The 114,102-nt window shown below is 62.8% G+C and carries 101 protein-coding genes, 3 rRNA genes and 3 pseudogenes (2 of these 107 cut by a window edge); 47 read left to right on the top strand and 60 right to left on the bottom strand.

The genetic code is table 11. The features are described from left to right. From C2H86_RS02890 to gloB, 3 genes are all read right to left on the bottom strand, one after another. On the bottom strand, positions 1–454 hold the 5' end (the start) of the coding sequence (locus C2H86_RS02890; RefSeq protein ID WP_159413051.1) for an extracellular solute-binding protein. Its footprint begins 1,319 nt before the window's first position; the window shows 454 of its 1,773 coding nt (coding positions 1–454); it begins with the start codon at positions 452–454; the stop codon falls past the left edge of the window. A 178-nt stretch (positions 455–632) separates the two neighbouring features. Continuing rightward, positions 633–2,057 (bottom strand): lytic transglycosylase domain-containing protein, encoded by a 1,425-nt coding sequence (locus C2H86_RS02885; protein WP_159411362.1) that lies wholly within the window; start codon positions 2,055–2,057, stop codon positions 633–635. Between the two features lie 100 nt (positions 2,058–2,157). Continuing rightward, entirely contained in the window at positions 2,158–2,937 is a 780-nt protein-coding gene (gene gloB, locus C2H86_RS02880; protein WP_159411361.1) for a hydroxyacylglutathione hydrolase, read from the bottom strand. An 85-nt stretch (positions 2,938–3,022) separates the two neighbouring features. On the opposite strand from gloB, the gene C2H86_RS02875 reads away from it, so the two are divergent. The 4 genes from C2H86_RS02875 to C2H86_RS02860 all read left to right on the top strand — a co-directional run bounded on the left by C2H86_RS02875 (position 3,023) and on the right by C2H86_RS02860 (position 7,408). Then, complete coding sequence (locus tag C2H86_RS02875; RefSeq protein ID WP_110639054.1) at positions 3,023–3,796, top strand: class I SAM-dependent methyltransferase; 774 nt, start codon at positions 3,023–3,025, stop codon at positions 3,794–3,796. A gap of 13 nt (positions 3,797–3,809) precedes the next feature. Next, positions 3,810–4,256: a ribonuclease HI gene (gene rnhA, locus C2H86_RS02870; RefSeq protein ID WP_159411360.1), complete on the top strand. Its 447-nt coding sequence runs from the start codon at positions 3,810–3,812 to the stop codon at positions 4,254–4,256. A gap of 51 nt (positions 4,257–4,307) precedes the next feature. Next, positions 4,308–5,066, top strand: a complete 759-nt coding sequence (gene dnaQ / locus C2H86_RS02865) for a DNA polymerase III subunit epsilon (RefSeq protein ID WP_159411359.1) — start codon at positions 4,308–4,310, stop codon at positions 5,064–5,066. A gap of 92 nt (positions 5,067–5,158) precedes the next feature. Next, entirely contained in the window at positions 5,159–7,408 is a 2,250-nt protein-coding gene (locus C2H86_RS02860; RefSeq protein WP_159411358.1) for an Orn/Lys/Arg decarboxylase N-terminal domain-containing protein, read from the top strand. Here C2H86_RS02860 and C2H86_RS02855 read toward each other — a convergent pair. Continuing rightward, positions 7,392–7,610, bottom strand: coding sequence for a hypothetical protein (locus tag C2H86_RS02855; RefSeq protein WP_027919089.1), 219 nt, complete (start codon positions 7,608–7,610; stop codon positions 7,392–7,394). The two genes, C2H86_RS02860 and C2H86_RS02855, sit on opposite strands and share 17 nt — an antisense overlap. A 158-nt stretch (positions 7,611–7,768) precedes the next feature. On the opposite strand from C2H86_RS02855, the gene C2H86_RS02850 reads away from it, so the two are divergent. Beyond that, positions 7,769–8,329, top strand: a complete 561-nt coding sequence (locus C2H86_RS02850; protein ID WP_159411357.1) for an NADPH-dependent FMN reductase — start codon at positions 7,769–7,771, stop codon at positions 8,327–8,329. A 64-nt stretch (positions 8,330–8,393) separates the two neighbouring features. On the opposite strand, the gene phnX is transcribed toward C2H86_RS02850, so the two are convergent. After that, positions 8,394–9,221, bottom strand: a complete 828-nt coding sequence (gene phnX / locus C2H86_RS02845) for a phosphonoacetaldehyde hydrolase (RefSeq protein ID WP_159411356.1) — start codon at positions 9,219–9,221, stop codon at positions 8,394–8,396. 35 nt (positions 9,222–9,256) lie between these two features. Next, the gene (locus C2H86_RS02840) at positions 9,257–10,363 is read right to left on the bottom strand and encodes a 2-aminoethylphosphonate--pyruvate transaminase (RefSeq protein WP_159411355.1); all 1,107 of its coding nucleotides are present in this window, start codon (positions 10,361–10,363) and stop codon (positions 9,257–9,259) included. Between the two features lie 112 nt (positions 10,364–10,475). Here C2H86_RS02840 and C2H86_RS02835 point away from each other — a divergent pair, with 112 nt between their 5' ends. From C2H86_RS02835 to C2H86_RS02785, 11 genes are all read left to right on the top strand, one after another. Then, positions 10,476–11,339 carry a LysR substrate-binding domain-containing protein gene (locus C2H86_RS02835; RefSeq protein ID WP_159411354.1) on the top strand — a complete coding sequence of 288 codons (864 nt, stop codon included), beginning with the start codon at positions 10,476–10,478 and terminating at the stop codon, positions 11,337–11,339. Positions 11,340–11,377: 38 nt separating this feature from the next. After that, the gene (locus tag C2H86_RS02830; RefSeq protein ID WP_159411353.1) at positions 11,378–12,400 is read left to right on the top strand and encodes an AraC family transcriptional regulator; all 1,023 of its coding nucleotides are present in this window, start codon (positions 11,378–11,380) and stop codon (positions 12,398–12,400) included. Between the two features lie 78 nt (positions 12,401–12,478). Beyond that, complete coding sequence (locus tag C2H86_RS02825; RefSeq protein WP_159411352.1) at positions 12,479–17,035, top strand: NEL-type E3 ubiquitin ligase domain-containing protein; 4,557 nt, start codon at positions 12,479–12,481, stop codon at positions 17,033–17,035. A 51-nt stretch (positions 17,036–17,086) separates the two neighbouring features. Then, on the top strand, positions 17,087–21,517 hold the full coding sequence (locus tag C2H86_RS02820; RefSeq protein WP_159411351.1) for an NEL-type E3 ubiquitin ligase domain-containing protein: 4,431 nt from the start codon (positions 17,087–17,089) through the stop codon (positions 21,515–21,517). A gap of 122 nt (positions 21,518–21,639) precedes the next feature. After that, positions 21,640–23,286 (top strand): acyl-CoA synthetase, encoded by a 1,647-nt coding sequence (locus tag C2H86_RS02815; RefSeq protein WP_159411350.1) that lies wholly within the window; start codon positions 21,640–21,642, stop codon positions 23,284–23,286. Between the two features lie 13 nt (positions 23,287–23,299). Continuing rightward, entirely contained in the window at positions 23,300–24,067 is a 768-nt protein-coding gene (locus tag C2H86_RS02810) for an SDR family NAD(P)-dependent oxidoreductase (protein ID WP_159411349.1), read from the top strand. 11 nt (positions 24,068–24,078) lie between these two features. After that, positions 24,079–25,272 (top strand): acetyl-CoA C-acyltransferase, encoded by a 1,194-nt coding sequence (locus C2H86_RS02805; protein ID WP_159411348.1) that lies wholly within the window; start codon positions 24,079–24,081, stop codon positions 25,270–25,272. Between the two features lie 8 nt (positions 25,273–25,280). After that, complete coding sequence (locus C2H86_RS02800; RefSeq protein ID WP_159411347.1) at positions 25,281–26,408, top strand: acyl-CoA dehydrogenase; 1,128 nt, start codon at positions 25,281–25,283, stop codon at positions 26,406–26,408. 13 nt (positions 26,409–26,421) lie between these two features. Continuing rightward, positions 26,422–27,195, top strand: coding sequence for an enoyl-CoA hydratase (locus C2H86_RS02795; RefSeq protein ID WP_103446659.1), 774 nt, complete (start codon positions 26,422–26,424; stop codon positions 27,193–27,195). Between the two features lie 317 nt (positions 27,196–27,512). Continuing rightward, positions 27,513–27,917 (top strand): TraR/DksA family transcriptional regulator, encoded by a 405-nt coding sequence (locus tag C2H86_RS02790; protein ID WP_027919101.1) that lies wholly within the window; start codon positions 27,513–27,515, stop codon positions 27,915–27,917. Positions 27,918–28,103: 186 nt separating this feature from the next. Continuing rightward, positions 28,104–28,298: a hypothetical protein gene (locus C2H86_RS02785; RefSeq protein WP_159411346.1), complete on the top strand. Its 195-nt coding sequence runs from the start codon at positions 28,104–28,106 to the stop codon at positions 28,296–28,298. 6 nt (positions 28,299–28,304) lie between these two features. Here the strand turns inward: C2H86_RS02785 and C2H86_RS02780 are convergent, their stop codons facing one another. After that, the gene (locus C2H86_RS02780; RefSeq protein ID WP_159411345.1) at positions 28,305–28,502 is read right to left on the bottom strand and encodes a hypothetical protein; all 198 of its coding nucleotides are present in this window, start codon (positions 28,500–28,502) and stop codon (positions 28,305–28,307) included. A 307-nt stretch (positions 28,503–28,809) separates the two neighbouring features. Between C2H86_RS02780 and C2H86_RS02775 the strand changes: the two genes are divergently transcribed. After that, positions 28,810–29,280 carry a hypothetical protein gene (locus tag C2H86_RS02775; protein WP_159411344.1) on the top strand — a complete coding sequence of 157 codons (471 nt, stop codon included), beginning with the start codon at positions 28,810–28,812 and terminating at the stop codon, positions 29,278–29,280. Continuing rightward, positions 29,277–29,489: a hypothetical protein gene (locus C2H86_RS02770; RefSeq protein ID WP_159411343.1), complete on the top strand. Its 213-nt coding sequence runs from the start codon at positions 29,277–29,279 to the stop codon at positions 29,487–29,489. The genes C2H86_RS02775 and C2H86_RS02770 overlap by 4 nt, the downstream gene beginning before the upstream one ends. Positions 29,490–29,500: 11 nt before the next feature. Here C2H86_RS02770 and C2H86_RS02765 read toward each other — a convergent pair whose 3' ends face one another. From C2H86_RS02765 to C2H86_RS02735, 7 genes are all read right to left on the bottom strand, one after another. Next, a complete protein-coding gene (locus C2H86_RS02765; RefSeq protein ID WP_159411342.1) occupies positions 29,501–29,866 on the bottom strand; it encodes a Na+/H+ antiporter subunit G in 366 nt (121 codons plus the stop codon). After that, positions 29,863–30,141 (bottom strand): K+/H+ antiporter subunit F, encoded by a 279-nt coding sequence (locus tag C2H86_RS02760; protein WP_103446664.1) that lies wholly within the window; start codon positions 30,139–30,141, stop codon positions 29,863–29,865. The genes C2H86_RS02765 and C2H86_RS02760 overlap by 4 nt, the downstream gene beginning before the upstream one ends. Then, positions 30,138–30,626 (bottom strand): Na+/H+ antiporter subunit E, encoded by a 489-nt coding sequence (locus tag C2H86_RS02755; protein ID WP_159411341.1) that lies wholly within the window; start codon positions 30,624–30,626, stop codon positions 30,138–30,140. The genes C2H86_RS02760 and C2H86_RS02755 overlap by 4 nt, the downstream gene beginning before the upstream one ends. Then, a complete protein-coding gene (locus C2H86_RS02750) occupies positions 30,623–32,302 on the bottom strand; it encodes a monovalent cation/H+ antiporter subunit D (RefSeq protein WP_159411340.1) in 1,680 nt (559 codons plus the stop codon). Before C2H86_RS02750 ends, C2H86_RS02755 begins: the two co-directional genes overlap by 4 nt. Beyond that, positions 32,299–32,643, bottom strand: a complete 345-nt coding sequence (locus tag C2H86_RS02745; protein ID WP_003250128.1) for a Na+/H+ antiporter subunit C — start codon at positions 32,641–32,643, stop codon at positions 32,299–32,301. Before C2H86_RS02745 ends, C2H86_RS02750 begins: the two co-directional genes overlap by 4 nt. Next, positions 32,643–35,558: a monovalent cation/H+ antiporter subunit A gene (locus C2H86_RS02740; RefSeq protein WP_159411339.1), complete on the bottom strand. Its 2,916-nt coding sequence runs from the start codon at positions 35,556–35,558 to the stop codon at positions 32,643–32,645. Before C2H86_RS02740 ends, C2H86_RS02745 begins: the two co-directional genes overlap by 1 nt. Before the next feature lie 149 nt (positions 35,559–35,707). Beyond that, positions 35,708–36,658: a DMT family transporter gene (locus C2H86_RS02735; RefSeq protein WP_159411338.1), complete on the bottom strand. Its 951-nt coding sequence runs from the start codon at positions 36,656–36,658 to the stop codon at positions 35,708–35,710. 83 nt (positions 36,659–36,741) lie between these two features. Here C2H86_RS02735 and C2H86_RS02730 point away from each other — a divergent pair, with 83 nt between their 5' ends. After that, positions 36,742–37,305 carry a helix-turn-helix domain-containing protein gene (locus C2H86_RS02730; RefSeq protein WP_159411337.1) on the top strand — a complete coding sequence of 188 codons (564 nt, stop codon included), beginning with the start codon at positions 36,742–36,744 and terminating at the stop codon, positions 37,303–37,305. Between the two features lie 12 nt (positions 37,306–37,317). Here the strand turns inward: C2H86_RS02730 and C2H86_RS02725 are convergent, their stop codons facing one another. Continuing rightward, positions 37,318–37,866, bottom strand: coding sequence for a cysteine hydrolase family protein (locus tag C2H86_RS02725; protein WP_159411336.1), 549 nt, complete (start codon positions 37,864–37,866; stop codon positions 37,318–37,320). An 82-nt stretch (positions 37,867–37,948) separates the two neighbouring features. On the opposite strand from C2H86_RS02725, the gene C2H86_RS02720 reads away from it, so the two are divergent. Further along, positions 37,949–38,938: a GlxA family transcriptional regulator gene (locus tag C2H86_RS02720; protein ID WP_159411335.1), complete on the top strand. Its 990-nt coding sequence runs from the start codon at positions 37,949–37,951 to the stop codon at positions 38,936–38,938. On the opposite strand, the gene soxR is transcribed toward C2H86_RS02720, so the two are convergent. After that, the gene (gene soxR, locus C2H86_RS02715; protein ID WP_159411334.1) at positions 38,930–39,382 is read right to left on the bottom strand and encodes a redox-sensitive transcriptional activator SoxR; all 453 of its coding nucleotides are present in this window, start codon (positions 39,380–39,382) and stop codon (positions 38,930–38,932) included. The genes C2H86_RS02720 and soxR overlap by 9 nt on opposite strands. 86 nt (positions 39,383–39,468) lie before the next feature. On the opposite strand from soxR, the gene C2H86_RS02710 reads away from it, so the two are divergent. Continuing rightward, positions 39,469–39,849: an antibiotic biosynthesis monooxygenase gene (locus tag C2H86_RS02710; RefSeq protein ID WP_159411333.1), complete on the top strand. Its 381-nt coding sequence runs from the start codon at positions 39,469–39,471 to the stop codon at positions 39,847–39,849. Here C2H86_RS02710 and C2H86_RS02705 read toward each other — a convergent pair. Then, on the bottom strand, positions 39,828–40,598 hold the full coding sequence (locus tag C2H86_RS02705; RefSeq protein ID WP_159411332.1) for an alpha/beta hydrolase family protein: 771 nt from the start codon (positions 40,596–40,598) through the stop codon (positions 39,828–39,830). The genes C2H86_RS02710 and C2H86_RS02705 overlap by 22 nt on opposite strands. Further along, positions 40,582–41,700: a DUF3182 family protein gene (locus tag C2H86_RS02700; RefSeq protein ID WP_159411331.1), complete on the bottom strand. Its 1,119-nt coding sequence runs from the start codon at positions 41,698–41,700 to the stop codon at positions 40,582–40,584. Before C2H86_RS02700 ends, C2H86_RS02705 begins: the two co-directional genes overlap by 17 nt. Before the next feature lie 220 nt (positions 41,701–41,920). Here C2H86_RS02700 and C2H86_RS02695 point away from each other — a divergent pair, with 220 nt between their 5' ends. Further along, positions 41,921–43,729, top strand: coding sequence for an aminopeptidase P family protein (locus tag C2H86_RS02695; protein ID WP_159411330.1), 1,809 nt, complete (start codon positions 41,921–41,923; stop codon positions 43,727–43,729). A 56-nt stretch (positions 43,730–43,785) separates the two neighbouring features. Here the strand turns inward: C2H86_RS02695 and C2H86_RS02690 are convergent, their stop codons facing one another. Both C2H86_RS02690 and rhtA read right to left on the bottom strand, forming a co-directional pair. Beyond that, the gene (locus C2H86_RS02690) at positions 43,786–44,067 is read right to left on the bottom strand and encodes a hypothetical protein (RefSeq protein ID WP_103446677.1); all 282 of its coding nucleotides are present in this window, start codon (positions 44,065–44,067) and stop codon (positions 43,786–43,788) included. Between the two features lie 190 nt (positions 44,068–44,257). Next, a complete protein-coding gene (gene rhtA, locus C2H86_RS02685; RefSeq protein WP_159411329.1) occupies positions 44,258–45,145 on the bottom strand; it encodes a threonine/homoserine exporter RhtA in 888 nt (295 codons plus the stop codon). A gap of 605 nt (positions 45,146–45,750) precedes the next feature. On the opposite strand from rhtA, the gene C2H86_RS02680 reads away from it, so the two are divergent. The 3 genes from C2H86_RS02680 to rrf all read left to right on the top strand — a co-directional run bounded on the left by C2H86_RS02680 (position 45,751) and on the right by rrf (position 50,715). Next, positions 45,751–47,287: ribosomal RNA gene (locus C2H86_RS02680) — 16S ribosomal RNA — on the top strand. Positions 47,288–47,567: 280 nt separating this feature from the next. Next, positions 47,568–50,459: ribosomal RNA gene (locus C2H86_RS02675) — 23S ribosomal RNA — on the top strand. A 140-nt stretch (positions 50,460–50,599) separates the two neighbouring features. Then, positions 50,600–50,715, top strand: a 5S ribosomal RNA gene (rrf, locus tag C2H86_RS02670). Together the 16S, 23S and 5S rRNA genes form the textbook arrangement of a ribosomal RNA operon. A gap of 66 nt (positions 50,716–50,781) precedes the next feature. Here rrf and C2H86_RS02665 read toward each other — a convergent pair. Continuing rightward, complete coding sequence (locus tag C2H86_RS02665) at positions 50,782–51,645, bottom strand: universal stress protein (protein WP_159411328.1); 864 nt, start codon at positions 51,643–51,645, stop codon at positions 50,782–50,784. Between the two features lie 154 nt (positions 51,646–51,799). Between C2H86_RS02665 and C2H86_RS02660 the strand changes: the two genes are divergently transcribed. Continuing rightward, a complete protein-coding gene (locus C2H86_RS02660; RefSeq protein WP_159411327.1) occupies positions 51,800–52,417 on the top strand; it encodes a tRNA-(ms[2]io[6]A)-hydroxylase in 618 nt (205 codons plus the stop codon). Positions 52,418–52,425: 8 nt separating this feature from the next. Here C2H86_RS02660 and C2H86_RS02655 read toward each other — a convergent pair whose 3' ends face one another. Then, positions 52,426–52,746, bottom strand: coding sequence for a DUF883 family protein (locus tag C2H86_RS02655; RefSeq protein ID WP_103446682.1), 321 nt, complete (start codon positions 52,744–52,746; stop codon positions 52,426–52,428). Positions 52,747–52,875: 129 nt separating this feature from the next. On the opposite strand from C2H86_RS02655, the gene C2H86_RS02650 reads away from it, so the two are divergent. Then, positions 52,876–53,139 (top strand): hypothetical protein, encoded by a 264-nt coding sequence (locus C2H86_RS02650; protein WP_159411326.1) that lies wholly within the window; start codon positions 52,876–52,878, stop codon positions 53,137–53,139. 9 nt (positions 53,140–53,148) lie between these two features. On the opposite strand, the gene C2H86_RS02645 is transcribed toward C2H86_RS02650, so the two are convergent. After that, the gene (locus tag C2H86_RS02645) at positions 53,149–53,637 is read right to left on the bottom strand and encodes an LEA type 2 family protein (protein WP_159411325.1); all 489 of its coding nucleotides are present in this window, start codon (positions 53,635–53,637) and stop codon (positions 53,149–53,151) included. A 136-nt stretch (positions 53,638–53,773) separates the two neighbouring features. Between C2H86_RS02645 and C2H86_RS02640 the strand changes: the two are divergent. From C2H86_RS02640 to C2H86_RS02630, 3 genes and pseudogenes are all read left to right on the top strand, one after another. Further along, positions 53,774–54,280: pseudogene (locus C2H86_RS02640) on the top strand (RNA polymerase sigma factor); the annotation flags it as partial. 4 nt (positions 54,281–54,284) lie between these two features. Continuing rightward, positions 54,285–55,160, top strand: a complete 876-nt coding sequence (locus C2H86_RS02635) for a FecR family protein (RefSeq protein ID WP_240349679.1) — start codon at positions 54,285–54,287, stop codon at positions 55,158–55,160. Positions 55,161–55,289: 129 nt separating this feature from the next. Then, positions 55,290–57,712, top strand: a pseudogene (locus C2H86_RS02630) (TonB-dependent siderophore receptor). A 102-nt stretch (positions 57,713–57,814) separates the two neighbouring features. On the opposite strand, the gene C2H86_RS02625 reads toward C2H86_RS02630, so the two are convergent. After that, positions 57,815–58,705, bottom strand: a complete 891-nt coding sequence (locus tag C2H86_RS02625; protein ID WP_159411323.1) for a LysR family transcriptional regulator — start codon at positions 58,703–58,705, stop codon at positions 57,815–57,817. Positions 58,706–58,807: 102 nt separating this feature from the next. On the opposite strand from C2H86_RS02625, the gene C2H86_RS02620 reads away from it, so the two are divergent. The 6 genes from C2H86_RS02620 (at position 58,808) to C2H86_RS02595 (ending at position 64,301) form a co-directional block, all read left to right on the top strand. After that, positions 58,808–59,887, top strand: a complete 1,080-nt coding sequence (locus C2H86_RS02620) for an extracellular solute-binding protein (protein ID WP_159411322.1) — start codon at positions 58,808–58,810, stop codon at positions 59,885–59,887. A gap of 25 nt (positions 59,888–59,912) precedes the next feature. Further along, positions 59,913–60,875 carry an agmatinase gene (gene speB / locus C2H86_RS02615; protein ID WP_159411321.1) on the top strand — a complete coding sequence of 321 codons (963 nt, stop codon included), beginning with the start codon at positions 59,913–59,915 and terminating at the stop codon, positions 60,873–60,875. A 136-nt stretch (positions 60,876–61,011) separates the two neighbouring features. Further along, entirely contained in the window at positions 61,012–61,341 is a 330-nt protein-coding gene (locus C2H86_RS02610; protein WP_159411320.1) for a hypothetical protein, read from the top strand. A 41-nt stretch (positions 61,342–61,382) separates the two neighbouring features. Further along, complete coding sequence (locus C2H86_RS02605; protein ID WP_159411319.1) at positions 61,383–62,531, top strand: PQQ-dependent sugar dehydrogenase; 1,149 nt, start codon at positions 61,383–61,385, stop codon at positions 62,529–62,531. A gap of 66 nt (positions 62,532–62,597) precedes the next feature. Then, complete coding sequence (gene zapE, locus C2H86_RS02600; protein WP_159411318.1) at positions 62,598–63,707, top strand: cell division protein ZapE; 1,110 nt, start codon at positions 62,598–62,600, stop codon at positions 63,705–63,707. A gap of 12 nt (positions 63,708–63,719) precedes the next feature. After that, positions 63,720–64,301: a DinB family protein gene (locus C2H86_RS02595; protein WP_159411317.1), complete on the top strand. Its 582-nt coding sequence runs from the start codon at positions 63,720–63,722 to the stop codon at positions 64,299–64,301. Here C2H86_RS02595 and C2H86_RS02590 read toward each other — a convergent pair. From C2H86_RS02590 to yegQ, 6 genes and pseudogenes are all read right to left on the bottom strand, one after another. Then, entirely contained in the window at positions 64,298–65,296 is a 999-nt protein-coding gene (locus tag C2H86_RS02590) for an alpha/beta fold hydrolase (protein ID WP_159411316.1), read from the bottom strand. The genes C2H86_RS02595 and C2H86_RS02590 overlap by 4 nt on opposite strands. A gap of 75 nt (positions 65,297–65,371) precedes the next feature. Beyond that, complete coding sequence (locus C2H86_RS02585) at positions 65,372–65,809, bottom strand: YqaA family protein (protein ID WP_159411315.1); 438 nt, start codon at positions 65,807–65,809, stop codon at positions 65,372–65,374. Continuing rightward, complete coding sequence (locus C2H86_RS02580) at positions 65,809–66,237, bottom strand: DUF411 domain-containing protein (protein WP_159411314.1); 429 nt, start codon at positions 66,235–66,237, stop codon at positions 65,809–65,811. Before C2H86_RS02580 ends, C2H86_RS02585 begins: the two co-directional genes overlap by 1 nt. Positions 66,238–66,251: 14 nt before the next feature. Further along, positions 66,252–66,995, bottom strand: a complete 744-nt coding sequence (locus C2H86_RS02575; protein WP_159411313.1) for a copper resistance protein B — start codon at positions 66,993–66,995, stop codon at positions 66,252–66,254. Then, positions 66,988–68,679 (bottom strand): copper resistance system multicopper oxidase, encoded by a 1,692-nt coding sequence (locus C2H86_RS02570; RefSeq protein ID WP_159411312.1) that lies wholly within the window; start codon positions 68,677–68,679, stop codon positions 66,988–66,990. The genes C2H86_RS02575 and C2H86_RS02570 overlap by 8 nt, the downstream gene beginning before the upstream one ends. Before the next feature lie 78 nt (positions 68,680–68,757). Next, positions 68,758–70,092, bottom strand: a pseudogene (gene yegQ, locus C2H86_RS02565) (tRNA 5-hydroxyuridine modification protein YegQ). A 129-nt stretch (positions 70,093–70,221) separates the two neighbouring features. On the opposite strand from yegQ, the gene C2H86_RS02560 reads away from it, so the two are divergent. After that, positions 70,222–71,286: an AI-2E family transporter gene (locus tag C2H86_RS02560; protein ID WP_159411311.1), complete on the top strand. Its 1,065-nt coding sequence runs from the start codon at positions 70,222–70,224 to the stop codon at positions 71,284–71,286. Positions 71,287–71,295: 9 nt separating this feature from the next. Here C2H86_RS02560 and C2H86_RS02555 read toward each other — a convergent pair whose 3' ends face one another. Then, positions 71,296–73,359: a TonB-dependent receptor family protein gene (locus tag C2H86_RS02555; protein ID WP_159411310.1), complete on the bottom strand. Its 2,064-nt coding sequence runs from the start codon at positions 73,357–73,359 to the stop codon at positions 71,296–71,298. 230 nt (positions 73,360–73,589) lie between these two features. Between C2H86_RS02555 and C2H86_RS02550 the strand changes: the two genes are divergently transcribed. The 3 genes from C2H86_RS02550 to C2H86_RS02540 are packed head-to-tail and all read left to right on the top strand — an operon-like array spanning position 73,590 to position 74,576. Further along, on the top strand, positions 73,590–73,835 hold the full coding sequence (locus C2H86_RS02550) for a response regulator transcription factor (protein ID WP_159411309.1): 246 nt from the start codon (positions 73,590–73,592) through the stop codon (positions 73,833–73,835). Positions 73,836–73,846: 11 nt separating this feature from the next. Then, positions 73,847–74,218: a head completion/stabilization protein gene (locus C2H86_RS02545; RefSeq protein ID WP_159411308.1), complete on the top strand. Its 372-nt coding sequence runs from the start codon at positions 73,847–73,849 to the stop codon at positions 74,216–74,218. After that, on the top strand, positions 74,211–74,576 hold the full coding sequence (locus C2H86_RS02540) for a hypothetical protein (RefSeq protein WP_159411307.1): 366 nt from the start codon (positions 74,211–74,213) through the stop codon (positions 74,574–74,576). The genes C2H86_RS02545 and C2H86_RS02540 overlap by 8 nt, the downstream gene beginning before the upstream one ends. Before the next feature lie 2 nt (positions 74,577–74,578). Here C2H86_RS02540 and C2H86_RS02535 read toward each other — a convergent pair whose 3' ends face one another. Continuing rightward, positions 74,579–74,965: a helix-turn-helix domain-containing protein gene (locus C2H86_RS02535; RefSeq protein WP_159411306.1), complete on the bottom strand. Its 387-nt coding sequence runs from the start codon at positions 74,963–74,965 to the stop codon at positions 74,579–74,581. A gap of 201 nt (positions 74,966–75,166) precedes the next feature. On the opposite strand from C2H86_RS02535, the gene C2H86_RS02530 reads away from it, so the two are divergent. Then, on the top strand, positions 75,167–75,472 hold the full coding sequence (locus C2H86_RS02530; RefSeq protein ID WP_159411305.1) for an ogr/Delta-like zinc finger family protein: 306 nt from the start codon (positions 75,167–75,169) through the stop codon (positions 75,470–75,472). Between the two features lie 43 nt (positions 75,473–75,515). Here the strand turns inward: C2H86_RS02530 and nuoN are convergent, their stop codons facing one another. From nuoN to C2H86_RS02450, 16 genes are all read right to left on the bottom strand, one after another. Further along, the gene (gene nuoN / locus C2H86_RS02525; RefSeq protein ID WP_159411304.1) at positions 75,516–76,985 is read right to left on the bottom strand and encodes an NADH-quinone oxidoreductase subunit NuoN; all 1,470 of its coding nucleotides are present in this window, start codon (positions 76,983–76,985) and stop codon (positions 75,516–75,518) included. Positions 76,986–76,992: 7 nt separating this feature from the next. Continuing rightward, complete coding sequence (gene nuoM / locus C2H86_RS02520) at positions 76,993–78,525, bottom strand: NADH-quinone oxidoreductase subunit M (protein ID WP_159411303.1); 1,533 nt, start codon at positions 78,523–78,525, stop codon at positions 76,993–76,995. 49 nt (positions 78,526–78,574) lie between these two features. Then, the gene (gene nuoL, locus C2H86_RS02515) at positions 78,575–80,428 is read right to left on the bottom strand and encodes an NADH-quinone oxidoreductase subunit L (RefSeq protein WP_159411302.1); all 1,854 of its coding nucleotides are present in this window, start codon (positions 80,426–80,428) and stop codon (positions 78,575–78,577) included. Further along, positions 80,425–80,733, bottom strand: a complete 309-nt coding sequence (gene nuoK, locus C2H86_RS02510) for an NADH-quinone oxidoreductase subunit NuoK (RefSeq protein ID WP_008096201.1) — start codon at positions 80,731–80,733, stop codon at positions 80,425–80,427. The genes nuoL and nuoK overlap by 4 nt, the downstream gene beginning before the upstream one ends. Before the next feature lie 3 nt (positions 80,734–80,736). After that, positions 80,737–81,237 carry an NADH-quinone oxidoreductase subunit J gene (nuoJ, locus tag C2H86_RS02505; RefSeq protein ID WP_027920603.1) on the bottom strand — a complete coding sequence of 167 codons (501 nt, stop codon included), beginning with the start codon at positions 81,235–81,237 and terminating at the stop codon, positions 80,737–80,739. 10 nt (positions 81,238–81,247) lie between these two features. Continuing rightward, positions 81,248–81,796, bottom strand: coding sequence for an NADH-quinone oxidoreductase subunit NuoI (nuoI, locus tag C2H86_RS02500; protein ID WP_003251442.1), 549 nt, complete (start codon positions 81,794–81,796; stop codon positions 81,248–81,250). A gap of 11 nt (positions 81,797–81,807) precedes the next feature. Then, positions 81,808–82,815 carry an NADH-quinone oxidoreductase subunit NuoH gene (nuoH, locus tag C2H86_RS02495; protein ID WP_027920602.1) on the bottom strand — a complete coding sequence of 336 codons (1,008 nt, stop codon included), beginning with the start codon at positions 82,813–82,815 and terminating at the stop codon, positions 81,808–81,810. Beyond that, complete coding sequence (gene nuoG, locus C2H86_RS02490; protein ID WP_159411301.1) at positions 82,812–85,526, bottom strand: NADH-quinone oxidoreductase subunit NuoG; 2,715 nt, start codon at positions 85,524–85,526, stop codon at positions 82,812–82,814. The genes nuoH and nuoG overlap by 4 nt, the downstream gene beginning before the upstream one ends. A 133-nt stretch (positions 85,527–85,659) precedes the next feature. Beyond that, on the bottom strand, positions 85,660–87,024 hold the full coding sequence (nuoF, locus tag C2H86_RS02485) for an NADH-quinone oxidoreductase subunit NuoF (RefSeq protein ID WP_159411300.1): 1,365 nt from the start codon (positions 87,022–87,024) through the stop codon (positions 85,660–85,662). After that, positions 87,021–87,518, bottom strand: coding sequence for an NADH-quinone oxidoreductase subunit NuoE (gene nuoE, locus C2H86_RS02480; RefSeq protein WP_159411299.1), 498 nt, complete (start codon positions 87,516–87,518; stop codon positions 87,021–87,023). The genes nuoF and nuoE overlap by 4 nt, the downstream gene beginning before the upstream one ends. Before the next feature lie 2 nt (positions 87,519–87,520). Continuing rightward, a complete protein-coding gene (gene nuoC / locus C2H86_RS02475) occupies positions 87,521–89,302 on the bottom strand; it encodes an NADH-quinone oxidoreductase subunit C/D (protein ID WP_159411298.1) in 1,782 nt (593 codons plus the stop codon). A gap of 79 nt (positions 89,303–89,381) precedes the next feature. Further along, on the bottom strand, positions 89,382–90,059 hold the full coding sequence (locus tag C2H86_RS02470; RefSeq protein WP_027920598.1) for a NuoB/complex I 20 kDa subunit family protein: 678 nt from the start codon (positions 90,057–90,059) through the stop codon (positions 89,382–89,384). A 10-nt stretch (positions 90,060–90,069) separates the two neighbouring features. After that, on the bottom strand, positions 90,070–90,483 hold the full coding sequence (locus C2H86_RS02465; protein ID WP_011534614.1) for an NADH-quinone oxidoreductase subunit A: 414 nt from the start codon (positions 90,481–90,483) through the stop codon (positions 90,070–90,072). 381 nt (positions 90,484–90,864) lie between these two features. Continuing rightward, positions 90,865–91,527, bottom strand: coding sequence for a lysoplasmalogenase (locus tag C2H86_RS02460; RefSeq protein WP_159411297.1), 663 nt, complete (start codon positions 91,525–91,527; stop codon positions 90,865–90,867). Between the two features lie 161 nt (positions 91,528–91,688). Further along, positions 91,689–93,014 carry an isocitrate lyase gene (gene aceA / locus C2H86_RS02455; RefSeq protein ID WP_054913919.1) on the bottom strand — a complete coding sequence of 442 codons (1,326 nt, stop codon included), beginning with the start codon at positions 93,012–93,014 and terminating at the stop codon, positions 91,689–91,691. 490 nt (positions 93,015–93,504) lie between these two features. Further along, entirely contained in the window at positions 93,505–94,269 is a 765-nt protein-coding gene (locus C2H86_RS02450) for a secretin N-terminal domain-containing protein (RefSeq protein WP_205524593.1), read from the bottom strand. 146 nt (positions 94,270–94,415) lie between these two features. Between C2H86_RS02450 and C2H86_RS02445 the strand changes: the two genes are divergently transcribed. Next, the gene (locus tag C2H86_RS02445; protein WP_159411295.1) at positions 94,416–95,858 is read left to right on the top strand and encodes a SulP family inorganic anion transporter; all 1,443 of its coding nucleotides are present in this window, start codon (positions 94,416–94,418) and stop codon (positions 95,856–95,858) included. Between the two features lie 113 nt (positions 95,859–95,971). Here C2H86_RS02445 and fusA read toward each other — a convergent pair whose 3' ends face one another. Together fusA and C2H86_RS02435 are read right to left on the bottom strand one after the other, a co-directional pair. Beyond that, positions 95,972–98,083 (bottom strand): elongation factor G, encoded by a 2,112-nt coding sequence (gene fusA, locus C2H86_RS02440; protein WP_159411294.1) that lies wholly within the window; start codon positions 98,081–98,083, stop codon positions 95,972–95,974. 73 nt (positions 98,084–98,156) lie between these two features. Continuing rightward, positions 98,157–98,582, bottom strand: coding sequence for a hypothetical protein (locus tag C2H86_RS02435; protein ID WP_159411293.1), 426 nt, complete (start codon positions 98,580–98,582; stop codon positions 98,157–98,159). A gap of 131 nt (positions 98,583–98,713) precedes the next feature. Between C2H86_RS02435 and C2H86_RS02430 the strand changes: the two genes are divergently transcribed. Further along, positions 98,714–99,016, top strand: coding sequence for a hypothetical protein (locus C2H86_RS02430; protein ID WP_054884890.1), 303 nt, complete (start codon positions 98,714–98,716; stop codon positions 99,014–99,016). A gap of 13 nt (positions 99,017–99,029) precedes the next feature. Here C2H86_RS02430 and C2H86_RS02425 read toward each other — a convergent pair whose 3' ends face one another. Together C2H86_RS02425 and gcvA are read right to left on the bottom strand one after the other, a co-directional pair. Continuing rightward, complete coding sequence (locus C2H86_RS02425; protein ID WP_159411292.1) at positions 99,030–100,283, bottom strand: 2-aminoadipate transaminase; 1,254 nt, start codon at positions 100,281–100,283, stop codon at positions 99,030–99,032. Positions 100,284–100,385: 102 nt separating this feature from the next. Continuing rightward, the gene (gene gcvA / locus C2H86_RS02420; protein ID WP_159411291.1) at positions 100,386–101,285 is read right to left on the bottom strand and encodes a transcriptional regulator GcvA; all 900 of its coding nucleotides are present in this window, start codon (positions 101,283–101,285) and stop codon (positions 100,386–100,388) included. Between the two features lie 267 nt (positions 101,286–101,552). Here gcvA and C2H86_RS02415 point away from each other — a divergent pair, with 267 nt between their 5' ends. Together C2H86_RS02415 and C2H86_RS02410 are read left to right on the top strand one after the other, a co-directional pair. Next, positions 101,553–102,935, top strand: a complete 1,383-nt coding sequence (locus tag C2H86_RS02415; protein WP_159411290.1) for an amino acid permease — start codon at positions 101,553–101,555, stop codon at positions 102,933–102,935. Between the two features lie 435 nt (positions 102,936–103,370). Continuing rightward, a complete protein-coding gene (locus tag C2H86_RS02410) occupies positions 103,371–104,066 on the top strand; it encodes a glutathione S-transferase N-terminal domain-containing protein (RefSeq protein ID WP_159411289.1) in 696 nt (231 codons plus the stop codon). 57 nt (positions 104,067–104,123) lie between these two features. Here C2H86_RS02410 and C2H86_RS02405 read toward each other — a convergent pair whose 3' ends face one another. Continuing rightward, complete coding sequence (locus C2H86_RS02405) at positions 104,124–105,740, bottom strand: inorganic phosphate transporter (protein WP_159411288.1); 1,617 nt, start codon at positions 105,738–105,740, stop codon at positions 104,124–104,126. A gap of 121 nt (positions 105,741–105,861) precedes the next feature. Here C2H86_RS02405 and C2H86_RS02400 point away from each other — a divergent pair, with 121 nt between their 5' ends. Continuing rightward, complete coding sequence (locus tag C2H86_RS02400; RefSeq protein ID WP_159411287.1) at positions 105,862–106,248, top strand: DUF488 domain-containing protein; 387 nt, start codon at positions 105,862–105,864, stop codon at positions 106,246–106,248. After that, entirely contained in the window at positions 106,238–106,669 is a 432-nt protein-coding gene (locus tag C2H86_RS02395) for a GNAT family N-acetyltransferase (RefSeq protein WP_159411286.1), read from the top strand. Before C2H86_RS02400 ends, C2H86_RS02395 begins: the two co-directional genes overlap by 11 nt. A 109-nt stretch (positions 106,670–106,778) precedes the next feature. On the opposite strand, the gene C2H86_RS02390 is transcribed toward C2H86_RS02395, so the two are convergent. The 7 genes in view from C2H86_RS02390 to C2H86_RS02360 are tightly spaced (at most 50 nt apart) and all read right to left on the bottom strand, a layout consistent with a single transcriptional unit that may run on beyond the window. Next, positions 106,779–108,233 (bottom strand): right-handed parallel beta-helix repeat-containing protein, encoded by a 1,455-nt coding sequence (locus C2H86_RS02390; RefSeq protein ID WP_159411285.1) that lies wholly within the window; start codon positions 108,231–108,233, stop codon positions 106,779–106,781. Positions 108,234–108,236: 3 nt separating this feature from the next. Next, a complete protein-coding gene (locus C2H86_RS02385; protein WP_159413048.1) occupies positions 108,237–109,355 on the bottom strand; it encodes a polysaccharide lyase in 1,119 nt (372 codons plus the stop codon). A 50-nt stretch (positions 109,356–109,405) separates the two neighbouring features. Then, entirely contained in the window at positions 109,406–110,818 is a 1,413-nt protein-coding gene (locus tag C2H86_RS02380; protein WP_159411284.1) for an alginate O-acetyltransferase AlgX-related protein, read from the bottom strand. Positions 110,819–110,845: 27 nt separating this feature from the next. Then, complete coding sequence (locus C2H86_RS02375) at positions 110,846–111,475, bottom strand: alginate O-acetyltransferase AlgF (RefSeq protein ID WP_159411283.1); 630 nt, start codon at positions 111,473–111,475, stop codon at positions 110,846–110,848. Positions 111,476–111,493: 18 nt separating this feature from the next. Continuing rightward, positions 111,494–112,588: an alginate O-acetyltransferase gene (locus tag C2H86_RS02370; RefSeq protein ID WP_159411282.1), complete on the bottom strand. Its 1,095-nt coding sequence runs from the start codon at positions 112,586–112,588 to the stop codon at positions 111,494–111,496. A 9-nt stretch (positions 112,589–112,597) separates the two neighbouring features. Continuing rightward, on the bottom strand, positions 112,598–114,025 hold the full coding sequence (locus C2H86_RS02365; protein WP_159411281.1) for an MBOAT family O-acyltransferase: 1,428 nt from the start codon (positions 114,023–114,025) through the stop codon (positions 112,598–112,600). A 14-nt stretch (positions 114,026–114,039) separates the two neighbouring features. Continuing rightward, positions 114,040–114,102: the 3' portion of an ion channel protein AlgE gene (locus C2H86_RS02360; RefSeq protein WP_159411280.1), read on the bottom strand. It continues 1,392 nt past the right edge of the window; 63 of the gene's 1,455 nt are visible here — the last part of the coding sequence; its start codon lies off the right edge, out of view; it ends in the stop codon at positions 114,040–114,042.

The raw sequence follows: 114,102 nt of genomic DNA, 5'->3' as shown, positions 1-114,102 counted from the left end.
CTTCCTGCAGGTTGGTGCGATAGATCGGGTGCCCTTGCTTGAGCAGGGTACGGTACGAGAACGCTACATCGGCGGCGGTGATCGGCGCGCCGTCGTGCCAGCGTGCTTCCGGGCGCAGGTTGAACACCACCCAGCTGCGGTCTTCGCTGTACTCCACCGAGCGGGCGATCAGGCCATAGCTGGAGGTGGGCTCGTCACCGGACGGGTCGTACTGGCCGGTGCCGACCATCAGCGTTTCGTTCAGCTCGCTGACGCCGTATTGCAGGAAGTTCGGCGTGGTGACCGGGCTGGTGCCCTTGAAGGTGTAGGGGTTGAGCGTGTCGAAGGTGCCGAATGCCATGGCCCGCAAGGTACCGCCCTTGGGCGCTTGCGGGTTGACCCAGTCGAAGTGGGTGAATGTGGCTGGGTACTTGAGCGTGCCGAACTGCGCGTATCCGTGGCTTTCGCTCACCATCGCGACGGCGGGGAAGCTCAAGGCCAGGCTGAATGACAGCAGGAGGGGACGTATCAAGTCGGCATCCGATCCAGAGGCGTTGGGCTTTGGTCGGGGTACAGTAACAGCTTGCCGGGTATGGAAAAAGAGTGGGGTCCAGAGGATTGCAAAGGGCCGCATAGCGGCCCTTGGTGGTTTATCAGTGCGACAGGTAGACGGTCAGGGTCTGGCCTGGCTTGAGCGCATGCCCGCTGCGCGGATTCCAGCGCTTGAGGTGCTGCATCTCGACGTTGAAACGTTTGGCTACAAGATACAGCGAATCACCCTTGCGCACCTTGTACTGGGTGGAGCGTTGCCCGGAGGCGGCCACCCGGTTGCCTGCGGCGCTCGGCGCGCTGCCGCCGCGCAGGGCCAGGACCTGGCCAGCCTTGACGCGGTTGCCCGGCAGTTTGTTCCAGCGCTGGATGTCCTTGACCGCAACCCGGTTGGCCTTGGCGATGCTGCTCAGGCTGTCGCCGCGCTTGACCCGGTAGCTGCGCGCGGCAGGCGCCTTGGCTTCGGCCACGGCGGCAGCGAACACGGCCTTGTTCGGCTGCAGGCTGACCAGCTGCTCGGGCTTGAGGTTGGACAGGCTGTCACTGAGCAGTTGCGCCTTGGCGGTCGGCACCAGCAGCTGCTTGGGCCCATCCACGGTCATGCGTTTCTTGAAGGCCGGGTTGAGCTGGATCAGTTCGTCTTCGTCGATGTTGGCGAAGGCGGCGACCCGCGACAGGTCGAGGCGGTCGTTGATGGCCACCGCTTCGAAGTAGGGCTCGTTGGCGATCGGCGTAAGGTTCACGCCATAGGCTTCAGGCGTGGAGACCACCTGCGACAGTGCCAGTAGCTTGGGCACGTAGTCACGGGTTTCCTGTGGCAGTGGCAGGTTCCAGTAATCGGTGGGCAGGCCGAGCTTCTCGTTGCGCTCGATGGCACGGCTGACGGTGCCTTCGCCCGCATTGTAGGCCGCCAGGGCCAGCAGCCAGTCGCCGTTGAACATGTCGTGCAGGCGGGTCAGGTAGTCCAGCGCGGCGTTGGTCGACGCGGTGATGTCGCGACGGCCATCGTAGAAGTTGGTCTGGCGCAGGTTGAAGTGGCGACCGGTGGCCGGCATGAACTGCCACATGCCCGCCGCGCTGGCGCGCGAGTAGGCCATTGGGTTGTAGGCGCTCTCGATTGCCGGCAGCAGTGCGAGCTCCAGCGGCATGTCGCGTTCTTCGAGGCGCTCGACAATGTAGTGCAGGTAAAGGCTGCCGCGCTCGCCGGCGCTCTCGAGGAACGTCGGGTTGCTGGCGAACCACAGGCGCTGCTGCTCGATGCGCGGATTGACGTCGATGTTGTCCTGCAGGGCGAAGCCCTGGCGCATGCGCTCCCACACATCCTGCGGCGGTTCGGCCGGTTTGACCGCCAGCGGCGCAGGTTTGTGCTTGATCCGGGCCTGGTAGCTATGCGCGCGAACGCTGTCGGCTTCGTCGAGTTGACGGGTGCTCTGGCAGCCCACCAGGGTGGCGGCCAGCGCCAGCGCACTGATTTGGGCCAGGCGCGTCAGGGCGACTGAATGAGCGGTTCTGCGGCTACGGGAAGACATCGGCTGACACAGGTTTCCGGGCGAAAAATTTCGGCGATTCTAGAAACCGCACCCTCCTGGGTCAACCGTTGTGAACCCTCTGCGATATATCTTGAGGTTATCAGAAGGTGTCCTTCCAAGACCTCAAAGCAGCAAAAACAGTGACCTGCGAGTCGTTTGAATGTCCCTTCCATTCGTCTGCTTTTTGTTTAACTAATGTTTCAGCGGTACGCAGGAAGGGGTTGGTCAGGCGCTCGAGACCGATGGTTGATGGCAAGGTGATGCGATTTTCGGCGCGCAGCCGGGTAACGTCTTCGAACCGCTGCAGAACGTGCGGATTGCTGGGCTCCACGGCCTTGGCGAAGCGCAGGTTGCTCAAGGTGTATTCGTGGGTGCAATACACTTGAGTCTGCTCCGGCAGCGCTGCCAGGCGGGCGAGGGCAGGCTGCATCTGCTCTGGCGTGCCTTCGAACATGCGCCCGCAGCCGGCAGCGAACAAAGTGTCGCCGCAGAACAGCAGCGGAGTTGCCGGCTGGTCGCTGAAGTAGGCGATGTGCCCCAGGGTGTGGCCCGGCACGGCCAGTACCTGGAAGGGCACGCCCAGCACGTTGACCTGGTCACCCTCGTCCAGCGCCAGGTCGCGGCCCGGGATCTGCTCGCGGGCCGGGCCGCAGACGCGGGCACCGGTCTGTTGCTTGAGGCGTTCGACACCGCCGACATGGTCATCGTGGTGGTGGGTGACCATGATGGTGTCCAGCGCCCAGCCGGGGTGGGCGGCCAGCCAGGCCTCCACTGGGCCGGCATCGCCGGGGTCGACCACCGCGCAACGGCGTTTGGCAGTATCCTGTAACAACCAGATGTAGTTGTCGGAGAAAGCGGGGAGAGCGTCGATCTGTATCATGGTGCGGATCCGTATCGCCAGGCGTGGCACATGAGGGCATCTTAGCCGCGATGGCGCGGTGCGAGAACCTTCGAGGGAGAGCGCAATGACCGACCAAGCCTTTGCTCAGGCCGACCCGGAATGGGTCGAACTGATCAGCCTGGCCCGTGAGTGGTTCAACGGCCCACTCGGCCAGCTGATGCTGAAGGAAGAGGAAAAACTGCTGGAAGAGGAGCTCGGGCGCTTCTTCGGTGGCTACCTCGTGCACTATGGCCCCTGTGCCGAGGCGCCGCCCAGCGCACCACAGGTGCAGCGCAACGTGCGCCTTGGCGCACCGCTGCCGGGGGTGGAGATCGTCTGCGAGGAACAGGCCTGGCCCTTGAGCGAGCACGCCGCCGACGTGGTGGTGCTGCAGCATGGCCTGGACTTCAGCCTGTCGCCCCATGGCCTGCTGCGCGAGGCAGCCAGCGCGGTGCGCCCGGGCGGGCACCTGCTGATCGTTGGCATCAACCCCTGGAGTGGCTGGGGCATGCGCCATTTCTTCAGCCATGGCGCCCTGCGCAAGGCGCGCTGCATCTCGCCGTCACGGGTGGGCGACTGGCTCAACCTGCTGGGCTTCGCGCTGGAGAAACGCCGCTTCGGGTGCTATCGTCCGCCGCTCACTTCGCCGGCCTGGCAGCAACGCCTGGCAGGCTGGGAACGGATGGCGGGCGGCTGGCAGAGTGCCGGCGGTGGGGTCTACCTGCTGGTGGCGCGCAAGATGGTGGTTGGCCTGCGACCGTTGCGCCAGGTGCGCCGCGAGCCGATGGGCAAGCTGCTGCCGCTGCCGCTGGCCAAGGTCAACCGCAGCGCCGCCAACCCGGATACCGAAAAGCACTGAACATGAGTGGTACATGAGCGATAGCGTCGAGATGTATACCGATGGCGCCTGCAAGGGCAACCCTGGCCCAGGCGGCTGGGGCGTCCTGCTGGTCTTCAAGGGCGTCGAGAAGGAACTGTGGGGTGGCGAGCGCGAAACCACCAACAACCGCATGGAACTGATGGCGGCGATCCAGGGGCTGATGGCGCTCAAGCGTGAGTGCGAAGTGGTGCTGACCACCGACTCGCAGTACGTGATGAAGGGCATCAACGAGTGGATGACCAACTGGAAGAAGCGCGGCTGGAAGACCGCGGCCAAGGAACCGGTGAAGAACGCCGACCTGTGGCAACTGCTCGACGAGCAGGTCAATCGCCACAAGGTCACCTGGAAGTGGGTGCGCGGGCACATCGGCCACCCCGGCAACGAACGCGCCGACCAGTTGGCCAACCGTGGCGTTGAGGAAGTGCGCGCCAAGCGTTGAGCTGCGGTACAATCGCCGCCTTTGTAACTGATGCAAGTTGGAGCGCCCCGCGTGGAGCAGCAGCAAGATAAACGCCTGGTCATTCTCGATACCGAAACCACGGGTATGCCGGTCAGCGAAGGCCACCGGATCATCGAGATCGGCTGTGTCGAGGTCATGGGCCGGCGCCTGACCGGGCGGCACTTCCACGTCTACCTGCAGCCTGACCGCGAAAGTGACGAGGGTGCGATCAACGTTCACGGCATTACTGACGCGTTCCTGGTCGGCAAGCCGCGTTTCGCCGATGTCGCCGAAGAGTTCTTCGAATTCATCCAGGGCGCCACCCTGGTCATCCACAACGCGGCGTTCGACGTCGGCTTCATCAACAACGAATTCGCTTTGCTGGGGCAGAGCGACCGCGCCGACATCGCCAACCACTGCACCATCCTCGATACCCTGCTGCTGGCCCGTGCCCGCCACCCAGGGCAGCGCAACAGCCTCGACGCGCTGTGCAAACGCTACGACATCGACAACTCTGGCCGTGAGCTGCACGGCGCGTTGCTCGACTCCGAGTTGCTGGCGGACGTCTACCTGGCGATGACCGGTGGCCAGACCAGCCTGTCGCTGGCCGGGCACGGGGCCGACGGTGACGGTGACGGGCAGGGCGCTGGTGGTAGCGAGATCCGCCGCATCGTCGGGCGTGCGCCTGGACGGGTGATCATGGCGTCTGCCGAAGAGCTGGAGGCGCATGCCGAGCGGCTGGCAGCGGTGGCCAAGTCGGCGGGTGGGCCTTCGATGTGGCAAGCCCTGACCGAGACACCAGCCGGCTGATCCGTAAGCCTGCCCCGCGAAGAGGCCGGTACAGGCAGCACAAGGCCAACTACCCTTAACAGGACAACAAGTCCTGCGAGGGTAGCAGCCGGATGTACAAGGACCTCAAGTTCCCCATCCTCATCGTCCACCGTGCGATCAAGGCCGACAGTGTTGCCGGCGAGCGCATCCGCGGCATCGCCGAGGAGCTGAGCCAGGACGGCTTCGCCATCATCAAGGCTGCCGACCACAGCGAGGCGCGCCTGGTCGCTACCACCCACCACGGCCTAGCCTGCATGCTGATCGCCGCCGAAGGCGTCGGTGACAACACCCACTTGCTGCAGAACATGGCCGAGCTGATTCGCCTGGCCCGCCTGCGTGCACCGGACCTGCCGATCTTCGCCCTGGGCGAACAGGTCACCCTGGAAAACGCCCCCGCCGAGGCCATGAGCGAGCTGAACCAGCTGCGTGGCATCCTCTACCTGTTTGAAGACACCGTGCCATTCCTCGCCCGTCAGGTGGCGCGCGCCGCGCACAACTACCTCGACGGGCTGCTGCCACCGTTTTTCAAGGCCCTGGTACAGCACACCGCCCAGTCCAACTACTCATGGCACACTCCCGGGCACGGCGGCGGCGTGGCCTACCGCAAGAGCCCGGTGGGCCAGGCATTCCACCAGTTCTTCGGCGAAAACACCCTGCGTTCGGACTTGTCGGTCTCGGTGCCGGAGCTGGGCTCGCTGCTCGATCACACCGGCCCCCTGGCCCAGGCCGAGGCCCGTGCAGCGCGCAACTTCGGCGCTGATCACACCTTTTTCGTCATCAATGGCACCTCAACCGCCAACAAGATCGTCTGGCATGCCATGGTGGGGCGTGATGACCTGGTGCTGGTCGACCGCAACTGTCACAAGTCGGTGGTCCACGCCATCATCATGACCGGCGCGATCCCCATCTACCTGTGCCCGGAACGCAACGAGCTCGGCATCATCGGGCCGATTCCACTCAGCGAGTTCAGCCCCGAGTCGATCCAGGCCAAGGTCCAGGCCAACCCGCTGGCCGCAGGGCGTGAGCCGCGGATCAAGCTGGCGGTGGTGACCAATTCCACCTACGACGGGCTGTGTTACAACGCCGGGCTGATCAAGCAGGCCCTGGGCGCCAGCGTCGAGGTGTTGCACTTCGACGAGGCCTGGTTCGCCTACGCGGCGTTCCATGAGTTTTTCGAGGGCCGCTATGCCATGGGCACCGCGTGCAGCGAGAACAGCCCGCTGGTATTCAGCACCCATTCCACCCACAAGCTGCTGGCCGCCTTCAGCCAGGCTTCGATGATCCACGTGCAGGACGGCGCCCAGCGCCAGCTGGACCGCGACCGCTTCAACGAAGCGTTCATGATGCATATTTCCACCTCGCCGCAATACAGCATCCTCGCGTCGCTGGACGTGGCCTCGGCCATGATGGAAGGCCCGGCCGGGCGCTCGCTGCTGCAGGAGATGTTCGACGAAGCCCTGAGTTTCCGCCGCGCCCTGGCCAACCTGCGCGAGCACATCGCTGCCGAGGACTGGTGGTTCAGCATCTGGCAGCCGCCAGCGGCGGAGGGCATCCAGCGCCTGGCGGCGCAGGACTGGTTGCTGCAGCCGGGGGCCGAGTGGCATGGCTTTGGCGAAGTGGCGGACGACTACGTCCTGCTCGACCCGCTGAAGGTGACCTTGGTCATGCCAGGGCTCAGTGCTGGTGGCGTACTGGGTGAGCACGGCATACCGGCGGCGGTGGTCAGCAAGTTTCTCTGGGAGCGAGGGCTGGTGGTGGAGAAGACCGGGCTGTACAGCTTCCTGGTGCTGTTCTCGATGGGCATCACCAAGGGCAAGTGGAGCACGCTGCTCACCGAACTGCTGGAGTTCAAGCGCCATTACGACGGTAACACGGCGCTCAGTGCCTGCCTGCCGAGCGTCGTCGCGGTCGATGCCGCGCGTTACCAGGGCCTGGGCCTGCGCGACCTGTGCGATCAGTTGCATGACTGCTACCGTGCCAATGCCACGGCCAAGCAACTCAAGCGCTTGTTCACGCGACTACCGGAAGTGGCTGTGAGCCCAGCGCGGGCCTATGACCAGATGGTCCGCGGGGAAGTGGAAGCGGTGCCGATCGAAGCATTGCTGGGGAGGATTGCTGCGGTGATGCTGGTGCCGTACCCGCCGGGGATCCCATTGATCATGCCGGGCGAGCGGTTCACCGAAGCGACCCGCTCTATCCTCGATTACCTGGCGTTCGCGCGGGCCTTCAACCGTGGCTTCCCAGGCTTTGTCGCCGATGTGCATGGCCTGCAGAATGAAAGCGGCCAATACACCGTCGACTGCATCAAGGAATGCGAATGATCTCGACGCCGGTCTGCGCCAGTTCGAAGCGGTTTTCGCCCAAGTGGTTGACGCGGTCACCGATGGCCAGGCGGTAGGTGGTGATCGGGGCGCCCAGTGCGCTGCCGTCCGCCTGCAGGGTGGACTCCTGGAATTCGTGGACGGGGTAGATACGGCCTTCGGCGTCACGGGCGTGGAATTGGCCGACCATTACTGCTGCCATTTGGGGGGAAACCTCTGAATTGCGTGGGAAATGTCTGCAGACGTAGACCGTAAAAGATACCTGGAAGTTTTCGCGCGTTGGAAAAAAATCCAGGCCGCCGAGGAACGGTCATCTATAACTACTGACGTCCCTTTTCCCAGCAAAGGATGGATCACGCCATGAGCCAGGTGTATTCGGTAGCGGTTGTCGTCGGCAGCTTGCGCAAGGACTCCTACAACCGCAAGGTGGCCCGCGCACTTTCGGAGCTGGCGCCGTCCAGCCTTGCCCTGAAGGTCGTCGAGATCGGCGACCTGCCGCTGTACAACGAGGATGTCGAGGCCGAGGGCGTGCCTGAGGCGTGGAAGCGCTTTCGCGATGAGATTCGCCGCAGCGACGCGGTGCTGTTCGTCACCCCGGAGTACAACCGTTCGGTCCCGGGCGGCCTGAAGAACGCCATCGACGTGGGTTCGCGGCCATACGGTCAGAGCGCCTGGAGTGGCAAGCCGGCGGCGGTGGCGAGCGTGTCGCCGGGCGCCATTGGCGGCTTTGGTGCCAATCATGCGTTGCGCCAGTCGCTGGTGTTCCTCGACATGCCGTGCATGCAGATGCCCGAAGCGTATATCGGTGGGGCGGCCAGCCTGTTCGATGAAGGTGGCAAGCTCAGTGACAAGACCCGGCCGTTCCTGCAGGGCTTTATCGACAAGTTTGCTTCCTGGGTGAAGTTGAACAGGGCGTTCTGATCCATCGTTGTTGCCTGACCGATGCATTCGCGGGCAAGCCCGCGAATGATCCATCACCGGTTTGTCAGTAGGACTGCGGCATCTCGCCCTTGGCCAGGCGGCGGTTGATGTCGGCAATCACCTCTGGCAAGTCGTTGATGGTGTCGATCAGGTAGTGCGGTCGCGACCCGGCAAACAGTTCGTGAATGCGCTTGCGCTCGCTCTCCAGTTTCTCCGCGCTCAGCGCCTGGTAACCCTCCCAAGTCAGCCCCAGGGCATTGCCCGAGCACACCAGGGCCACGGTCCACATCCCGGCGCGGCGGCCCTCGAGGATGCCCGGCGTGGTGTCGTCGACCTTCACGCACGCCGCCACATCATCGATCCCCAGGGCAATCACGTTGGCCAAGGCCTGGGCCGGCCATGGGCGGCCATTCGGGGTTTCGTCGGTGGCCACCACGTGGTCGGCGACGTAGCCGTTCTGGGCTGCCAGTTCCACCACCTTGTCCATCACCACCTTCGGGTAGCCCGAGCACGAGCCGATCTTCAGGCCGTCCTGACGCAGGCTGGTGAGGGTGTCCAGGGCGCCGGGGATCAGCGCCGAGTGCACGGCGATCTTCTCGATCTGCAGTGGCATGAAGCGGTTGTAGATGGCGGTGACGTCATCGTCGCTCGGGGTGCGGCCGAACACCTTGCGGTAGCGCTCGGCGATCTCCGGCACGTCGCACAGGGTGCGGATGTGGTCCCACTTGCCCATGCCCATCGGGCCGCGGGCTTCTTCGATGGACACCTGCACGTCGAACTCGGCGAAGGCTTCGACGAAGATCTGGGTCGGGGCGAAGGAGCCGAAGTCGACCACGGTGCCAGCCCAGTCGAGGATGGCGGCTTGCAGCTGGGTAGGATTGCTGTAGTTCATGTGCGCTAATTCCTGAAATCGAGTGGGCAAAGGGGTTAGATGTCCAGCACTTCCATTTCCCGCAGCACGTCGGCCACGGCATTGACGGCGGCCTGCATGCCATCGGCCCCGACCACGCCGATGCAGCCGACGCGGAAGGTCTCGACCTGGGTCAGCTTGCCCGGGTAGAGGATGAAGCCCTTGGCCTTGACCCGCTCGTAGAAGTCCTTGAACTGGTAACGGGCATCGTTCGGCGCGTGGAAGGTGACGATGATCGGCGCCTGGATCTCGGCCGGCAGGAAGCTGCGCAGGCCGATGGCGGCCATGCCATCGAGCAGGGTCTTGCAGTTGTCGGCGTAACGCTGGTGGCGCGCTGGCAGGCCGCCTTCCTCGTTGTACTGTTGCAGGGCTTCGTGCAGGGCCGCGACCACGTGGGTCGGCGGGGTGAAGCGCCACTGCCCGGTGTTGGCCATGTAGGTGTGCTGGTCGTGCAGGTCCATGGCCAGCGAGTGAGCATTGCCTTCAGCAGCGGCCAGGGCGGTTTTCTCGGCGAAGACGAAGCCCATGCCTGGTACGCCTTCCAGGCACTTGCCGGAAGCGGCGATCAGCGCCTCGAAGGGAATTTCGCGGGCATCGATCGGCAGCGCGCCGAACGAGCTCATGGCGTCGATGATCAGGCGCTTGCCGTGGCGTTTGATTACCTGGGCGATCTCTGGCAGCGGGTTGAGGATGCCGGTGCTGGTTTCGCAGTGGATCAGCGCCACGTGGGTGATGGCCGGGTCGGCGGCGAGCAGGCGGTCGACGTCGCTGGCGGTGGTCGGCTGGTCTTCGGCGGTTTCAAAGGTGCTGTAGGTGCGGCCCAGCACTTTGCAGATCTTCGCCAGGCGCTGGCCGTATGCACCGTTGATCAGGACCAGGACCTTGCCGTCACGCGGCACCAGGGTGCCGATAGCCGCTTCCACGGCGAAGGTGCCGCTGCCTTGCAGGGGCACGCAGTGGTAGCTGGCGCTGCCGTCGATGATCGCCAGCAGTTGTTCGCAGACACTGGCGGTCAGTTGGTTGAAGTCGCGGTCCCAGGAGCCCCAGTCCACGAGCATGGCTTGGCGGGTGCGGATTGATGTGGTCAGTGGACCGGGGGTCAGCAGGATCGGGGCGTTGCTCATTCCGTTATTCCTCACAAGCGGTGGGCTGAAACTACGGGGCTTAGGTTGCAATTCCCGCTCTCATCAATCAAATTGTTTGTCGTTATCCAAGCTATAAGTCAGGCCGATACATATGAACCTGTTCCAGCTGCGCGCCTTCGATGCCGTCGCCCGTGAAGGCAGCTTCACTCGCGCCGCTGCGCGCCTGTTCATCAGCCAGCCGGCGGTGACCGGGCACGTCAAGGCACTCGAGGAGCACTATCAGATCACCCTGCTGCGGCGTACTGCACGGCGGGTCGAGCTGACCGAAGAGGGCACCCGCCTGGCAGCCATTACCCGGGCCATGTTCGGTTTGGCCGAAGAGGCCCAGGCCATGCTCGAAGCCAACCGGCAGCTGCTGACGGGGCGCTTGGAGGTGGCGGCCGACGGCCCGCATCGGGTCATGCCGATGCTGGCGCTGCTGCGTGAGCGCTACCCGGGCATTACCGTCAACCTGCGCCTGGGCAATGCCCAGGAGACCTTGGCGGCATTGCTCAGCGAGCATGCCGACGTCGCGGTGCTGACCGAGATCGAGCCACGCAAGGGCTTATACCTGCAGAATCTCTGCGAATCGCGCCTGTGCGCCTTGCTGCCGGCCGGCCACGCCTGGGCACAGGTGGAAAACGACCTGCCATTGTCAGAGCTGCACCAGCAGATCATGGTGCTGCGTGAGCCCAGCTCGACAACGCGTCGCACGTTCGACAAGGCGTGCAGCGCTGCCGGCGTGCAGCCCCGGGTGCAGCTGGAGCTGGATAGCCGCGAGGCGGTCACCGAGGCGGTGGCGTCGGAGTTGGGCATCGGTGTGGTGTCATCGACCGAGGTGGCCAACGATCCGCGGGTGGTGGCGCGGCCTCTGAGCGGCCAGGGCCTGCTCAACCAGCACATGGTCGGCTGCCTGGATCGGCGCCGCGAACTGCGCCTGATCCAGGCGTTTCTGGGCCTGGCGGCAAGCCTCTGAGCCCGCCTAAGATGCCCGCGTCAGCGAATGGAATGCCTATGAGCGAAAAAGACACCATCTCCATGCAGCTGGTGCGTGAGGCGCTGCTGCAGACCTGCCCCGCCGGCGAGCCAGATACCGGCTTGCTGGCACGGGCAGGCATCGCTGTCGAACATCTGCATCTGCCCGAGGCGCGGGTCAGTGCCGATGCCTATGCCCGGCTCTGGCGCTTGCTTGCACGGCGCTGCAACGATGAGTTCTTCGCCATGGACCCGCGCGGTCTGCGCAGCGGCAGCCTGGCGTTCATGTGCCGTGCTGGCATGGGGCAGCCGACCTTGGGTGCCGGCCTGGAGACCGTACTGGCGTTTCTCTCGCTGATGCTCGAAGACTTGCAGCCAAGCCTGGTGCGCCAGGCGAGCCTGGCCGAAATCGTTATCAACGAGCCGCGCGACCGGCCGCGTCGCGCATTTACCTATTTCACTTTCTGGATGATCGTGCACGGTGTGGCCTGCTGGCTTGCCGGGCGGCGCATTCCGATTCTGGCCATTGATCTGCGCTGTGGCGAGCCACCGTTCTGCGATGACTACCGGGTGATGTTTTCGGAAAACCTGCAATTCGAGCGCCCGCGAACGCGCATGATCATCGCCGCCGAGTGCCTCGAGCTGCCGCTGCGCCGCAGTGAGGAGGAACTGCAGCGCTTTCTGGCCGAGGCGCCGGGCAACATCCTGGTCAAGTATCGAGACTCGGCAAGCCTTGGGCGGCGTATTCGCACCGATCTGCTACGCCAGGACCCCGGCCACTGGCCTGATGGCGACAGCCTGGCGCGGCAGCTGTGCTTGTCGCCGTCCACCCTGCGTCGGCGCCTGGCTGAAGAGGGGCAGAATTACCAAGGGTTGAAGGACAGTGTGCGGCGTGAGCTGGCAATCGCATGGCTGAGCCAGCAAGACGCGGCGCTGGGCGATATCGCAGCGCGCCTGGGCTTTGCCGACAGTAGCTCGTTCTACAAGGCGTTTCGCAAATGGTTCGGCTGCAATCCAGGGCACTATCGCGCGCTGATCCAGGCGCGTGGTCCGGGAAGATGATGGGCCAATGGTTCCGTATGCCTGGCGCCAGGCTATGGACGCAGGCTGGCAGGTCGAACAACCTTGAGGTAATCGACTATGCCCAAAACGAAGGTGCACCCTAAACTGCAACGCCCGGCAGTGGATTTCATCGCTGAGCAGTTGCCGGGTTGGCTGAAAAAGGCCACTCAAGTACAGCTCGGATCATTGCGCGCATGCATGAGTGCGCATCTGCAAAGCCAGAAGCGCATGGCTGTGACCTTGCAGCAACTGATCCCGCTCGACCGGTTTGCCGCGCAAAAGCTTGAATCGGCGATGCAAGAACAGCTGGCGCTGGATGTCGATCTGTTCAAGGTTCACTGGCATGAACAGCGTCGCCGTTTCTCGGTGCCCTCAGGGCACCTGCCTGTAGACGACGATTACTTTGTGACGGTGCCTGCCTTGCAAAAGCTCATGCAGAACTTCCATGAGGGCGAAACGTTCTACGATCAGACGGCGTTGACCGTTGCAGCGACTACGCCTGGTGCGCCGGACCGTGTGGTATCACGGCGTATCGACGATGTCGTCGGGCTTTGTCGAAACGTTGATGTCGGCAAGTCCTATCAGGAGCATCTGAATGAGATCTTCACGAAGGCTTTTCAACATCAGCTGGCCATAGACAAGCGCCAGGAACTGGCCGTGGCAATCGAAATCGCGGCAATCAAGGGGCAACTGGCGTACAGCGACCTGCAGATGCTGCGTCGGGTCTGTCAAGGCAAGCCTGCAGAGTTGCCGTTGGACTTCGAACTGGCCTTGGGTGCCCTGCAATTGCTTGGGCAGCGAGTGGATGGGGCGATCGTGTTCGAACTGTCTGGAACACCATTCGGGCTGCCAGGTCTGGTCTTCAATCCGAAGCAGGTAGTGGGCGTGCTGTTGTATCTGCCGGACGACTCACAGCAACCATTGCGCCGTTTCGATGACTGGTCCTCGGCAAACCTGGCCTTGGTTTCGGCAATGCGCGATGCCCCGTTTCGTCAGGCGATTGCCCGTCGCATCGCATTGCCTGGACAGGCTGATTATCTGATCACCCTGGGCAAGCGCCTGCAAGACCCCAAGCCGGATCTGGAACCCAGGCGGTTTGCCAAGAGCGGTGAGGGATTTGCCAGCTTGGCGGCGGGGCATGTGATGCGGATCAAGGCCGACGCTGCGTTCCTGGCCGTGCCGACGGCACAGGCGGACGCCACGGCTGCAGCCGAGCGGCTGCGCAAGCTGCAGACCGCCGGACTGGTGTTGTTGAACCTGGCGGGGTTGTTCGTGCCGGTTGTCGGTGCATTGATGTTGGCTGATCTGGCCAGGCAGATGTTGGGCCACGTGTACGAGGGCGTCAGCGACTGGGCCCAGGATCACCAGCATGAAGCATTGGAGCACCTGCTTCAGGTGGCCTTGACAGTGGCCACAGGGGCAGCCATCGCGGGTGGCGGGCAGGTGTTGCGCAGTGCCTTCGTCGAACGACTGGAGCCCATAGTGACCGAGGCGGGCGAGCAACGCCTGTGGCAGCACGATCTGCAGCCATACGAGGAGCGAGCGCCTTTGCCCCCGCTGTTGGAGCTGGACAATGGGCTACACAGTGATGGCCAGGCCCATTGGTGGCGGCGCAACGGCGTACTTTACCGGGTGAGGCGCAATGTGGCAGGTATCTGGCGATTGTTGCACCGCGAAGGAGCTGGGGTGTTCGGCCCTGTCCTGGAAAGCAATGGCGAGCGTGCCTGGCGGCTTGCCTACGAACGGCCGCTGGAGTGGCAAGGTACGGACCTGCTGCTCAAACGCCTGTGGCCTGAAGCAAGCGAGCTGAGCCCCGAACGGATCAGCCAGATCTTGACCGTTGCGGATGTCGATGAGCCCCACCTGCGTGGCCTGCTGGTGGAGGGGCGGCCTGTGCCGGCCAGGCTGCGCGATACCCTGGAGCGCTTTGCCGTCGATGCAAGAATCCATGTTTTCTTCGCTCAACTCGGGGCGGGAAGCAACGATGCCGAGGTCTTGCAATGGTGTATCGAAAGGCTGGGTCTGCAAGGAGAGAACGAGGCAAGACAAATCGAGAGGATCCAGGCGTCAACAGAAGCGTTGCGCGGTCCGATGCTGGAGCACTTCGCCAATGTATACCTGACCGATGACCCTCTGCTGGCCACTTTGAAGGGCAGCTTCCCGGGGCTTGCGGATGCCTATGCCTTGGATTTGCTCAAGAACGCCAGTAGCGATGTACGGCAACGATTGGCCAGCGAATCTCGTGTGCCGCTGGCGCTGGCGGAACAGGCGCGCGCGATGTTGCAGGAGGCCCGTTTGACCCGGGCGCGCGAAGCACTTTACCTGCGCAGCAGTTACCATGCCGATGCGGTGACCTTGGTGTTCTCATTGCTGCGACGTCGGGGCTTGGTGCCTGGTGAGGTTAACCTGGTATTACGAGACCGCTCCAGCACGGGGCCGGTGCTGGAGCGGTTGTTCCCCGGACGAAGCGGTGTGCAGCGGGTTACCGTGATGGTCAGGGCTAACGGCGGGTTCGCACTCTTCGACGAGGCGGGGCGCACCCGTGAAATTGAAGTCGCGCAGCCCGAAGGGTTGTTCGAGGTGCTGGCTGCCTGCCTGCCATCTGCCTTCTTGCAGCGGCGCGGGTGGGACGGCGAGGGCACAGCAGAGCGCATCCGTTCGTCCATGCAGGCTTGGTTGCCACGGGATCGCCAGGCGTTGATCAGCCTGCTTGGCTGGCGGGAGGTCAGGCCCGTTGCATCGCCCTTGCACCAATTGCGCGATGGCCGGATAGGCTATCTGCTCAGCGGCCGGGGCGCCTCGACGGAAGCGCAAGAGCAGATTTTCCGGCAACGGATTCGCGGCTTGTATCCATCGTTCGATGAGGCGGCAGTCGATCGTTTTCTGGAACTGCTGCTCAATCAGGCAGACTCAGCCTATGTCATCCTGCTGCGCCAGGAACAAGAATACCGTGCGCTTGACGAGAGCCTTGAGCAATGGAGAAACGCGGTCAGCGGCCCTGATCGCGGACACAGAGGGGCCGTCGCAGATGTATTTCGGCGCGCCTGGCGGCTGGAGGGCGAGGAGGTTATCTACAGCAACGGCGTCCCTGCTGGATTGCGGCTCAGCGTGCTGGGCATACCTGCGGGGAGCCTGCCGCCCATTCCTGTCGGTACGGATTTTGGCCATATCACCGACATGGCCCTGGTAGGGATGCGGCTGGAGGCTTTGCCTGCCGGGTTCCTGAGAAACTTCCGGGAACTGCGCCGACTTGATATGAGCAACAATGCGTTGACTTCTATCCCGGATGAGATTCAACGGTTGAACTCGCTGCGCCATCTGCGCCTGGCTCGCAACCAGATTCGGATGACTGCGGAGCAGGTAAGCGTGTTGTCCAGTCTGGGCCGCCTTCGCACGCTGAACCTCAATGAGAACAGGTTGGGCTCGATCAACCTGCGTTTCCGTCGGTTGTCTCGCTTGCGGGAACTGCACATGCATCGAGCGGGATTGCTGGCAGTGCCGAGCGGCCTGGAGTGGTGTGGTCTGCTTGAATATGCTGACTTGCGCCACAACCAAATCTCCAGTTTGCCCCAGGCATTACTCGACGCCCCGTCGTCCTTGCGGCAAGTGGTGCAGGTGGATGGCAACCCACTGTCGGTAGCCGACCGTGAGCAATTGTATGCTTATGCCCCGGTACCTGTTGAGGAGCCAGGTGCCGAGGACAACTTGCAGGTGCAAGAGGCCAGAATCCTGAGCGCCAGGGCATCATGGCTCGAAACACTGGCCGAAGCTGACCAGGCGTCCAGAGCTGAACAATGGGATGCCCTGCGGGGTGAAACAGGCAGCATGCCATTCTTCTCGTTGTTGGCAGGCTTGACCGGCGGCGCCGATTTTCGCCTAGTACGTGGCGACCTTTCGAGAAGGGTCTGGACTTTGATCCAGGTCGCACATGACGATTCGCGCATGCGCGAGGAACTGTTCGGACTGGCGGCTGGCCCTCGCACGTGCGTCGATAGCGTGGCGCATTGCCTCAGCCAGCTGGAAGTGCGCATGCGGGTGCTACAGGCGACATTCGGGGGGGATCCGCTGACAACGAGGGATGCCCGTTTACTGTTGGCTCAACGGCTGTTCCGTCTTGATCAGGTGGAGCAGTTCGCTCGTACCGATTTCCAGGGCCGGATTGCCGAGGGAAGGGGTGTCGATGAGATCGAAGTCAGCCTGGCCTATAGGACGGGCCTGGCGGAGCGTCTTGATCTTGTGGGGCAGCCGCGGACCATGGAGTATCCTCAGGTCGCCGAGGTTACGCAGGACCACCTTGAGCAGGCATACCGCGCAGTTCTGGCTGCTGAAGCGGGCAGTGAGCGGGCCAGCTTCATCAGCCAGTGCGACTACTGGGTGGCGTATCTCAACGCCAGGTATCCCGAAGCCTTTGCGCAGATCACCGAAAGTTTCAGCAGCAAGATGGATGCGCTGGACGAAGACAAGGAGGCACTCGGCAGTGGCGCATATGCTGAGCGCTGCCGAGAGCTCACCAATGATAGAAAGCAAGCCTTCGATGCACTTGCCTTACGGCTCACCCAGGATGAACTGAGCATCACCTTGCCAGGCAGTTCCCGGGCTTCAGGCGCCAGTGAACCACTTCCTTCTGTGCCCTGATCCAACCGTTGAACAACATGATTGGCTTTATTGGAATCCAAGGAGCCAATCATGTCCGACCCTGCAACCGGGACCGACCGATTCATTGCGAGCAAACTACCTGACTGGCTCAAGCGAGCGTCCAGAGGCCAGCTCAATGCCCTGCGAGCCAGCCTTGATGCGCATCACGCCAGCCAGGCGCGGTTGCGTGGCCTCACGCTCGAGCTACTGCCGATTCCTCAGTTCGCCGAGCAGCACCTGGCGGCGCTGCTCGATAAGCCTTTGCCTGACGGCCAATCTTTCGCCCAGCTTGAATGGCTTCTGGTGGCGCCACGCTTCGGCAAGTTGCCAGGCTCCTTGCAGCAGACCTACGAATACAGCCAGAGACGTGAGAATGGGTTGTTGCGGCTCATGCGCAACTTCGCCGCAGGTACCACCTACTACGACGGTACCGGGCTGGTGTTGCCGGGGCGCGATCAACCCTTGAATGGGCCGCTCGATGCATTTATCACGAAATGCCGCGAGCTGGATATCGGCACGCGTTATCAGGAGAAACTGGAACAGATCTTTAATCCCGCAACGCAGGCAGTACTGGTCGAGGATAAACGTTCAGGGCTCAAGCTTGCGATTGAGTTGGCCGCGTTGAAGGGGCAGATCGGTGCCGATGTGCAAATTGCCTTGCGTGAGATCGCAGACGATGGACAGGCGCATCGGCAGGAGGGACTGACGGGCGATCCCTGTCTCCTGGCTGCACTGGGGCGGCCGGTGGCCGATGGCTTGTTGATTCCATTGCGCAACAGCGCGGGTGCTGACAGTGGCATCGTGCTCTACCTGCCCAGTGACCCACAGCAGGCGCTGCGACATTTCGCCAATCGGGTGTCCCTTGACAGTGCCTTGGCGAACCTGCTGCAAAAGGCCGATTACCGTCAGTACTTCACGCAATTGATCAGCCTCGAGCACCGTGCAGATTTTGTCACACTGCTGGACACACGCCTCAAGGACGCTCAGCCTGACTTGGAACTTGAAGGTCGCAAACAGCCCGATAACATCTTCTCGCAACTGGCCGCCCTGCAAATTCAGCGGGTCAAGGATGACGCGCGGGTGTTGCTGGTTACCAGCGCCGATGCCGATAGCGTGGCAGTGCGAACCAGGCACGCCAAGTGGGCAACGGCAGGCTGGGACCTGGTGAACTTGGCAGGGTTCTTCATTCCGGTGGTGGGGGGGCTGTTGCTGGGCCAGTTGGTCGCTCAGATGTGCTCGGAAGTATTCGAGGGGGTAAGAGATTGGTCGAGGGGCCGTCAGCACGAAGCGCTGGGGCATCTGCTCGGGGTTGCCGAAACCTTGGCAGCCACTGCGGCCACTGCGGCGGGTGTGAGTTACCTGCGTAGCGCCTTTGTCGCTGGTCTGGAACCGGTAAGCCTGGGGAAGGGGGGCGGTCGGCTGTGGTGCTTTGACGCTGAGAATTATCGGTCAGCTCCAGGCGATATCGATTTGCTCGAAGACGGGCGCTATGGCACTGGTGAGCGTCGTTGGATCCGTGTCGACGGACGTTATCAGGAAGTGCATCAGCCAGTCCCCGACGGCCCTTATCGGTTACGGCATGTTGCAGGTGATAGCAGTTATGGACCGGTAGTGCTGTACAACGGCGAGCGCGGATGGCGTCTGGTACGCGAGCAACCGTTGGCATGGGAGGAGCCTGTGCGCATGCTCGATGCGCTTTGGCCCCAGCATTCGCCAATCGACCGGTTACAGGCGGGGCACATCCTGCAGGTGGCAGGGGTCGAGGAGGACGAATTACGCGGCGTTCTGGTGGAGAACCGGCCAGCCCCGGTTAACCTCAGGTACGCCCTGCGTGCTTTCCACGCACATGCGCGCATTGAAACGTTCTTCAAGCGAATTCGCCTGAGGACGTTGATGCCAACCGACAGCGAACTGCTGGTCTGGAGTGAGGGCCGTGCGGGGGTCGGTACCGGGTTGGAGCGGGTATTGGCGCATGAGGTTGAATTGCGCCCGCAGTTGTTCGCTCGCTTGACACAACAACCGTTTGCGCAAGACCCGCTCAGCGTGTTGGTCGCACGGGACTTTCCGGGCCTGCCTTCGTCGTACGTAAGCGAAGTGCTACGCCAGGCTACTGACCTTGAGCGCGACATGGCAAAGGTCGAGGGCCGCTTGCCAATTTCGTGTGCTGACAATGCGCATTCGCTGTTGCGCCTGGCACGGCTGAACCGGGCGCTGGCAGGCCTCTACCTGAGTACTGGCTACTGCGATGATACGGGGGAGCTGGTGCTTGCCTTGCTGGATGGCCTTGAGCTTGAAGGCGTCAGCATCGACTTGCGCGAAGGTACGGTGGACGGGCGCTCGATCAAGCGTGTAGGCAATGGCGGGCAAGGTGAGGAGGACAGGGTGCTGGTGCGCAGTAACGGCCGCTTTCAAATTTACAACGGGCTGGGCGAGCAGCAAGTGTTCAAGCCAGCTGACCCTGGCTGCATCTTCGAGGCAATCTATGCAGCGCTTTCAACCGAGCAGCAGGCCGCCAACGTCTCAACTGGCCAGTTGCGCGAGCAACTGCTGGCACTTTTACCCGCTTCGCACTGGGGCATCAATCGCATGCTGCGCAGGCCGGAGCAACGTCTCTGGTTCAACCCGGGGCGTCGCCTGGATGATGGACGCGTAGGCTACCCGCTCAGTGGCCATCCTTCCGTTGGCCCCAGGGATGAGCAGGCGATCATTCGCGATCAACTGCGCGCCCTTTACCCCGGCCTGAATGGGCAAGCGCTCGAGGATGAACTGGTACGCCTGCAGCAAGGCGAGCGCCCGGTACTTGAGCGCCTGGTGGAGTTGCAGAACGATCATGATCAGCTCGTGCAACACCTGAACCGTTGGGTCGGCGCCGAGTTGCAGGAAGGTCGCCAGAGCGCGCGCCGGTTGACGGCAGATAGCATCCTGCGGGCATGGCGGCTGCAGGGTGAAATCGTTCCGGCAAGTGCAGGGCAAGCGCAGGGGCAACGCTTGTCGCTCAGGGGTAGTCATCTGCGCACGCTACCGCAGCTACCGCCGCAGATCGACTTTCATCGCATCACCATGCTGAGCGTGAGCGATTCGCAGGTCAGCGATGTGCCGGTTGACTTCCTGCGTCCGTTTACCGCCGTGACGGACTTGAACCTCAGCAGCAACCATTTGCTGCGCATGCCAACGGGCATCGCTCATCTCCCGCAAGTCCAGCTGCTGCGCCTGGCACACAATCAGATCCGGCTCGACGCACAGGCAGTCGAGATACTCCACGGCCTGCCCAACCTGGTCCATCTTGACCTGAGTTTCAACCGGCTGGAAGGATTGGACCTGCGATTCCACCACCTTTCCCAGCTGACTACGCTCAACCTGCGCCATTGTCGGCTGGGGGTGTGGCCTGAGCGCCTGGAGCTTTGCGGTCTTCTTGAGCGTGCCGATCTGCGTGACAACAATATCCGCACTGTGCCGCACGAGATCCAGCAAATGCCCTACGCATTCCGGCGCGCAATACTGGTGCAACGCAATCCGCTGTCGGCCATGCAGCTGCAGCACTTGTATGCGCTTGATGTGATTGAAGAGCATGGGCACCTGCCTGAGGCTTCCGGGCCGGTAGATTTGGCCCGGGCCCGCACGCTTTGGGTGGCGCATGCGGATGCAGCAGTTCAGGCCGGGCGCGAGGCATTGTGGCAGCGTCTGCTGGATCAAGCCGGGAGTACGGGACTGTTCAGGCTTCTGGGCCGCCTGGAGTTCACTGCGGACTATGAGCAAGCGGGGGAAGGGCGAGCTGTGCTGGCCGAAGGCGTGTGGACGCTGCTGGAGGCGCTCGATGCAGATCCGGTGCTCTGCGGGCGCGTCCTGGTGCGAGCCAGCCTGCCGCTGTCTTGCCTGGATGCCGTGGCCAGCCGCTTAAGCGCACTTCAGGTTCTGGTAAGGCAGGCCTGGGCCGAAACCGAAGCCCTCAACCCTGAAAACAGGAGCGTGCTGCTGGAACTCGGCCGCCAGCTTTTCCGCCTGGAGCAGCTCGAAGGGATTGCCTATCGGGATTGTCGGCAGCGCCAGGTCGCCGGTGAGCATTTCGATCAATTGGCACTTGGATTGGCCTACAGGGTGCAGCTTCGTAGTCGCTTGAATTTGCCCTTCCAGCCTCATGCCATGCGCTATCCCGAGGCCGCCGAGCTGACAGAGGCGCAGGCCGCGGAGGCTTTGCGGCGGGTCGAGCAAGCGCAAACGCTGGAAGCACTCACCGATAGCCTGAGCCAGCGAGAATTCTGGCGCCGCTACTTGCGTCAGCAACACGTTCTGATGTTCGAAGTGATCAACTCGGACTACAACCAGCGCTCGATCCAGTTGCAGGCCGAGCGGCCCGGCTTGTCTCCAGAACAGTACGATGAGCGGCTCAGCCACCTGCAACAGCAGGAGGTCCACGATGTCGAGCGCCTGGTCAGCGGCCTCACCCAGTCTTACTTGCGCGCTGGCGAACGCAGTGAAGGTTGAGTAACGGCGGCCAAACCGGTCATCCAGATTGACAGCTTTGGCCATTGCCGCGTCTGGCAAGCGGCGCGAACATCATCGGACCGATGGTTCAACTCCAAAAACAAGAAACCAGGAGTCCGACGATGCGCGATTACGCCGAGGCAACTCGTGCGTTCGACCATGCCCAAGCCGCTGCAGCGGCGTTGCATGGCGACCTCACTGCCCTCAATGCCTGTGTCGAATGCTGTGACCGCCATGCCGGTGCTGACAAGCTGGCGCTGGTCTGTGAAGACCGTGATGGCAACGCTGCCCGTTACAGCTTCGATCAGCTCAAGATCCAGGCTTCCCGCTTCGCCAATGTGCTCAAGGCGCAGGGAGTGGGCCCTGGCGATCGGGTCGCCGGCCTGATGCCGCGCACCGCCGAGTTGCTGGTGACGATTCTCGCCACCTGGCGCCTGGGGGCGGTGTACCAGCCATTATTCACGGCCTTTGGCCCCAAAGCCATCGAGCACCGCCTGGAGCAGTCCCACGCCCGCGTGGTGGTCACCGATGCCCATAACCGTGCCAAGCTCGACGAGGTGCAGGGTTGCCCGACGATCATCACGGTCAAGGCCCGTAGTGGTGAACTGGATTTTCGTCATTGCCTGGAGGCTGCGGCCGATGAGTGTGAACCGGTGATGCGCTCGGGGGACGACGCGTTCCTGCTGATGTTCACCTCTGGCACGACCGGCCCGGCCAAACCGCTGGAGGTCCCGCTACGCGCCATTGTCGCTTTTCAGGGCTACATGCGTGACGCCATCGACCTGCGCCCCGACGATCACTTCTGGAACCTGGCCGACCCGGGCTGGGCCTACGGCCTCTACTACGCGGTCACCGGGCCGTTGGCGCTGGGCCATGCCACCACCTTCTACGACGGCCCGTTCAGCGTCGACAGTTGCGCACGGGTGATCGACAAACTGGGCATCACCAACCTGGCGGGCTCACCCACGGCGTACCGCTTGCTCATCGCTGCTGGCGATTGCTTTTCGGCACCGATCCAGGGCCGCTTGCGGGTCGTCAGCAGCGCCGGCGAACCGCTCAACCCCGAAGTGATTCGCTGGTTCGCCGACGAACTGGGGGTGACCATCCACGACCATTACGGCCAGACCGAGCTAGGCATGGTGCTGTGCAATCACCATGGCCTGCAGCACCCCGTGCACCTGGGCTCGGCCGGCTTCGCCATCCCTGGCCACCGCATCGTGGTGCTGGACGAGCAGTGTAACGAACTGGCGGCCGGCCAGCCGGGCATCCTCGCGGTGGATCGTGAGCAGTCGCCGCTGTGCTGGTTCGGCGGCTACCACGGCCTGCCGACCAAGGCCTTTGTCGGCAAGTACTACCTCAGTGGCGACACAGTCGAGCTCAACCCGGACGGCAGCATCAGTTTTGTCGGCCGCAGCGACGATGTGATCACCACCTCCGGTTACCGCGTTGGTCCTTTCGATGTGGAAAGCGCGCTGATCGAGCACCCGGCGGTGATCGAAGCGGCGGTGATCGGCAAGCCGGACCCCGAGCGCACCGAGCTGATCAAGGCCTTCGTCGTCTTGGCCAGCGATTACCAGGGCAGCGCCGAGCTGGAAGAAACCCTGCGTCAGCATGTGCGCCAGCGCCTCTACGCGCATGCCTACCCCCGCGAAATCGACTTCGTCAGCGAGCTGCCCAAGACCCCGAGCGGCAAGCTGCAACGCTTCATCCTGCGCAATCAGGAAGTCGCCAAACAACACGCGCAACAGGCCACCCCTGCCAGCGCCTGAAAGGAACCCGATCATGCAGATAGCCAACAAACACTTCATCGTCAGCGGCGCCGCCTCCGGGTTGGGCGCTGCCACCGCGCAGATGCTGGTCGAGGCCGGCGCCAAGGTCATGCTGGTCGACCTCAACGCCCAGGCGGTCGAGGCCAAGGCCCGTGAGCTGGGTGACAACGCCCGCTTCGCGGTGGCTGACATCAGCGACGAACAGGCCGCCCAGGTGGCGGTCGATTCGGCCGTCAGCGCCTTTGGCAGCCTGCACGGGCTGGTCAACTGCGCAGGTATCGTCGGTGCCGAAAAAGTGCTGGGCAAACAGGGCCCGCATGGCCTGGCCAGCTTCGCCAAGGTCATCAACGTCAATCTGGTCGGCAGCTTCAACCTGCTGCGCCTGGCCGCCGCGGCCATGGCTGAAGGTGCTGCCGATGACGGTGGCGAGCGCGGGGTGATCATCAACACCGCCTCCATCGCCGCCTACGACGGCCAGATCGGCCAGGCCGCCTATGCGGCCTCCAAGGGCGCGATCGCCAGCCTGACCCTCCCGGCGGCCCGTGAACTGGCGCGCTTCGGCATCCGCGTGATGACCATCGCCCCGGGCATCTTCGAAACCCCGATGATGGCCGGCATGAGCGATGAGGTACGTGCCTCGCTGGCGGCTGGCGTGCCGTTCCCGGCGCGCCTGGGCCGCCCTCAGGAATACGCCGCGCTGGCCCGCCACATCATCGAGAACAGCATGCTCAACGGCGAGGTGATCCGCCTCGACGGCGCACTGCGCATGGCTGCCAAGTAAGGAGAACGCACATGACCCTCGCCAGTGACCCGATCGTTATCGTCAGCGCCGTGCGCACGCCCATGGGCGGGCTGCAGGGCGACCTCAAGAGCCTGACCGCGCCGCAGCTGGGCAGCGCAGCCATCCGCGGTGCGGTGGAGCGCGCCGGCATCGACGCCGCCAGTGTCGAGCAGGTGCTGTTCGGCTGCGTGCTGCCCGCCGGCCAGGGCCAGGCCCCCGCGCGTCAGGCTGCGCTCGGTGCCGGGCTGGACAAGCACACCACCTGCACCACCCTGAACAAGATGTGCGGCTCGGGCATGCAGGCGGCAATCATGGCCCATGACCTGCTGTTGGCCGGCAGCGCCGACGTGGTGGTGGCCGGGGGCATGGAAAGCATGACCAACGCACCCTACCTGCTGGACAAGGCCCGTGGCGGCTATCGCATGGGCCACGGCAAGATCATCGACCACATGTTCATGGACGGCCTGGAAGATGCCTACGACAAGGGTCGCCTGATGGGAACCTTTGCAGAAGACTGCGCCCAGGCCAATGCCTTCAGCCGCGAAGCCCAGGACCAGTTCGCCATCACCTCGCTGACCCGCGCCCAGGACGCTATCAAAAGCGGCCGCTTTGCTGCCGAGATCGTGCCGGTAGAGGTCACCGAGGGCAAGGACAAGCGCGTCGTCAAGGACGACGAGCAACCGCCCAAGGCGCGCCTGGACAAGATCCCTCAGCTCAAGCCGGCCTTCCGCGAAGGGGGGACGGTGACCGCCGCCAACTCCAGCTCGATCTCCGACGGTGCTGCAGCGCTGGTGCTGATGCGTCGCTCCGAAGCTGACAAGCGTGGCCTCAAGCCGTTGGCGGTGATCCACGGCCACGCCGCGTTCGCCGATACCCCGGCACTGTTCCCGACCGCGCCGATCGGTGCCATCGACAAACTGATGAAGCGAACCGGCTGGAACCTGGGCGACGTCGACCTGTTCGAGATCAACGAAGCGTTTGCCGTGGTCACCCTGGCGGCCATGAAGCACCTCGACTTGCCGCACGACAAGGTCAATATCCACGGTGGCGCCTGCGCCCTGGGCCACCCGATCGGCGCTTCGGGCGCACGTATCCTGGTGACCCTGCTGTCGGCCCTGCGCCAGAACAACCTGCGTCGCGGCGTGGCCGCCATCTGCATCGGCGGTGGCGAGGCCACGGCCATGGCAGTCGAATGCCTGTATTGAGGTGAACCATGTTGGTAACTGACGAGCAACAACAGATCGCCGATGCGGTACGCGACTTTGCCCAGGAGCGTCTCAAACCCTTCGCTGAGCAGTGGGACAAGACGCACCGGTTCCCCAAGGAGGCCATCGAGGAAATGGCCGAGCTTGGCTTGTTCGGCATGCTGGTGCCGGAGCAGTGGGGTGGCAGTGACACCGGGTACGTGGCCTACGCCATGGCGCTGGAAGAGATCGCTGCCGGTGACGGTGCCTGTTCGACCATCATGAGCGTGCACAACTCGGTGGGTTGCGTACCGATCCTTCGGTTCGGCAACGAGCAGCAGAAAGCGCAGTTCCTGACCCCGTTGGCCATGGGCTCGATGCTGGGTGCCTTCGCCCTGACCGAGCCGCAGGCCGGTTCCGACGCCAGCAGCCTGAAGGCCCGTGCACGGCTGGAGGGTGACCACTATGTGCTCAACGGCAGCAAGCAGTTCATCACGTCCGGGCAGAATGCCGGGGTGGTGATCGTCTTTGCCGTGACCGATCCGGATGCCGGCAAGCGTGGCATCAGCGCCTTCATCGTGCCCACCGACTCCCCGGGCTACCAGGTGGCAAGGGTCGAGGACAAACTGGGCCAGCATGCCTCGGACACCTGCCAGATTGTCTTCGACAATGTGCGTGTGCCGGTGGCCAACCGCCTGGGCGCGGAAGGCGAGGGCTACAAGATCGCCCTGGCCAACCTCGAAGGCGGCCGCATCGGTATTGCCTCGCAGGCGGTGGGCATGGCCCGCGCGGCCTTCGAAGTGGCACGCGACTATGCCAAGGAGCGGCAGAGCTTCGGCAAAGCGCTGATCGAACACCAGGCCGTGGCCTTCCGCCTGGCCGACATGGCCACGAAGATTGCCGTGGCCAGGCAGATGGTGCTGCACGCGGCCGCGCTGCGTGACGCCGGGCGCCCGGCGCTGGTGGAAGCGTCGATGGCCAAGCTGTTTGCCTCGGAAATGGCCGAAAAGGTCTGTTCGGATGCCTTGCAGACCTTGGGCGGATATGGCTATCTGAGCGACTTCCCGCTGGAGCGGATCTACCGTGACGTTCGGGTCTGCCAGATCTACGAAGGCACCAGCGACATTCAGCGCATGGTCATTGCGCGCAATCTTTGAAGGAGCAGACTGCATGGCATTCGAAACCATCCTGTTGGACATCCACGGCAAGGTCGGCCTGATCACCCTCAATCGCCCCCAGGCGCTGAACGCGCTGAATGCGCAGATTGTCGGCGAGATCAACCAGGCCCTCGACCAGCTCGAGCGTGACCCGAACATCGGCTGCGTGGTGCTCACCGGCTCTGCCAAGGCGTTTGCCGCCGGCGCCGACATCAAGGAGATGGCCGAGCTGCAATATCCGCAGATCTACGTGGAAGACTTGTTCAGCGATTCCGACCGCATCGCCAACCGACGCAAACCGATCATCGCCGCAGTCTCCGGGTTCGCCCTGGGCGGTGGTTGCGAACTGGCGATGATGTGCGACTTCATCCTCGCTGCCGACAATGCCAAGTTCGGCCAGCCGGAAATCAACCTCGGCGTGCTGCCGGGCATGGGCGGCACCCAACGCCTGACCCGTGCGGTGGGCAAGGCCAAGGCCATGGAACTGTGCCTGACCGGTCGCCTGATGGGTGCCGAGGAAGCCGAACGTGCCGGCCTGGTGGCGCGTATCGTGCCGCAGGCAGAGCTGCTGGAAGAGGCGCTGAAGGTCGCCACCACCATTGCCAGCAAGTCGATCCCGGTCAGCATGATGGTCAAGGAAAGCGTCAACCGCGCGTTCGAGGTGACCCTCAGCGAAGGTGTGCGCTTCGAGCGCCGAGTGTTCCATGCCGCGTTCGCCACCGAAGATCAGAAAGAAGGCATGGCGGCTTTCATTGCCAAGCGCGAAGCACAATTCAAGGATCGTTGAAGCGAGCGAGGCACTGTTGCGGCAGTCCCGTGCACAGTGTTTTGCCCGGGTGCGTGAAGCGGGCAGGTCGGCGCCACGGTATACATTGGTATACCGTGGCGCTTTCTTTGCGGGGCCGGCAAGGGTGCCAGCGGGCGGATTCCAGCCCCTTTCGGGCAATTTCTCCCATGATTGCTGTTGCTCAAGGCGACGTGGCGCCTTAGACTGCCGCCCCCTGTAAAAGAGTGCCGGTTGGCGCTTGAAGAATTCCGCTGCCGATGCCAAGGCGTCGGCGGCACCTGAATCGCCCAAATGCACATTTTTTCATAGAGAAATCGATGACCAAGGAACAGTTGCTGGCCATGTCGGCCGATGACTACATGAACGCTGACCAGCTGGCTTTCTTTGCTGGCCTGCTGCAGGCGATGAAAGTCGAAACCCATGAACGCATCGAGCTGAGCCGCGCCACCATCGAAGGCCTGGACACCCCGTCGGATCCTGCCGACGTGGCGTCGGTCGAGGAAGAGCGCAGCTGGCTGGTGAATGCCATCGACCGCGACCAGCGCTTGCTGCCGCAGCTGGAAATGGCCCTGGACCGTATCTCCGACGAGAGCTTCGGCTGGTGCGACGACAGTGGTGAGCCAATCGGCCTGAAGCGTCTGCTGATCAGCCCGACCACCAAGTACTGCATCGAAGCCCAGGAGCGCCACGAGCAGCTCGACCGCCACCAGCGTCAGGTCTGACCGGACGCAGTGCGCCAAGCCCCATGGAGCGATCCCTGGGGCTTTTTGCGTTTCTTGCGGGAAAGGCCTCCTGCTATTTGTTGCTCAAGGCGTAACACTGCTGTACCAGGATGCGCTGTTACACGGCCGTCGCTGGGCGTATCATGACCTTATCGTTAGGGTGCTATCTAAGTGCCGGAGGGAATGATGAACAGCCGGGTCGATGTAGCGGTGATGATCGGTTCAGGTGTGCCAGCGAGCTTGCAGGCATTGGGCAAGCGGGTCTGTTGGGTGGTCTTGGTCAATGGCGAGCGCCGTGGTACCGCGTTCGCCACCCGTGGCGAGGCCAAGGAATGTCAGGCGGCCTGGTTGCAGCTTATGCAAGATGGCCACGCCGCCTGAACGGTTTCAGGCTTCCAGGCTGCGGGCCAATGCGCAGGCGTCGCGGTGCAAACGGCGGAAGCCCTTGACTCTGCCAGTCGCGCTTTCGGTAACGTGAAAGAACTCGATACCTGCAGGTATCACGACATAGCGTGGCTTTTTGCTGCCACCTGCGAGGTAAGAAATGTTCTTTACCTCTCGACGGATTTCAGTGTTTTCGTGCATATTCATTCCCCGGTAATGCGCTGATGGATGCCTGAGCCCGTTCTGCCGAGGGGCCTGCAGTTATCTATCGCATCTTTTCTGGCGGGTTTGTTGTCAGACATTACGCTTCCCTGACAGGGAATATGCCGAAAGCCTGTGTTGAAGCAATATCTGGCAAGCCAGAGTAAAGTTTCCTGCGTGCTGTATCGCCAGCGGGCACAGACGTTTCGTGTATCACTTTATTATTCTTTTCGCCTATCGAATTGAAATGGCCGTACCTCACCGACTCCGAGTGAGGGCGGATGTCACCGGTTTGAGGATTACTTCATTGGCAGTCAGTACACTGGATACCCACGCCTTGTTTGCCTTGGGCGATTTGCGCGGCAAGTTGGCCAAGCTGTTTCAGGGTCGTTTCATTTATGTCACCGAGCAGAGCCCCGAAGGCCTGTACATGGCCGAGATCGACACCGAGAGCGCCTTGGTGGTCGATGACAAGCAGCGCCTGGAACTGAAGGTCGGCGATCATTTCCGCGCCGCCGTCTTGCCCAGCCGCGAAGGCGGCAAGCTGGAAATGCGCTTTCGCGAGATCAAGCTGAACGTCTATGGTGTGGGCGACTACGCATTTGTATCGGTGCCGGAAGGCGAGGGCATCGTGTTCCGCGAAGGGCAGGGCGTGATGCTGGTGTTCGCTGCGCAGCAGCAGGTTCAGGAAGGCCTGGGCAAGTTGCTCAAGGCGGTGACCGGCAAGGTCGCCAAGTGGCGCAAGGGCGAGCTGACCACCTTCAAGGCCAGTGAATGAGTGAAAGTGACGAAGTGCCTGGGACGCGTGCCGAGTTTCATCGGCAGCACCAGGCGCAAGCCATGGCCGAGGCCCAGCGCCTGCTGGCGCAACGTGAGGCAATGGGCTCGAGCTGGTTGAGCTGGGTGGCCGCCCAGCTCTATCAGCTGAGCCCGCCTCCCTATGCCGCCATGGTGCGGCGTGAGCTGCAGCGCCTTGCCCAAGGCTGAGCCCAGCCGTTTCAATTGCCGCGATCGCGGCCGCTGCTCACTTCTTCAGGTACGTCTTCTTTCGCCATGCGCTTGCGGAACAGCGCGGCCCTGGCCAGCAGCAGGGTGGTGACCGGCACCGTGATCGACAGCAGGATCGGAATCAGCCAGGCGTGCAGCACCGGGCCATCCTTGAGCCAGGAGAAGTAGATGATCGATGCCAGCGCCACGCACCAGGCGCCGATGGTCGATGCCAGTGCTGGCGGGTGCATGCGCTGGAAGTAGTCTTTGAGCCGCAGCAGGCCAATGGCGCCGATCAGCGCGAAGAGGCTGCCGATCAGCAGCAGGGCGGCAGTGACCAGCTCCAGCCAGAACGGCAGTTCAAGGGTTTCGGTCATTCGATCACCTCACCACGCAACAGGAACTTGGCCAGGGCGAACGAGCCGACAAAGCCGAACAGGGCGATCAGCAGTGCGCCCTCGAAGTAGGTGTCACTGGCATAGCGGATCCCCAGTACCAGCATCGTCAGCATGCCCAGGATGTACAGGTAGTCCAGTGCCAGTACCCGGTCCTGGGCGGAGGGGCCGCGAAACAGCCGGATCAACGCCAGGCCCATGGCCAGGGCGAAGATGAACAGGCTGGCGAGAACTGCATTGGCGAGCAGGCCTGTCATTCGAAGATCTCCATCAAGGGGCGTTCGTAGGTGAGCTTGAAGTGCTCGATGAAGGCCGCTTCGTCATCCAGTTCGAACACATGCAGTAGCAGTACGCTGCGGTCCAGGGCCAGCTCCGACCACACGGTGCCGGGCACCACCGTGGTGATCATCGACAGGGCCGCAAGGCCGTGGGCGTCGCGAAGGTCCAGCGGGATGTGCACGAAGGCCGAATGTGGCGGACGTTGCCCGGCGCGCAGCACGCCAATGGCTACCGACAGATTGGAACGGATGACATCGATGCCGACCCGGCCAATCAGCCTTGCTACCACCCAGGGTTTGCGCACATGCGCGTATTGTGGGCGCAACGGTGCCATCAGCAGCGGGGCCAGTACGCCAAGTGCTGCGCCCAGCAACAGGTTGCCGGGGCTGACCGACAGGTTCAACAGCAGCCAGAGCACGAAAAGTGCCGCGGACAGCAGCGGCGCGGGGAACAGTCGGCTCATGGCTGCACCTGTACGTCGAGTGTGGTCGGGCCTGGGACAGGGCGGGCAGCCATCACGGCTTCGATGTAGGCGTTCGGTGCCTGCAGGCTGGCGGCGGTGTCCTGGGTGTAGCGCAGCAGCGGTTCAGCCCTGAAGCTGAGGATGATGCACAGGCCGAGCAGGATCACGATCGGCAGGCACTCGTAGCGGCGCAGCACGGGTGAGGGACGTTCCTCGGGCTTCCAGAAGCGCTGGATGCCGACCCGGCCGAAAGCAATCAGCGAAGCCATGCCCGACAGGATGAGCAGGGCCACCAGCACCCAGCCCGCTGCCGAAAGGGGTTGTTCGGCTGGCATGCCCAGACCCTGCGGATTGAACAGCGCGCTGATCAGGTTGAGCTTGCTGACGAAACCGGATAGCGGTGGCATGCCGATGATCAGCAGCGCGCAGGCAATGAAGCTCAGGCCGAGGAACGCCATGGTCCAGGGAATGATCTGACCGATGACCACCTTCTGCTCGTCGTCGAGGTTGATGCCCTTGGGTGGGTGCAGCGACTCGAGCGGTGAAGGCATAGCGTCTTCTTCTTCGTCCAGCGGCGCTTCGTTGGCAGAGCGCGAGCGCTCGACCAGTTCTGCGAGCAGGAACAGCGCGCACAGCGCCAGGGTCGAGTTGACCAGGTAGAACAGCGCTGCGCCAGTGAGCGCCGATTGGGCGAAACCGACCGCGCCAAGCAGGGTGCCGGCAGAAACCAGAATGCTCAGGGCGGCCATCCGCTCCAGGCGCTGCGCGGCCAGTATCGACACTGCCGCCACGGCCAGGGTGACCAGGCCGCCGTAGACCAGCCATTGGCCGCCGAAATGCGCCGAAGCACCGGCCTGCCCGGAGAACAGCAAGGTCCACAGGCGCAGTACGGCATACAGGCCGACCTTGGTCATGATGGCGAACAGCGCGGCGACGGGCGCACTGGCGGACGCGTACGCGGGCACCAGCCAGAAATTCAGCGGCCAGATGCCGGCCTTGGCCAGGAATGCGATGGCCAGGATCGCCGCGCCCGCGTGCAGCAGGCCGCGATCGGCTTCTGGTACCAGCGGGACCTTCAGGGCCAGGTCGGCCATGTTGAGGGTGCCGGTCACGCCATACAGCATCGCCGCGCCAACGAGGAACAGCGATGAGGCAAACAGGTTGATGGCGATGTAATGCAGCCCGGCACGCACCCGTGCACGGCCCGAGCCATGCAGCAGCAAGCCGTAGGAGGCGGCCAGCAATACCTCGAAGAACACGAACAGGTTGAACAGGTCAGCGGTGAGGAAGGCGCCATACAGGCCCATCAGCTGGATCTGGAACAACGCATGGAAGCTGGCGCCGGCACCATCCCAGCGGGCGCGGGCAAACAGCAGGGCGCTGATGCCGATCACGCCGGTCAGGGTCAGCAGCAGGGCTGAAAGGTGATCGACCACCAGCACGATGCCAAAGGGCGCGGGCCAGTTGCCGGGCAGGTAGACGCCGATCGATTCCGCCTGCCCCTGGGTGCGCACCCACAGCAACAGGCAGACCGCGATGGCCAGCCCGGTGACGGTGGACAGCAGGTTCAGGCGTGCTTTGATCTGGCGATGCTTCTCGCCCAGCAACAGCATCACGGCCGCCGTCAGCAGCGGCAGCAGGATGGGGGCGACGATCAGTTGACTCATGCCACTCATTCGTCACGCTCCCGGCCGTCCACATGGTCGGTGCCGGTCAGGCCGCGCGATGCCAGCAGTACCACCAGGAATAGCGCGGTCATGGCAAAGCTGATGACAATGGCGGTGAGCACCAGCGCCTGCGGCAGCGGGTCGGTGTAGTGCAGCAGGTCCTGGGTCACGCCGTCCTTGATGATCGGCTCCTTGCCGATGAACAGGCTGCCCATGCTGAAGATGAACAGGTTGACCCCATACGACAGCAGGCACAGGCCCATGATCACCTGATAGGTGCGCGGGCGCAGGATCAACCACACCCCCGAGGCGGCCAGTACACCGATGGCGACTGCAATGACTTCTTCCATCAGGCGGCTCCTGCTTGGCTGGACTTCGACGGATTGCCCGGGCGGTAGGCGCGCACCGACTGGTGCGCCAGGGCGGTGAGGATCAGCAGGGTCGAGCCGACCACCACGGTGTACACGCCGATGTCGAAGAACAGCGCGCTGGCCACATGCACGTCACCGAGCAGCGGCAGGTGCAAGTGGGCGGTATGGGTGGTGAGGAACGGGTAGCCGAGCAGCATGGCACCGACCCCGGTCAAGGTCGCGCAGAGCAGCCCGGTGCCCATCCAGCGCAGTGGCCGCAGGCTCATCTGTGCTTCGACCCACTGGGTGCCAGCCACCATGTACTGGAGGATGAACGCCACCGACATCACCAGGCCGGCAACGAAACCGCCACCCGGCTGGTTATGGCCGCGCATGAACAGGTACATCGACACCAGCAGGGCGATCGGCAGCAGTAGGCGCACCAGTACTGCCGGCACCATCATGAAGCCAAGTGCGGTGTCGGTGGCATGCCGCGGGTTGATCAGGTCGGTGACCACATCGGGGGCCAGCTGGCGCTGCTGGGCCGGCAACTGCATGCTCTCCTTCGGCGGGCGGAAGCGCCGCAGCAGGGCGAACACGGTGAGTGCCACGGCCACCAGCACGGTGATCTCGCCGAGGGTATCGAAACCGCGGAAGTCCACCAGCATCACGTTGACCACATTGGTGCCGCCGCCTTGCGGCAGGGCGCGGCTGAGGTAGAACGACGAGATGTCGTTGGGCGTTGGCCGGGTCAGCATGGCGTACGACAGCGTCGCCATGCCGCCGCCGACCAGCACCGCCAGCAGCAGGTCGCGCAGGCGTCGGGCGCGGGCGCGGTCGAGGCTGCCAGGCAGCGGCGAGACGCCTTCGATACGTCGTGGCAACCAGCGCAGGCCGAGCAGGATCAGTACCGTGGTGACCACCTCTACCACCAGCTGGGTAAGGGCCAGGTCCGGTGCAGAGAACCAGACGAAGGTAATGCAGGTCATCAGGCCGCAGACGCCGACCATGATCAACGCCGCCAGGCGGTGGTACTTGGCCTGGTAGGCGGCGCCGATGGCGCAGGCAATGGCGATCAGCCACAGCGCGACGAACACGCCGGAGCCCGGGATCTTCGGCCGGTCGCCCCAGCTCAGGCCGCTGTACAGCATCGGCGTGAGGCCGGCGAGGAAGGCTGCCAGCACCAGCATGAACAATTGCGACTGCAGGCGGCGGCTGGTCATCAACCGCTCCATGCGCCGCGCCAGCAGCATCAGCCGGACCTGACCGTGTTCGAACAGACGCTTGCCATTGAAACGCTCGATCAGCGGCGGATACGGGAAGCGCCCAAGGCGCAGCTGGTTGCGCAGCAGCAGGTAGAGGACGATACCGCCGCTCATGGCTACCAGGCTCATGATCAGCGGGGCGTTCCAGCCGTGCCAGATGGCCAGGCTGTACTCCGGCAGCGTGCCACCCACCACCGGCAATGCGGCGGCGGCCAGCAGCGGGCCGACCGACTGGGCGGGGAAGATACCCACCACGAGGCAAGTGAGCACCAGCAGTTCGACCGGTGCACGCATCCACCGCGGTGGCTCGTGCGGCGTGTGCGGCAGGCCCTTTGCAGTAGGCCCGAAGAAGACGTCGACGGTGAAGCGCAGGGCATAGGCGACGCTGAAGGTTCCGGCAAGGGTGGCGATCACCGGCAGGGTCGCTTCGACCCAGGCAGTGGAGTTGATGAACACGGTTTCGGCAAAGAACATTTCCTTGGAGAGGAAGCCGTTCATCAACGGCACGCCGGCCATCGAGGCGCTGGCCACCATGGCCAGGGTCGCGGTGTAGGGCACCATGCGGATCAGGCCGCTCAGGCGGCGGATGTCACGGGTGCCGCTTTCATGGTCGATGATGCCGGCGGCCATGAACAGCGAGGCCTTGAAAGTGGCGTGGTTGAGAATGTGGAACACCGCGGCGACTGCGGCCAGCGGGCTGTTGAGGCCCAGCAGCAGGGTGATCAGGCCCAGGTGGCTGATGGTCGAATAGGCCAGCAGACCCTTGAGGTCGTTCTGGAACATCGCGGCAAAGGCGCCCAGCAACAGGGTGATGGCACCCGCGCCGCCAACGATCCAGAACCATTCTTCACTGCCCGACAGCACGGGCCAGAGACGCGCCAGCAGGAACACGCCGGCCTTGACCATGGTCGCCGAGTGCAGATAAGCGGAAACCGGAGTGGGTGCTGCCATGGCATGGGGCAGCCAGAACTGGAAGGGGAATTGCGCACTCTTGCTCAGTGCGCCGATCAGGATAAGCGGCAGCAGCACCGGGTACAGTGCGTGCTGGCGGATGGTTTCGCCGGCAGCCAGGACCTTGTCCAGGTCGTAGCTTCCGACCACATGGCCGAGCAGCAGGGCCCCTACCAGCAGGCATAGACCACCGGCCCCGGTGACCATCAAGGCCATGTAGGCGCCGCGGCGGGCGTCGGCGCGGTGATGCCAGTAACCGATCAGCAGGAACGAGAACAGGCTGGTCAGTTCCCAGAAAAACACCAGCTGGATCAGGTTGCCGGAGATCACCAGGCCGAGCATGGCGCCCATGAATGCCAGGAAGAAGGCAAAGAAGCGCGGCACCGGGTCTTGCGGCGACATGTAATAGCGTGCATACAGCGACACCAGGGTGCCGATACCCAGTACCAGCAATGAGAACAGCCAGGCGAACCCGTCCATGCGCAGGACCAGGTTCAGGCCCAGGCTGGGCAACCACAGCAGTTCTTCGCGGATCACGCCGCCATCGGCAACCTGAGGGTACAGCAGTGCTACCTGGACGGTGCCGACCAGGGCCACGAGCCCGGCAAGGATGGACTCGGCGTTACGTGCGTTGTGTGGCAGCACAGCTGCCAGGCAACTGCCCACGAACGGCAGAAGCAGTAGCACTATCAATGACATAGCGTTCTATTCTGGAAAGGTTTGCAAGGATCATACGTGCCGGGCCGTTGATCACCAACACGCAAGCTGTCGCAGAATCCTACAAAAGCGCTGTGACAAGCTGTTTTTTTATAACAGTTTTTTACAGAGCATAGACGCTGCCGGGCGCTTTACAGCCCGGCTTCGGTTTCGCGGGGGGCTGGCGCTTCGAGGGTGTCGCTGGTTTCACGATTGCGGCGGATCTTCAGCTCGCTGACCACCACGGCGATGACGATCAGCAACCCGCCGATCAGTGCGATGCCTGGCAGGCGCTCGCCGGCAATGCGCCCGACAATGCCGGCCCATACCGGCTCGCCCGCGTAGATCAGCGTGGCACGGGTGGGCGAAACCGACTTCTGTGCCCAGTTCATCGCCACCTGGATCACCGCGCTCATGGCGCCCAGCCCCAGCGCGCTGAGCAACAGCAACCAGGAAAAGTCGGGGAGACGCTCCTGGGTCGGCACGATCATCAGGAACGCCAGCAGCGAAGCGGTCGCCAACTGCACCACGGTGACCCGGCGCACATCGACCTGGCCGGCGAAGCGGCTGATCAGGATGATCTCGGCGGCGATGGCCACCGCGCTCACCAAGGTCACCACTTCACCCTCGCTGAAATGCAGCGCGCCGCCTTCGGGGCCGGCCAGCAGCATCAGGCCGACGAACGCCAGGCAGATGCCGATGCTCGGCATCAGCCCTGGGCGGCGGCCCAGCACCAGCCATTGCAGCAGTGGCACGAACGGGACATAGAGCGCGGTGATGAATGCCGACTGGCTGCTGCTGATGGTTTGCAGGCCCATGGTCTGCAGGCCGTAGCCCAGCATGATGGACACGCCGATCAGCACGCCGGCCTTCAGTTCGGTGAAGGTCAGCCCGGACAACGCACGCGCCGAGGCCAGGCCGACGAACAGCGCCGCTGCGGCGAAGCGCAGGCCGACGAAGAACATCGGGCCGCTCACGGTCATGACGTTGTGCACCAGCAGGAAGGTACCGCCCCACAGCATGGTGATGAACACCAGCACCATTTCTGCCTTGCTCAGGCGAAAAGATACCGTGGTGTGTGGGCTGCTGGTCGGTTGGCTCATGGTCTTGCGCACTCGGAGGGGGCGGCGCACAATCGCCGCAAAGTGGGCAGTATACTGCGCAACCCGTACAAGTGAGCAATATAGTGCACAAAGATTCCGCGCACCGTGCATCGGTGCTGCAGCATGTCAGCCTTAATGTCCGCAGCCTGCGCAACGCGGTCGGGATGAGCCAGAGCGCTTTGGCCGAGCGCTCCGGGGTCAGCCGGCGAATGCTGGTGGCGATCGAGGCGGGCGAGAAGAATGTCAGCCTGACCACCCTCGACCTGATTGCCGAAGCCCTCGGGGTGGCGTTCAGTACCCTTATCCAGGCCCCGGATCAGCGCGACCCCAGCCGTATCGACGAGCTTGCCTGGACCGGCGAGCACCCGCAAAGCAAGGCCGTGCTGTTGGCCAGCAGCACGGCCCGGCGCGAAGTGGAAATCTGGGAGTGGACCCTCGCGCCTGGCGAGTGCTACACCAGCGAAGCCGATGCCGAGGGCTGGAGTGAGCAGATCTACGTGGCCGAAGGCCAATTGACGCTGATCATCGAAGGCGCCGAGCACTGCCTGCAGGTCGGGCAGTTCCATGTGTTCCCCAGCAACTGCCGCTATGCCTACCGCAATGATGGAGCAGTGCCCGTGCGCTTCGTGCGTAATGTGGTGATCTGACCGGTTTGAAGGTCAGCCCTTGAGCAGCTCGTCGGTCTTCACCACCTTGGCATAGGCAAACGCCAGCGCGGCCATGGCCGAGTCGTGCACATGGGCGGCCGGTACCTGCTTGCCATCGAATTCCAGCGGCAAGGTGGCGCAGGCATCGTGTGCCACGGTGACGTCGAAGCCGAAGTCGGCGGCCGCGCGGGAGGCGGCGTCGATGCACATGTGGCTCATGCTGCCGACGATGGTCACGGCCTTGACCTGATGCTGATCCAGCGTCTGCTTCAGATCGGTGCCGAGAAACGCGTTGACCTTGTGTTTGAGTACCACGGGTTCGCCCGCCGTTGGCGCAACCTTTGAATGAATGGCCGAGCCTTGGGTGCCCGGGGCGAAGAATGGCGCATCGGCGCTGTCGAACTCATGCCGCACGTGAACCACGAGGTCGCCTTTCTTACGGGCTGCGGCGAGCAGGCGTGCGGCGTTGTCAGCCGCCTTGTCGGCACCGTCGAGGGTCCATTTGCCGCCGGGGAAGTAATCGTTCTGGATGTCGATGATGATCAGGGCCTGCTTGCTCATGCTGCCTCCTGTGGCAGTAGTCGTTGGATGACGATAGTTATAGGCTGTGGGCATCGACTTGAGGATTGGCGCGATCGACACAATGACGGCAAAAACTGACAGCCCCGGCATTCTGGAAATCGGCCTGCTGCATTACCCGGGCGCGCAACGCGCGGCGCTGCATGGTCTGAGCGACCTGTTCAGCGTGGCCAATCGCGTGGCCGCCGAATTGGGCGCTGCCGGGCTGTTGCAGATCAGGGTCAGCCACTGGCAGGTCGATGAGGCGGGTGAGTTGCAGTTCATTGAAGATAGCCCAGGCCCGCCGAGCCAGCCGCTGCGTGTGTTGATCATTCCACCGAGCCTGGAGTCGACCCCGCCGCCAGACTTGCTAGAGCGGCATAAGCAGCCCTTGTGCCAGCGGCATGGCCAGGGCACGGTGCTGGCATCGGTGTGCATCGGCGTGTTCTTCATCGCCGCCAGTGGCCTGCTCGATGGCCGGGCAGCCAGTACTCATTGGAATTACGCGCAGAGCCTCGCCGAGCGTTACCCCAAGGTCCATGTGGAGGCCAACCAGCCACTGCTGGATGACGGCGACATCATGACATCTGCCGGGTTGATGGCCTGGACTGAACTGGGGCTACGCCTGCTGGAGCGCTATCTCGGTGCCTCGGTGGCCTGGGAGACGGCGCGCTACATGTCCGTCGAGCCAGTTGCCAGGCCTTTGCCGGGAGCATTGTTCAGTCCGCGCCTGGATCACGGTGACGAGGCGGTGCTGAAGGTTCAGCACTGGTTGCAGGCAGCCGGTGCGCAAGATGCCGACCTCGCCGGCATGGCAGCCTGCGCCGGGCTGGAGGCGCGCACATTCCTCAGGCGCTTCCGTGCGGCCACCGGCCTTAAGCCCACCGAGTACTGCCAGCAGGTAAGGGTGGGGCGTGCCTGCCGGATGCTGGAGTTCACCCGACGCACGGTCGAGCAGATTGCCTGGGGAGTCGGGTATCAGGACCCGGGGGCCTTTCGCAAGGTGTTTCAACGCATCACCGGCCTGACACCTAGCGAGTATCGGCAGCGCCTCGCCTTGCCCTGTTCAGGGTAGGTGCGGCCCCGGCCCCTCATCAGCCAAATGATCCTGGCGGTTACGCAGCGGGCATTCCTTCAGCGACATGCAACCGCAGCCAATGCAGCCATCGAGCTGGTCGCGCAGCCTGACCATTTCGTCGATTCTGTGGTTCAGGTCCTCGCGCCAGCGTGCAGAGAGACGCTGCCAGTCTTCGGCCGTCGGGGTGTGGTCGTTGGGCAGGGCGGCCAGGGCAGAGGCAATCTCGGCCAGCGGAATGCCCAGGCGCTGGGCCATCTTGATTACCGCGACCCGACGCAGCATTGCCCTCGGATAGCGCCTCTGGTTCCCGGCATTGCGGGTGCTCTGGATCAGGCCCTTGGTTTCATAGAAATGCAGCGCGGTCACGGCCACGCCGCTGCGAGCAGCAAGCTGGCCGACACTGAGCAGCTTTTCCGTCGCGGCAGGTGCTGTGTTGGGCATGGGAAAAAACGCTTGACCTTGAGTTAACTGGAGGTTTTACCCTGCAGTCCATTCCGAAGCAAGCGTTCGCAGCAAGGAGACTCGCCATGACGGCCAGCCCGCATTCCCTGTGGTTTACCCAGATGATCGAATATGAAGTACCCGCTTCGCGCCAGGCGGCGCTGGCAGAGGCCTTGGTCACGCGCAGTGAAGAGTTGGCTGTGCGTTGCCAAGGGTTGCAGAGTGTCAGCATTCAGGCCAGCGACGATGGCAGCCGGGTCTTGCAGTATCTGCAATGGCAGTCACGCCTGGCCTGGGTGGAGGCTGCGGACTGTTTTGCCGAAGAGCCATTCTTCGACCTGCTCAGCCGCCATCAGGCGCGTGGTGTCAACTTTGCTGCGTACCAGACATTGCGCAGCCTGGTGCGCGGGGCTGATGGCGGATTGCACTGCCAGGTCGGTGATGCTCAGGCATACCAGGGGGCGTAGTGCGGGTAGCGGTCCAGGCGTGCGCCGACCACCATCTCGCTGATCCAGGCAGCCAGGATCGAACTGTAGGCCTTCTGGCTTTCCTCGCTGGATAGCGCGTGATCGGCACCATCGACGATGCGATGGGTCAGCGAATGAGCGCTGACGAATGCCGAGCGGTAACTCATCAGCGTGGCGTGCGGCACATAGTCATCCTGCTCCGATTCGACCAGCAACACATCGCCGGTAAACTCGGCACAGGCGGCCAGAGCACGGTTGTCGGAAGGGCCGAGCAGGCGCAGCCGGTAATCGTTCAGGCGCTGGCGATCAAGGGCTTGCTTGGGCATGTTCCACTCGTCGTCCCAATACATCGCGGGCACGCGCAAGGCCAGCCATTTTACCGGCCGCTGCAAGGTCAGCAGGGTAGCCAGGTATCCCCCGTAACTGCTGCCGATGATGGCGATGGCGCTGCTGTCCACCGCCGGGTGGCTGACCAGCCGGTCGTAGGCGGCCAGCAGGTCCTTGAGGTTCTGTTCGCGGGTGACGGTCAGGCGCTGGCTTTCGGTCTTCTCGTGGCCGCGCAGGTCGAAGGTCATGCACACGCAGCCGAGCCCGGTGATGTGCCGGGCGCGCGCCAGGTCGCGCTGCTGGCTGCCGCCCCAGCCGTGAACGAAGAGAATGCCGGGCATCTTGCTGCCGGGGCTGACCAGGGTGCCGACGATGCTGTCATCTTCGACCTGCAGCTCCACGGTTTCACTTTGAATGCTCATGCTGGCGAATCCGCGCGTATTTGCTGAGTTGTCCGAGTTCACTGTCGTTTCCTTGATAGAAGAGGGTGGCGTCAGCGGGCAGGTCGGGGGTGCCGAATACTTCATGGGTGGAGGCGCATACCTGCTGCAGTGCCGGGTCGTCGGCGAATGCCTGCAGTGCCAGGAGCTCTGCGCTGCTGGCGCCCCCCAGGCGCCAGGATTGTTCGAGCACGCCGCTGCGCAGACGGCCTTGGGCCGTGGTGCCGCGGGCGATGTCGTAGTTGCGCCGCGATGCGATGAAGCCCGGGAAGTGCTGCTCGGCGGCTTGTTCGTAGGCCATGGCCTGGTTGATAGCAAGGCGCAGGTGATCTTCCAGGGGCAGCTGCAGCAGGGCCTGATAGTCGCCACGGACCACGACGAGCTCGGAGCCGCCGTAGACTTCGCAGCCCTGGTGGTCTCGCGTCAGCTGCTGGGTGCCGTGATAACTGCAGGTCAAGCCGGCGACGCGGATCTGGCCGACGCTGAAGGTCTCTACATTGCTCAGGTCTTCTTCCAGTACCAGCCCCCACAGGGCCAGGTCCCGCTCATCGATGTTGGCCAGCAGCGGTTCCAGTTGGTCCGCATGGGTAATGACGTGCTGGCCGCGGCCGGCGCAGGCCAGCACTGGCTTGACTCGGAGCGGGCCATCAAGCAGCAGCAATTGGGTGGCGCGCCGGGCATCGGCCTTGCTAAACACGGTGTAGCCGCAGAGCAGTGCATCACTCGCCTGGCGGGCGAAGGCATCAGTCCAGCCCGGTGGGAATTCGGCATCTGCCGGCAGCGGGTGGGAAATGGCCTTGGTGGCCATGTAAGGGTGGCTGACCAGTCCACCGAACAGGTCCTGCTCGCAATAAATGCCCATGGCGGCATAACGCTCAGGGCCGACCAGGGTTTCGGTAGGCAAGTAATAGAAGTGAGTGTCTTCCTTGGCTGGCACATCGGCCATTACGGCATGGCAGCCGAGCAACCGGGCCAGTCGCTCAGCCAGTTTCAAGTGCACGGCATGTTCATGTTCCGGGGTGTGCTCGCGGGTGTCGAGCAATACCACAGCGGTCTTCCGGTCGTTGGCACTGGGCATGGGCATCTGCCTGTGTGCAATGAATGTACAGGTTGTGAAGCCCGTGTCAGCGGTAAGTTCAGCTGGAAGTGACTGGTGGTCCCGGCACAGATGTAGGAAGCGTCTTGATTGCAGGTGACGTCATGGGCATAGCATGCCGTGAGTCGGTCGCCATGATTGCGGCACCGTGGCAGCTGTTCCATTATCCTCATCCTGGAACAACCACGATGTGTCCGCAGGAGTGCGCATGAACGTTCAGACCACGATTCAGCAAAGTGTGCCGGAGCGCCTGGCGCGCGTGCGCGCAGTCATGGCCCGGGAAGAGGTCGATGCCCTGCTGGTGCCGTCGGCCGACCCGCATCTTTCCGAGTATCTGCCGGGTTATTGGCAGGGGCGTCGCTGGCTGTCAGGCTTTGATGGTTCGGTAGGCACGCTGGTGGTTACCGCAGACTTTGCCGGTGTGTGGGTCGACAGCCGTTACTGGGAGCAAGCCGAGAAAGAGCTGGCCGGTAGTGGCATCGACTTGATGAAACTGTTGCCAGGCAAGCCGGGAGCGCTGGAGTGGCTGGGTGACAATGTTCGGCTGGAGGGCGCCGTGGCCGTGGATGGCGCGGTCATGGCACTGGCTTCGGCGCGCCAGCTCGAAGAGCGGCTCAAGGCCCGCGAGGCGCGTCTGGTAACCGATCGGGACGTGCTCGCCGAGGTATGGGAGGGCCGCCCGGCGCTGCCAGGCAACCCGATCTATCAGCACCTGCCGCCCCACGCCACGGTCAGCCGGGCCGAGAAGCTTGGCCAGCTGCGGGCCACGCTGCAGGACAAGGGGGCCGATTGGCACTTCATCGCGACCCTGGACGACATCGCCTGGCTGTTCAACCTGCGCGGCAGTGATGTGTCCTACAACCCGGTTTTTGTTGCCTTTGCTCTGATCGGCAAGGAGCAGGCGATCCTGTTCGTCGGTGCCGGAAAACTCGATGAGCACTTGCGCCATGTACTTGCGGTCGACGGCATCGAAGTGCGCGATTACAACGCCGTTCAGCAGGCATTGGCGGAGCTGGCTCCAGATAGCCGGTTGCTGGTCGACCCGGCTCGCGTGACCTGTGGCTTGCTTAAGCACCTGGATGCTCAGGTCCAACTGGTCGAAGGGCTGAACCCGACCACACTGAGCAAATCACGCAAGGGTGAAGAGGAGTTGGTGCACATCCGCCAGGTCATGGAGCAGGATGGCGCGGCCTTGTGCGAATTCTTCGCCTGGTTCGAGGCGCATCAGGGCCAGGAAGCCATCACCGAATTGACCGTCGATGAGCAGTTGAGTGCTGCGCGTGCCCGCCGACCAGGCTTCGTCTCGCTCAGTTTTTCGACCATTGCGGCATTCAATGGCAATGGCGCGATGCCGCATTACCGCGCTACCGAAGCGTCCCATGCAGTCATCGAAGGTGATGGCCTGCTGTTGATCGATTCCGGAGGGCAGTATATGGGCGGCACCACCGACATCACGCGGATGGTTCCGGTGGGCACGCCGAGCGTGGAGCAGAAGCAGGACTGCACGCGTGTTCTCAAGGGCATGATCGCCTTGTCGCGTGCCAGCTTCCCGCGCGGCATCCTGTCGCCGTTGCTCGACGCCATTGCACGGGCGCCGATCTGGGCAGATCAGGTCGACTACGGTCATGGTACCGGGCATGGCGTTGGCTACTTCATGAATGTGCACGAAGGTCCCCAGGTGATTGCCTACCAGGCGGCAACCACGCCACAGACGGCCATGCAGGCGGGCATGATCAGCTCGATCGAGCCAGGTACCTACCGGCCTGGCGCCTGGGGCGTGCGTATCGAGAACCTGGTGGCGAACCGCGACGCGGGCAAGAGTGCGTTTGGTGAGTTCCTGTGCTTCGAGACCTTGACGCTGTGCCCTATCGATACGCGTTGCTTGCTTCCTGAAATGCTGGCCAAGGAAGAGCGGGATTGGCTGAACCAATACCATGCAACGGTACATGAGCGTCTGGCGCCCTTGTTGCAAGGGGCTTCGCTGGATTGGCTGAAAGCGCGCACAGCGCCGCTTTGACCTGGTTGCCCGCACGTCGGTAAATAAAAGAAGGGCAGCTCGCGGGCTGCCCTTTCTTATTTGCAGATGACAATCATGCTACGGCTGGTGTAGCCGGCGGGGTTGATGCCGAACAGGTAGTCACCGGGCTCTTCGTCCGTGTCTCCGGAGCGGGCGATCACCTTGTATCCGCGAGAGCTGCAGGACGTGGCCGCTTTGCTGTAGCACTTGTCCCATGACGAAGAGAGGCCGGAGCAATTGATATGCAGGCCTTTTTTTCCCCTTTTGACCTCAGTCTTGGCCGTTGCGGCGCATCCGGCAATGGCCAAGACGGCCAGGATGAGCAAAATACGTTTCATTCCTGTCCTTAATTGCAGGGCTGATCAATTGTCTGGCCCAGTCGTTATCGCTTCGGTTCTTCCTGAATCATCCTCGGCTTCCGTGTCCGCACAAGTAGATAGCGTAAAGATTATGATTTTGTGACAGCTTAATCAGCGAGGCGAGTGGGGACAATGATTAATCTCGTCTCAAATGAAAATATTTCTCAAATCAGTCGGCGGCGAGTGCGGGCTTTGCCTCGCGACGCATGGACAGTGTGGCGCCGACCGAGGCTGCGATAATGGCAAGAATTGCCAGCCACTGGGTGGTGCTCAGGACTTCACCGAGGAACAGCAGGCCCGACAGTGCGCCAATCGCCGGTTCGATGCTCATCAGCGTGCCGAAAGTACGCGCTGGCATGCGGGTCAGGGCGACCATTTCCAGGCTATAGGGCAGGGCGGTCGAAAGCACGGCGACGCCCAGTGCCAACGGGATTACGGCAGGAGTGAGCAATGCACTGCCGGCATGCACGATGCCGATGGGCGCGACAAACAAGGCCGCGACCACCACGCCGAGGGCGGCGCTCTGGATGCCGTGCTCGGCGCCGGCACGTTGGCCAAACAGAATGTACAGTGCCCAGCACACACCCGCGCCAAGTGCATAGGCTGCGCCCAGCAGATCGAGCGGCTGGCCGCCGTGCCCGACCGGTAGCAGCAACAACAGGCCGGCGACCGCCAGGGCAATCCACACGAAGTCCAGCGCGCGGCGCGAGGCGAAAAGCGCCACGGCCAGCGGGCCGGTGAACTCCAGGGCGACGGCGATGCCCAGCGGTGTGGTCTGCAGGGACATATAGAAGAGGAAGTTCATGCCGCCCAGGGACATGCCGTAGATGACGACGTTGCGCAGGGTGTTGGCGGTCATGCGCACCCGCCATGGTCGCAGGATCAGCAGCATGATGATGCTGGCAAAGATCAGGCGCAGGGTGGTGGTGCCTTGAGCGCCAATGATGGGGAACATGCTTTTGGCCAATGAGGCGCCGGACTGGATCGAGGCCATGGCGATGAGCAGCAGGCCGATCGGGAAGAGAGTGGCGGCCAGGCTGCGGGGCTGGGTGTTCATTTCTGAGCGGCTATCCTTGGGAGGTGTGCGGAGTTGTGCAATATAGTGCGCAATTGGCGGTGTGAGGTGCAAGGCTCCATTAATAGGCTTTTCATCGAATGTTTCAATTTCATGAAATTAAAGGTTGACGCGCTTTCGAATCCCCTTATAATGCGCCCCACTTCCAGCGACATCGGAACGACAAACTCCTTGAGATTCAATGAGTTAGGTAGTTAAGGTGAGGTTGGAGGCGCTTCGGTCGAAAGATCGATAGCGGTTGAGATGAAGGTTGACAGCGGTTTTAAACGCTGTATTATTCGCCTCCCGCTAGCGAGTGATCGCAGCGAGTCAAGTGTTTGAAGCTAAACGAGTTTCTCGCAAAAAACTTCAAAATAAACGCTTGACACGAAATGAGGAAAGCGTAGAATGCGCGCCTCGGTTGAGACGAAAAGCTCTTAACCAAACGCTCTTTAACAAATCGAATCAAGCAATTCGTGTGGGTGCTTGTGAGTATGGACTGATAGTCAAAAAGATTATCAGCATCACAAGTGGCCATGCGAGAAATCACATAGTCATTTGAGATTGCTGAGCCAAGTTTAGGGTTTCTTAAAAACCCAAGCAGTATTGAACTGAAGAGTTTGATCATGGCTCAGATTGAACGCTGGCGGCAGGCCTAACACATGCAAGTCGAGCGGATGACGGGAGCTTGCTCCTTGATTCAGCGGCGGACGGGTGAGTAATGCCTAGGAATCTGCCTGGTAGTGGGGGACAACGTTTCGAAAGGAACGCTAATACCGCATACGTCCTACGGGAGAAAGCAGGGGACCTTCGGGCCTTGCGCTATCAGATGAGCCTAGGTCGGATTAGCTAGTTGGTGGGGTAATGGCTCACCAAGGCGACGATCCGTAACTGGTCTGAGAGGATGATCAGTCACACTGGAACTGAGACACGGTCCAGACTCCTACGGGAGGCAGCAGTGGGGAATATTGGACAATGGGCGAAAGCCTGATCCAGCCATGCCGCGTGTGTGAAGAAGGTCTTCGGATTGTAAAGCACTTTAAGTTGGGAGGAAGGGCAGTAAGCTAATACCTTGCTGTTTTGACGTTACCGACAGAATAAGCACCGGCTAACTCTGTGCCAGCAGCCGCGGTAATACAGAGGGTGCAAGCGTTAATCGGAATTACTGGGCGTAAAGCGCGCGTAGGTGGTTTGTTAAGTTGGATGTGAAAGCCCCGGGCTCAACCTGGGAACTGCATCCAAAACTGGCAAGCTAGAGTACGGTAGAGGGTGGTGGAATTTCCTGTGTAGCGGTGAAATGCGTAGATATAGGAAGGAACACCAGTGGCGAAGGCGACCACCTGGACTGATACTGACACTGAGGTGCGAAAGCGTGGGGAGCAAACAGGATTAGATACCCTGGTAGTCCACGCCGTAAACGATGTCAACTAGCCGTTGGAATCCTTGAGATTTTAGTGGCGCAGCTAACGCATTAAGTTGACCGCCTGGGGAGTACGGCCGCAAGGTTAAAACTCAAATGAATTGACGGGGGCCCGCACAAGCGGTGGAGCATGTGGTTTAATTCGAAGCAACGCGAAGAACCTTACCAGGCCTTGACATGCAGAGAACTTTCCAGAGATGGATTGGTGCCTTCGGGAACTCTGACACAGGTGCTGCATGGCTGTCGTCAGCTCGTGTCGTGAGATGTTGGGTTAAGTCCCGTAACGAGCGCAACCCTTGTCCTTAGTTACCAGCACGTAATGGTGGGCACTCTAAGGAGACTGCCGGTGACAAACCGGAGGAAGGTGGGGATGACGTCAAGTCATCATGGCCCTTACGGCCTGGGCTACACACGTGCTACAATGGTCGGTACAGAGGGTTGCCAAGCCGCGAGGTGGAGCTAATCTCACAAAACCGATCGTAGTCCGGATCGCAGTCTGCAACTCGACTGCGTGAAGTCGGAATCGCTAGTAATCGCGAATCAGAATGTCGCGGTGAATACGTTCCCGGGCCTTGTACACACCGCCCGTCACACCATGGGAGTGGGTTGCACCAGAAGTAGCTAGTCTAACCTTCGGGGGGACGGTTACCACGGTGTGATTCATGACTGGGGTGAAGTCGTAACAAGGTAGCCGTAGGGGAACCTGCGGCTGGATCACCTCCTTAATCGACGACATCAGCCTACTGATGAGCTCCCACACGAATTGCTTGATTCATTTGCTGATCAGAACTCAGTAATGAACATTCCCTGTGAATGTTGATTTCTGACTTTTGTCAGATCGTTCTTTAAAAATTCGGATATGTGATAGATATAGACTGAACACCAGTTTCACTGCTGGTGGATCAGGCTAAGGTAAAATTTGTGAGTTCTGCTCTTAATTGAGCGAAATGCGAATTTTCGGCGAATGTCGTCTTCACAGTATAACCAGATTGCTTGGGGTTATATGGTCAAGTGAAGAAGCGCATACGGTGGATGCCTTGGCAGTCAGAGGCGATGAAAGACGTGGTAGCCTGCGATAAGCTTTGGGGAGTCGGCAAACAGACTGTGATCCAGAGATCTCTGAATGGGGGAACCCACTCAGCATAAGCTGAGTATCTTGTACTGAATACATAGGTTCAAGAGGCGAACCAGGGGAACTGAAACATCTAAGTACCCTGAGGAAAAGAAATCAACCGAGATTCCCTTAGTAGTGGCGAGCGAACGGGGACCAGCCCTTAAGTTGGTTTGAGATTAGTGGAACGCTCTGGAAAGTGCGGCCATAGTGGGTGATAGCCCCGTACACGAAAATCTCTTGTCAATGAAATCGAGTAGGACGGAGCACGAGAAACTTTGTCTGAACATGGGGGGACCATCCTCCAAGGCTAAATACTACTGACTGACCGATAGTGAACCAGTACCGTGAGGGAAAGGCGAAAAGAACCCCGGAGAGGGGAGTGAAATAGAACCTGAAACCGTATGCGTACAAGCAGTGGGAGCCTACTTTGTTAGGTGACTGCGTACCTTTTGTATAATGGGTCAGCGACTTATATTCAGTGGCGAGCTTAACCGAATAGGGGAGGCGTAGCGAAAGCGAGTCTTAATAGGGCGTTTAGTCGCTGGGTATAGACCCGAAACCGGGCGATCTATCCATGGGCAGGTTGAAGGTTAGGTAACACTGACTGGAGGACCGAACCGACTACCGTTGAAAAGTTAGCGGATGACCTGTGGATCGGAGTGAAAGGCTAATCAAGCTCGGAGATAGCTGGTTCTCCTCGAAAGCTATTTAGGTAGCGCCTCATGTATCACTGTAGGGGGTAGAGCACTGTTTCGGCTAGGGGGTCATCCCGACTTACCAAACCGATGCAAACTCCGAATACCTACAAGTGCCGAGCATGGGAGACACACGGCGGGTGCTAACGTCCGTCGTGAAAAGGGAAACAACCCAGACCGTCAGCTAAGGTCCCAAAGTCATGGTTAAGTGGGAAACGATGTGGGAAGGCTTAGACAGCTAGGAGGTTGGCTTAGAAGCAGCCATCCTTTAAAGAAAGCGTAATAGCTCACTAGTCGAGTCGGCCTGCGCGGAAGATGTAACGGGGCTCAAACCATGCACCGAAGCTACGGGTGTCATCTTTGATGACGCGGTAGAGGAGCGTTCTGTAAGCCTGTGAAGGTGAGTTGAGAAGCTTGCTGGAGGTATCAGAAGTGCGAATGCTGACATGAGTAACGACAATGCGAGTGAAAAACTCGCACGCCGAAAGACCAAGGTTTCCTGCGCAACGTTAATCGACGCAGGGTTAGTCGGTCCCTAAGGCGAGGCTGAAAAGCGTAGTCGATGGAAAACAGGTTAATATTCCTGTACTTCCAGTTATTGCGATGGAGGGACGGAGAAGGCTAGGCCAGCTTGGCGTTGGTTGTCCAAGTTTAAGGTGGTAGGCTGAAATCTTAGGCAAATCCGGGATTTCAAGGCCGAGAGCTGATGACGAGTTGCCATTAGGCGACGAAGTGGTTGATGCCATGCTTCCAAGAAAAGCTCCTAAGCTTCAGATAACTGGGAACCGTACCCCAAACCGACACAGGTGGTTAGGTAGAGAATACCAAGGCGCTTGAGAGAACTCGGGTGAAGGAACTAGGCAAAATGGCACCGTAACTTCGGGAGAAGGTGCGCCGGCGAGGGTGAAGGACTTGCTCCGTAAGCCCATGCCGGTCGAAGATACCAGGCCGCTGCGACTGTTTATTAAAAACACAGCACTCTGCAAACACGAAAGTGGACGTATAGGGTGTGACGCCTGCCCGGTGCCGGAAGGTTAATTGATGGGGTTAGCGCAAGCGAAGCTCTTGATCGAAGCCCCGGTAAACGGCGGCCGTAACTATAACGGTCCTAAGGTAGCGAAATTCCTTGTCGGGTAAGTTCCGACCTGCACGAATGGCGTAACGATGGCGGCGCTGTCTCCACCCGAGACTCAGTGAAATTGAAATCGCTGTGAAGATGCAGTGTATCCGCGGCTAGACGGAAAGACCCCGTGAACCTTTACTATAGCTTTGCACTGGACTTTGAATTTGCTTGTGTAGGATAGGTGGGAGGCTTTGAAGTGGGGACGCCAGTTCTCATGGAGCCATCCTTGAAATACCACCCTGGCAACTTTGAGGTTCTAACTCAGGTCCGTTATCCGGATCGAGGACAGTGTATGGTGGGTAGTTTGACTGGGGCGGTCTCCTCCCAAAGAGTAACGGAGGAGTACGAAGGTGCGCTCAGACCGGTCGGAAATCGGTCGTAGAGTATAAAGGCAAAAGCGCGCTTGACTGCGAGACAAACACGTCGAGCAGGTACGAAAGTAGGTCTTAGTGATCCGGTGGTTCTGTATGGAAGGGCCATCGCTCAACGGATAAAAGGTACTCCGGGGATAACAGGCTGATACCGCCCAAGAGTTCATATCGACGGCGGTGTTTGGCACCTCGATGTCGGCTCATCACATCCTGGGGCTGAAGCCGGTCCCAAGGGTATGGCTGTTCGCCATTTAAAGTGGTACGCGAGCTGGGTTTAGAACGTCGTGAGACAGTTCGGTCCCTATCTGCCGTGGACGTTTGAGATTTGAGAGGGGCTGCTCCTAGTACGAGAGGACCGGAGTGGACGAACCTCTGGTGTTCCGGTTGTCACGCCAGTGGCATTGCCGGGTAGCTATGTTCGGAAGAGATAACCGCTGAAAGCATCTAAGCGGGAAACTTGCCTCAAGATGAGATCTCACTGGGATCTTGAATCCCCTAAAGGGCCGTCGAAGACTACGACGTTGATAGGTTGGGTGTGTAAGCGCTGTGAGGCGTTGAGCTAACCAATACTAATTGCCCGTGAGGCTTGACCATATAACACCCAAGCAATTTGCTCATGCAGATTGCGGTGGTGAAGACGAAAGAACCGAAGATTCGCTTTTCACAAGAGCAGCACAAATTCACATATCCGAATTCGCTGGGCTGTCCATCTGGACATACTGGCTACAGAATTTCTTGACGACCATAGAGCATTGGAACCACCTGATCCCATCCCGAACTCAGTAGTGAAACGATGCATCGCCGATGGTAGTGTGGGGTTTCCCCATGTGAGAGTAGGTCATCGTCAAGATTCATTTCGCAAAACCCCTATCTGCGCATGCAGGTAGGGATTTTGTCTTTCCGGGCCGGGCAACCTTCAGCCCCGGGCCAGTTCCGCCAGATGTGCCGTCGCTTCTTCGCTCTTGAGCACGAGCACATCGCCTTCCAGCGAATCGAGCACCACTTCCGAGGTATTGCCGATCAGGGCCCCGGAAATCCCGGTTCGCGCAACTGTGCCGATCACCGTGACCACGGCATCGAGCTGCTTCTCGAAATGGGGTATCAGTACATCTGCCGGCCCTTCCGCGACATGCAGGCGATCTTCACTGATGTCGAATTCGGCCTGAAACGCACTGCAAGCCTCCCGATAGCGCTTCTCGATGGTTTCACTCAGCTGATAAACCGGGTCAGACGCCGACAGCATGGGCGAGGGGTGCGCACTGACGACATGCAGGTCGCCCTTGGCCAACCCGGCAATGGCATAGCCATGGTCGATGATACTGGCATGCAGGCGACGATGGTCTTCGTCCTGGTTGCCCACATCCACCGCCGCGAGGATCACACCACCTGTCCAAGGCCGCTCACTCTTGACCATCAATACCGCACAGGGGCACTGGCGCAACAGCTTCCAGTCGATCGGGGTGAGCAATGCCTTCTTCAGCGGGTTATCCGGGCGATGTTCCTTGATCACCAGCTCACAGCCTTCGGCCTGCTGCACGGCGATGATCGATTCATGCAAGGTCTCATGCCAGGTCTGTTCATGGGTGACATTGTCATAGCCATCATCATGCAACTGGCTACTGAGCAAACTGAGCAAGGCACTGTGGTCATGCTTCTTGTCACACATCAGCAGATGCAGACGAGCACCGGTCACGCCAGCAATCAGCTTGGCGCGGGTCAGCGCACGGCTATGGGCATGTTCAGGGTCGAGGACGACGAGGATGCTACGGACCGCTTGCATGGGCGTGAACTCCGTTCAAAGGTGGCGAACAATGCCTGACTATAGTCGGCGCCTCCCGCGTCGCCGCTTGATGTACATCAAGCATAGTCACTGGTGCTGCCCGTCGCCGTCGGTATAATCGCCGGTCCTGCCTGTCCAGTGTGGTTGTTCGTTTATGTCGCTGATCCCCGAAATCGATGCCTTCCTCGGCTGCCCGACCCCAGATGCCTGGATCGAAGCGGCACTCGCCGACCAGGAAACCCTGCTGATCGATCACAAGAACTGCGAGTTCAAGGCAGCCAGCACCGCCCTGAGCCTGATCGCCAAGTACAACACCCACCTGGACCTGATCAACATGATGTCGCGCCTGGCCCGTGAAGAGCTGGTGCATCACGAGCAGGTGCTGCGGTTGATGAAGCGTCGCGGCGTGCCACTGCGGCCAGTTTCGGCGGGGCGCTATGCGTCTGGCCTGCGACGCCTGGTACGTGCCCACGAGCCGGTGAAGCTGGTGGATACCCTGGTGGTCGGGGCATTCATCGAGGCCCGTAGTTGCGAACGTTTTGCGGCCTTGGTGCCACACCTCGATGAGGAGCTCGGCACCTTTTATCACGGCCTGCTCAAAAGCGAAGCCCGCCATTATCAGGGCTATCTGAAGCTGGCCCACCAGTACGGGGAAGAGGCGGACATCGCCCGCCGCGTCGAACTGGTACGCGCAGCGGAAGCGGAGCTGATCCAGTCTCCCGATCAGGAGCTACGCTTCCACAGCGGTATCCCGATGGCGCAAGCTGCCTGACGCCTAGCCTAGTAGCGGCGCCCCAGCAGCAGGCCGATCACCAGTCCGAAGCCTGCAGACACGGCCACGGTCTGCCAGGGATGGCCACCGATATAGTCCTGGGTGGCCTCCACCACCGGTTGCGCCTTGGCCCGCACCTGGCCGGCGGCCTCGCGCGCCTGGCGCAGTTTCAGGCTGACCTGCGCACGCAGGGTCTCGGCTTCTTCGCCAACCAGCGCGGCGCTTTCGTTAAGCAATTTTTCCGATTCTTCGATCAATGCCTGTAGTTCACTGAACACCTGGTCCTTGATCTGATCACTGTCGGCCAGTGCGGCGGTTTTTCGGGCCATGAACACGTCCTCGTCGATGGGGTGGTTTGAACAATGGATGCCAGCGCGCCGGGAAAGTTGCGACGGCTTTGCCGATGATGCGACGCCAGGGTGTAAGATAGCGGCCATTTTCAACAGGCAGGTACCTTCATGAGTTTCAATCTGGCCAACATGAGCTTCGAGGAACGGGCGCAGATCGAGGCAGAAAAGGCCCGGCTGTTCGAAATGTGGCAGAACAACCTGGGCAAGGCCAAGGGTGAAGCCGCGCGGCTGATCGCCGAAAAACCACGCCGCAAAGGCAAGTGGGCGGAATGGGTGCGTGCCGAGCTGGATAGTCTGTCGCCGCCGGAATACGCCAGCATGGTGCGCAGCGAGGTCAACAAGATGATGGCTGCCGCCAGCGCCAATCGCTGAACCATCCCCTTACCAATACAGGCTGCCCTCCTTGGGCAGGTCGAGCTTGCCTTCGTCGGTGAAGCGCACTGTGCCCAACGGCCCGCCGGCGAGCTTGCCACGCAGTTTGTAAGGCATCCCTTGCAGCGAATCGAGCTTGCCCAGGCCGTAGGCCTGGCGCAGGAAGGCGAACGCCGTGATGCTCACCGGCACCACGATCACGGCTTCGTCGTAGCGGCCGATGTGCCCTTGCTGATCGCTTACGCCGGCCGCCAGCGGCTGACCGTTGACCTCCAGGTTCAGCGCAATGCCGTTGTAGTCGATGGCCGATTCGTTGGGGTTCTGCACCCTCATCTTCACCGCCATGCGCATTTCCAGCTCCTGCCCCGGCAGCGGTTCGATACCGATCACACTGATGTTCAGCGGATCACGGGCCTGGAACAGCGCGCAAGCGTTGAGCCCAATGGCCAGCATCAGGACCAGCAGCAGACGAAGGGGGCGGCGTAAACGGGCAACCATGGGTAAGGACCTTGCCGACAAAGTAGTGCCTGCAGTGTGGCAAATGCACGGCGACGTTGAAAGTGTTGGGCTTTATGAAAGATACTGTTTCTCATTAACGCCCGACAATTCCTCCTACTGGCGGTGCTTCTACCCCATGCTGACGTCTCCCGTGTCCGGTCTGCTGGCAAGTTTCCAGGAGCACTACGACGACCTGCTGCAGTTTCTTACCCGGCGCATGAGCGACCGGCAGCGTGCCGCCGACGTGGCGCAGGAGACGTACCTGAAGCTGGTGAAGATCGACGAGCAGGCGGTGCCGGTGCTGCATGCGCGCAGCTTCATCTTCCGTGTGGCCGGCAACCTGGCCATCGACGCGCTGCGCCGTGAACAGCGCATCGCAGCCAGCCATGAGGACAGCGATGGCGCAGGGGAGGTGGCCTGCTCAGCGCAGGCACCGGAGGCGACGCTGCTGGCCCGTGAGCGTCTGCAGATACTCGACGAAGCACTGCTGCAGTTGTCCAGCAATGCTCGCCAGGCGTTGCTGCTGAACCGTGTCGAGGGCCTGACCCAGGCGCAGATCGCACAACGGCTGGGCGTTTCCGAGAGCATGGTGGCAAAATACATCGGCCAGGCCCTGCGCCATTGCCGTGACTGGCTCAAGCACAACCATGACTGATACCCCGACCATGCACGCTCCGCAGCCGATCAGTGACTTGTCCGACGATGCCCTCGACTGGCAGGTGCTGCTGCACTCGGGCCATGCCAGTGTTACCGATCAGGCCCGCTACCAGCGCTGGTGCCAGCTGAGCCCGGCACATGCCGAGGCGGCGCATGAGGCGGAAGCGCTGTGGCAGGATCTGGGTCATACGCCGACTGCCCAGGTATTCGAAGCAGCGCCGGCGCGCCGCAGCAAGCGCCACTGGGCAACGGGCATCGCCGCCTCCCTGGTGCTGCTGGTGGCAGGTTACGGCGGCTGGCAACAGGCGCCGGTGTGGCTGGCGGACTATCACACGGGCGTCGGCGAGCAACAGCGCATTACCCTCGCGGACGGTTCGCGGGTACTGCTCAACAGCGCCAGCGCCCTCAATGTGGCCTTCAGCGCCAGCGAGCGCAGGGTGACGCTGCAGGCCGGCGAGGCACTGTTCGAAACCACCGATGACCCACGCCCCTTCGTGGTCGAAACCGCCGGTGATGCCGTGCAGGGCAGTGCGGCAACCTTCAGCGTGCGCCGTGACGGCCATGTGGTGCTGGCCAAAGGTGAAGCCCGGCTCGGTGATCACATCCTGGCCATCGCAACCGACGCCAGCGCGCAGACGGCCTGGCAGCGGGGCAAGCTGATCTTCAATGGCAAACCGCTGGGGCAGGTGCTGGCCGAGCTCGAACGCTACCAGTACGGCCGCATTCTGCTCTCCGACCACAAACTCTCGGCACTCGAAGTCAGTGGCGTATTCGACTTGAACGAGCCACAGGCCCTGCTGCGCACGCTGGAGCAGCGTTACGGCCTCAAGGTCACCTACCTGCCGTGGCTGGCCGTGGTGCACTGAGCCTGTAAAAAATAATCGAAACTTTTTTCATTTGGCGCTGCAAGTTCGTGCAAGCCAGAACGTCGTAGTGGGACTGATCAGCAACCCATTCTCATTTACGACTTGTCTGGAAGCTCATTCGTGCCTCTTTTGCCCATGCCCTCACACCGTCGCGGCGGTCGCCTTCACCATGCCTTGATGTCTTGCAGTGCCCTGGCAATGTTCGCCGGTCCTCTGCAGGCATGGGCCGTCACAGACGTGCCAGCACAGGTTCAGGCGCGCCAGGTTCAACTGGAACTGCCGGCACAACCTCTGGATCAGGCCCTCACCGCATTCGCCGACCAGGCCGGCCTGCACCTGCTGTACACCACGGGGGATGTGGCAGGCCTGAACAGCCCGGCGCTGCAGGGCAGCTACAGCATCGAACAGGCGCTGCAGCTACTGCTGGCCGGCAGCGACATGGCCTGGCAGTTCAACGATCCGCGCACGGTCACCCTGCGCAAGGCTGCGCCTGCGCCGCAGGCGGTCAACCTGAAACCCATCGAAGTCAGCGTTGCCTCGCGCACCAGCACCGCCATCAGCGAAATCCCCGGCACGGTGTGGGTGGTGGACCAACAGCAGCTGCGCGAACAGATCGACAGCGGCGTCAGCCTCAAGGAGGCCATCGGCAAACTGGTGCCAGGCCTGGACCTGGCGCCCGAAGGGCGTACCAACTACGGCCAGAACATGCGTGGGCGCAATGTGCTGGTGATGATCGATGGTGTCAGCCAGAACAGCTCGCGCGGCCTGTCGCGCCAGTTCGACAGCATTTCACCGTTCAACGTCGAACGCGTCGAGGTCCTGTCCGGCGCCAGCGCCATCTACGGCGGCGGTGCCACCGGCGGGATCATCAACATCGTCACCAAGAAGGGCGAGCCAGGCCCGGCCCGCTTCGAAACCCAGCTGGGTGCCAGCAGTGGCGTCAACAACAGCGACGACCTGGCCACCCGCTTCGCCCAGTCGGTCAGTGGCGGCAACGAGCGAGTCAGCGGGCGGCTGGGGATTTCCGGCGAGCAGAACGAAGCGTTCTACGATGGCGCGGGTGATCAGATCTTCATCGACAACACCCAGACCGACCTGCAGTACAACCGCACCCTAGACGTGCTGGGCACCCTCGGCCTGAAACTCAACGATGAGCAAAGCCTCGACCTGCTGGCCCAGTACTACGATTCCGGCAACCACGGCAGTACCGGTATCTACTTCCCCAACCTCAATTACAACGCCCCCTCCGACCTGGAGGATGCCGAACTGCGCAGCGGCTATTCCACGGACCTGGAGCCACGCACCCGACGCCTGCTGCTCAACGCCAACTACCACCACACCGATGTGCTGGGCCAGGACTTCTACCTGCAGGCCTCGTACCGCAAGGAAAACGACAACTTCTATCCGTTCCCGTACTACAACCGCGCCACGCCGACCGGTGCGCGTGGCGTGTACTTCGCCGCCTCGCAGCAGAACTTCGAGGTCACCAGCCTCAAGGGCCTGTTCGCCAAGCAGTGGGATGCCCTCAAGCTGACCTATGGCGTGGACCTGGACCGCGAGCGCTTCAATGCCGACCAGACCACCTTCGATGCTCTGACTTCATCCGAAAGCGGCGGCCTGGACCTGGACAAGCAGAGCAAGGCCGAACGCTATCCCAGCTATCGGGTCGATGGCGTTTCGGTTTACGCCCAGCTCGACTGGCATGCCACTGACAACCTGACCTTGTCCGGCGGCGCCCGGCGCCAGCAGATGGATGTGGATGTCAGCGACTTCAAGGGCGTGCCAGGTGGCAGTAACGATTATGAGGTCAACCTGTACAACGTCGGCGCCATCTACGACTTCAAGAACGGCCACCAGGTGTGGACCAACTATGGCGAAGGCTTCGACCTGCCGGACCCTGCCAAGTACTACGGCAAGCCTGGCCTGAGCGTCGCGGACAACCCGCTGGCCGGCATCAAGAGCCGCCAGGTCGAACTGGGTTGGCGCTATGCCGACCTGGATTGGGACGCGCAGGCTGCGCTGTACTACATCTGGTCGGACAAGATCATCAACGTCGACTCGCAAACGCTGACCATCAACGTTGAAGACCAGAAGAGCCGCGACTTCGGTTTCGAAGGTGCGCTGACCCGGCACTTCCAGACGGGCTGGGAGGCGGGGGTACCGTTCACCTGACCCGTTCCGAGGAAGAAGACGCCAGCGGCGACTGGATCAAGCGCGATGCCCGCTATGCCTCGCTGTCCAAGGCCACCGCGTTCGTCGGCTGGAAGGGCGATGGCCGCAGCGCTCGGCTGCAGGCCAACCACGCCTTCAGCCTGAAGGACGATGCCGATCATGAAATCGACGGCTACACCACCTTCGACCTTCTCGGCAGCCAGGACACCGGCTTCGGTACCTTCAGCGCCGGTATCCAGAACCTGCTGGACAAGCAGTACAGCACCGTGTGGGGGCAGCGGGCGACGCTGTTCTACTCGCCGACCTACGGGCCGGCCTATCTGTATGACTACCAGGGGCGCGGCCGTACCTACACCCTGACCTGGAGCATGGCCTACTGATTGACGTTGGCTGCACCGGCCTCTTCGCGGGACTAGCCCGCTCCCACAATGACCGCGCAGACGCTGACCCTGTGGGAGCGGGCGCCCCGCGAAGAGGCCAGTTCAGGAGAACGCGTCCAGCAAATCCTTTACAAATGCCACCTGCGCCTCCCCCGGCACCTGTGCCCGATGCCGAGCCAAGGTGAAGGGCACCACGAAATCCAGCCCTGGATCCAGCGCCCGCAACATCCCCTGAGCCTCCCAACTCGCCGCACAGTGACAAGGCAGATAGCCAATATGCCGCCCTGACAGAATGAACGTCAGCACGCTCTCGATCTGCTCCGCCACCGCCATGCTGCGTCGGCTCTGGAACGGCTCGCCGCCCTTGAGGAAGCGATAGGGGTGACGGACCTGATCCGCCTCCAGCAACTGCTCGTGGGTCACCTCGGCCACATCGAACAGCGCATGCCCCTTACCGCAGTACAAACGCTGCCGCTCCTCGAACAACGGCTGGTAGTCGAATGCCGCCTGGTTGCCGGAAAAGTAGCTGATGGCAAAGTCCAGTCGTTGCTCCAGCAGCAGCCGCTCCAGCTCCGCCGGTGGTGCGCTGATCAGCTCCAGTTGCACCGCTTCCTCGCGGCCACGAAAGCGTGAAATGGCCGTGGCCAGGCGCAAGCTCACGGCTGCATCCTGGTTCTCAGCCATGCCCACCCGTACCGTTCCCAGCAGTCGCCCGGCCACGCCGTTGGCCTGTTGGCGGAACAACTCGATGTTCAGCAACAGGCCACGGGCCGCCTCCACCAGCAACTCGCCCTTGTCTGTCAGGCGAAAGCCGCCTTTGCCGCGGCTGCACAGGCGGTAGCCCAGGCGCGTTTCCAGCTGCGCCATGCGCTGGCTGATGGTGGGTTGGCTCAAGCCCAGTACGCCTTGGGCAGCACTGAAGCCACCGGCCTCTACTACAGTGACGAACAGCCGCAGCAGGTGCAGGTCGGGGTCGTGCAGTTGTCCGAGCATCACATTGCTCCCGATGAATGTCAGCTTTGCAAACTTGCCATTCTTGCAATGTAACCCGGCTGGCATGCTGGCGGCATCCACCCATTTGCCGAGGTGCCCGTCATGCGTCGATCGCTGTGCCTGTTGTCCCTGATCCTGGCCCTGCCGCTGCAGGCCGAAGAAAAGGTCGTCAATCTCTACAGCTGGGCCGACTACGTCGCCCCGGAAACCCTCCAGCGCTTTGAAAAGGAAACCGGCTACAAGGTGCGCTACGACACCTTCGACACCACCGAAGTCCTCGAAACCAAACTGCTCACCGGCCGCAGCGGCTACGACGTGGTCGTGCCGTCCGCCACCGTACTGGCCCGGGCGCTGAAGGCCAATGCCCTGCAACCGCTCGATGCGCAAGACATGCCCGGTTACGCCAACCTCGACAAGGACCTGCTGGCCAAGCTGGCCGAGGCCGACCCAGGCAACCGTTACGCGGTGCCCTACACCTGGGGCACCCTGGGCCTTGGGGTGAATGTCGAGGCAGTGCGCCAGCGCCTGGGCGATGTGCCGCTGGACAGCCTCGACCTGCTGTTCAAACCCGAGTACGCCAGCCGCCTCAAGGAGTGCGGCATCGCCATGCCGGACTCGCCCCAGGAAGTGATCGGCGTCGCCCTCAACTACCTCGGCAAAGACCCCTACAGCCAGGACAAGGCCGACCTCGCGGCGGCGCAGAACCTGCTGAACCAGCTGCAACCGTCGATCAGCTACGTCGCCAATGGCCGGCAGATCAACGACCTGGCCAACGGCAGCGTATGCCTGGCGCTGACCTACAACGGCGATGCGGCCATGGCCGCCGACCAGGCGCGCCGCGCCGGCAAGCCGTTCGAGCTGATCTACCGCATCCCCCGTGAAGGCACGCTGGTGTGGCAGGACAACCTGGTCATCCCCAAGGACGCCCCGCACCCGGAAGCTGCCCGGGCGTTCATCGCGTTCATGCTGAAACCGGAGTCGGTGGCAGCGCTCACCAATACGTTGTTCTTCGCCAATGCCAACCAGGCGGCCACACCGTTGGTGGATGAAGCCGTGCGCAATGACCCGGATATCTACCCCCCTGCCGACGTGCGTGAGCGCCTGTATGCCGACCGCAGCATGGCGCTGTCCGACCTGCGCCAGCGCAACCGGCTGTGGACGGCCTTCCGCAGCCGCCAGTGACCGATAACCATAAAGGAGCCCAACCGTGGAACAAGCCCAGAACAACGACCAGGCCATGACCCGCGACAGCCTGTACGGTACCGCAGCGGAAAGTACCTACGCCGGTATCACCAGTTTCTCCCGTCGCCGCTACAGCCGCGATTTGCGCGGAGTGGATGTGGTGGTCAGCGGTGTGCCGTTCGACACCGCCACCAGCAACCGCCCCGGCGCGCGTTTCGGGCCGCGTGCAATCCGTGCCGCCTCGGTACAGCAGGCCTGGGCGCGCCACTGGCCGTGGGCGTTCGACCCGTTCGACCACCTGGCAGTGATCGACTATGGCGACTGTGCCTTCGACAGCGGCACCCCACAGTCGGTACCCGACAGCATCCAGGCCCACGCCGAGCACATTCTTGAAGCCGGTTGCGCCATGCTCACCCTGGGCGGTGACCATTTCATCAGCTACCCGCTGCTCAAGGCCCATGCCCGTCGCCATGGCCCGCTGGCGCTGATCCATTTCGATGCGCACAGCGACACCTGGCCGGACGAAGAGGGCCGTATCGACCATGGCACCATGTTCTGGCATGCCGCCCGCGAGGGCCTGGTCGATCCGTCCTGCTCGGTGCAGGTCGGCCTGCGCACCACCAATGACGACAGCCAGGGCTTCGCCATTCTCGATGCCCGGCAGGTGCACCGCCAGGGCACCGAAGCGATCATCGCCGCGATCCGCCAGCGGGTTGGCGACCGGCCGGTGTACCTGACGTTCGACATCGATTGCCTCGACCCGGCGTATGCACCCGGCACTGGCACCCCGGTATGTGGCGGCTTGAGCACGGTGCAGGCGCTGGAGATCCTCGGTGGCCTGCGCGGCATCAACCTGGTGGGCATGGACCTGGTGGAAGTGGCGCCGGCCTATGACCACGCCGATATCACCGCGCTGGCCGGGGCCACCCTGGCCATGGAGATGCTGTGCCTGTACGCGGCACGGCACAAGGTCGATACCGCCCGGTGATCGGCGGGCCTGATGCGCCGTGCCATCAGGCCCATACTGAAACATCAGGAATCGCATTCACACTTTTGCCGCGAACCCTTCGCGCCTTAGGCTATCCAAATGCCCAAGGCGCGCTTTTTCGTACAGGAGGTGAAGCATGAAACTCACAGTGCCAACCTTGATCATCGGCTTGACGCTGTGCCTGCCGCTGCAGGCAGCGCCTGCACAGCCCTTGCAGCTCGCCGCCAGTAACAACAACCCCTACAACAACCCCTACAACAGCCCTATCCAGCGTGCCAACCCCAACAGTCGCCAAGGCAGCATGCCGGCCACTCCGCCTGTTCGCGGCCCGTCCACCCAGCCCATCTACCGCACCCCAAGCCTGGACAACCGCGGTATCGGCAATGGCGACAACCTGCGCCGCCAGCAGCAGGCGCCCAACCTGGAGCCGACACGGCCAGCGCGGGATAGCCAGCGTGTGCCCTGACCCCATAGCCCATAGCGTGGCCCCATAGAAAGGAATCCTGCATGACCCGAACCCACTGGCTGACAACCCTGACCGCCGCTGCACTGTTGCCGCTGCTGGCCCATGCCGCCCCCGAGCAGCAATTTCCCAGCGAAGAGGGGCAACTCACGGTCAGCACCGTAGCGGATGGCCTGCGCAACCCTTGGGCGCTGGCTTTCCTGCCAGGTGGCAAGGACATGCTGGTCACCGAGCGCCCCGGCAACCTGCGCGTGGTGAGCGCCGAGGGCAAGGTCGGCCCGCCCATCAGCGGCGTGCCCAAGGTCTGGGCCGAAGGGCAGGGCGGCCTGCTCGATGTGGTGCTGTCGCCTGAGTTCGCCAAAGACCGCACGGTGTACCTGTCGTATGCCGAGGAGGGCAGTGATGGCAAGGCCGGCACAGCGGTGGGCCGTGGCCAGCTGTCCGAGGACCGCGCCCGGCTGGAAAATTTCAATGTGATCTTCCGCCAGCAACCCAAGCTTTCCGAAGGCAATCACTTCGGCTCGCGGCTGGTGTTCGACCGCAACGGCTTCCTGTTCATCGCCCTGGGCGAGAACAACCAGCGCTCGACCGCCCAGGACCTGGACAAGCTGCAGGGCAAGGTCGTGCGGATCTTGCCCGACGGCGAAATACCGAAGGACAACCCCTTCGTCGGCAAGCAAGATGTGCGCCCGGAAATCTGGTCGTTCGGCCACCGCAACCAACAGGGCGCGGCGCTCAATCCCTGGACTGGCAAGCTCTGGACCCATGAACACGGCCCGCGTGGCGGCGACGAGATCAACATCCCGGCGCCTGGCAGGAACTATGGCTGGCCGATCGCCACGCACGGTATCAACTACTCGCTGCTGCCGATCCCGGAAGCCAAGGGCAAGCATGTCGAAGGCATGGTCGACCCACACCATGTCTGGGAGAAGTCGCCCGGCATCAGCGGCATGGCTTTCTATGACAGCCCGACCTTCAAGGCCTGGGATCACAACCTGTTCATTGGCGCGCTGGCGACCCAGGAATTGATCCGTCTGCAACTTGATGGCGACAAGGTCGTCCATGAAGAGCGCTTGCTGGGTGACTTGAAGGCGCGCATCCGTGATGTGCGGCTGGGGCCGGATGGCTACCTGTACGTGCTGACTGATGACAAGGATGGGACACTGCTGAAGGTGGGGTTGAGCGAGGGCTGAAGCAGGATATTGCCGACGATCAGGTCAGTGCAGAGAATAGGGCTCTGACAGGCCAAGTGAACTGCCATGCCCATTGACCCGCGAACCCTCTACCATCAAGCCCTCAGCGAGCAGGGTTATGCCCAGGACCCGGCTCAAGGCCGGGCAGTCGAGGCCCTGCAAAACTGCTTCCAGGCTCTAGAGCAGGGCCGTCGTCCCCAGGGACTGTACCTCTGGGGACCGGTCGGTCGCGGCAAGACCTGGCTGATGGACCTGTTTCACCGCTGCCTCAGCGTCCCGTCCCGGCGCCAGCACTTCCACCATTTCATGGCCTGGGTCCACCAGCGGCTGTTCCAGCTCAACGGCACTGCCGACCCGTTGAAGGCGCTGGCGCGGGAACTGGCCGGGCAGATCCGCGTGCTGTGCTTCGACGAACTGTTCGTCAGCGACATCGGCGATGCGATCATCCTCGGCCGCCTGTTCCAGGTGCTGTTCGATCACGGCGTCGTGGTGGTCGCCACCTCCAACCAGCCACCGCAACAGCTGTACCGCGATGGCTTCAATCGCGAGCGCTTCTTGCCGGCCATCAGCGCCATCGAGCGGCACATGCAGGTGCTTTCGGTGGCAGGCGAGCAGGATCATCGCTTGCATCCGGGCGCTCAGCGCCAGCGTTACTGGGTGGCCGAAGCGGGGAGCAAAGGCGGTGCGCTTGAAACCGTCTTCCACCAGCTCAGCCCGGATAACCCCGGCAGCAACGCACCCCTGCTGATCGGTACGCGGCAGATCCAGGTGATCCGCCGCAGCACCCAGGCCGTCTGGTGCCACTTTAGCGAGCTCTGCGAACGGCCTTTGGCCGCCATGGAGTTCATGGCCTTGTGCGATCAGTTCCCGGCCATCCTGGTCGAGGGTATCCCGGCCTTGGGCGGTGAACAGCGGGCCGGGCGCATCGCCCGTGGCACCGAAGATGGCGCAGCGCGTGTCGCGGCAGGTGACCGCGAATTGCCGATGCTGTCACCCAAGGATGACGCCGTACGCCGCTTCATCGCCCTGGTGGACGAATGCTACGACCGCCGGGTGGCCCTGTACCTGGAGGCGCAGGTTCCGCTCGATGCGCTCTACACTCAAGGGTATCTGGCGTTCCCGTACCAACGGACCCTGAGCCGGCTACGGGAGATGCAACTGCAACGCTTCGCCTGAAGGAGCCAAACCATGGAGCCGCTGTCGCATCACCTGCTGACCCAGGCCTACAACAATGGCTGGGCCAATCACCGCCTGTACAAGGCCTGCCTGCAACTGACCCACGACGAGTTCGTTGCCCCCCGTTGCAGCTTCTTCCCGTCGATCAAAGCCACCCTCAACCACCTGCTGACGGTGGACTGGTTCTATCTGGACATGCTCGAGTGCGAACAGCGCGGTGAGGCGCCGAACCCGGATGGCGAGCGTTTCTTCGAGCCGGAGCAACCGTTCGCCACCTGCACCGACCTGCATGCCGAGCAGGCCCAGGCCGACCACCGGCTGATCGCCTATTGCAGCCTGCTGCAGGATGCCCAACTGGAGCGCTATGTCAGTATCGTGCGGCCGCAGCGGATCCAGCGCGAACAGCGTCTGCGCCTGCTGGCGCACCTGTTCGAGCACCAGATCCATCACCGTGGGCAGGTGCATGCGATGCTCAGCGACACGGCGGTAAGGCCGCCGCAGCTGGATGAGTTTTTCTGTGAAGAGGAAGCCGACCTGCGGGCGCTGGACTTTGCCGAACTCGGCTGGAGCGAAGCGCAGGTCTGGAAGGGTTAGCGGCCGAGCCAGTCCACCAGCGTGCGGTTGAAGCGCCGTGGCTCCTCGATCTGCGGCGCATGCCCCATGCCTTCGAACGTCACCAGTTCGCCCTGTGGAATCAGCTTGGCGACCTGCGGCCCCAGTTCCTTGTACTTGCCCAGCTTGGCCTTCACTTCAGGCGGGGCGATGTCGCTGCCGATCGCCGTGGTGTCCTGATCGCCGATCAGCAACAGGGTCGGCATCTTCAGGTCCTTGAACTCGTGATACACCGGCTGGGTGAAGATCATGTCGTAGATCAGCGCCGAGTTCCACGCCACCGCCTCATGCCCCGGCCCCTTGTTCAGCCCCACCAGCATCTGCACCCAACGCTCGTAATCAGGCTTCCAGCGCCCCGCGTAGTAGGTCTTGCGTTCATATTCGCGCACGCTTTCGGCATCGAGCTTGAGCTCACGGGCATACCACTGGTCCACCGTGCGGTAGGGCACACCCAGGGCTTTCCAGTCTTCCAGGCCGATCGGGTTGACCATCGCCAGGCGCTCGACCTGCTGCGGGTACATCAGCGCGTAGCGGGTAGCGAGCATGCCGCCAGTGGAGTGGCCGAGCACGATGGCCTGCTTGACGCCCAGCTGTTCGAGCAGGGCGTGGGTGTTCACCGCCAGTTGCTGGAAACTGTACTGGTACTGGGCCGGCTTGCTCGAGGTGCAGAAGCCGACCTGGTCCGGGGCGATCACCCGGTAGCCCGCCTGGCTCAAGGCGTCGATGGTGGTCTCCCAGGTGGCGGCGCAGAAGTTCTTGCCATGCATCAGCACCACGCTGCGGCCATTGGCCTGGCCCTGGGCCGGCACATCCATGTAGCCCATCTGCAGGTGCTGGCCCTGGGACTGGAAGTCGAAATGCTTGAGTGGGTGAGGGTAGGTGAAGCCTTCGAGCTGTTTGCCGTAGGTGGGCGATTCGGCAGCGATGGCGGGGGTGCCGACGAGGCAGGCCAGGGCCAGGGCGGTTGCGCGTAGCATGGGGGCACTCCATGTAGGACCATGTAGGAATTGGCGACTTTAGCAGTCAGAGGAGCACCTTAAACGTTAAAGGTGTTACCAGGCATGAAACCAGCCCAGGGTAATCATCGCCACGACGATATAGCGCCCGCCCTTGGCTAGGGTCACCAGCAGCAGAAACCGCCAGAACGGTTCCCGCATGATGCCGGCAATCAGGGTCAGCGGATCGCCGATCACCGGCATCCAGCTCAGCAGTAGCGACCATTGCCCCCAACGCTGGTAGCGCTGTTGCGCGCCTTCAAGCTGGCTGGCGCTGAAGGGGAACCAGCGCTTGTCGCGCAGGTGCTCGATGGCCCGACCGAGCAGCCAGTTGACCACCGACCCGAGCACATTGCCCAGGGTCGCCACCAGCAGCAAGGTCAACCAGGCTTCGGGCTCGCGCAGCAGCAGGCCGACCAGCACCGCCTCCGATTGCAGCGGCAGCAGGGTGGCGGCACCGAAGGCGCTGAAAAACAGCGCCCAGATGCTCAGCATCAGTAGTTGGCGACCACGGTGTCCTGGCCATCCTGGGTCACGCCGATGACCTGGTAGGCATCCTTGCGCTCACCCATTTCCATGCCGGGCGAACCCATGGGCATGCCCGGCACGGCCAGGCCCTTGAGGTCGTCGCGCTTGGCCAGCAGGCGCAGCTGCTCGGCGGGCACATGGCCTTCGACGAACTTGCCGTCGATCACCCCGGTGTGGCACGACGCCAGGCGCGGGGCCACACCCAGGCGCTGCTTGACGGCGCTCATGTTCGGCTCGACGTGGTCGTTGACGGTGAAGCCGTTGTCGCGCAGGTGGCTGATCCAGGCCTTGCAGCAGCCACAATTGGGGTCGCGATAGACATCGATGGTTTCGCCAGCCTGGGCCAGGCCGGTGATGGCCAGCAGGCCGAAGGTGATCAGGTGTTTACGCAGCATGGTCAAACAACTCCTTAGAAACGCAGGCGTATGCCTGCCACCAGACGGGTCTGGCCGAGGTCATCGCCGTCTTCACGGGCCTGGCTGGCGCGGTTGCCGTGCAGGCGCTCGAAGCTTACCCCGACATAGGGCGCGAAGCCGCGGCTGATTTCGTAGCGCAGGCGCAGGCCGACTTCGCTGTCGGCAAGCCCGGCGCCCTGTTCGTGGCCGGCATCGTTGCGGCCGTAGAAGTTGGCTTCCAGGTTCGGCTCGAGGATCCAGCGGTTGGTCAGCAGGATAGCGTAAGCGGCCTCCAGGCGCAGTGCGCTCTGTTGTCGCTCGCCAGCATAGGCGGTGGCTTCCAGTTCCAGGCCATACAGCGGGGTACCTTGGATGCCGAAGGCAGCCCAGGTCTGCCCGCTGGCCGGCTTGAAGTCCTGGCGCATGCCGCCTACCAGCTCCCACCACGGGCTGATCGCATGGCCCCACAGCGCCTGCAACTCTGCCTTGTGGGTCGTGCCTTGTTCCCGTTCGCCCTCGGTGCGCAGCCACAGGCGATCGATGCCGCCACCGACCCAGGCCGTGGCGTTCCACTTGAGGGCGCTGCTGCTTTCGAAATGCTGGTATTCCAGCTGATCGACGATCACTGCCCAGTTGAGCGCGCGGTCATGCAGCTGATGGTCGGGCAGGGGCGCGAAGACGGCCATGGCCCGTTCGCTGGCCAGCAGCGCGGCCAGGGCGACACCCGTGACCAGGCGCCGGTTGTTGATCTCATTCATCGACCCGTACATCGCGGAACATGCCGGTCTCCATGTGGTAGAGCAGGTGGCAGTGGTAGGCCCAGCGGCCCAGGGCGTCGGCCGTGACCCGGTAGCTGCGGCGGCTGCCGGGCGGCATGTCGACCGTGTGCTTGCGCACCATGAAGTGCCCGTGTTCATCCTCCAGGTCGCTCCACATGCCGTGCAGGTGGATGGGGTGGGTCATCATGGTGTCGTTGACCAGGGTAATGCGCACCCGCTCGCCGTAGGCCAGGAGCAATGGCGCGGCATCGCTGAACTTGACCCCATCGAACGACCAGGCGAAGCGCTCCATGTGCCCGGTCAAGTGCAGTTCGATATCCCGCGAAGGCTCGCGGCCATCCGGGTCGGGGTAGGGGCTGCGCAGGTCGGCATAGGTCAGTACCCGGCGGCCATTGCCGCGCAGGCCGATGCCAGGGTCGTCCAGGTTGGCGCGGGGTGCCATGGTCTGCATGTCGACCAGCGGGTTGCCGGTTTCGCTGTCGGGGTGGTTCTGCATGCTGCTCATGCTGCCGTGGTCCATGCCGGCCATGGCGCTGTGGTCCATCGCGGCCATGTTGCCGTGGCCCATGTCGGCCATGCTCAGCACGGGACGTGGGTCAGGCGCTGGCACCACGGCCTGCAGGCCCATGGCGCGGGCCAGCGTGCCGCGGGCATAGCCGCTGCGGTCCATGCTCTGGGCGAACAGGGTGTAGGCGGGCAGGTCGCCAACGGTCACCAGCACGTCGTAGGTTTCGGCCACCGCTATACGCAGCTCGTCCACGCTCACCGGCGTCACCGGCAGGCCGTCGGCGGCGATCACGGTCAGCGTGAGGCCCGGAATGCGGAAATCGAAATAGGTCATGGCCGACGCATTGATCAGGCGCAGGCGCACGGTTTCGCCGGGCTGGAACAGGCAGGTGAAGTTGCCGTCCGGGGACTGGCCGTTGAGCAGGTAGGTGTAGCTGGCGGCGCTGATGTCGGCGAGGTCGGTCGGGCTCATGCGCATGCGCGCCCAGGCCAGGCGCTCATCGATGGTATTGCCCCAACCCTTGTCGGCGACGTCGGTGACAAAGTCGCCGAGCGTGCGCTTGTGGTAGTTGAAGGCGTCGGACTGCTTTTTCAGTGTCGCCAGTAACGCTTCGGGCGCCTGATCGGACCAGTCGCTGAACAGCAGCACATGGTCGCGCTGGTAGCTATGCGGCTCGGGCTCACGCGGCTCGATGACGATCGCGCCATACACCCCGGCCTGCTCCTGCAGGCCGGAGTGGCTGTGGTACCAGTAGGTGCCGCTCTGGCGCAGGGTGAATTGGTAGAGGTAATCGCCACCCGGCGCGATGCCGGCGAAGCTCAGGCCCGGTACGCCGTCCATGTTGGCCGGCAGAAGGATGCCGTGCCAGTGGATCGAGGTGTCCTGGTCGAGGCGGTTGCGCACGCGCAGGGTCACCGTGTCGCCTTCTCGCCAGCGCAGCAGTGGGCCGGGCAGGCCGCCATTGACGGTCAGCGCGGTGCGTGGCCGGCCGGTGATATTGACCGGTGTCTGGCCAATGAACAGCTCGAAGTGCTGGCCGGCCAGCTCGCGGCCATCGCTGGCCTGGGCCAGCGGGCGCCACATGCCCAGACCGGCCAGTGTGGTAGCGGCGCCCAGGCCTTTGACGAAGGTGCGGCGGGTAGGATTGCGCAACATGGCGTGGCCTCATGCGGGGGAGCCACGATCCTCGCCGGTTGCGCCTGTCAGCTGGCTGAGGCGCAGATTACAGCCGTGTCAGGCAGCCTGTTCAGCATCGCCCAGGTCACGCATCAGCAGGCCGTACTCCAGCGCAACCTGCTCGGGAATCGGCAGGTACACCACGTGGCCATCGCCGGGCGCGACCTCGATGGCGTGCTGTTGGCGATCGAACAGGCGGTGCAGGTCGAAGTGGTAGTTGCCACGCGGGGTCATCAATTCCAGGTGGTCACCCAAGGCGAAGCGGTTTTTCACCTTGACCTCGGCCAGGCCGTCGACGCGCACCCCTGTCAGTTCGCCGACGAACTGCTGGCGCTCGGACAACTAATTGCCGCGCAGGTAGTTCTGGTACTCGTCGTGTACATGGCGGCGCAGGAAGCCTTCGGTGTATCCCCGTTGCGCCAGCGATTCGAGGTTGTCCATCAAGGCCAGGTCGAACGGCCTCCCGGCCGCAGCGTCGTCGATGGCCTTGCGGTATGACTGGACCGCCCGGGCGCAGTAGAAATGCGACTTGGTGCGGCCTTCGATCTTCAACGAGTGCACGCCCATGGCGGCCAGGCGCTCGACGTGCTGGATGGCGCGCAGGTCCTTGGCGTTCATGATGTAGGTGCCATGCTCGTCCTCGAAGGCCGGCATTTCGCTGCCTGGGCGATTGCTTTCCTGCAGCAGGAACACCTGCTCGGTGGGAGCGCCCAGGCCCAGGGTCGGCTCGACCTCGCGGACGATGTCCCCGGTAGTGCCTTGCGTGGCTGGCGTGGCCTCGTATTTCCAGCGGCAGGCATTGGTGCAGGTGCCCTGGTTGGCATCGCGCCTGTTCAGGTAGCCGGACAGCAGGCAGCGACCGGAGTAGGCCATGCACAGTGCGCCGTGGACGAACACTTCCAGCTCCATGTCCGGCACGAGCTGGCGGATCTCCTCGATCTCCTCCAGCGACAGCTCGCGCGACAGGATCACCCGGCTCAGGCCCAGTTGCTGCCAGAACTGCACGCTGGCCCAGTTCACCGTATTGGCCTGCACCGACAAGTGCACCGGCATCTGCGGAAAATGCTGGCGCACCAGCATGATCAACCCAGGGTCGGACATGATCAGCGCATCGGGCGCCATCGCGATCACCGGTGCCAGGTCCTTGAGGAAGGTCTTCAGCTTGGCGTTGTGCGGCGCGATGTTGACCACCACATAGAAACGCTTGCCCTGGGCATGTGCCTCGCTGATGCCCAGTGCCAGGTTGGCGTGGTCGAATTCGTTGTTGCGCACCCGCAAGCTGTAGCGTGGCTGGCCGGCGTAGACCGCGTCGGCACCGTAGGCGAAGGCATAGCGCATGGTCTTGAGGCTGCCGGCGGGGGCAAGCAGTTCGGGCTTGGCGGGTAGGGTCATGAGCGCACCGGGGCAAAGGCGCGGATGCTAAAGGCTGATCGGGGCCGAGGTATTGATTTGAATCAACACCAGGGTGGCACTTTTGCGCAGGTGGTGTGCACTAATAACCATGACACCCGAGGAGCCGCCATGAACCACGATGCCCTGCAGAACAAAGCCCTGGCAGTACTCCTGACACTGGTGACCATCGCCTTTGTGTGGATCCTGCTGCCGTATTACGGTGCGATCTTCTGGGCGGTGATTCTCGGCATCCTGTTTGCGCCGTTGCAGCGTCACTTGCTGATTCGCTTTGGCCGCCGCCGCAACCTGGCGGCGGGCTGTACCGTGCTGGTATGCCTGCTGGTGGCGGTGCTGCCGGTGATCATCACCAGTGCCTTGCTGGTGCAGGAAGGCGCCGCGTTGTACCAGCGCATCGAGAGCGGGCAGCTGGATATCGCCGGCTACGTCGAGCACGGCAAGGACATGCTCCCGGCCTTTGCCCAGCACGGCCTGGACCGCATGGGTATGGGCAACCTGGACGGGCTGCGCGACAAGATCACCAAGTGGGCTACCCAGGGCAGCCAGGTGCTGGCCAGCCAGGCGTTCAACTTTGGCCAGGGCACCTTCGAGTTCCTGGTGAGCTTCGGCATCATGATGTACCTGCTGTTCTTCTTCCTGCGCGAGGGGGCCGACGTGGCGCGCCGGGTACGCCTTGCCGTACCGCTGCCGGAACACCAGAAGCGCCGCCTGCAACTGAAGTTCAACCGGGTGGTACGGGCCACGGTCAAGGGCAATGTGCTGGTGGCCATTACCCAGGGCGCGCTGGGTGGTTTCATCTTCTGGGTGCTGGATATTCCCAGTGCGCTGGTCTGGGCGGTGCTGATGGCGTTTCTGTCGCTGTTGCCGGCGGTGGGGGCGGGGATTGTCTGGGCGCCGGTGGCCGCGTATTTCCTGCTCACCGGGGCGATTCTGTCGGGGGTGATCCTGACGGCGTTCGGGGTACTGGTGATCGGCCTGGTGGACAACCTGCTGCGGCCGATCCTGGTGGGCAAGGACACGCGGATGCCCGATTACCTGATCCTGGTGTCTACCCTTGGCGGCTTGGCGGTGTTCGGGCTCAATGGCTTCGTGATCGGGCCGTTGATCGCGGCGTTGTTCGTCTCCAGCTGGGCGATTTTCGCCGCGACCAAACCTCAGGTGCAGTTACCGTCCTGAGGCGTTCGCTCAACGGAAGCTGTACGAAACCCCGGCGTAGATGCCAAAGCCTTCGCCCGGTGTCGAGCGGGCCACGTCCTGCCCGGCATCGTCGTACCCCGGCGTCACGGTTGCCGCGTAGCGCTTGTTGGTCAGGTTGCGCAGGTCCAGCCAGGTCTGCCAGTCCTGCTTCGGCGAATCCCAGCCCAGGCGCGCACCGAGCAGGGCATAGGCGTTGGCGTGGTAGCTGTTGGCGTAGTCAACCTGCACCTTAGATGCCATCTGCGTGTTGACCCCGGCGTAGAATCCGCTAGGCCAGTCGTAGCGCAATTCGGCCTGGTAGTAGTGCATGGGGATGCCGGGCAGGCGGTTGTCGCCGAATTTGTCGTCATCGCGGTAGTGGAAGTCGCTGAAGGTGTAGGCCTGGCGCAGGCTCAGCTTGCCAGTGCCGGGTTGCGCCCAGAGGATGCTGTCCAGCCCGGCCTCGACGCCTTGGTGCACGGTGGGGCTGGCGTTGAACTCCTTGAATGGCAAGCCTTGCACGACTTCCACGTTGAGCAGTTCGTGACGTACCTGCGAGTAGTACCAGGCCAGGTCCCAATGCCCCAGCGCCGACTCGCCGCGGGCGCCCAGTTCCAGGGTAGTGGCGGTCTGATTTTGCATCTTCATGGGCTGGTTGTTGACCGGCGCACTCCACACCAGCGACCACGGGTGCGGTGGCTCCACCGAGCGGCTGAGGTTGCCGTAGACCTGCAGGTCCGGGCGAATGTCGTAGCGCAGGCCCACACGAGGTGCATAGTCCCAATCATGCTGGCTGACCTTGCCACCACTGGCCGGGTAAGAGACATCGCTCTCCCGACGGGTGTAGATCATCGCCAGGCCCGTGGTCAGCCACAGGTTCGGGATCAGCTCCAGGTCATTGCCGGCATGCAACACCGTGTCCGAACCCTGGTAGCTGAAGTCTCGCGTGCGGGCGCCGACCACATCGTTGACCCGCGAGAACTGCGAGGCGCCACTGTTGGGCAGGTGTTTGGTGGTGCGCCAGCCCAGGGTGGTCTTGCTCTCGTGGCCGAGCAGGGTGTCACGCCGGAAGTAGTTCAGCGTGCCGCTGACATCGGTGTAGGCCACCTTGAGGCGCATCGGGCCTTCGCGCAGGTCCATCGGGTAGTCGTGATAGACCAGCCCGGCCTCCAGCCGCGAATCGTCATCGAAAAAGAAGGTGGTCTTGTTGCCCACCCAGGTGCTGCCGGGTTGCGGGCGGCTGTCGTTGCGCGACAGGTAGCTTGGGTTGGCGGCGCGTGGATCGTGCTTGATCTGCTCCTTGGTCAAACGCCCGGCCAGCTCGTTTTCGGTTTCCCGATAACGCAGGTAGAAACGCGTTTCCAGGTTTGGGTTGAAGCGGTAGCCGACATTGGCGGCAATGCCTTTCGAGCTGCCGCTGCTGTGTTCCTGATAGCCGTCGTACTCCGAGTCGGTCAGGGCCACGTAGTAGTCGAGGTTGCCCAGCACCTGCCCGGAGCTGATCTGCCGGTGCTGGTAGCCGCGGCTGCCGGCCTCATAGCGCACCTGCAGCGGCGCGGCATCGTAGCCGGTGTGGGTCACGTAGTTGATGGCCCCGCCCAAGGCCAGCGAGCCCTGATCGAAGCCGTTGGCCCCGCGCAGTACTTCGGCGCGGCTCAGCCACAGGGGTTCGAACAGCTCGTAAGGCGTACCCCCCGGGCCGGTCAGAGGCAGGCCGTCGAACATCGTGTAGACCCCGGACCCATGGGCACCCGGCGCACGGTTGATGCCCGAGCCGCGGATCGACAGCTTGATGCCATCGTTACCCGCTGACTGCGCGAACACGCCAGGCTGGTAGGCCAGCACATCCTGGTTGCTGGCAACACGGCCTTGCCCGACACGTTGCATGTCCACCAGGTTGGTGGCACCTGGCACTGCTCGCAAGCGTTCGCGGGCGTCGTCCAGTTCACTTTGCTCCTCGTCGTTGATCAGCACCTGGCCCAGTTCGACGGCAGGCGCTGCCGTGGCTTGCTGGCTGACGGTGAAGAGGGCCAGCAGACCCAGGTAAGACGAGAGGGGCAAAACGGGACGCATCGTACAACTCCAGGCGATAGGCGGACGGGCAACGGCGTTGTGACGCGTGAAAAGCCGATCGAAGCACGGCGATAAGAAATTTTCCTGTGTAGTTCGTGTTGTACGGATGTGTAAGACGGTTCTTTACAAGTTGCATCGCTGGAGCAGGCACGGCCGGCCTACGTAAGGTGACCCCATAGGCGGCAGCACTTCGCGCTGCCCCATCTGGCGACTACTTGGGGAACTCAGTGATGGAAACCAACCTGCGACAGACACCTGATAGCCATACCGATGCGCCGATTCACCTGACACCACGTGAACAGCAAGTGCTGTTGTGGTGCGCCTACGGCAAGACCTCGTGGGAGATCGGTCAGATCCTGCAGTGCAAAGAGTCGACGGTGAACTTCCACGTCTCCAACCTGCTGCGCAAGTTCGATGTTCCCACGCGCGTCGCAGCTGTCATCAAAGCCATCCGCTACGGCATGCTGGCCGAGTAGAGAGGAACGACATGGGTGCAGAACTCTTAACCCCGCAATCACGGACCAAGTCTTCGTTCAATGCTTCACGGTTCCCTGATAGTCACGATCCCTTCTGGCCACGCATCGAACTGAGCGTGCTACGTGAATGCCTGCAGCTTGGCGAGGAGGTCAGTGAGGCACGTCTTGCATTGGCCGTGCGCTTCGCCGCCATCGATGCCGCCAGGGAATTCGCGAGTTGGCGTAGCGCATTGCGTCGCCGTGGTTACCGGCGCCTTGAAGAGATGGACGGGCACGCCAACGGCAGGGCGCTGTCGGTCTGCTATCGGTACTTCATCGCGGCTGCGGTAAGACGAGGCCTTCTTGCCGGACCGGCAGCTGGCGGAGAACCTGCACATGAATGAGCCCTACCTGATGGAGGCCGCCATTGCAGCCTTCTACGAGTTGCTGGATACCGAAGGCAGGGCGTTGTTCGGTGCGCTATTGGGAGCCTTGCTGGTAAGCGCCGCCAGGGACCGGTTCATCATCGTATCGCGCAGGCGCCTGACTGCCCGCAAGCAGGTGTTGCTGGTGTTCCTGACCCTCGGGGTCGGTTACCTGTTCGAGCCGCTGCTGCACGCGTTGGCGCCAATGCTGTCCCGCGGCATGGCCGCATTCGCCGCTGCGGTAGTGGTTATCCCTATTACCTTGAAGGTACTGGTCTGGCTGGACTCGGTGGACCTGCGCGAGCTCATCCAGCGCTGGCGCCGCCGAGGGGGCTGATCTTAGCGTGCCGCAGAGGCGTGTTTTGTCAGCTCCCGCAATTGCCGCTCGAGCTGACGCATACGTTGCTTGTCTTCGATGTACAGCAGCACCGACTGGCGGTCTGAATGGGAAAGCTCGCGCAGCCTACCGAGCAGGTCGCTTTGCCAGCTGTCCTGGCTTTCCACCGCACGGCTGTCATCGCGCTCGCCCAGAAGCAGCCAATCCAGCGAGCAGCCGTGCTGTCGGGCGAGGTCTACGCAAAGTGAGTATGGAATGCTGTCACGTACCTTCCAGCTGCTCAGGGTCTGCGGGCTGACTTTCAATGCTCTGGCCAGCTGAACGTCAGTATCTGACTCGGTTAGTAGCTTGAGGCGTGCTAGCACCGATGCAAACAAGTGGCTACTCATAACAAATATCCATGACTGGTTAAACAACATTCCATAGGCTTAAAATACTCTTTATGAATATTTGCCATTCAATTTGAGGAGATATCTTGGCATGAGACGTAAGATGATGAAAAACCTTTCTAATACCGTAGCCAATGCTCAGGCCGGTAGCGGGCTTTTCTTACAGCCTGATGGGGCAAGCAGCACGCGCAGGTACTTTGCGTGAGTACCTACAAGCTTGTCTGCCCCCACTGCAACAGCCGCATGCGTATCCGGACCAGTGAAGGTCGGCATGTCTTCCTGCGCGTTGCCTACTTGCAATGTATCAATGAGGCCTGTGGCTGGTCAGTGAGGGCAGAGTTTGAAATGACCCACGAACTTTCGCCCAGTGGCATGCCCAACCCGGAAGTGCACTTGCCTTCGGCCAGCAAGGAGTTGCGCAAGTCTGCAGTGCTGGCGCGCAATGAAGGCTCGCCGGATGGCCCAGGGCTGGGAAAACCCATCGAGGCGGCCACCAAACGCAGATAAAAAAACACCCCGCATGTGCGGGGTGTTTGTTTTTCAGCTGTGATCAGCCAAGCAGTTGCAGGCCGGCGTGCTGGACCATTTCCAGCAGTGGCTGCGGGTAAACACCCAGGACGAAGGCGAGAATGGCGATGGCCAGCAGCATCACGCCGCCGGTGCGCTGTTCCCACTTCAGCGGGGCGTCGTGGCGACGCAGGTTCGGCTCGACCAGGTACAGGGTGACCATGACGCGCAGGTAGTAGTACACACCGATGGCGCTACCGATCACCAAGGCACCGACCAGCCACCACAGCTGCGACTCGACGCCGGTGGCGATGATGTAGAACTTGCCGATGAAGCCGGCGGTCAGCGGGATGCCCGCCAGCGACAGCATCATCACGGTCAGTACCGCAGTCAGGTACGGGCGGCGCCAGAACAGGCCGCGGTACTCGTACAGCGCGTCGGCGTCGCGCCCGCCGTAAGGCGAGGACATCAGGGTGATGACACCGAAGGCGCCGAGGCTGGTGATCACGTAGGTGACCAGGTACACGCCCATGGCTTCCAGGGCCAGGCCCTTGCTGGCGACCAGGGCGATGACCAGGTAGCCGAAGTGGGCGATAGACGAGTAACCGAGCAGGCGCTTGAGGTTGCTCTGGGTCAGCGCCAGCAGGTTACCGATCAGGATCGATGCCACGGCGATGACGGCCAGGATGGTGCTCAGCACGCCGCTGCTGGCGGCAGGGGAGAGCATGAACAGGCGCACGACCACGGCGAATACGGCAACCTTGCTGGCGGTGGCCAGGAACGCAGCGACCGGCGCCGGGGCGCCTTCGTATACGTCCGGGGTCCACAGGTGGAACGGTACCAGCGACAGCTTGAAGGCCAGGCCTACCAGCATCATGCCCAGGCCCAGCTGGGCCAGCAGGCTTGGCATGCTGGTGGCGGCCAGCGCCTTGCCCAGCTGGTCGAAGGTCAGGCTGCCAGCGTCGGCGTACAGCAGGGCCATGCCGAACAGCAGGAAGGCGGAGCCGGCGGCCGACAGCACCATGTACTTGATGCCGGCCTCCAGCGAGCGCTTGTTGAAGAACGCATATGCCACCAGGCCGTAGACCGGTACCGACAGCAGCTCCAGGCCGATGAACAGGCCGGCCAGGTGGTTGGCGCTGACCAGCACCAGGCCACCGAGGGCAGACATCAGCAGCAGCAGGTACAGCTCTTCACGGTTGCCCGGGAAGCCCTTGGAGCCCTCGCCGAGGTAGGCGTGGGCGAGGGTGACGCAGGCCAGCGTGGCGACCAGGATGATCGCCATGTACAGGCAGGCGAACTTGTCGATGGTGACCAGCGAGGTCACCGCCAACGGCGCGACCTTCAGCGCCGGCAGGATCGACAGCAGGGCCAGGTTCAGGCCCACGGTGGACAACAGGAAGGTCTGCGAGTGGTTGCGCTTCCAGGCGATCGCCAGCATCACCACCACCGTGGTGATGGTGGTGATCAGCATCGGCGCCAATGCGATGAAGTGTTGAGTGGTGAATTCCATAGCGCTCTTACCGGGCCGAAGCGAGTTGAGTGAAAGCGGAACCGAGCCACTGCTGCACACCACTCATGGTGGCGGCAGAGGTGTCGAGGAACGGCTGTGGATACACGCCCAGCAGGATCAGCAGCCCGGCAAGGCCGAGGACCATGATCAGCTCGCGACCGTCCATGCCGGCCAGCACGGTGTCGGCCTTGGCCGGGCCGAAGTAGGCGCGGTGGATCATGATCAGCGAATATACCGAACCGAACACCAGGCCGGTGGTGGCGATCACGGTGATCCACGGTACATGCACGAAGCTGCCGATCAGGATCAGGAACTCACCGACGAAGTTGCCGGTGCCTGGCAGGCCCAGCGACGCCGCGGCGAAGAACAGGCTGATGGCCGGCAGGTAGGCGATGCGGTGCCACAGGCCGCCCATCTGACGCATGTCACGGGTGTGCAGGCGCTCGTACAGCTGGCCGGACAGGATGAACAGCGCGGCAGCCGACAGGCCGTGGGCCAGCATCTGGATCACCGCGCCTTGCAGGGCCTGCTGGCTGCCGGAGTAGATACCGATCAGCACGAAGCCCATGTGCGAGACGCTGGAGAAGGCGATCAGGCGCTTGATGTCGGTCTGCGCGAAGGCCAGGAAGGCACCGTAGAAGATACCGATCAGGCCCAGGCTCATGGCGATCGGCGCAAACTCGGCCGAGGCGTTCGGGAACAGCGGCAGGGCGAAGCGCAGCAGGCCGTAGGCCGCAGTCTTCAGCAAGATACCGGCCAGGTCCACGGAGCCTGCGGTCGGTGCCTGGGCGTGAGCGTCAGGCAGCCAGGAGTGGAACGGTACCACCGGCAGCTTCACCGCGAAGGCGATGAAGAAGCCCAGCATCAGCAGGTACTCGGTACCGGCTGGCAGCTGTGCCTTGAGCAGGTCGCTGTAGTTGAAAGTGATCACGCCGGTGTTGCTGTAGTTGACCAGCACCAGGCCCAGAATCGCCACCAGCATGATCAGGCCGCTGGCCTGGGTGAAGATGAAGAACTTGGTCGCCGCGTAAATCCGGGTCTTCTTGCCGTCTGCCGAGCTGTGACCCCAGAGCGCGATGAGGAAGTACATCGGCACCAGCATCATTTCCCAGAAGAAGAAGAACAGGAACAGGTCCAGGGCCAGGAACACACCGACCACGCCGCCGAGGATCCACATCAGGTTGAGGTGGAAGAAGCCGACGTGGCGCTGGATCTCTTTCCAGGAGCACAGCACCGACAGCACACCGAGCAGGCCGGTGAGCAGGATCATCAGCAGCGACAGGCCGTCGAGGGCCAGGTGGATGCTGATGCCGAAGCGCTGGATCCACTGGACTTTGTATTCCACTGCCCAGTGGGGTTCGGCGCCCGGGGCAGGGGCCAGGGTGTAGTCGCCGTGGGCCCACAGCCAGAGGCCGATGCCGAGCAGCAGGGACATGGTCAGCAGCGCGATCCAGCGCGGCAGGGTGGCGCCGAAGCGCTCACCCAGCCAGCACAGCAGGCCGCCGATGAAGGGGATCAGGATCAGCCAAGGCAAAATCATGACGGGTTGGTTTCCTTTCGCAGAGTCGCAAGGTTCGCAAAGTTCATGGTCATACCGCTGCCACTACCACAGCGCCGAGTACCAGCACTGCGCCAACGGCGATCGAAGCGGTGTACCAGCGCAGCTGGCCGGTCTCGGTCTTGCTCATGGCGACGTTGCCGCCGCGAGCCAGGCGAGGGATCAGGCCGATGCTGCGGTCAACCGGATCCTTGCGCAGGACGTGGCTGATCAGCAGGTAAGGTTTGACGAACAGCTTGTCGTAGATCCAGTCGAAGCCCCAGGCGGCGAACCACCAGGCCGACAGCACGCGACCGATGCCGCTGTTGGCCACGGCGCTGACGAAGCGGCGCTTGCCGAGGAACAGCAGGGCCGACAGCAGGATGCCAGCGATGGCGATGGCACCGGAGGTGATCTCCAGCGCGTGCTTGGCTTCGCCACCGGCATGGCCGGCGCTTTCCGGCAGCACACCTGCCAGCGGCGGGGTGATCCAGGCGCCGACGAAGGTCGACAGCACGATCAGCACGCCCAGCGGCAGCCAGTGGCTGATGCCGTGGCCAGCATGGGCTTCGGTCTTGGCTTCGCCGTGGAAGGCGATGAAGATCAGGCGGAAGGTGTACAGCGAGGTCATGAACGCGCCGACCAGGCCGGCATACAGCAGGCCGGTGTTGCCGCTGGCGAAGGCTTCCCAGAGGATCTCGTCCTTGGAGTAGAAGCCCACGGTCACGATCGGCAGGGCCGCCAGGGCAGCGCCACCGACCACGAAGCTGGCGTAGGCCAGTGGCAGTTTCTTCCACAGGCCGCCCATCTTGAAGATGTTCTGCTCGTGGTGGCAGGCAACGATCACTGCACCGGAGGCAAGGAACAGCAGGGCCTTGAAGAAGGCGTGGGTCATCAGGTGGAAGATCGCCGCGTCCCAGGCGCCAACGCCCAGGGCCAGGAACATGTAGCCGATCTGGCTCATGGTCGAGTAGGCGAGGATACGCTTGATGTCGGTCTGTACCAGCGCGGCGAAGCCGGCCAGTACCAGGGTCACGCCACCCACCACACCCACCAGGTGCAGGATGTCCGGCGCCAGCAGGAACAGGCCGTTGGTACGGGCGATCAGGTACACGCCCGCGGTCACCATGGTTGCCGCGTGGATCAGTGCCGAAACCGGGGTCGGGCCTGCCATCGCATCGGCCAGCCAGGTCTGCAGTGGCAGCTGGGCCGACTTACCGACCGCGCCACCCAGCAGCATCAGGGTCGCCAGTACCATCCAGGTGTCGCCAGCCTGGAACTTCTGCGGTGCCAGCACCAGCAGTTCCTGCACGTTCAGGGTACCCAGCTGGGCGAACAGGATGAACAGGCCGATGGCCATGAACACGTCGCCGATGCGGGTGACGATGAACGCCTTGAGTGCCGCGTTACCGTTGTTGCGGTTGCTGTAGTAGAAACCGATCAACAGGTACGAGCACAGGCCCACGCCTTCCCAGCCGAAGTAGATGAACAGCAGGTTATCGCCGAGGACCAGGAACAGCATGCTGGCGATGAACAGGTTGGTGTACGAGAAGAAGCGCGAATAACCGGCTTCGCCACGCATGTACCAGGAGGCGAACAGGTGGATCAGGAAGCCGACACCGGTGACCACGCCGAGCATGGTGACGGACAGACCGTCGACATACAGGGTGAAGTTGGGCGCAAAGCCATCCACCGACATCCACTGCCACAGCAGCTGGCTGTAGGCGCCGCCCTCAGGCGGGGCGACGTTGAATTGCCAGATGACATAGGCGGCCACGGCGGCCGAGAGGCCGACCGAGCCGACGCCGATCAACGCGGACAGGTTCTCCGAGAACCGCCCGCGCGAGAACGACAGCAGCAGGAAGCCGATGAGGGGGAAGACGAAAGTCAGGAAGATAAGGTTCATCCGCGCATCTCACTGGCAGCATCGATGTCGAGAGTGTGGAAGCGGCGATACAGCTGCAGCAGGATCGCCAGGCCAATGCTGGCCTCGGCGGCTGCCAGGCTGATCACCAGAATGAACATCACCTGGCCGTCGGGCTGGACCCAACGGGCACCGGCGACGATGAACGCCAGGGCAGAGGCGTTCATCATGACTTCCAGGCTCATGAGCACGAAGAGGATGTTGCGGCGGACCATCAGGCCAACCAGACCTAAGCAGAACAGGATGCCGGCGACTGCCAGACCATGCTCGAGAGGGATAGCACCCATGATTTACTCCTTCGCCTCGTTGCGGCCCAGGTGGAAGGCGGTGACGGCTGCAGCGAGCAGCAGCATCGAGGCCAGTTCGACCACCAGCAGGTACGGGCCGAACAGGCTGATACCCACTTCTTTCGGGCTGACGGTGGTACCGCTGATGGCCGCGCCGCTCGGCGAGACGAACAGCACGTACAGCAGCTCCAGCAGCAGCAGGGCGGCCAGGATCACCGGCCCGGCCCAGATGCCGGGCTTGAGCCAGCCCCGCTCCTGGGCGACCGAGGCCGGCCCGAGGTTGAGCATCATCACCACGAACACGAACAGCACCATGATGGCGCCGGCGTAGGCGATCACTTCCAGGGCACCGGCGAACGGCGCACCCAGGGCGAAGAAGATCATCGCGACGGAAATCAGCGAGATGATCAGGTACAGCAAGGCGTGCACGGGGTTGGTGCCGGTCACCACCCGAAGGGTGGAGACCACGGCGATCCCGGATGCGAAGTAGAAAGCGAATTCCATCTTTCTGTCCTTATGGGAGCAAGCTCTTCACGTTGATCGGCTCGGCTTCGTTCTGTGCAGAGCCCTTCGGCTTGCCAGCGATCGCCATACCCGCAACACGGTAGAAGTTGTAGTCAGGGTTCTTGCCGGGGCCGGAGATCAGCAGATCTTCTTTCTCGTACACCAGGTCCTGACGCTTGAACTCGGCCATTTCGAAATCCGGAGTCAGCTGGATCGCGGTGGTCGGGCACGCTTCTTCACACAGGCCGCAGAAGATGCAGCGCGAGAAGTTGATGCGGAAGAACTCCGGGTACCAGCGGCCGTCCTCGGTCTCGGCCTTCTGCAGCGAGATGCAGCCGACCGGGCAGGCCACCGCGCAGAGGTTGCACGCTACGCAGCGCTCCTCGCCATCGGGGTCGCGGGTGAGGACGATGCGGCCGCGGTAGCGCGGCGGCAGGTACACGGGTTCTTCGGGGTACTGCAGGGTGTCGCGCTTGCGGAACCCGTGGGAGAACACCATTGCCAGGCTGCGCAGCTGGGTGCCGGTGCCCTTAACGATGTCGCCGATATACTTGAACATGGGTCAAATCCTCACTGGGCCGCGACGGCTGGCGTGTTGTAGAGCACGATCGCAGCGGTCACCAGCAAATTGATCAGGGTCAGCGGCAGGCAGAACTTCCAGCTGAAGTCCATCACCTGGTCATAGCGTGGGCGCGGGATCGAGGCGCGCAGCAGGATGAACAGCATGATGAAGAACGCGGTCTTCAGGGCGAACCACAGGAACGACAGTTGCGGCAGGATGCCGAACGGGCCGTGCCAGCCGCCGAAGAACAGGGTCACCAGCAGCGCCGAGATGAGGATGATGCCGATGTACTCACCGACGAAGAACATGCCCCATTTCATGCCGGCATACTCGATGTGGTAGCCGTCGGCCAGTTCCTGTTCCGCTTCCGGCTGGTCGAACGGGTGACGGTGAGTCACGGCGACGCCAGCGATGAAGAAGGTGCAGAAGCCGAAGAACTGCGGAATGATGAACCACAGGTTCTGTGCCTGGTATTCAACGATGTCGCGCATGTTGAACGAACCCACCTGCACCACCACGCCCATCAGCGCCAGGCCCAGGAACACTTCGTACGACACGGTCTGTGCCGAGGCACGCAAGCTGCCCAGCAGGGCGTACTTGTTGTTCGACGACCAGCCGGCGAACAGCACCGCGTAGACCGATAGGCCGGCCATGGCGAAGAAGAACAGCAGGCCGATGTTCAGGTCGGCGACGCCCCACAGCGGGGTGATCGGGATCACGCAGAAGGCGATCAGCAGGGCACTCATGGCCACGACCGGCGCCAGGGTGAAGATCATGCGATCGACGAAGGGCGGGTTCCAGTCTTCCTTGAAGAACATCTTCAGCATGTCGGCAGCGATCTGGAACATGCCGAACGGGCCGACGCGGTTCGGACCGTAACGGTCCTGCCACCAGCCCAGCAGGCGCCGCTCGACGAAGCTGAGCAGCGCGCCGCAGACCACCACCGCGAGCAGGACCACGACGGCCCGGACCACGGTGAGGATCACATCGATCACTTCGGGGGTGAACCAGCTCATTGTGCTGCCTCCTGCAGACCTTCGACGGATGCACCGAAGATGGCAGGCGGGATGCCGGCCAGGCCTTTGGGCAGGGCAACCAGGCCAGCGCCCAGTTCTTCATTGATGCGCAGCGGCAGGCGCAGGGCCACACCGGCAACGTTCAGGCTCAGCAGTGCGCCGTCGTTGACACCCAGGCGGTCGGCTTCGGACTTGGCCAGGCCGACGTAGGCGGCCGGGATGCGCTCCTGCACCGGGGCGGCACGCGAGGAGCTCTCTTCGCTGCCGAACAGGTGGAAGAACGGTACTGCAGTCCAGGTGCCACGGGCCGGGTTGAAGGCGCCCGGGATGGCGTTGAACCAGTTCAGGCGATCGCCTTGCGATTCGATCAGGCGCACGCCCGGGTCACCGGCACGCAGGTGGCCACCGACCTCGTCCTGGAACTTGTTCCAGGCTTGCGGCGAGTTCCAGCCCGGCGACCAGGCGAACGGCACCTGCTGACGCGGCTCGGCCGACCCCGAGTAGCCTTCCATGGAGAAGGCGAACGCGGTGTCCTTGTCCTGCGGGGTACGCGGCTCGTGCACGCTGATGTTGGCGCGCATGGCGGTACGGCCGGAGTAGCGCAGCGGCTCACGGGCCAGCTTCATGCCCTTGATGCGGAACGCGGCGCTTGGTGCGGCGTTGACGATGCCGGCCAGTTGCGGCGCGGCTTCGGCGCAGGCGCTGGTGACGTGGTCCAGTTGGGTCCAGTCGACCGGCTTGTTGAGCAGGGTGGCACGCAGGGCGTGCATCCAGCGCCAGCCTTCGTGAACCAGGATGCTGCTGTCCAGGTACTGCGGGTCGAACACCTGGAAGAAGCGCTGGGCACGGCCTTCCTGGCTGACCAGGGTACCGTCGCCTTCGGCGAAGGAAGCGGCCGGCAGCACCAGGTGGGCGCGGTCGACAGTGGCGGTCTTGGAGTGGTCGGCGACGATCACCACCTTGGCCGCAGCCAGGGCAGCATCGACCTTGGCGGCCGGTACGCGGGCGTACAGGTCGTTTTCCAGCACGACGATGGCGTCGGCCTTGCCGCTGATGACGGCGTCCAGTGCGGCATCCACCGACTCGCCACCCATCATGGCCATGCCGAGGCTGTTGGCCTCAGGCACCACCAGGCTCAGCGAACCGTTCTTCTCGCGCAGCTTCAGGGCCTTGGCGATGTTGGCGGCGGCTTCGATCAGCGCCGGGTCGGCCAGCGAAGTACCGGCGATTACCAGTGGGCGCTTGGCGGCGACCAGGGCATCGGCGATGCGCTGGGCCAGGGCCTTGGCTTCGTCGTCCAGGCCGGCGACTGCCGGTGCGCTCGGGTCGATGGCGTGGGCCACGGCGAAACCGATGCGGGCGAGGTCCGCCGGGGCGGCGTGCACGCATTCCTCGGCAACGTCGTCCAGCTTGGTTTCAGCCAGCGAGGCGATGAACAGCGGGTACAGTGCGTGCTGGCCGATGTTCTTCACGGCGGCGTCGAGCCACGGCTGAACCTTCATGGCTTCGGCCATGGCCTCGGCCTTGCCCTTGGTGGACTGGCGCACGGCCAGGGCAACGCGGGCAGCGGTCTGGGTCAGGTCTTCACCGAGCACGAACACGGCGTCGTGGTCTTCGATGTCGCGCAGGGTCGGCACTGGCAGCGGGCTGTTGTTCAGCACGTTCAGGGCCAGGCGCACGCGGGCCAGTTCGCCAGCTTCCATACCGGAGTAGAAATAGTCGGCGCCGACCAGCTCACGCAGGCCGTAGTTGCTTTCGAGGCTGGCGCGTGGCGAGCCGATACCGACGATGGTGCGGCCGCGCAGCAGGTCGGCGGCCTTGTCCAGGGCAGCGTCCAGGCCCAGCTTGGTGCCGTCGGCCAGGTGTGGCTGGCGTGGGCGGTCCTTGCGGTTGACGTAGCCGTAGCCGAAGCGGCCGCGGTCGCACAGGAAGTACTGGTTGACCGAGCCGTTGAAGCGGTTCTCGACCCGGCGCAGTTCGCCATAGCGCTCGCCCGGGCTGATGTTGCAGCCGCTGGAGCACCCGTGGCAGATGCTTGGGGCGAACTGCATGTCCCACTTGCGGTTGTAGCGCTCGGAGTGGGTCTTGTCGGTGAACACGCCGGTCGGGCAGACCTCGGTCAGGTTGCCGGAGAACTCGCTTTCCAGCACGCCGTCTTCGACGCGGCCGAAGTACACGTTGTCGTGGGCGCCGTAAACGCCCAGGTCGGTACCACCGGCATAGTCCTTGTAATAGCGCACGCAGCGGTAGCAGGCGATGCAGCGGTTCATCTCATGGGCGATGAACGGGCCGAGGTCCTGGTTCTGGTGGGTACGCTTGGTGAAACGGTAGCGGCGCTCGTTGTGGCCGGTCATTACCGTCATGTCCTGCAGGTGGCAGTGACCGCCTTCCTCGCACACCGGGCAGTCGTGCGGGTGGTTGGTCATCAGCCATTCGACGACGCTGGCGCGGAACGCCTTGGACTCGTCATCGTCGATGGAAATCCAGGTGCCGTCGGAGGCAGGGGTCATGCAGGACATGACGATACGACCACGGGTGTCGTTCTCGTCGGTGTACTGCTTGACCGCACACTGCCGGCAGGCGCCGACGCTACCGAGCGCCGGGTGCCAGCAGAAATAAGGGATGTCGAGGCCGAGTGACAGACACGCCTGTAACAGGTTGTCCGCACCGTTGACTTCGAGCGCTTTGCCGTCTACGTGGATAGTGGCCATTGTTCAAAGTTCTTCGTTGGCCCGCGTGAGCGGGCGTGGCTAATGGAAATCGGTGAGCTTGCGACACGCCACGATCGACTCGGGCCTGCCAGCAAGCTGGCGAGTGGCACGGACCACCCGCCTAATCATCTTGTTATGCGCCGACCACGATCGGCTTGGCCAGGTTAGGGCGCAGGGTGTCTCCAGCCGATACCGGGGCGACACCAGCCTCGAACTCGGACCGGAAGTATTTTATGGCACTACCCAATGGCTCGACGGCACCCGGTGCGTGAGCACAGAAGGTACGGCCTGGGCCGAGGAAGTTGACCAAGCCCAGCAGCGTCTCGATGTCTTCGGCGCGGCCCTGGCCGTTCTCCAGTGCGCGCAGCATCTTCACGCTCCACGGCAGGCCGTCACGGCATGGGGTGCACCAGCCGCACGACTCGCGGGCAAAGAACTCTTCCATGTTGCGCAGCAGCGAGACCATGTTGACGCTGTCGTCGACCGCCATGGCCAGACCAGTACCCATACGGGTGCCGACCTTGGCGATGCCACCGGCGTACATCTGTGCGTCGAGGTGCTCGGGCAGCAGGAAGCCAGTACCGGCGCCGCCTGGCTGCCAGCACTTGAGCTTGAAGCCGTCGCGCATGCCACCGGCGTAGTCTTCAAACAACTCGCGGGCGGTGACGCCGAACGGCAGTTCCCACAGGCCCGGGTTCTTCACCTTGCCGGAGAAGCCCATCAGCTTGGTGCCGTGGTCTTCGCTGCCTTCACGGGCCAGCGACTTGTACCAGTCGTTGCCGTTGGCGACGATGGCCGGGACGTTGCACAGGGTTTCGACGTTGTTCACGCAAGTCGGCTTGCCCCAGACGCCAACGGCGGCAGGGAAGGGCGGCTTGGAGCGCGGGTTGGCGCGGCGGCCTTCCAGCGAGTTGATCAGTGCGGTTTCTTCGCCGCAGATGTAGCGCCCGGCACCGGTGTGCACGAACAGCTCGAAATCAAAACCGCTGCCCAGGATGTTCTTGCCCAGCAGGCCGGCGGCCTTGGCTTCGTCGATGGCGCGGTTGAGGTTCTTCGCCGCAGTGGTGTACTCGCCACGCAGGAAGATGTAGCCACGGTAGGCCTTCAGGGCGCGGGCGCTGATCAGCATGCCCTCGACCAGCAGATGGGGCTGTTGCTCCATCAGCATGCGGTCCTTCCAGGTGTTCGGCTCCATTTCGTCCGCGTTGCACAGCAGGTAGCGGATGTTCATGGATTCGTCTTTGGGCATCAGGCCCCACTTCACGCCAGTGGGGAAGCCTGCGCCACCACGGCCCTTGAGGCCGGAGTCCTTGACGCTTTGCACGATGTCGTCGGCGGACATATCGGCCAGTGCCTTGCGGGCAGCGGCGTAGCCGTTCTTCGACTCGTACTCGGCCAGCCATACCGGCTCGCCGTCATCACGCAGGCGCCAGGTCAGCGGGTGGGTTTCGGCCGAACGCGCGATGCGGTTGGCCGGGCCGAAGGAAGTAATGGTCATACGTAACCCTCCAGCAGCTTGGAAACGCCAGCCGGCTGCACGTCACCAAAGGTGTCGTCGTCGATCATCAGCGCCGGGGCCTTGTCACAGTTGCCCAGGCAGCACACCGGCAGCAGGGTGAAACGCCCGTCGGCGGTGGTCTGGCCCAGGCCGATGCCCAGTTCGGTCTGGATCTGGCTAACCACCGATTCGTGGCCGCCGATGTAGCAGACCATGCTGTCGCACACGCGGATGATGTGGCGGCCAACCGGCTGACGGAAGATCTGGCTGTAGAAGGTGGCGACACCCTCGACGTCGCTGGCCGGGATGCCCAGCACTTCGCCGATGGCGTGGATGGCGCCGTCCGGCACCCAGCCACGTTCCTTCTGGACGATCTTCAGGGCTTCGATGGACGCCGCGCGCGGGTCCTCGTAGTGATGCATTTCGTGCTCGATGGCCGAGCGCTCGGTTTCGCTCAGGGCGAAACGGTCTGTCTGGATAAGCGTGCTGTTCATGCTTAGCGGTCCACGTCAGCCATAACGAAGTCGATACTGCCCAGGTACGCAATGAGGTCGGCGACCATGCTGCCTTTGATCACCGAAGGGATCTGCTGCAGGTGCGGGTAGCTCGGGGTACGGATCCGGGTGCGGTAGCTCATGGTGCCGCCATCGCTCGTCAGGTAGTAACTGTTGATGCCCTTGGTCGCCTCGATCATCTGGAACGACTCGTTGGCCGGCATGACCGGGCCCCACGAGACTTGCAGGAAGTGCGTGATCAGGGTCTCGATGTGCTGCAGGGTGCGCTCTTTCGGCGGCGGCGTGGTCAGCGGGTGATCCGCCTTGTACGGGCCTTCCGGCATGTTGCGCAGGCACTGGTCGATGATGCGGATACTCTGGCGCATCTCTTCGACACGGACCATGCAGCGATCGTAGGCATCGCCGTTGTGGGCCAGCGGCACTTCGAACTCGAAGTTCTCGTAGCCGGAGTATGGGCGCGCTTTACGCAGGTCGAAGTCGCAACCGGTGGAGCGCAGGCCGGCACCGGTGGTACCCCACTCCAGGGCTTCCTTGGTGTTGTACGCGGCAACACCGATGGTACGGCCCTTGAGGATGCTGTTCTGCAGGGCGGCCTTGGTGTATTCGTCAAGGCGCTTGGGCAGCCATTCGACGAAGTCCTTGACCAGCTTGTCCCAACCGCGCGGCAGGTCGTGGGCGACGCCACCGATGCGGTACCAGGCCGGGTGCAGGCGGAAGCCGGTGATCGCTTCGATCACGGTGTAGGCGCGCTGGCGGTCGGTGAAGGTGAAGAACACCGGGGTCATGGCGCCGACGTCCTGGATGTAGGTACCCAGGAACAGCAGGTGGCTGGTGATACGGAAGAACTCGGCCAGCATGATGCGAATCACGTCGACCTTCTGCGGCACCTGGATGCCAGCCAGCTTCTCGACCGCGAGCACGTACGGCAGGTTGTTCATCACCCCGCCGAGGTAGTCGATACGGTCGGTGTAGGGGATGAAACTGTGCCAGGACTGGCGCTCGGCCATTTTTTCGGCACCACGGTGGTGGTAGCCGATGTCCGGTACGCAGTCGACGATCTCTTCACCGTCCAGCTGCAGGACGATACGGAAGGCACCGTGGGCCGAAGGGTGGTTCGGGCCGAGGTTGAGGAACATGTAGTCCTCGTTGGCGCCCTGACGCTTCATGCCCCAGGCTTCCGGGTTGAAACGCGCCGATTCCTCTTCAAGCTGCTGCTTGGCCAGGGTCAGGCTGTAGGGATCGAACTCGGTGGCACGGGCCGGGTAGTCCTTGCGCAGCGGGTGACCTTCCCAGGTCGGTGGCATCATGATGCGGCTGAGGTGCGGGTGGCCGGCAAAGTCGATGCCGAACATGTCCCAGACTTCACGCTCGTACCAGTTGGCGTTTGGCCAGATGCCGGTCACGGTCGGCAGGTTCAGGTCGCCTTCGCTGAGCGACACCTTGATCATCACGTCGCTGTTACGTTCGACCGACAGCAAGTGGTAGAAGACGCTGAAGTCGGCAGCTGGCAGGCCGCGGCGCTGGGTGCGCAGGCGCTCGTCGACGCCGTGCAGGTCGTACAGCATGCTGTACGGTTTGGCCACGCCGCGCAGGAAGCTGAGCACTTCCTTGAGCTGGGCGCGCTTGACCCACAGCACGGGCATGCCGGTGCGGGTTTCCTGGGCGACGAATGCGTCGGCGCCAAAACGGTTGTGCAGTTCGACGACCACATCCTGGTCGTCAGCCTTGTAGGGCGGAATGAAAATAGCGTTGTCCGCTGTCATGGTCTCGGTCGCTTTGGGTCAGCGTTAAGAATGAAGCCAGGCCGCCGGCTCCATCGGGAGCGGGCGGCAGGTCGCTGGATCAGACTTCGTCGGGGCTGCGCAGGTTGGTTACCGCAATGCGCTGTTCACGACGCAGGTCTTTCTGGGCTGGCATCTCGGCACGGTAGATGCCTTGATCACCAACCACCCAGGAAAGCGGGCGTCGTTCTTGGCCGATCGACTCCTGCAGCAGCATCAAGCCTTGCAGGAAAGCCTCAGGGCGTGGCGGGCAGCCAGGCACGTAGACGTCCACGGGGAGGAACTTGTCGACCCCCTGAACGACCGAGTAGATGTCGTACATGCCACCGGAGTTGGCGCACGAACCCATGGAGATGACCCACTTCGGTTCGAGCATCTGCTCGTACAGGCGCTGGATGATCGGCGCCATTTTGACGAAGCAGGTACCGGCGATGACCATGAAGTCGGCCTGACGCGGCGATGCCCGGATGACTTCGGCGCCGAAGCGGGCGATGTCGTGGGGCGCCGTGAAGGCCGTGGTCATTTCCACGTAGCAGCAGGACAGGCCGAAGTTGTACGGCCAGAGGGAGTTCTTGCGACCCCAGTTGACCGCGCCACGCATCACATCTTCAAGCTTGCCCATGAAGATGTTCTTGTGGACCTGGTCCTCGAGCAGCTGGTCGGTGACGGTTTCCCGATCACCTACCGGGTATTGCTCGTTGGGTGCATCCGGATCGATTCTGGTGAGATTGTATTGCATTGCCAAAGCCTCATTGTTTCAGCTTCGCTTGCCGCTTGCGGCGACCTTCGGGTGCCCAGTCAAGAGCTCCGACGCGCCATAGGTAGACAAGACCAGCCAACAGAATTGCTATGAAAACGAGTGCTTCGACGAATCCGGTCCAGCCGCTTTCGCGGACGGACACAGACCATGCATACAGGAAGAGGGCTTCGATATCGAAGATCACGAACAGCATCGCGACCAGATAGAATTTGGCGGACAGGCGCAGGCGGGCGCTGCCGACGGGCAGCATGCCGGATTCGAAGGGTTCGTTCTTGGCGCGGCCCCAGGCCTTGCTACCGAGCAGGCTGGAGAGACCGAGCATGAAGGCACACAGGCCGACGACACCCAGAAGGAAGATGGCAAAGCCCCAGTTGTGGGCGATGAGTCCTGCCGAATCGGACATGCTAGAGATCCTTATACAGAGACCCAGCTCTGCAGTCTGAAATAAGTAGAGCGGCGACGTGGTGTCGCAGGTGCAGTGACCAAATGTCGCAGCTGAATCAATCGGGCTGATTTTATGGGTAAACCCGATGCAAGTAAAATTTCCGTTGCAAATTTATTCGTAGGATTTAGAACAAAACCCGCGCCTAACTGGCTGAAAGCCTTGAGATTCGGGCATTGCATGCGGTTTTGTTAATTATGTTTCTTGCGAGTGGTAACGAATTACAAACTTCGTAATGATAATTAATAGCATTTGACCTGATCCCATCTAATTGGGCTGTTCTGCACCTTGTAAAGTTCATCTGCAGATTCCCCCTACTTGTAAATGCGAAAGACTCGTGTTCTAGCAGCTTCCGATGCCGCGCGCACCGCCCTGGGTCAATACTTTATCGGTTGAGCCATGACGGACTGACGAAGCGATGGCCCACTGGCCGAGCCAGTAGGTGAGGATGATCAGGTACGGCGCGGCAGCGAACGGGCTGACGAAGCGGTCGATGCCGATCAGGCTGTCGGAGAACACGAACAGGCAGGCGCCGAGCGCAGCGACTCCACCGCAGGCCAGCGCACGCCAGAGCATGGCGCTGATGGCCAGTGCGTAGACTGCGACCGGGGCCAGCAGCGGGCCAAGGCCGTGGCTGGCCAGCACACCGAACAGGGTGATGCCGGTGATGGCGCTCAATAGCAGTGCGGGCAATGCGGGGCGAATGGTCTTGCCGCAATAGGCGTGCAGGTAGGCCAGGTGGGCGCAAAGGAACGCGGCCAGGCCGAACACGAACAGGTCCGCAGGGATGGCCAGGAGGATGTCGCCCAGTACCGAGAATGCCAGGCCGATGGTGATCCAGCGGCGATACGATGTGGCGGCGGCGGTGTATAGCCAGGCAATCAATGCCATGACTGGAATGGGCTTGGCCAGCAGGCCAAGCAGGGCGTTGTCGCTGGCCAGTGCATATAGATAGAAGGCGGCGGCGGCCAGGGCAAGCATCATCAGGTGGCTTGGACGGGGCATGGGCGGTCCTTGCTGCTGGGCTGCCACAAGCATAGCCCTGATCCAGGGAATTGCTTCAGCCTGTACCGGCCCTTTCGCGGGTGAACCCGCAAAAGGGCCGGTACAGGAAAAGAAAGGCCCGGGGCTTTCGCAAGCCCCGGGCCTCGGTCAGCAACCCACTATCAGTGGAACTGCTCTTCCTCGGTCGAACCGGTCAGTGCAGTCACCGACGAAGCGCCACCCTGGATGACGGTGGTCATGTCGTCGAAGTAGCCGGTGCCGACTTCCTGCTGGTGCGCCACGAAGGTGTAGCCCTTGCTGGCGTCGGCGAATTCCTGCTCCTGCAGCTTCACGTAGGCGGTCATGTCGTTGCGGGCGTAGTCGTGCGCCAGGTTGAACATGCCGTGCCACATGTTGTGGATGCCGGCCAGGGTGATGAACTGGTGCTTGTAGCCCATGGCCGACAGTTCGCGCTGGAACTTGGCGATGGTGGCGTCGTCCAGGTTCTTCTTCCAGTTGAAGGAAGGCGAGCAGTTGTACGACAGGATCTGGTCCGGGTACTCCTTCTTGATGGCTTCGGCGAAGCGACGGGCTTCGTCCAGGTCCGGCTTGGCAGTTTCGCACCAGATCAGGTCGGCGTACGGCGCGTAGGCCAGGCCACGGGCGATGGCCTGGTCGAGGCCGGCGCGCACCTTGTAGAAGCCTTCACGGGTACGCTCGCCGATCACGAACGGCTGGTCGTACGGGTCGCAGTCGCTGGTAAGCAGGTCGGCGGCGTTGGCATCGGTACGGGCCAGGATGATGGTCGGCACGCCCGATACGTCGGCAGCCAGGCGCGCGGCCACCAGCTTCTGTACGGCTTCCTGGGTCGGTACCAGTACCTTGCCACCCATGTGGCCGCATTTTTTCACCGAGGCCAGCTGGTCTTCGAAGTGCACACCGGCGGCGCCCGCTTCGATCATGTTCTTCATCAGTTCGTAGGCGTTCAGCACGCCGCCGAAACCGGCTTCGGCGTCGGCCACGATGGGTGCGAAGTAGTCGATGTAGCCGTCGTCACCCGGGTTCTTGCCGGCTTTCCACTGGATCTGGTCGGCGCGGCGGAACGCGTTGTTGATGCGCTTGACCACGGTCGGTACCGAGTCGACCGGGTACAGCGACTGGTCAGGGTACATGGACTCGGCCGAGTTGTTGTCGGCGGCGACCTGCCAGCCAGACAGGTAGATGGCCTGGATGCCGGCCTTGACCTGCTGCACTGCCTGGCCGCCGGTCAGGGCGCCCATGCAGTTGACGAAATCTTTTTCTGGGCGGAAGGATGGGTGGGCACCTTCGGTGACCAGCTTCCACAGTTTTTCTGCACCCTGGCGGGCAAAGGTGTGCTCAGGTTGCACGGAGCCACGCAGGCGAACGACATCGGCGGCGGTGTAGGTACGGGTCACGCCTTTCCAGCGCGGGTTCTCGGCCCAGTCTTTCTCGAGGGCTGCAATTTGCTGTTCGCGTGTCAGTGCCATGGAAATAAACCTCGTCGCATCGATCTTGGGTTAATTGTGCTGATGCTCGGGGCCGATCAGGGACCTGGCGGCTGTCCTGTCCGGGGGAGTGCGGCGGCGAACGCGAAGGCTCGAAGGGGAAGGAGGTGCAGGCCAGGCGCAGGTGTGCTCCGGCAGGTCGGCTCGTGGTTGCCTTGCTGCGGTGCTACGCGATTGCCAGAACTGCGGTGATGCGCTTCCGTCCCTCGGGACAACTTCTTCGTTGCAGTCGCAATCCCGTCGAACCGCCTTGTGGGCCGTATAGACACGAGGTGCCTCCAAGGGTGGGAGGAGTACGCCTCGAAGGCCCTTGCCAGGGCCCCTGATTAGCGGGAGCGAGGCCATCATGCCTTTGGGAAAAAGACCCTGTCAACGGTTTTGTAGTGCTTTTTTATACTTACTACATCTTTGGTCTAGTGCGACCTGGCGGTCAGTTTCAAGGCCTTTGGTCGAGGCCTTGAATTGCCTGGGTTCAGTCCAGAAGGTCGACTTTGACGCGCAAAGTCATGTTTTCACCCCGTTGCGTGCTGTAAGTGCGGCTTGACGGGTTGCGCTCGGCTTGGCTCTGCTGGTTGTAACCGGCCAGGGTGATCCACTCGCCGAGCCTGCCACTTATTGTCGTGTCGGTACTTTGCACTTTCACTACATCGGCACGTTCCTGGCTCATTCGGTCATTATTGGTGCTTATTTGCAAACGAACCGTATCGCCGCTCAGACTCGGCGTGACGTAGAAACCCTGGGTCACATTGCGGTATTCGGTGTTGCTCTGGATGCGCCCGTAGCCGTCGGTGCTGGTGCTGGTGATCGGGATGCTCTGGCCGATCTGGATCAGCGCGGGTTGGCCTTCGCTGGCCTGGATCTGCTGCAAGCCGCCGTCACGGTTACTGGTGCCATAGCGGATGACCTGGCTGTTGCCGCGGTTGTCCTGGTAGTTGCTGTCGTTGTTGTCGACGCTGATCAGCAGGCGCTTGGGCGCGGTGTCCAGTTGTTGCAGCAGCGCGCGCAGGTCGTCAATGCGCTCGGGGCTGGCGTTTACGATCAGCTTGTTTTCGAAGGCGCTGACTGTGCCGTCCCGGCCAATGAACGACTGGGCGGCCGGCAGCAGTTCGGCACTACTGCGGTGCTGCAGCGGCACCACCTCGGTGGCGGCCTGGGCAGTGAGGCTGGCTGCCAGCAGCAGGATGAAGAAGAGGGGGCGTAGCGGCATGTCCATGATCTCCGCAAGTGGAATCAACATGATGGCAAATTTGTCGCGAGTTTGCCGGGCCTGGATCACGGTGGGCGACAATGCCAGCATCGCGGTGGCCGCTGTCAGACAAATTCCGTAACATCGCGCCCCTTGTTTTTCCGTACCGTCCGCCCGGACCGCACCACAGGATGCCCATGAAACCCGCCCGACTACGCGCCGACCTGCTCGCCGGCCTGACCACTTCGTTCGCCCTGGTGCCTGAGTGCATCGCCTTCGCCCTGGTAGCCCACCTCAACCCTTTGATGGGCCTGTATGGCGCCTTCATCATCTGCACCCTGACGGCGTTGTTCGGCGGCCGCCCGGGGATGATCTCTGGTGCCGCAGGCTCCATGGCAGTGGTGATCGTCGCCCTGGTGGTGCAACACGGTGTGCAATACCTGCTGGCCACGGTGCTGCTGGGCGGGGTGGTGATGATCCTGTTCGGCCTGCTGCGCCTGGGCAAGCTGGTGCGGTTGGTGCCGTACCCGGTGATGCTCGGCTTCGTCAACGGCCTGGCGATCGTCATCGCCATGGCCCAGCTCGAGCACTTCAAGGACGGTGAGCACTGGCTCAGCGGCGCACCGCTGTACCTGATGATCGGCCTGGTGGCGCTGACCATGCTGGTGGTCTACGTGCTGCCGAAGCTGACCCGTGCGGTACCGCCGGCGCTGGTGGCGATCCTCGGGGTTGGCGTGGCGGTGTATCTGCTTGACCTGCCGACGCGCACCCTCGGCGACATGGCGCATATTGCCGGTGGCCTGCCGCAGCTGGCCCTGCCGCAAGTGCCGTGGAACCTGGAAACCCTGAAGATCATCGCCCCTTACGCGGTGCTGATGGCCATGGTCGGCCTGCTGGAAACCCTGCTGACCCTCAACCTGACCGATGAAATCACCGAGAGCCGTGGCTACCCGGACCGCGAATGCGTGGCCTTGGGTGCGGCCAACATGATCTCTGGTCTGTGCGGTGGCATGGGCGGCTGCGCGATGATCGGCCAGACCGTGATCAACCTCAGTTCCAACGGTCGTGGTCGCTTGTCGGGCGTGGTGGCCGGGGTGATGATCCTGCTGTTCGTGCTGTTCCTGTCGCCACTGATCGAGCGCATTCCGCTGGCGGCGCTGGTCGGGGTGATGTTCGTGGTGGCCCAGCAGACCTTTGCCTGGGCCTCGCTGCGGGTGCTGCACAAGGTGCCGGTGAGCGATGTGCTGGCGATCATCGCGGTGACCGTGGTGACCGTGTTCACCGACCTGGCCACGGCGGTGCTGTTCGGCATCGTCATCGCGGCAGTGAACTTTGCCTGGCAGCATGCCCGCGAGCTGTATGCCGACAGCCACGAGGACGGGGAAGGGGGCAAGCATTACCAGGTGCATGGCACGCTGTTCTTTGCCTCGACGGCGCCGTTTCTCAACCAGTTCGACCCCGCCAATGACCCGGCCAAGGTAACGCTGGATTGCCAGCATCTGAGCTTTGTCGATTACTCGGCGATTGCGGCGTTGAAAACCTTGCGTGAGCGTTATGCCAAGGCGGGCAAGCACCTGCGCGTGGTGCATCTGTCGGAGCGCTGCAAGAAGCTGCTGAAGCGGGCTGGCGAGCAGCATTAAAGCTGTTTGCTGCCTGTTCCGGTCTCTTCGCGGGACAAGCCCGCTCCTACAAGTCGACGCAATACCTGTAGGAGCGGGCTTGCCCCGCGAAGAGGCCGGCACAGGAAAAACGCTTACTCCCCGCGGTTCTTCTTGACGATGGCATCGGCAATGCTCGCCGGTGCCTCGGCATAGCGGGTGAACTCCATCGAAAAACTCGCCCGCCCCTGGGTCATCGAACGCATCGAAGTGGCATAGCCGAACATCTCGCCCAGCGGCACCTCGGCGCGGATCACCTTGCCCGCCGGTGTCTCGTCGCCATCCTGGATCATCCCCCGGCGCCGGCTCAAGTCGCCAAGGATATCGCCTTGATACTCCTCGGGCGTCACCACTTCTACCTTCATCACCGGCTCCAGCAACACCGCGCCGCCTTTCTGCGACAGCTGCTTGGTGGCCATGGACGCCGCGATCTTGTAGGCCATCTCGTTGGAGTCGACGTCGTGGTAGGAGCCGTCGAACACCGCTGCCTTCAGGTTGATCAACGGATACCCGGCCAGCACGCCGTTCTTCATCTGCTCCTCGATGCCTTTCTGGATCGCCGGGATGTACTCGCGCGGCACTACGCCGCCGACGATCTCGTTGATGAACTCCAGGCCTTCCTTGCCTTCATCGCCGGGGGCGAAGCGGATCCAGCAGTGGCCATACTGGCCGCGCCCACCAGACTGGCGAACGAAGCGGCCCTCGATCTCGCAGGTATTGCGAATCTTCTCGCGGTAGGCCACCTGCGGCTTGCCGATGTTGGCGTCGACGTTGAACTCGCGTTTCATGCGGTCGACGATGATGTCCAGGTGCAGTTCGCCCATGCCGGAGATGATGGTCTGGCCGGTTTCTTCATCGGTGCGCACGCGGAACGACGGGTCTTCCTGGGCCAGCTTGCCAAGGGCGATGCCCATTTTCTCCTGGTCGCCCTTGGTCTTCGGTTCCACCGCCACCGAGATCACCGGATCGGGGAAGTCCATGCGTTCGAGGATGATCGGCTTGTCCATGTCGCACAGGGTGTCGCCGGTGGTGACGTCCTTCATGCCGATCAGCGCAGCGATGTCACCGGCACACACGTCCTTGATCTCGGCGCGCTGGTTGGCGTGCATCTGCACCATGCGGCCGATGCGTTCCTTCTTGCCTTTCACTGAATTGAGCACGGCGTTGCCCGAGCTGAGCACGCCGGAATACACCCGGGCGAAGGTCAGGGTGCCGACGAAGGGGTCGGTGGCGATCTTGAAGGCCAGGGCAGAGAAGGGCTCTTTATCGTCGGCGTGACGTTCCAGGTGCTTTTCTTCGTCGTCCGGGTCGGTGCCCTTGATCGCCGGGATTTCCGAAGGCGCGGGCAGATAGTCGATCACCGCGTCGAGCATCAGCGGTACGCCCTTGTTCTTGAACGACGAGCCGAGAATGGTCGGGACGATTTCATTGGCGATGGTGCGCTGGCGCAAGGCAGCCTTGATTTCATCGACGCTCAGTTCCTCGCCTTCGAGGAACTTCATGGTCAGCTCATCATTGGCTTCGGCGGCAGCCTCGATCATGTGCGCTCGCCATTCGTCGGCCAGCGCCTGCAGTTCGGCGGGAATGTCTTCCTCGCGGTAGCTGGTGCCCTGGTCGTTGTCGTTCCAGTAGATCGCCTTCATTTTCACCAGGTCGATCTGGCCGATGAAGTTCTCCTCGCTGCCGATGGCCAGCTGGATCGGCACCGGGTGGTGACCCAGGCGTTGGTCGATCTGTTTGACCACCCTCAGGAAGTCGGCGCCCTGGCGGTCCATCTTGTTGATGTAGGCCAGGCGCGGCACGTGGTACTTGTTGGCCTGGCGCCAGACCGTCTCCGATTGCGGCTCGACGCCGTCGGCGCCGCTGAACACCACCACTGCGCCATCGAGCACGCGCAGCGAGCGCTCCACCTCGATGGTGAAGTCGACGTGGCCGGGGGTGTCAATGATGTTGAAGCGGTATTTGTCGGCGAACTGCTTGGTCGAGCCTTGCCAGAAGGCCGTGGTCGCCGCCGAGGTGATGGTGATGCCGCGTTCCTGTTCCTGGGCCATCCAGTCCATGGTCGCGGCGCCATCGTGCACCTCGCCCATCTTGTGGTTGACCCCGGTGTAGAACAGGATGCGCTCGGTGGTCGTGGTCTTGCCGGCGTCCACGTGGGCGACGATGCCGATATTGCGGTACAGCTCGATGGGCGTTGTGCGGGCCATGGCGGACTACCTGCGGATGGGCGGATTCCCCCACGGTAGCAGAGCGGGGAAATCCTGCCTGACCGCCGGGCCGTCAGTCAGCCTGGGCTTGCAGCATCCACTGGCCATCGATTTCGCGGGCCAGGCCGCTGGCTGGCAGCAGGGCCAGCAGGCGCTGGTGCAGGGCGGCTTCGGTGAAGGTCTTGAGAGTGGTGAGGTCCAGAGCGCCGATCAGGCTGAGGTCGGCCTTGGTGTACGACAGCCATGCCTTTTTCAGCACCTGGGCGACGTCGCTGCCGGCGGTGCTGGCGAAGCGGCGGTGCCACGGGCGGCCTTCGAAGGTGAAGTTGTGTGCGTGGCTGTAGGTGCTTTCGTCGCTGCCTTCGGCGCAGCGGTGGCAGCGGCATGGGCCTTCGCCAAAGGCGTTGCGCAGGTAGCTGTTGAAATCCACGACGGGCTTGAGGGTCAGGCGTTTGTCGACCTCGAACAGGTCGGCGATCAGGGGTTCTTCGGCGCTCACTCAGGTGTCCTCGTGTGGTGTGGCGTGCATCGGCGGGCACCCTAACAGATCGGGGCAGCTTTTGCAGGCCCGGCCTCTTCCGCGTACTCTACGCGCCCATCTACCCAGACACCCTTTTGAGGTAACCCCGCTTGAGCACCAAGTACCCATACACCGCCACCGTCACCATCAGCGCCGAAGACCGCGGCGGTGACACCGAAGCCTCGGAAAACCCGGGCATGCGCGTCGGTCTGGAAGCGGTAACCGAAACCCTGAAAAAGGTGCATTTCGTCGGTACGCTCGCGGCCCCCGAGAAAACCGCCACGCACATCTGCGTGACCCTGGAGAACGGCCTGACCTACTACGGCCCGATCGTCAACGGCCACGCCGAGCTCGAAGGCGGCTGGATCGCCTTCGAGTCCGACATGCTCACCCCTGAAGAACTGGGCCTGTAAGCCCCGATTCAGTTCAGCCGTTCAGTTCAGCCAGGCACTGCTCGAGGATATCCAGCCCTTCCTCGAGCACCTCGGCCTCGATGGTCAGCGGTGCCAAGAGGCGAATGATGTGCCGCGCCTTGCCGCTGGGCATCAGCAGCAGTCCCTTGGCCCGCGCCGCTTCCATCACCTTGGCCAGCTGGGCTGGCGCCGGGCTGCCGTCGGCATTGACGAACTCGATGCCGCGCATGGCGCCGGTACCGGTCAGGCGGCCGATGTACGGGCTCAGGTTCGAGGCCTTCCAGCGGCTGTGGCGGCCAATGATCGCCTGTTCCTGGCGCTCACCCCAGGTGGCGACGTTCTCGTCGGTCATCTGTGCCAGGCTCGCCAGTGCCGCTGCGCAGGCGATCGGGTTGCCCGAATAGGTGCCCCCCAGGCCGCCCTTGGGCAGTGCCGCCATCAAGTCCTGACGCCCGACCACGGCGCCCAGCGGCATGCCGCCGGCGATGCTCTTTGCCAGCAGTAGCAGGTCCGGCTCGATGCCCAGGCGTGGGAAGGCAAAACGCTGGCCGGTGCGGCCGAAACCGGACTGGATCTCGTCGATGATGATCAGGATCCCGCGCTCGTCGCAAAAGCGCCGCAGCGCCTGGGCAAACGCTGGGTCAAGGGCGAGGAAGCCGCCTTCGCCTTGCACCGGCTCGAAGATGAACGCCGCCACGTCCTCCACCGCCAACTCGACGCTGAACAGGCGGTCCATGGCCTTGAGCGCCTGCTCGCAGGTTACGCCGGTATCGGCGCCAGGGTAGGGCAGGTGGTACACCGGCCCCGGCAGTTCGCCGACCCGCTGCTTGTACGGCGCGACCTTGCCGTTGAGGTTCAGGGTGGCCAGGGTGCGGCCGTGGAAACCGCCGTCGAAGGCGATGATGGCGCGTTTGCCGGTGGCGGCGCGGGCGACTTTCAGGGCGTTTTCCGCCGCTTCCGCGCCACTGTTGGTGAGCATGCCGGCCAGCGGGTAGCTGACCGGGACGAACTGGCGCAGACGCTCCATCAATTCCAGGTACGGGCCATGGGGCGCGGCGTTGAAGGCGTAGTGGGTCAGGCGGCTGGCCTGGGCCTGGATCGCCTCGACCACGGCCGGGTTGCAGTGGCCCAGGTTGAGCACGCCGATACCGCCGACAAAGTCGATGTAACGTTTACCATCGGTATCCCAGACTTCGGCATTGCGGCCATGGGAAAGTGTGATCGGATGAACGATGGCAATGGATTGGCTGATACTTTCCAGATTCATGGGCACGCGGACCTTGTTCGAGTTTCTTAATATCCAAGCGCGCCGCGGTATTATTCCGCAAACGAATTATTCGATTGCGGTCATTCCCTGGATTCGCAAACTTTACCGATCACCCTCGGCCACCCGCTCACGAATCCACTGCACGAAGGCCTTGATCTTGGGCACTTCGGCGGCGTGTTCGGCGTGGGCGATGAAATGCCGGCCATTGCTCGCCACCGGGTGGTCCCAGGCCACCACCAGCTTGCCTTCGCTCAGCTCTTCAGCCACCAGGTAGCGCGGGATCAGGGCAATGCCGCAGCCGGCGATGGCTGCGCGGATGCACAGATAGAACGTGTCGAAGCGCGGCCCGTGGTAGCTGTTCTGGCTGTGCAGGCCCAACCCCAAAAACCACTCATGCCAGGCCTCCGGCCGTGATGCGCACTGCAGCAACCGGTGTTCGGTGAGCGCCTCGGCGCTGTCGAAACGCTGCCGGGCCAGCAGCTCGGGTGCGCACACCGGCACCACCTCCTCGCTGAACAGCTCGATGCAGGTAGCTCCCGGCCAGGTGCCCTGGCCAAAGAAGAAGGCGATATCGGCCTTGGCCTGCACCAGGTCGAACGGCTCCAGCTCGTTGCGGATGTCCAGGTGGATGCGTGGGTGGCGGTCGCCGAAGCCCTTGAGCCTGGGCACCAGCCAGCGCGCGCCGAAGGTTGGCTGGGTGGCGATACGCAGCACCTCGGTCTCGTCACCGTAGCTGAGGATGTAGCGGCTGGAGATGTCGATCTGGGTGAGGATCTTGTTCACTTCGGTGAGGTACAGCGCGCCGGCCGGGGTCAGGTGCAGGCGCCGGCGAATGCGCTGGAACAGCGAATGCGACAGCATGTCCTCGAGCTGCGCGACCTGCTTGCTGACGGCGCTCTGGGTCAGGTGCAGCTCCTGTGCCGCACGGGTGAAGCTCAGGTGCCGGGCGGCGGCTTCGAAGCACTGCAGGGCGGTGGTCGAGGGCATCAGGCGTTTGGACATGGCAGGCGCGTACCGAGCAAAAAAGGATGAAGTTCATTCCGTACTGGAATCATGTGCTTCGAAAAGGTCGTTTGTTGACCTCGCCCTATAGATTAATACTGACCTCGATCAACGATTACAACCGGTACGGCGAAGAGGAGGTAACTGCGCGACCGGCGACATAAAACAACAAAAACGAGCAATACGACCTACCCGACTTCTGCTCCAACTTTTCAGCCGACGACGGCATTCAAGCCGCACGCCGGCCGACCCATTCGAGGGTTCTTCATGGCTTCGCTACACAACAACAAACAGCGTTCCTTGCAGCACGGCCTGACCTCGCGTCAGGTGTCCATGATTTCCATTGCAGGCATCATCGGTGCCGGCCTGTTCATCGGTTCTTCCAACGCCATCGCGACGGCAGGTCCGGCCATTCTCATTTCCTACGCCATGACTGGCCTGCTGGTGCTGCTGGTGATGCGCATGCTGGGCGAGATGGCCATCGCCAACCCCAACAGCGGCTCGTTCTCCACCTACGCCTCGGAGGCCATCGGCCCCTGGGCAGGCTTTACCATCGGCTGGCTGTACTGGTGGTTCTGGGTGCTGATCATCCCGGTCGAGGCCATCGCCGGCGCCGACATCCTGCATGCCTACTTCCCGGGCGTGCCGTCCTGGCTGTTCGCTTTCCTGATCATGGTCGTGCTGTCGGGCAGCAACCTGGTCAGCGTGAAGAACTTCGGTGCGTTCGAATACTGGTTCGCGCTGGTCAAGGTGGTCGCGATCATCGCCTTCATCGGGGTCTGCAGCCTGGCTGTGTTCGGCTTCTGGCCGCTGGCCGAGGTGTCCGGCATCAGTCGCCTGTGGGACAACGGCGGGTTCATGCCCAACGGTTTCGGCACCGTGCTCGGTGGCGTGCTGATCACCATCTTCTCGTTCTTCGGCGCTGAAATCGTCACCATCGCCGCCGACGAGACTGCCAACCCGAAAGACAAGATCCGCCGTGCCACCAACCTGGTGGTGTACCGCATCGCGATCTTCTACCTGGCGTCGATCTTCCTGGTGGTGTCGCTGGTGGCCTGGAACGACCCAGGTCTGAAAGCTGTAGGCTCGTTCCAGCGCGTGCTGGAAGTGCTCAACGTGCCGGGCGCCAAGTTGCTGGTCGACCTGGTGGTGCTGGTGGCCGTGACCAGTTGCATGAACTCCGGCCTCTACACCGCTTCGCGGATGCTCTATTCGCTGGGTGCCCGTGGCCAGGCGCTGAGCATGACCAAGCGTATTTCCGGTGCTGGCGTACCGACCGTGGCAGTGATCCTCTCGACCCTGGCCGGTTTCGTCGGTTGCTTCGTCAACTATGTGCTGCCGGGCAAGGTCTTCGGTTTCCTGCTGTCTACCACTGGCGCCATCGCCTTGCTGGTGTATCTGGTGATCGCCGTGTCGCAGCTGCGCATGCGGGCTCGGGCCGAGCATGAAGGGCGCCCGCTGGAATTGAAGATGTGGCTGTTCCCGTGGCTGACCTGGCTGGTGATCGGCACCATCGTCATGGTCCTGGGCTACATGCTGTTCAGCGATGCCTACCGCTACGAGACGCTGATGACTGCCGGCGTGACCGCGTTCATCCTGCTGGTCTCGCTGACCCAGAAGGGCGGCAAGGTGGTTGCCCAGACCGCTTGAGGGTGGTGCTTTGATTTGGGGCGTTCGCCTTGAGTCTTGTGGCGTATGTGAGATCGAGCGCCGCCCGCGCGGCGCATCGCGAGCTTTGCTCGCTCCTACGTTTGTTTCGGGCCAATTATTTCTGTGGGATTTGCGCGCATACGCCTTGGCGCATGACGCGATATCGCGTCGTACCAACAAGGCGGTCGCGCGCGCCTGCCACAGGTGTTATTGGCCAAAAACAAACGTAGGAGCGAGCAAAGCTCGCGATGCGCCGCGCGGGCGGCGCTCGATATCCGCACCACTACAAATCTCAAGACGGGCCCCTGGCGGACACCGAAAGGCTCAAGTTCAAGCTCAACGCACCCGGCCAGCCAGCTGATCAACGGCAGGTGATGGTCAGCCAGCCGGGATGTCTCTAGAGTGACAGGTTCCCTCTCAAGCCCAAGGTTGACCATGACCGATCTGAGCGCTTTCCCCATCACCCGTAAATGGCCCGCGAAGCATCCCGAGCGCCTGCAGCTGTACTCGCTGCCCACACCCAACGGCGTCAAGGTGTCGATCATGCTGGAGGAGATCGGCCTGGCCTACGAGCCGCACAAGGTCAGCTTCGACAACGATGACCAGCTGAGCCCCGAGTTCATCTCGCTCAGCGCCAACAACAAGATCCCGGCGATCCTCGACCCCAACGGCCCAGGCGACCAGCCGCTGCCGCTGTTCGAGTCGGGGGCGATCCTGCAGTACCTGGCGGAGAAGAGCGGGCAGCTGTTGAGCCAGGACCCGGCCCAGCGTTACCAGACCCTGCAGTGGCTGATGTTCCAGATGGGCGGCATCGGGCCGATGTTCGGCCAGGTCGGCTTCTTCCATTTCTTTGCCGGCAAGGAATACGAAGACAAGCGCCCGCGCGACCGTTACGTCAACGAATCGAAGCGCTTGCTGGGTGTGCTGGACCGGCACCTGAAAGGGCGTGAGTGGATGGTCGATGAATACAGCATCGCCGACATCGCCATCTTCCCCTGGGTGCGCAACCTGGTGGAGCGCTATAACGCTCGCGAGCTGGTGGGCTTCGATGCGTTCAAGGAAGTGCAGCGGGTGCTGGCCAAGTTCCTTGAGCGGCCCGCCGTGCAGCGTGGCCTGAAAATCCCTTCCTGATAAGCAGCTGAGGACACTGTGGGAGCCGCGCTTGCCTGGAAGCTGTTCGGTGTTGGTTCAGAAAATCTGGTTCAGCAGCCAGTACAAACTACCGGCCAACAGCATCGCCGCCGGCAGGGTCAGCACCCAGGCCATCAGCAGGTTGATCAGCGTGCGCTTCTGGATCCCCGAGCCGTTGGCGACCATGGTCCCGGCCACCCCCGAGCTCAGCACGTGGGTGGTCGACACCGGCAGGCCGAACATGTCCGCCGCACCGATGGTGCACATGGCAACCACTTCCGCCGAAGCCCCCTGTGCATAGCTCAGGTGGGTCTTGCCGATCTTCTCGCCCACCGTCACCACGATACGCTTCCAGCCGACCATGGTGCCCAGGCCCAAGGCGATGGCCACGGCCACCTTGACCCACAGCGGGATGTAGCGGGTGGCATCGTCCAGCTGCGTCTTGAACAGCAGCACATGGCTGCGGGTCTCGGCGTCGAACGTCACCAGCTGTTTCTTCTCGATCAGACGGACGGTTTCGCTGGTCAGGTACATGTCGTTGCGCACGTTGGCCATGGCTTCGGCTGGCACGCGCTTCAGTGAACCATAGCCCTTGACCTGGTCACCGATCATGCCAGTCAGCGCGGCGAGTGCCGGTACCAGTTGCGGGTTGGCCTTGGGCTCGGCGATGAATGCGGTCAGCGCCTGGCGCGGATCCGCCGGGGCGGGCCCGGGATCGGCGCGTAGCAACGCTTGGCGGGTCACTTCGGCAACGGCGGAGAACTGCAGTGCCTGCTCGCTGGGCATGGTCTTGTTCAGTGCATAGGCCATCGGCAAAGTACCGACCAGGATCAGCATGATCAGGCCCATGCCTTTCTGCCCGTCGTTGGAACCATGGGCGAACGACACACCGGTGCAGGTCAGGATCAGGATACCGCGGATCCACCACGGTGGTGGCGTGCGGCCTTCTGGTGCCCGATACAGTTCCTTGCGCTTGACCAGTACGCGCAGCGCCAGCAGCAACAAGGCTGCACAGGCAAAGCCGATCAGCGGCGAGAACAGCAGGGCATAGCCCACCTTGCTGGCCTGGCTCCAATCGACCCCGCTGGTACCGTCGCGCCCGTGCATCAGCGCGTTGGCCACGCCGACACCGATGATCGAGCCGATCAACGTGTGCGAAGAAGACGCCGGCAACCCCAGCCACCAGGTACCGAGGTTCCAGATGATCGCCGCCAGCAGCAAAGCGAAGACCATGGCGAAGCCAGCCGTGGAACCGACCTGTAGAATCAGCTCTGCCGGCAGCAGGGCGATGATGCCGAACGCCACGGCGCCGCTGGAAAGCAGCACGCCGAGAAAATTGCACAACCCGGACCAGACCACCGCCACCGGTGCTGGCAGCGAGTGGGTATAGATGACCGTGGCCACCGCGTTGGCGGTGTCATGGAAACCGTTGACGAATTCGAAGCCCAAGGCAATCAGCAGTGCCAGGCCCAGCAGCAGAAAGGGCGTGATGGTGGTGATTACCGTACCACTGGCAGTTACGTCCTGCTTGAGGCTCCAGGCGGTGTAGGCGATACCGGACAGCAGCAGGCCGAAGAACAGCACGAGGGTGGCGCGCCCGGGTTTGTGCGAAAGCTGCGGGCGAGAATCGCTATGGCCCAGTGGCGACTGGCTGGCCAGGGACGGGGTTGCCATGGGGGCTCCGATTGGCGTCGGCGAGGGTGGTTCTGAGGATAGAAACAATTCCTCGCCTGGACGTGACCTCGGTCAATGAATTACCTAGTCTCAAGACAGACGGTAAAAGCAGGAGAACCCCATGATTCGCTGCAAGCGCGTCTATGACGCGCCAGAGAAGGAAGATGGCCAGCGCGTGCTGGTCGACCGCCTGTGGCCGCGCAATAAACGCAAGGACCAACTGCATGGCGAGTGGCTACGCAACGTGGCGCCATCCACTGATTTGCGCAAGGCGTTCCACCAGGGCGAGGTGGATTTCGCCGGGTTCACCCAGCGCTATCAGCAGGAACTGGCGGCGCACCCGGAGCACTGGTATCCGCTGTTGGACCTTGCGGCCAAAGGCAACCTGACCTTGCTGTATGCCGGCAAGGACACCGAGCACAACAACGCCCAGGTGCTGGCAGCTTGGCTGGAAGACGAACTGGAGCGGCGCGGCCCAGGCAGCTCGCCGGTGTGCTATGCCCATTGAGCTGATCGCCGCGAGCGATGCCTGGCTCACCTTTGCCCGGGACCTGACGCGACGGGCGATGCTGCCCTACTACCGCGAGTTCGACCTGTTGTGGATCGAGGAGGCCTTTGACGAAGCCTGGGGCTGGCGCGAGCAGTGGCTGGTGGTGGAAGGGGAAGAGGTGTTGGGTTTCTGCAGCCTCAGCCAGGACCGACAGGCGTTATTCATTCGTGAATTGCACCTGATGCCGGAGCAGCGTGGGCGAGGAGTGGGCAGCCAGGTGCTTGAGACGCTGGCCGAATGGGCGGCGCAGCGGCGCCTGCCGCTGTTGAGGTTGATGGTGTTCAAGAGCAACCCGGCGCGGCAACTGTACCTGCGCCATGGGTTTGTCGAGATGGGGGAGGATGATTGCTTTGTGAGAATGCAGCGGGTCATTGGGTGACCTGCACCGGCCTCTTCGCGGGGCAAGCCCGCTCCTACAGGTCCTGCGCATTCCTGTAGGAGCGGGCTTGCCCCGCGAAGAGGCCGGTGAAGTCAGTGCAAGGAATGAATCACTGCTGCCTCACCCGCACAGTCTCACCCTGGCGAACCGTGGCCTCGAGCAACTGCCCCTGCAAGGGCAACAAATCCCCGATCAACAGGTTCTGCAACAACGGCTTGCCATCGAAGCTGTTGCCCCCCAGCAGCACATCCCGCATACCTTCGACCCGCACCAGCGCCTTGCCGACCCGGCCCAGGCGGTTGCCGCTGAGCACCAGAGGGCCGGCCAGTGGCGTGGCGTTGCGCAGGCTGATGGCATATTCCGCCGTGTTGCCGATGTGGTTGTCGAGCAGCGCCACGGCGCCCACTTCGCTGGCATCCACCGCGCTGCCCTGGCTGCTGGCCAGCAGGTTGTCGTCGATCACCAGCGGTGCCGTTGCAGTGGGGGCCAGGTTGCGCAGCTGGATGCCGTTGCCACGGCTGTCGCCGATACGGTTGCCGGCCAGTAGCACCGCGCCCTGTTGCTCGCTGACTTCGATGGCGGCCTTGGTCGCGCCGAGGATCAGGTTGCCTTCGACCAGGGCGCGGGTCTGGCCACGCAGGCGCACGCCGCTGTTGTTGTCGATGCCGCGCAGCTGGTTGCCCTGCAGCTTGACCTGGCTGTTCTGCGCATCGATGGCGTATTGCTGCGACTGCTCGAACTGGCTGCCGGTAATGGTCGCCTGGCTGTGCTGCAGCTCCACCGCGCTGGACATCTCGCTGAACTGACTGTCGCGGATGATCACTGTGGCCGGGCGCGTGCTGGCGGCTTGCTGGGTGCTCAACGCTGTGGTCAATCCACGCGAGAGGTTGGCGTTGTAGCCCAGGCGCTTGAGCGTCGAGCCGATCACCTGGGTATGGCTGCCCGCCCAGGCCACCACGAATGGCCGCCAGGCACGGTCGGTGCTGCCGGGCTTGTCGCCGGCCATGCTCTCCAGGCTGGACTGGTTGAGCCCGAGCCAGCCCTGGTTGATCAGCGCCGTGCCAGAGAAGCTCGACAGATACAGGCTGGTGCCTTCGAGTACCAGCCCGGCGTCGCTGCCGATCATCAGCGGGTAGCTGAGCAGGTAGCCATCCTTGTAGCGCTTGAGGATGCGCGGGTCGTTCAGTGCGTCGTGCAACTGCGCCAGGGTGATGCTGCCACCGCGCAGCATCACCACCTGCGGGTGGTGTGCCTGGTAGCCGGCGATGGCGCGGAACAGGCCGTTGTTGACGAACGGCTCGAACGGCCAGCTGCCGGCCTGGGACGAGAACATCGGTTGCAGACTGACACTGGCTCGCCCGGCCGGGCGTTGCCGTTCGGCCTGTTGGAAGGCCACGGCCTGGCGCACCTGCTGGCGCAGCTGCTCGACCTTGAGCTGGCGTTGCTCGCGGGGTAGGGTGTCCACGGTCTGGTTGAGTGGCAGCGATTGACTGGCGGCCTGGGCAGCGCCTGCCAGGCACAAGGCGGCCAGGCAGGTGAGGGAAAAGCGGGCGAGGGCAGCCATGGGTCAGCTCCTTGATCCGGGCAGTGGGGGGTAGAACGCTTTGATCGGGCCGCCGAGCTGGCTGTAGTTGTCCACCTCGCCGTCTTCGCTGTCGTACAGCTGGCGCGCCAGCGCGTGGCCGGGGTTGCGCTGCAGGAACGGGATCAGCCAGGCCAGCTTGTACGGTGCCACGTCCGCCTGGGACTGGCCCTTGAGTTCGGGCAGGTCGCCGGGGTCGAGCACGGTGCGGGCAGCGAAGTTGGCCAGCAAGTCGAGGGTCTGCTGGTCTTCGTTGCTCCACGGCAGGCCATTGGCGCGTGCCGATTCGGCCAGCAGCACCAGCGGCACCAACGCGTACTGGCTGTAGTTGGCCGCCAGCTTGCTGCGTGCTACTTCCAGCGGGAGGTAGGCATAGTTGCCGTTGCTGGCGCGCACGGCCTGGGCCAGGGCACGACGCAGGTTGCCGTCGGCCCACTGGATGAAGTCGTCGCGGCCGACCAGCATGCCGGCGGCGGCCACGGCCCAGGCCGCCCAGTAGTCGTGGTTGTTGAAATACACACCGCGGGCGCTGCGGCGTGGGTCGTACTCGCGGATCACCAGCTCGCCGAGGCGGGTGAACCAGCTGCGTTGCGTTTCGTTCAGCTGCAGCTTGCCGTCGGCGGCCGACTGGGTCAGCAGCACGGCGCCGGCCATGGCCGCCAACGCCCATTTGCGCGCGGCCATGCCGGTGCCGCTGGCATCCGGGTTGAGCAGGGCGCCGGCTTCGGCCCAGTGTTGCAGCCATTGGTCCTGGCAGGCCAGGGCCATGTTGGCGTCCTGGGGTTTCTTCGCCTGCTGGAAGCGTTTGCTGGCGTAGATCAGGCCACCGACGAACTGCTTGACCTGCTTGGTGATCTGCTCGCTGTTGGCGTCGGGGCTGCTGCGCAGGGTCGATTTGCTGGCGTCGCGCTGGTCGTACTTGCTTTCAAGGTGCAGGCTGCCGGTGTAGGGCGCTGGCGGTTCCTTGGTGCAGGACAAGGTGCGGTAGTCGGCGATCATGGCCGACTGCGGGGTGCTGTGGGCGGGCCAGATAGACTGTGCCGCCTGTGTCAGTGGGCTTATCAAAAATAGGGTTAGCAGGATTGGGGCCGCTTTGCGGCCCATCGCCGGCAAGCCAGCTCCCACACCGACCGCATCAGCCCTGAACAGCGGTATCACAGGCATAGCCGGGTCTCCACATCGGTCGCCACAGTACCGGCCTTGGTGGGCTCCATGAACACCGACAGCAAATTGGCCCCGGCAAACTCCGGTGCCTTGCTCAGCTCCAGGTAATACTGCCCACCGGTCACCGCCGCTTCGCGGCGGAACCACACCTTGTCCCGCGCACCGTTGTCGTAATAGACGATGATGTAGAAGTCCTTGACGTTCTTGTCGCTCAGGCGAATGTCGAGAAACCCCTTCGACAGTGCCTGGCGACCACTGCCGGCATTGCTCAGCAGCTCGATGCGCTCACCCACCTGCAACGCCGGGCGCTGCAATTTCGCGCCGAGCACTTCCTGGCTTGCCGAGCAACCACCCTGAACCGCCGGCACCAATTGGCGATACATCAGCGGCGAGTCGAGCCGGTAGTTGGCCGGCAGCTCCCAGACGATCAGCTTGGGCGGCGCCTTGGGCTTGTAGTCGCTGGACAACAGGTACTCCAGCAGCGAGCCATCCTCGCCGACCCCAGGCAGGGCGTAGTTGAGGATGTCGACGTTCAGGTACTGCTTCAGGTAGCCATCGAAGTTGAACTGCTTGCTCTCGTCCTCACGGGCCGCGGCGTTACTGTCGCCGACCAGGATCACTTCCGGGTCCGGTGCCTCGTCGAACAGCGCGTCGGCGCCTGCAGCCACGGGGATGGTCTGGTAGCCACGCACATACTGGAAACCATAGTTGTTGCCACAGATGCTGCTCATCGCCAGGTTCATGGTGCCGTCCTTGGGCACCATCACGCCCGGCTCGGTGCGGTACGCCTTCTTGGTCAGCCCGGCATAGAACGGCTGGCGGCGGATCTCTTCGGCGATCAGTTTCGCCGTGGCCTCGGCGCCAGTGGGCGTCCAGTGGTGGTCGCGGCGGAAGAAGTACTCGCCTTTCGGCGGCTGCTGCACCAGCTGCATCATCGGCGCCACCACCGCGCCGCCCTGGCGCAACTGGCCGAGGTAGGCACTGAGGCTGTTGCTGGCGCGGGCGTAGTCGAAACCATGCAGCTGGTCGGCGAACAGCTTGTCGCGGTGCATCAGCCCGCGAGTCGGCTGGATCGCCATGGCCACATGGATGCCCTGGCGCTCGAACGCCTGCATCAGGCGGGCGAACTCCGGGCGCATCGGCGCGGGGATGCCGAAGTCATTGGTCAGGTCGACGGCCGAGCGGAACAGCCAGCGGTCCTTGCCAGGCACGATCTCGCGCATCAGTTTCATGCGCCCTTCGGCATAGCGTTGCGGGTCGCTCAAGGCCGGGCAGACCATGCACTGCAGGTTCTCGCAGCCAGGCCCGGCCACCTGGGCAGCCGGGGCCGGCTGCGCGGCCAGGGCCGGCAGGCTGAGCAAGGCCAGGGCAGCGCTCAGGCCAAAAGGTACAAGGGTCTTCATGTGCCATTCATCCTTGCAGGGCATTCGTCATTCGGTCGGGTCGATGCTGTTGGCCAGGGTCATGCTGCGGTTGCCCGGCAGCAGCACGTAGCTGTACGAGCGGCCCTTCTTGAGGAACTGCTCGTCGAAGCTGGCGACCTTGGTGTCCTGCTGGTAGGCGGCGAAGTCGATCTTGATCTCGTTGACCATGCGCGTGCCGGTCTCGCCGTTGCCAATGGCCTCGACCACATCGTGCTTGCCATCGGAGGTCTTCAGCGTGGCCTGGTTGGCGCTCAGGTTGTAGAAGGCGATCTGCGCCTTTTTCGGCTCGTTGACGTACTTGTCGCTGATCAGTTTCAGCTGCTTGCCGTCGTAGACCACGGTGCTGGCGGCATTGGCCTTGAGCTGCGGCTCGATCGACTTGCCGCCGACGGCAATCTTGTGCGGGCCGGCAGGGGTGAAGCGGTAGCCGCTGAGCTGACCGGCGGCAACCCGCTGCGGGTTGACCTTGCCGCTGAGGGTCACGTCTATGTTGCTGTCGGACAGGTTCAGCACGCGGACGAACGCCGAGTCGGCCGGGGCCACGGCATCGTACAGGTCGGCGTTGCCTTCGGCGGCCAAGGCGGCATGGCTGGCAGCGGCCAGGGCGATGGCGGTGAACAGTTGGGTAAGTTTCATCAGGCTCTCCTTGAAGCGTCAGAAATGCTGGGGCGCAGCGCTGCGGCTGAGCGAGCCGGGGCGGTGGGCGAGCAGGGTGCGCAGGGGGAATTCCCAGACCACGGTATCTATCTGCGGGTTGGCCAGCTGGTCGCTGGCCAGGAACTGGCTCATCGCCTCGAACGGGCCACGGGCCTCCACGGCGATGCTCAGCAGGTCGCGGTTGAGTGCCTCCTTGAGGAAGCCGACGAAGTTCCAGTCGTCGATCTTGCTGTAGCTGGTGCCGACCAGCAGCAAGCTCTGGTTTTCCTCGGCGAACAGGTCGTCGACGCCTTGCGTGGCCTTCAGGGTTTCGTACAGGGCAATCGGGTTGGGGCCGAACTGTGGCGCCAGGCGCGCATGGTCAAACTGGATGTAGTTCATCAGGTCGCCCTTGACGCTCTTCTCGCCGGCCTTGCGCGACACGTACACCTGGTCACCCAGCAGCTGCGGGCGCTGGCGCGCCAGTTCGTAGGCCGACAGCCGCGCGCCTTCCGGGCTCCAGTGGGTGTCGGACTTGAGGAACAGTTGCGGGCCGTCGAGGTTGGCGAGGAAGGCCCCGCGCAGCGGCACCACGTCCAGCTGGCGGTTTTGCAACTCGCCGACGAAGTGGTCGTAAAGGCTGGTCACCCGTGGGTCGAAGGCATGCTGGGCATGGGTTGCGTACACGTCCAGCTTCATCGGCAACGGCAGGATCACCAGTTGCTTGCCGTGCTCGGCCAACTGCGTGCGGACCTTGGCGATCTGCTCCAGCTGGCTCGCCACGTTGGCCTCAAGGTCGTTGGGCACGCGGTATTCCTGGTTGGTGTAGAGCCAGCCGTCCTTGCCCAGCACCACACCCTTGGTACCTTCGCCGAACAGGTGGAACTGGGCATCGGCCCATAGCTCAACCGACGGGTCACGCAGGAAGAAGCGCTTGTCGTAGGCCTGCTCGAACTTGCGCAACAGCTTGCCGTCGACGAACAGGTTCCAGGTATCGGTCGAGGTACGGGCAAAGCTGAACACGGGTGGCAGCGAATAGACGAACATCGCCGCCAGCACCACCACGAACAGAATGCCATTGGCCTTGCTGGCCGAATTCATCACCGGGTACATGGCCGTCTCCTAGAACTGGAAATACAGGAAGGGCGAAAACGAGTTGGCCGCCAGGCTGCTCAGCGCCAGCAGGAAGCCGCCCCACAGCAGCACGCTGTGCAGCGCGCCGACATGGCGCATGAAGTAGCCGTCCTTGTTGCCGGCGTAGAAACGCACGTTGTTGATCCCGGCCAATACCAGCCAGGCCAGCGCCACCAGGGCAAAGGCCATGGCCATCTTCGAGGCGCCGAGTACGTACAGTTCCAGCGAGCCGAAGCCGTTGAGGCCGAACAGCGCCTGGTAGATGTCGATGCTGTGGCGCAGGTCCATGGTGAAGAACAGCGGCATGCTCAGCAGGATCAGTGCCCCGGTGCGCAGGTTGCGGCCCAGGTGGTAGGGCGTGGTGACTTTGGTCGCCAGGTTGAACTTGCGCTCGATCACCATGCCCACGCCGAAGAACAGGCCCCAGCAGATGAAGGCGAAGCTCGCCCCGTGCCAGAGGCCCGACAGCAGCATGGTCCAGATCAGCGCCGGCAGGGCACCGGCCACGCGCTTGCGCACCAGTGGCATGTACACGTAGTCGCGCAGGAAGTGCGCCAGGGTCATGTGCCAGCGTGCCCAGAACTCGGTGATGCTCTGCGAGACATAGGGCTGGTTGAAGTTTTCCGGGAAGCGGAAGCCCATCATCAGCGCCAGGCCCAGGGCCATGTGGCTGTAGCCGGCAAAGTCGAAGTACAGCTGCAGGGTCGAGATCACCAGGCCGAACCAGGCGTCGCTGAACTGCAGGGTGCCTTCGCTGACGAACAGCACGTTGATCGGCGCCAGGCGGTCGGCGATCAGCACTTTCATGATGAAGCCGAGCATGAAGCGGCACACGCCCAGCGAGAACAGCTCCAGCGAATGGGTGCGTTCGCGCAGCTGCGGCGCCAGCTGGCTGTAGCGCAGGATCGGCCCGGCCACCAGGTGCGGGAACAGCGCGACGAAGGCGGCGAAGTCGATGAAGTTGCGCGTTGGCGTGGCGTCCTTGCGGTAGATGTCGACGATGTAGCTCAGGGCATGGAACACGTAGAACGAAATGCCCAGCGGCAGGAAGATGTTCTCCAGCGTCCAGGTATTGATGCCCAGCGGCGCCAGCAGCATGGCCAGCACCTCGGCGCCGAAGTTGGCGTACTTGAAGTAACCCAGGGTCGACAGGTTGCCGGCGATGCCGATCCACAGCAGGCGCAGGGCCAGGCGCTTGTCGCCGGCATCCAGGCGTGCCTTGATGCGCAGGCCGAACCAGTAGTTCCAGTAGGTGATGCCGACGAACAGCAGCAGGAAGTCCGGCCGCCACCAGGCGTAGAAGATGTAACTGGCCGCCACGATCACCGTGGAGCGCCACTGCGCCCTGGCCAGGAAATACACGGCCAGGAACAGCGGCAGGTAGAGGAACAGGAACACATTGGAGGCGAAGATCATGGCAGGGTCCTTCCTTAGTAACTGATCACCACGCCGACGCTCAGCTGGTAGTCATCGCCGGTTTCCAATGCACTGCC

This window comes from Pseudomonas putida (assembly GCF_009883635.2).
Lineage (GTDB): Bacteria > Pseudomonadota > Gammaproteobacteria > Pseudomonadales > Pseudomonadaceae > Aquipseudomonas > Aquipseudomonas putida_W.
This window is presented reverse-complemented; position numbering and strand designations above follow the sequence as displayed.

Coding starts and splice junctions, on each gene's coding strand:
- C2H86_RS02885 (WP_159411362.1), bottom strand. CDS start 2,057: ATGTCTTCCCGTAGCCGCAGAACCGCTCATTCAGTCGCCCTGACGCGC.
- gloB (WP_159411361.1), bottom strand. CDS start 2,937: ATGATACAGATCGACGCTCTCCCCGCTTTCTCCGACAACTACATCTGG.
- C2H86_RS02875 (WP_110639054.1), top strand. CDS start 3,023: ATGACCGACCAAGCCTTTGCTCAGGCCGACCCGGAATGGGTCGAACTG.
- rnhA (WP_159411360.1), top strand. CDS start 3,810: ATGAGCGATAGCGTCGAGATGTATACCGATGGCGCCTGCAAGGGCAAC.
- C2H86_RS02860 (WP_159411358.1), top strand. CDS start 5,159: ATGTACAAGGACCTCAAGTTCCCCATCCTCATCGTCCACCGTGCGATC.
- C2H86_RS02855 (WP_027919089.1), bottom strand. CDS start 7,610: ATGGCAGCAGTAATGGTCGGCCAATTCCACGCCCGTGACGCCGAAGGC.
- C2H86_RS02850 (WP_159411357.1), top strand. CDS start 7,769: ATGAGCCAGGTGTATTCGGTAGCGGTTGTCGTCGGCAGCTTGCGCAAG.
- phnX (WP_159411356.1), bottom strand. CDS start 9,221: ATGAACTACAGCAATCCTACCCAGCTGCAAGCCGCCATCCTCGACTGG.
- C2H86_RS02840 (WP_159411355.1), bottom strand. CDS start 10,363: ATGAGCAACGCCCCGATCCTGCTGACCCCCGGTCCACTGACCACATCA.
- C2H86_RS02835 (WP_159411354.1), top strand. CDS start 10,476: ATGAACCTGTTCCAGCTGCGCGCCTTCGATGCCGTCGCCCGTGAAGGC.
- C2H86_RS02830 (WP_159411353.1), top strand. CDS start 11,378: ATGAGCGAAAAAGACACCATCTCCATGCAGCTGGTGCGTGAGGCGCTG.
- C2H86_RS02825 (WP_159411352.1), top strand. CDS start 12,479: ATGCCCAAAACGAAGGTGCACCCTAAACTGCAACGCCCGGCAGTGGAT.
- C2H86_RS02820 (WP_159411351.1), top strand. CDS start 17,087: ATGTCCGACCCTGCAACCGGGACCGACCGATTCATTGCGAGCAAACTA.
- C2H86_RS02815 (WP_159411350.1), top strand. CDS start 21,640: ATGCGCGATTACGCCGAGGCAACTCGTGCGTTCGACCATGCCCAAGCC.
- C2H86_RS02810 (WP_159411349.1), top strand. CDS start 23,300: ATGCAGATAGCCAACAAACACTTCATCGTCAGCGGCGCCGCCTCCGGG.
- C2H86_RS02805 (WP_159411348.1), top strand. CDS start 24,079: ATGACCCTCGCCAGTGACCCGATCGTTATCGTCAGCGCCGTGCGCACG.
- C2H86_RS02800 (WP_159411347.1), top strand. CDS start 25,281: ATGTTGGTAACTGACGAGCAACAACAGATCGCCGATGCGGTACGCGAC.
- C2H86_RS02795 (WP_103446659.1), top strand. CDS start 26,422: ATGGCATTCGAAACCATCCTGTTGGACATCCACGGCAAGGTCGGCCTG.
- C2H86_RS02790 (WP_027919101.1), top strand. CDS start 27,513: ATGACCAAGGAACAGTTGCTGGCCATGTCGGCCGATGACTACATGAAC.
- C2H86_RS02785 (WP_159411346.1), top strand. CDS start 28,104: ATGAACAGCCGGGTCGATGTAGCGGTGATGATCGGTTCAGGTGTGCCA.
- C2H86_RS02780 (WP_159411345.1), bottom strand. CDS start 28,502: ATGCACGAAAACACTGAAATCCGTCGAGAGGTAAAGAACATTTCTTAC.
- C2H86_RS02770 (WP_159411343.1), top strand. CDS start 29,277: ATGAGTGAAAGTGACGAAGTGCCTGGGACGCGTGCCGAGTTTCATCGG.
- C2H86_RS02765 (WP_159411342.1), bottom strand. CDS start 29,866: ATGACCGAAACCCTTGAACTGCCGTTCTGGCTGGAGCTGGTCACTGCC.
- C2H86_RS02760 (WP_103446664.1), bottom strand. CDS start 30,141: ATGACAGGCCTGCTCGCCAATGCAGTTCTCGCCAGCCTGTTCATCTTC.
- C2H86_RS02755 (WP_159411341.1), bottom strand. CDS start 30,626: ATGAGCCGACTGTTCCCCGCGCCGCTGCTGTCCGCGGCACTTTTCGTG.
- C2H86_RS02750 (WP_159411340.1), bottom strand. CDS start 32,302: ATGAGTGGCATGAGTCAACTGATCGTCGCCCCCATCCTGCTGCCGCTG.
- C2H86_RS02745 (WP_003250128.1), bottom strand. CDS start 32,643: ATGGAAGAAGTCATTGCAGTCGCCATCGGTGTACTGGCCGCCTCGGGG.
- C2H86_RS02740 (WP_159411339.1), bottom strand. CDS start 35,558: ATGTCATTGATAGTGCTACTGCTTCTGCCGTTCGTGGGCAGTTGCCTG.
- C2H86_RS02735 (WP_159411338.1), bottom strand. CDS start 36,658: ATGAGCCAACCGACCAGCAGCCCACACACCACGGTATCTTTTCGCCTG.
- C2H86_RS02725 (WP_159411336.1), bottom strand. CDS start 37,866: ATGAGCAAGCAGGCCCTGATCATCATCGACATCCAGAACGATTACTTC.
- C2H86_RS02720 (WP_159411335.1), top strand. CDS start 37,949: ATGACGGCAAAAACTGACAGCCCCGGCATTCTGGAAATCGGCCTGCTG.
- soxR (WP_159411334.1), bottom strand. CDS start 39,382: ATGCCCAACACAGCACCTGCCGCGACGGAAAAGCTGCTCAGTGTCGGC.
- C2H86_RS02710 (WP_159411333.1), top strand. CDS start 39,469: ATGACGGCCAGCCCGCATTCCCTGTGGTTTACCCAGATGATCGAATAT.
- C2H86_RS02705 (WP_159411332.1), bottom strand. CDS start 40,598: ATGAGCATTCAAAGTGAAACCGTGGAGCTGCAGGTCGAAGATGACAGC.
- C2H86_RS02700 (WP_159411331.1), bottom strand. CDS start 41,700: ATGCCCATGCCCAGTGCCAACGACCGGAAGACCGCTGTGGTATTGCTC.
- C2H86_RS02695 (WP_159411330.1), top strand. CDS start 41,921: ATGAACGTTCAGACCACGATTCAGCAAAGTGTGCCGGAGCGCCTGGCG.
- C2H86_RS02690 (WP_103446677.1), bottom strand. CDS start 44,067: ATGAAACGTATTTTGCTCATCCTGGCCGTCTTGGCCATTGCCGGATGC.
- rhtA (WP_159411329.1), bottom strand. CDS start 45,145: ATGAACACCCAGCCCCGCAGCCTGGCCGCCACTCTCTTCCCGATCGGC.
- C2H86_RS02665 (WP_159411328.1), bottom strand. CDS start 51,645: ATGCAAGCGGTCCGTAGCATCCTCGTCGTCCTCGACCCTGAACATGCC.
- C2H86_RS02660 (WP_159411327.1), top strand. CDS start 51,800: ATGTCGCTGATCCCCGAAATCGATGCCTTCCTCGGCTGCCCGACCCCA.
- C2H86_RS02655 (WP_103446682.1), bottom strand. CDS start 52,746: ATGGCCCGAAAAACCGCCGCACTGGCCGACAGTGATCAGATCAAGGAC.
- C2H86_RS02650 (WP_159411326.1), top strand. CDS start 52,876: ATGAGTTTCAATCTGGCCAACATGAGCTTCGAGGAACGGGCGCAGATC.
- C2H86_RS02645 (WP_159411325.1), bottom strand. CDS start 53,637: ATGGTTGCCCGTTTACGCCGCCCCCTTCGTCTGCTGCTGGTCCTGATG.
- C2H86_RS02635 (WP_240349679.1), top strand. CDS start 54,285: ATGACTGATACCCCGACCATGCACGCTCCGCAGCCGATCAGTGACTTG.
- C2H86_RS02625 (WP_159411323.1), bottom strand. CDS start 58,705: ATGCTCGGACAACTGCACGACCCCGACCTGCACCTGCTGCGGCTGTTC.
- C2H86_RS02620 (WP_159411322.1), top strand. CDS start 58,808: ATGCGTCGATCGCTGTGCCTGTTGTCCCTGATCCTGGCCCTGCCGCTG.
- C2H86_RS02610 (WP_159411320.1), top strand. CDS start 61,012: ATGAAACTCACAGTGCCAACCTTGATCATCGGCTTGACGCTGTGCCTG.
- C2H86_RS02605 (WP_159411319.1), top strand. CDS start 61,383: ATGACCCGAACCCACTGGCTGACAACCCTGACCGCCGCTGCACTGTTG.
- zapE (WP_159411318.1), top strand. CDS start 62,598: ATGCCCATTGACCCGCGAACCCTCTACCATCAAGCCCTCAGCGAGCAG.
- C2H86_RS02595 (WP_159411317.1), top strand. CDS start 63,720: ATGGAGCCGCTGTCGCATCACCTGCTGACCCAGGCCTACAACAATGGC.
- C2H86_RS02590 (WP_159411316.1), bottom strand. CDS start 65,296: ATGCTACGCGCAACCGCCCTGGCCCTGGCCTGCCTCGTCGGCACCCCC.
- C2H86_RS02585 (WP_159411315.1), bottom strand. CDS start 65,809: ATGCTGAGCATCTGGGCGCTGTTTTTCAGCGCCTTCGGTGCCGCCACC.
- C2H86_RS02580 (WP_159411314.1), bottom strand. CDS start 66,237: ATGCTGCGTAAACACCTGATCACCTTCGGCCTGCTGGCCATCACCGGC.
- C2H86_RS02575 (WP_159411313.1), bottom strand. CDS start 66,995: ATGAATGAGATCAACAACCGGCGCCTGGTCACGGGTGTCGCCCTGGCC.
- C2H86_RS02570 (WP_159411312.1), bottom strand. CDS start 68,679: ATGTTGCGCAATCCTACCCGCCGCACCTTCGTCAAAGGCCTGGGCGCC.
- C2H86_RS02560 (WP_159411311.1), top strand. CDS start 70,222: ATGAACCACGATGCCCTGCAGAACAAAGCCCTGGCAGTACTCCTGACA.
- C2H86_RS02555 (WP_159411310.1), bottom strand. CDS start 73,359: ATGCGTCCCGTTTTGCCCCTCTCGTCTTACCTGGGTCTGCTGGCCCTC.
- C2H86_RS02550 (WP_159411309.1), top strand. CDS start 73,590: ATGGAAACCAACCTGCGACAGACACCTGATAGCCATACCGATGCGCCG.
- C2H86_RS02545 (WP_159411308.1), top strand. CDS start 73,847: ATGGGTGCAGAACTCTTAACCCCGCAATCACGGACCAAGTCTTCGTTC.
- C2H86_RS02540 (WP_159411307.1), top strand. CDS start 74,211: ATGAATGAGCCCTACCTGATGGAGGCCGCCATTGCAGCCTTCTACGAG.
- C2H86_RS02535 (WP_159411306.1), bottom strand. CDS start 74,965: ATGAGTAGCCACTTGTTTGCATCGGTGCTAGCACGCCTCAAGCTACTA.
- nuoN (WP_159411304.1), bottom strand. CDS start 76,985: ATGGAATTCACCACTCAACACTTCATCGCATTGGCGCCGATGCTGATC.
- nuoM (WP_159411303.1), bottom strand. CDS start 78,525: ATGATTTTGCCTTGGCTGATCCTGATCCCCTTCATCGGCGGCCTGCTG.
- nuoL (WP_159411302.1), bottom strand. CDS start 80,428: ATGAACCTTATCTTCCTGACTTTCGTCTTCCCCCTCATCGGCTTCCTG.
- nuoK (WP_008096201.1), bottom strand. CDS start 80,733: ATGGGTGCTATCCCTCTCGAGCATGGTCTGGCAGTCGCCGGCATCCTG.
- nuoJ (WP_027920603.1), bottom strand. CDS start 81,237: ATGGAATTCGCTTTCTACTTCGCATCCGGGATCGCCGTGGTCTCCACC.
- nuoI (WP_003251442.1), bottom strand. CDS start 81,796: ATGTTCAAGTATATCGGCGACATCGTTAAGGGCACCGGCACCCAGCTG.
- nuoH (WP_027920602.1), bottom strand. CDS start 82,815: ATGAGCTGGTTCACCCCCGAAGTGATCGATGTGATCCTCACCGTGGTC.
- nuoG (WP_159411301.1), bottom strand. CDS start 85,526: ATGGCCACTATCCACGTAGACGGCAAAGCGCTCGAAGTCAACGGTGCG.
- nuoF (WP_159411300.1), bottom strand. CDS start 87,024: ATGACCATTACTTCCTTCGGCCCGGCCAACCGCATCGCGCGTTCGGCC.
- nuoE (WP_159411299.1), bottom strand. CDS start 87,518: ATGAACAGCACGCTTATCCAGACAGACCGTTTCGCCCTGAGCGAAACC.
- nuoC (WP_159411298.1), bottom strand. CDS start 89,302: ATGACAGCGGACAACGCTATTTTCATTCCGCCCTACAAGGCTGACGAC.
- C2H86_RS02470 (WP_027920598.1), bottom strand. CDS start 90,059: ATGCAATACAATCTCACCAGAATCGATCCGGATGCACCCAACGAGCAA.
- C2H86_RS02465 (WP_011534614.1), bottom strand. CDS start 90,483: ATGTCCGATTCGGCAGGACTCATCGCCCACAACTGGGGCTTTGCCATC.
- C2H86_RS02460 (WP_159411297.1), bottom strand. CDS start 91,527: ATGCCCCGTCCAAGCCACCTGATGATGCTTGCCCTGGCCGCCGCCGCC.
- aceA (WP_054913919.1), bottom strand. CDS start 93,014: ATGGCACTGACACGCGAACAGCAAATTGCAGCCCTCGAGAAAGACTGG.
- C2H86_RS02450 (WP_205524593.1), bottom strand. CDS start 94,269: ATGTTGATTCCACTTGCGGAGATCATGGACATGCCGCTACGCCCCCTC.
- C2H86_RS02445 (WP_159411295.1), top strand. CDS start 94,416: ATGAAACCCGCCCGACTACGCGCCGACCTGCTCGCCGGCCTGACCACT.
- fusA (WP_159411294.1), bottom strand. CDS start 98,083: ATGGCCCGCACAACGCCCATCGAGCTGTACCGCAATATCGGCATCGTC.
- C2H86_RS02425 (WP_159411292.1), bottom strand. CDS start 100,283: ATGAATCTGGAAAGTATCAGCCAATCCATTGCCATCGTTCATCCGATC.
- gcvA (WP_159411291.1), bottom strand. CDS start 101,285: ATGTCCAAACGCCTGATGCCCTCGACCACCGCCCTGCAGTGCTTCGAA.
- C2H86_RS02415 (WP_159411290.1), top strand. CDS start 101,553: ATGGCTTCGCTACACAACAACAAACAGCGTTCCTTGCAGCACGGCCTG.
- C2H86_RS02410 (WP_159411289.1), top strand. CDS start 103,371: ATGACCGATCTGAGCGCTTTCCCCATCACCCGTAAATGGCCCGCGAAG.
- C2H86_RS02405 (WP_159411288.1), bottom strand. CDS start 105,740: ATGGCAACCCCGTCCCTGGCCAGCCAGTCGCCACTGGGCCATAGCGAT.
- C2H86_RS02400 (WP_159411287.1), top strand. CDS start 105,862: ATGATTCGCTGCAAGCGCGTCTATGACGCGCCAGAGAAGGAAGATGGC.
- C2H86_RS02395 (WP_159411286.1), top strand. CDS start 106,238: ATGCCCATTGAGCTGATCGCCGCGAGCGATGCCTGGCTCACCTTTGCC.
- C2H86_RS02390 (WP_159411285.1), bottom strand. CDS start 108,233: ATGGCTGCCCTCGCCCGCTTTTCCCTCACCTGCCTGGCCGCCTTGTGC.
- C2H86_RS02385 (WP_159413048.1), bottom strand. CDS start 109,355: ATGGGCCGCAAAGCGGCCCCAATCCTGCTAACCCTATTTTTGATAAGC.
- C2H86_RS02380 (WP_159411284.1), bottom strand. CDS start 110,818: ATGAAGACCCTTGTACCTTTTGGCCTGAGCGCTGCCCTGGCCTTGCTC.
- C2H86_RS02375 (WP_159411283.1), bottom strand. CDS start 111,475: ATGAAACTTACCCAACTGTTCACCGCCATCGCCCTGGCCGCTGCCAGC.
- C2H86_RS02370 (WP_159411282.1), bottom strand. CDS start 112,588: ATGTACCCGGTGATGAATTCGGCCAGCAAGGCCAATGGCATTCTGTTC.
- C2H86_RS02365 (WP_159411281.1), bottom strand. CDS start 114,025: ATGATCTTCGCCTCCAATGTGTTCCTGTTCCTCTACCTGCCGCTGTTC.